Source organism: Duganella sp. sic0402, from assembly GCF_019219065.1.
In the GTDB taxonomy this organism is placed as follows: Bacteria; Pseudomonadota; Gammaproteobacteria; order Burkholderiales; family Burkholderiaceae_D; genus Rugamonas.
This window is the reverse complement of sequence record NZ_JAHUWK010000010.1, coordinates 115,343-230,685: the sequence shown is the minus strand read 5'-3', so window position 1 is coordinate 230,685 and position 115,343 is coordinate 115,343. Positions and strand designations below refer to the sequence as shown.

The 115,343-nt window shown below is 62.9% G+C and carries 92 protein-coding genes (1 of these 92 cut by a window edge); 57 read left to right on the top strand and 35 right to left on the bottom strand.

Annotation, left to right across the window (positions count from 1 at the left end):
• The 3 genes in view from KW842_RS22000 to KW842_RS21990 are tightly spaced (at most 2 nt apart) and all read left to right on the top strand, a layout consistent with a single transcriptional unit that may run on beyond the window.
• A protein-coding gene (locus KW842_RS22000; RefSeq protein ID WP_218306262.1) for an FAD/FMN-binding oxidoreductase crosses the window boundary here: on the top strand, positions 1–3,780 show its 3' portion. Its footprint begins 231 nt before the window's first position; 3,780 of the gene's 4,011 nt are visible here — the last part of the coding sequence; the start codon falls outside the window, past its left edge; it ends in the stop codon at positions 3,778–3,780.
• 2 nt (positions 3,781–3,782) lie between these two features.
• Positions 3,783–4,214 (top strand): HIT family protein, encoded by a 432-nt coding sequence (locus KW842_RS21995; RefSeq protein WP_218306261.1) that lies wholly within the window; start codon positions 3,783–3,785, stop codon positions 4,212–4,214.
• Positions 4,211–4,663: a gamma-butyrobetaine hydroxylase-like domain-containing protein gene (locus KW842_RS21990; protein WP_218306260.1), complete on the top strand. Its 453-nt coding sequence runs from the start codon at positions 4,211–4,213 to the stop codon at positions 4,661–4,663. The genes KW842_RS21995 and KW842_RS21990 overlap by 4 nt, the downstream gene beginning before the upstream one ends.
• 204 nt (positions 4,664–4,867) lie before the next feature.
• Here KW842_RS21990 and KW842_RS21985 read toward each other — a convergent pair whose 3' ends face one another.
• The 3 genes from KW842_RS21985 to KW842_RS21975 all read right to left on the bottom strand — a co-directional run bounded on the left by KW842_RS21985 (position 4,868) and on the right by KW842_RS21975 (position 7,415).
• Positions 4,868–5,371 carry a hypothetical protein gene (locus KW842_RS21985; protein ID WP_218306259.1) on the bottom strand — a complete coding sequence of 168 codons (504 nt, stop codon included), beginning with the start codon at positions 5,369–5,371 and terminating at the stop codon, positions 4,868–4,870.
• A 67-nt stretch (positions 5,372–5,438) separates the two neighbouring features.
• Entirely contained in the window at positions 5,439–6,353 is a 915-nt protein-coding gene (locus KW842_RS21980; RefSeq protein WP_218306258.1) for a sulfonate ABC transporter substrate-binding protein, read from the bottom strand.
• Between the two features lie 9 nt (positions 6,354–6,362).
• Positions 6,363–7,415 carry a LacI family DNA-binding transcriptional regulator gene (locus KW842_RS21975; protein ID WP_218306257.1) on the bottom strand — a complete coding sequence of 351 codons (1,053 nt, stop codon included), beginning with the start codon at positions 7,413–7,415 and terminating at the stop codon, positions 6,363–6,365.
• 201 nt (positions 7,416–7,616) lie between these two features.
• On the opposite strand from KW842_RS21975, the gene KW842_RS21970 reads away from it, so the two are divergent.
• The 8 genes from KW842_RS21970 (at position 7,617) to KW842_RS21935 (ending at position 16,956) form a co-directional block, all read left to right on the top strand.
• Positions 7,617–9,851, top strand: coding sequence for a TonB-dependent receptor (locus KW842_RS21970; protein WP_218306256.1), 2,235 nt, complete (start codon positions 7,617–7,619; stop codon positions 9,849–9,851).
• Positions 9,851–11,116 carry an LLM class flavin-dependent oxidoreductase gene (locus KW842_RS21965; RefSeq protein WP_218306255.1) on the top strand — a complete coding sequence of 422 codons (1,266 nt, stop codon included), beginning with the start codon at positions 9,851–9,853 and terminating at the stop codon, positions 11,114–11,116. Before KW842_RS21970 ends, KW842_RS21965 begins: the two co-directional genes overlap by 1 nt.
• A gap of 8 nt (positions 11,117–11,124) precedes the next feature.
• Positions 11,125–12,375, top strand: coding sequence for an alpha/beta fold hydrolase (locus KW842_RS21960; RefSeq protein WP_218306254.1), 1,251 nt, complete (start codon positions 11,125–11,127; stop codon positions 12,373–12,375).
• Positions 12,376–12,438: 63 nt separating this feature from the next.
• Positions 12,439–13,173: a bifunctional demethylmenaquinone methyltransferase/2-methoxy-6-polyprenyl-1,4-benzoquinol methylase UbiE gene (gene ubiE, locus KW842_RS21955; protein WP_218306253.1), complete on the top strand. Its 735-nt coding sequence runs from the start codon at positions 12,439–12,441 to the stop codon at positions 13,171–13,173.
• A gap of 21 nt (positions 13,174–13,194) precedes the next feature.
• A complete protein-coding gene (locus tag KW842_RS21950; protein WP_218306252.1) occupies positions 13,195–14,103 on the top strand; it encodes a Tim44 domain-containing protein in 909 nt (302 codons plus the stop codon).
• Positions 14,104–14,183: 80 nt separating this feature from the next.
• A complete protein-coding gene (locus tag KW842_RS21945; RefSeq protein ID WP_218306251.1) occupies positions 14,184–14,792 on the top strand; it encodes an SCP2 domain-containing protein in 609 nt (202 codons plus the stop codon).
• On the top strand, positions 14,789–16,357 hold the full coding sequence (ubiB, locus tag KW842_RS21940) for a ubiquinone biosynthesis regulatory protein kinase UbiB (RefSeq protein ID WP_218306250.1): 1,569 nt from the start codon (positions 14,789–14,791) through the stop codon (positions 16,355–16,357). Before KW842_RS21945 ends, ubiB begins: the two co-directional genes overlap by 4 nt.
• A gap of 5 nt (positions 16,358–16,362) precedes the next feature.
• Entirely contained in the window at positions 16,363–16,956 is a 594-nt protein-coding gene (locus KW842_RS21935; protein WP_218306249.1) for a methyltransferase, read from the top strand.
• Here the strand turns inward: KW842_RS21935 and KW842_RS21930 are convergent.
• Both KW842_RS21930 and KW842_RS21925 read right to left on the bottom strand, forming a co-directional pair.
• The gene (locus tag KW842_RS21930; RefSeq protein ID WP_218306248.1) at positions 16,951–17,334 is read right to left on the bottom strand and encodes a hypothetical protein; all 384 of its coding nucleotides are present in this window, start codon (positions 17,332–17,334) and stop codon (positions 16,951–16,953) included. The two genes, KW842_RS21935 and KW842_RS21930, sit on opposite strands and share 6 nt — an antisense overlap.
• Positions 17,335–17,357: 23 nt before the next feature.
• Complete coding sequence (locus KW842_RS21925; RefSeq protein WP_218306247.1) at positions 17,358–17,564, bottom strand: hypothetical protein; 207 nt, start codon at positions 17,562–17,564, stop codon at positions 17,358–17,360.
• Between the two features lie 242 nt (positions 17,565–17,806).
• Between KW842_RS21925 and KW842_RS21920 the strand changes: the two genes are divergently transcribed.
• The 12 genes from KW842_RS21920 to KW842_RS21865 all read left to right on the top strand — a co-directional run bounded on the left by KW842_RS21920 (position 17,807) and on the right by KW842_RS21865 (position 30,610).
• Complete coding sequence (locus tag KW842_RS21920; RefSeq protein WP_218306246.1) at positions 17,807–18,091, top strand: FmdB family zinc ribbon protein; 285 nt, start codon at positions 17,807–17,809, stop codon at positions 18,089–18,091.
• Between the two features lie 28 nt (positions 18,092–18,119).
• Complete coding sequence (locus KW842_RS21915) at positions 18,120–18,752, top strand: DUF502 domain-containing protein (RefSeq protein WP_218306245.1); 633 nt, start codon at positions 18,120–18,122, stop codon at positions 18,750–18,752.
• A 37-nt stretch (positions 18,753–18,789) separates the two neighbouring features.
• The gene (aspS, locus tag KW842_RS21910; protein WP_218306279.1) at positions 18,790–20,589 is read left to right on the top strand and encodes an aspartate--tRNA ligase; all 1,800 of its coding nucleotides are present in this window, start codon (positions 18,790–18,792) and stop codon (positions 20,587–20,589) included.
• A 48-nt stretch (positions 20,590–20,637) separates the two neighbouring features.
• Positions 20,638–21,090: a dihydroneopterin triphosphate diphosphatase gene (gene nudB / locus KW842_RS21905; protein WP_218306244.1), complete on the top strand. Its 453-nt coding sequence runs from the start codon at positions 20,638–20,640 to the stop codon at positions 21,088–21,090.
• 67 nt (positions 21,091–21,157) lie between these two features.
• Positions 21,158–21,976: an endonuclease/exonuclease/phosphatase family protein gene (locus KW842_RS21900; RefSeq protein ID WP_218306243.1), complete on the top strand. Its 819-nt coding sequence runs from the start codon at positions 21,158–21,160 to the stop codon at positions 21,974–21,976.
• Positions 21,977–21,985: 9 nt separating this feature from the next.
• Positions 21,986–23,149, top strand: a complete 1,164-nt coding sequence (gene clsB / locus KW842_RS21895) for a cardiolipin synthase ClsB (protein ID WP_218306242.1) — start codon at positions 21,986–21,988, stop codon at positions 23,147–23,149.
• On the top strand, positions 23,146–23,517 hold the full coding sequence (locus KW842_RS21890; protein ID WP_218306241.1) for a S4 domain-containing protein: 372 nt from the start codon (positions 23,146–23,148) through the stop codon (positions 23,515–23,517). The genes clsB and KW842_RS21890 overlap by 4 nt, the downstream gene beginning before the upstream one ends.
• 204 nt (positions 23,518–23,721) lie before the next feature.
• Positions 23,722–24,324 (top strand): TetR/AcrR family transcriptional regulator, encoded by a 603-nt coding sequence (locus KW842_RS21885; protein WP_218306240.1) that lies wholly within the window; start codon positions 23,722–23,724, stop codon positions 24,322–24,324.
• Between the two features lie 35 nt (positions 24,325–24,359).
• The gene (locus KW842_RS21880) at positions 24,360–26,150 is read left to right on the top strand and encodes an acyl-CoA dehydrogenase C-terminal domain-containing protein (RefSeq protein ID WP_218306239.1); all 1,791 of its coding nucleotides are present in this window, start codon (positions 24,360–24,362) and stop codon (positions 26,148–26,150) included.
• 12 nt (positions 26,151–26,162) lie between these two features.
• Positions 26,163–28,562, top strand: coding sequence for a 3-hydroxyacyl-CoA dehydrogenase/enoyl-CoA hydratase family protein (locus tag KW842_RS21875; RefSeq protein ID WP_218306238.1), 2,400 nt, complete (start codon positions 26,163–26,165; stop codon positions 28,560–28,562).
• A gap of 11 nt (positions 28,563–28,573) precedes the next feature.
• Complete coding sequence (locus KW842_RS21870) at positions 28,574–29,770, top strand: acetyl-CoA C-acyltransferase (RefSeq protein ID WP_218306237.1); 1,197 nt, start codon at positions 28,574–28,576, stop codon at positions 29,768–29,770.
• A 66-nt stretch (positions 29,771–29,836) separates the two neighbouring features.
• Positions 29,837–30,610, top strand: a complete 774-nt coding sequence (locus tag KW842_RS21865; protein WP_218306236.1) for an enoyl-CoA hydratase — start codon at positions 29,837–29,839, stop codon at positions 30,608–30,610.
• Between the two features lie 49 nt (positions 30,611–30,659).
• Here KW842_RS21865 and KW842_RS21860 read toward each other — a convergent pair whose 3' ends face one another.
• Positions 30,660–31,325 carry a GntR family transcriptional regulator gene (locus tag KW842_RS21860; protein WP_218306235.1) on the bottom strand — a complete coding sequence of 222 codons (666 nt, stop codon included), beginning with the start codon at positions 31,323–31,325 and terminating at the stop codon, positions 30,660–30,662.
• Positions 31,322–32,266: a dihydrodipicolinate synthase family protein gene (locus tag KW842_RS21855; RefSeq protein WP_218306234.1), complete on the bottom strand. Its 945-nt coding sequence runs from the start codon at positions 32,264–32,266 to the stop codon at positions 31,322–31,324. The genes KW842_RS21860 and KW842_RS21855 overlap by 4 nt, the downstream gene beginning before the upstream one ends.
• A 156-nt stretch (positions 32,267–32,422) precedes the next feature.
• Between KW842_RS21855 and KW842_RS21850 the strand changes: the two genes are divergently transcribed.
• Entirely contained in the window at positions 32,423–34,447 is a 2,025-nt protein-coding gene (locus KW842_RS21850) for a M13 family metallopeptidase (RefSeq protein WP_218306233.1), read from the top strand.
• An 18-nt stretch (positions 34,448–34,465) separates the two neighbouring features.
• On the opposite strand, the gene KW842_RS21845 is transcribed toward KW842_RS21850, so the two are convergent.
• Complete coding sequence (locus KW842_RS21845; protein ID WP_218306232.1) at positions 34,466–35,689, bottom strand: MFS transporter; 1,224 nt, start codon at positions 35,687–35,689, stop codon at positions 34,466–34,468.
• A 116-nt stretch (positions 35,690–35,805) separates the two neighbouring features.
• Here KW842_RS21845 and KW842_RS21840 point away from each other — a divergent pair, with 116 nt between their 5' ends.
• Positions 35,806–36,435: a hypothetical protein gene (locus tag KW842_RS21840; RefSeq protein ID WP_218306231.1), complete on the top strand. Its 630-nt coding sequence runs from the start codon at positions 35,806–35,808 to the stop codon at positions 36,433–36,435.
• Here the strand turns inward: KW842_RS21840 and KW842_RS21835 are convergent.
• The gene (locus KW842_RS21835) at positions 36,432–37,289 is read right to left on the bottom strand and encodes a DMT family transporter (RefSeq protein WP_218306230.1); all 858 of its coding nucleotides are present in this window, start codon (positions 37,287–37,289) and stop codon (positions 36,432–36,434) included. The genes KW842_RS21840 and KW842_RS21835 overlap by 4 nt on opposite strands.
• 46 nt (positions 37,290–37,335) lie before the next feature.
• On the opposite strand from KW842_RS21835, the gene KW842_RS21830 reads away from it, so the two are divergent.
• The gene (locus tag KW842_RS21830) at positions 37,336–37,893 is read left to right on the top strand and encodes a helix-turn-helix domain-containing protein (protein WP_229223840.1); all 558 of its coding nucleotides are present in this window, start codon (positions 37,336–37,338) and stop codon (positions 37,891–37,893) included.
• Between the two features lies 1 nt (position 37,894).
• On the opposite strand, the gene KW842_RS21825 is transcribed toward KW842_RS21830, so the two are convergent.
• The 6 genes from KW842_RS21825 to KW842_RS21800 all read right to left on the bottom strand — a co-directional run bounded on the left by KW842_RS21825 (position 37,895) and on the right by KW842_RS21800 (position 45,956).
• Positions 37,895–40,027, bottom strand: coding sequence for a TonB-dependent siderophore receptor (locus tag KW842_RS21825; protein WP_218306229.1), 2,133 nt, complete (start codon positions 40,025–40,027; stop codon positions 37,895–37,897).
• Between the two features lie 56 nt (positions 40,028–40,083).
• Positions 40,084–40,365 carry a hypothetical protein gene (locus tag KW842_RS21820; RefSeq protein ID WP_229223839.1) on the bottom strand — a complete coding sequence of 94 codons (282 nt, stop codon included), beginning with the start codon at positions 40,363–40,365 and terminating at the stop codon, positions 40,084–40,086.
• Positions 40,362–41,942 carry a PepSY domain-containing protein gene (locus KW842_RS21815; protein WP_218306228.1) on the bottom strand — a complete coding sequence of 527 codons (1,581 nt, stop codon included), beginning with the start codon at positions 41,940–41,942 and terminating at the stop codon, positions 40,362–40,364. Before KW842_RS21815 ends, KW842_RS21820 begins: the two co-directional genes overlap by 4 nt.
• 46 nt (positions 41,943–41,988) lie before the next feature.
• Complete coding sequence (locus KW842_RS21810; RefSeq protein ID WP_218306227.1) at positions 41,989–44,373, bottom strand: TonB-dependent receptor; 2,385 nt, start codon at positions 44,371–44,373, stop codon at positions 41,989–41,991.
• A gap of 84 nt (positions 44,374–44,457) precedes the next feature.
• Complete coding sequence (locus tag KW842_RS21805) at positions 44,458–45,444, bottom strand: FecR family protein (protein ID WP_229223838.1); 987 nt, start codon at positions 45,442–45,444, stop codon at positions 44,458–44,460.
• Positions 45,441–45,956, bottom strand: a complete 516-nt coding sequence (locus KW842_RS21800; protein WP_218306226.1) for a sigma-70 family RNA polymerase sigma factor — start codon at positions 45,954–45,956, stop codon at positions 45,441–45,443. The genes KW842_RS21805 and KW842_RS21800 overlap by 4 nt, the downstream gene beginning before the upstream one ends.
• 143 nt (positions 45,957–46,099) lie before the next feature.
• Here KW842_RS21800 and KW842_RS21795 point away from each other — a divergent pair, with 143 nt between their 5' ends.
• From KW842_RS21795 to KW842_RS21785, 3 genes are all read left to right on the top strand, one after another.
• Entirely contained in the window at positions 46,100–47,212 is a 1,113-nt protein-coding gene (locus KW842_RS21795; protein ID WP_218306225.1) for a catalase family protein, read from the top strand.
• A 117-nt stretch (positions 47,213–47,329) separates the two neighbouring features.
• Entirely contained in the window at positions 47,330–49,309 is a 1,980-nt protein-coding gene (locus tag KW842_RS21790; RefSeq protein ID WP_218306224.1) for an ATP-binding protein, read from the top strand.
• A gap of 39 nt (positions 49,310–49,348) precedes the next feature.
• The gene (locus KW842_RS21785; RefSeq protein WP_218306223.1) at positions 49,349–50,557 is read left to right on the top strand and encodes a M48 family metallopeptidase; all 1,209 of its coding nucleotides are present in this window, start codon (positions 49,349–49,351) and stop codon (positions 50,555–50,557) included.
• A 5-nt stretch (positions 50,558–50,562) separates the two neighbouring features.
• Here the strand turns inward: KW842_RS21785 and KW842_RS21780 are convergent, their stop codons facing one another.
• Positions 50,563–51,348 (bottom strand): response regulator, encoded by a 786-nt coding sequence (locus tag KW842_RS21780; RefSeq protein WP_218306222.1) that lies wholly within the window; start codon positions 51,346–51,348, stop codon positions 50,563–50,565.
• Positions 51,349–51,530: 182 nt separating this feature from the next.
• On the opposite strand from KW842_RS21780, the gene KW842_RS21775 reads away from it, so the two are divergent.
• Genes KW842_RS21775 through KW842_RS21765 form a run of 3 tightly spaced genes read left to right on the top strand, consistent with a single transcriptional unit; the run spans position 51,531 to position 55,614 of the window.
• Positions 51,531–52,265: a molecular chaperone gene (locus KW842_RS21775; RefSeq protein ID WP_218306221.1), complete on the top strand. Its 735-nt coding sequence runs from the start codon at positions 51,531–51,533 to the stop codon at positions 52,263–52,265.
• A 5-nt stretch (positions 52,266–52,270) separates the two neighbouring features.
• Positions 52,271–54,607, top strand: coding sequence for a fimbria/pilus outer membrane usher protein (locus tag KW842_RS21770; protein WP_218306220.1), 2,337 nt, complete (start codon positions 52,271–52,273; stop codon positions 54,605–54,607).
• Positions 54,604–55,614: a spore coat protein U domain-containing protein gene (locus KW842_RS21765; RefSeq protein ID WP_218306219.1), complete on the top strand. Its 1,011-nt coding sequence runs from the start codon at positions 54,604–54,606 to the stop codon at positions 55,612–55,614. Before KW842_RS21770 ends, KW842_RS21765 begins: the two co-directional genes overlap by 4 nt.
• Positions 55,615–55,633: 19 nt before the next feature.
• Here KW842_RS21765 and KW842_RS21760 read toward each other — a convergent pair whose 3' ends face one another.
• The gene (locus tag KW842_RS21760; RefSeq protein WP_218306218.1) at positions 55,634–55,960 is read right to left on the bottom strand and encodes a hypothetical protein; all 327 of its coding nucleotides are present in this window, start codon (positions 55,958–55,960) and stop codon (positions 55,634–55,636) included.
• Positions 55,961–56,387: 427 nt separating this feature from the next.
• On the opposite strand from KW842_RS21760, the gene KW842_RS21755 reads away from it, so the two are divergent.
• The 8 genes from KW842_RS21755 (at position 56,388) to KW842_RS21720 (ending at position 65,282) form a co-directional block, all read left to right on the top strand.
• Positions 56,388–56,885, top strand: a complete 498-nt coding sequence (locus tag KW842_RS21755; RefSeq protein ID WP_218306217.1) for a helix-turn-helix domain-containing protein — start codon at positions 56,388–56,390, stop codon at positions 56,883–56,885.
• Between the two features lie 35 nt (positions 56,886–56,920).
• Entirely contained in the window at positions 56,921–57,145 is a 225-nt protein-coding gene (locus KW842_RS21750; protein ID WP_218306216.1) for a hypothetical protein, read from the top strand.
• 174 nt (positions 57,146–57,319) lie between these two features.
• Positions 57,320–60,157, top strand: coding sequence for a diguanylate cyclase (locus tag KW842_RS21745; protein WP_218306275.1), 2,838 nt, complete (start codon positions 57,320–57,322; stop codon positions 60,155–60,157).
• Positions 60,158–60,160: 3 nt separating this feature from the next.
• Complete coding sequence (locus tag KW842_RS21740) at positions 60,161–60,721, top strand: DNA-3-methyladenine glycosylase I (protein ID WP_218306215.1); 561 nt, start codon at positions 60,161–60,163, stop codon at positions 60,719–60,721.
• 2 nt (positions 60,722–60,723) lie between these two features.
• Complete coding sequence (gene mnmC, locus KW842_RS21735; RefSeq protein ID WP_218306274.1) at positions 60,724–62,430, top strand: FAD-dependent 5-carboxymethylaminomethyl-2-thiouridine(34) oxidoreductase MnmC; 1,707 nt, start codon at positions 60,724–60,726, stop codon at positions 62,428–62,430.
• Between the two features lie 51 nt (positions 62,431–62,481).
• Entirely contained in the window at positions 62,482–63,192 is a 711-nt protein-coding gene (locus KW842_RS21730) for a sensor histidine kinase KdpD (protein WP_218306214.1), read from the top strand.
• 17 nt (positions 63,193–63,209) lie between these two features.
• Positions 63,210–64,931 (top strand): tetratricopeptide repeat protein, encoded by a 1,722-nt coding sequence (locus tag KW842_RS21725; RefSeq protein ID WP_373925220.1) that lies wholly within the window; start codon positions 63,210–63,212, stop codon positions 64,929–64,931.
• A gap of 135 nt (positions 64,932–65,066) precedes the next feature.
• Complete coding sequence (locus KW842_RS21720; RefSeq protein ID WP_218306213.1) at positions 65,067–65,282, top strand: hypothetical protein; 216 nt, start codon at positions 65,067–65,069, stop codon at positions 65,280–65,282.
• Positions 65,283–65,288: 6 nt separating this feature from the next.
• Here KW842_RS21720 and KW842_RS21715 read toward each other — a convergent pair whose 3' ends face one another.
• Positions 65,289–65,972 (bottom strand): PhaM family polyhydroxyalkanoate granule multifunctional regulatory protein, encoded by a 684-nt coding sequence (locus KW842_RS21715; protein WP_218306212.1) that lies wholly within the window; start codon positions 65,970–65,972, stop codon positions 65,289–65,291.
• Between the two features lie 122 nt (positions 65,973–66,094).
• Between KW842_RS21715 and KW842_RS21710 the strand changes: the two genes are divergently transcribed.
• The 5 genes from KW842_RS21710 to KW842_RS21690 all read left to right on the top strand — a co-directional run bounded on the left by KW842_RS21710 (position 66,095) and on the right by KW842_RS21690 (position 73,045).
• A complete protein-coding gene (locus tag KW842_RS21710) occupies positions 66,095–67,264 on the top strand; it encodes a DUF3108 domain-containing protein (protein WP_218306211.1) in 1,170 nt (389 codons plus the stop codon).
• Positions 67,261–68,001, top strand: coding sequence for a DUF3108 domain-containing protein (locus tag KW842_RS21705; RefSeq protein WP_218306210.1), 741 nt, complete (start codon positions 67,261–67,263; stop codon positions 67,999–68,001). Before KW842_RS21710 ends, KW842_RS21705 begins: the two co-directional genes overlap by 4 nt.
• Positions 68,002–68,082: 81 nt before the next feature.
• Positions 68,083–69,441 (top strand): hypothetical protein, encoded by a 1,359-nt coding sequence (locus tag KW842_RS21700; protein ID WP_218306209.1) that lies wholly within the window; start codon positions 68,083–68,085, stop codon positions 69,439–69,441.
• A complete protein-coding gene (locus tag KW842_RS21695) occupies positions 69,434–70,207 on the top strand; it encodes a hypothetical protein (RefSeq protein WP_229223836.1) in 774 nt (257 codons plus the stop codon). Before KW842_RS21700 ends, KW842_RS21695 begins: the two co-directional genes overlap by 8 nt.
• Before the next feature lie 3 nt (positions 70,208–70,210).
• Positions 70,211–73,045 (top strand): ATP-binding protein, encoded by a 2,835-nt coding sequence (locus tag KW842_RS21690; protein ID WP_218306208.1) that lies wholly within the window; start codon positions 70,211–70,213, stop codon positions 73,043–73,045.
• A gap of 11 nt (positions 73,046–73,056) precedes the next feature.
• On the opposite strand, the gene KW842_RS21685 is transcribed toward KW842_RS21690, so the two are convergent.
• Together KW842_RS21685 and KW842_RS21680 are read right to left on the bottom strand one after the other, a co-directional pair.
• Positions 73,057–73,278: a hypothetical protein gene (locus tag KW842_RS21685; protein ID WP_218306207.1), complete on the bottom strand. Its 222-nt coding sequence runs from the start codon at positions 73,276–73,278 to the stop codon at positions 73,057–73,059.
• Positions 73,279–73,336: 58 nt separating this feature from the next.
• A complete protein-coding gene (locus tag KW842_RS21680; RefSeq protein WP_229223835.1) occupies positions 73,337–73,864 on the bottom strand; it encodes a hypothetical protein in 528 nt (175 codons plus the stop codon).
• A gap of 99 nt (positions 73,865–73,963) precedes the next feature.
• On the opposite strand from KW842_RS21680, the gene KW842_RS21675 reads away from it, so the two are divergent.
• Positions 73,964–76,420 (top strand): S9 family peptidase, encoded by a 2,457-nt coding sequence (locus KW842_RS21675; protein WP_218306205.1) that lies wholly within the window; start codon positions 73,964–73,966, stop codon positions 76,418–76,420.
• 145 nt (positions 76,421–76,565) lie between these two features.
• On the opposite strand, the gene KW842_RS21670 is transcribed toward KW842_RS21675, so the two are convergent.
• Both KW842_RS21670 and KW842_RS21665 read right to left on the bottom strand, forming a co-directional pair.
• Entirely contained in the window at positions 76,566–81,041 is a 4,476-nt protein-coding gene (locus KW842_RS21670; protein ID WP_218306204.1) for a translocation/assembly module TamB domain-containing protein, read from the bottom strand.
• Positions 81,041–82,897 (bottom strand): autotransporter assembly complex family protein, encoded by a 1,857-nt coding sequence (locus KW842_RS21665; RefSeq protein ID WP_218306203.1) that lies wholly within the window; start codon positions 82,895–82,897, stop codon positions 81,041–81,043. Before KW842_RS21665 ends, KW842_RS21670 begins: the two co-directional genes overlap by 1 nt.
• Before the next feature lie 90 nt (positions 82,898–82,987).
• Between KW842_RS21665 and queC the strand changes: the two genes are divergently transcribed.
• Together queC and KW842_RS21655 are read left to right on the top strand one after the other, a co-directional pair.
• Positions 82,988–83,695 (top strand): 7-cyano-7-deazaguanine synthase QueC, encoded by a 708-nt coding sequence (gene queC / locus KW842_RS21660; protein ID WP_218306202.1) that lies wholly within the window; start codon positions 82,988–82,990, stop codon positions 83,693–83,695.
• Positions 83,696–86,722 (top strand): CHASE domain-containing protein, encoded by a 3,027-nt coding sequence (locus tag KW842_RS21655; RefSeq protein ID WP_218306201.1) that lies wholly within the window; start codon positions 83,696–83,698, stop codon positions 86,720–86,722.
• A gap of 27 nt (positions 86,723–86,749) precedes the next feature.
• On the opposite strand, the gene KW842_RS21650 is transcribed toward KW842_RS21655, so the two are convergent.
• Both KW842_RS21650 and KW842_RS21645 read right to left on the bottom strand, forming a co-directional pair.
• On the bottom strand, positions 86,750–87,142 hold the full coding sequence (locus KW842_RS21650) for a hypothetical protein (RefSeq protein ID WP_218306200.1): 393 nt from the start codon (positions 87,140–87,142) through the stop codon (positions 86,750–86,752).
• Between the two features lie 524 nt (positions 87,143–87,666).
• Positions 87,667–88,746 carry a porin gene (locus KW842_RS21645; RefSeq protein WP_218306199.1) on the bottom strand — a complete coding sequence of 360 codons (1,080 nt, stop codon included), beginning with the start codon at positions 88,744–88,746 and terminating at the stop codon, positions 87,667–87,669.
• 80 nt (positions 88,747–88,826) lie between these two features.
• Between KW842_RS21645 and KW842_RS21640 the strand changes: the two genes are divergently transcribed.
• The 3 genes from KW842_RS21640 to KW842_RS21630 all read left to right on the top strand — a co-directional run bounded on the left by KW842_RS21640 (position 88,827) and on the right by KW842_RS21630 (position 92,016).
• On the top strand, positions 88,827–89,315 hold the full coding sequence (locus tag KW842_RS21640; protein WP_218306198.1) for a hypothetical protein: 489 nt from the start codon (positions 88,827–88,829) through the stop codon (positions 89,313–89,315).
• An 88-nt stretch (positions 89,316–89,403) separates the two neighbouring features.
• Positions 89,404–91,347, top strand: a complete 1,944-nt coding sequence (locus KW842_RS21635; protein ID WP_218306197.1) for a GAF domain-containing sensor histidine kinase — start codon at positions 89,404–89,406, stop codon at positions 91,345–91,347.
• 66 nt (positions 91,348–91,413) lie between these two features.
• Positions 91,414–92,016: a hypothetical protein gene (locus KW842_RS21630; RefSeq protein WP_218306196.1), complete on the top strand. Its 603-nt coding sequence runs from the start codon at positions 91,414–91,416 to the stop codon at positions 92,014–92,016.
• On the opposite strand, the gene KW842_RS21625 is transcribed toward KW842_RS21630, so the two are convergent.
• From KW842_RS21625 to KW842_RS21610, 4 genes are all read right to left on the bottom strand, one after another.
• On the bottom strand, positions 92,017–92,922 hold the full coding sequence (locus KW842_RS21625) for an S-adenosyl-l-methionine hydroxide adenosyltransferase family protein (RefSeq protein WP_218306195.1): 906 nt from the start codon (positions 92,920–92,922) through the stop codon (positions 92,017–92,019).
• A 13-nt stretch (positions 92,923–92,935) separates the two neighbouring features.
• Positions 92,936–95,386: a TonB-dependent siderophore receptor gene (locus KW842_RS21620; protein WP_218306194.1), complete on the bottom strand. Its 2,451-nt coding sequence runs from the start codon at positions 95,384–95,386 to the stop codon at positions 92,936–92,938.
• 108 nt (positions 95,387–95,494) lie between these two features.
• The gene (locus tag KW842_RS21615) at positions 95,495–97,000 is read right to left on the bottom strand and encodes a response regulator (protein ID WP_218306193.1); all 1,506 of its coding nucleotides are present in this window, start codon (positions 96,998–97,000) and stop codon (positions 95,495–95,497) included.
• A gap of 470 nt (positions 97,001–97,470) precedes the next feature.
• Positions 97,471–98,196: a LysR substrate-binding domain-containing protein gene (locus KW842_RS21610; protein WP_229223834.1), complete on the bottom strand. Its 726-nt coding sequence runs from the start codon at positions 98,194–98,196 to the stop codon at positions 97,471–97,473.
• Positions 98,197–98,358: 162 nt separating this feature from the next.
• Between KW842_RS21610 and KW842_RS27720 the strand changes: the two genes are divergently transcribed.
• Complete coding sequence (locus KW842_RS27720) at positions 98,359–99,915, top strand: methyl-accepting chemotaxis protein (RefSeq protein ID WP_218306192.1); 1,557 nt, start codon at positions 98,359–98,361, stop codon at positions 99,913–99,915.
• Between the two features lie 7 nt (positions 99,916–99,922).
• Here the strand turns inward: KW842_RS27720 and KW842_RS21600 are convergent, their stop codons facing one another.
• The gene (locus KW842_RS21600; protein ID WP_218306191.1) at positions 99,923–100,993 is read right to left on the bottom strand and encodes a sorbosone dehydrogenase family protein; all 1,071 of its coding nucleotides are present in this window, start codon (positions 100,991–100,993) and stop codon (positions 99,923–99,925) included.
• A gap of 78 nt (positions 100,994–101,071) precedes the next feature.
• Positions 101,072–101,992 carry a LysR family transcriptional regulator gene (locus KW842_RS21595; protein WP_218306190.1) on the bottom strand — a complete coding sequence of 307 codons (921 nt, stop codon included), beginning with the start codon at positions 101,990–101,992 and terminating at the stop codon, positions 101,072–101,074.
• Positions 101,993–102,069: 77 nt separating this feature from the next.
• On the opposite strand from KW842_RS21595, the gene KW842_RS21590 reads away from it, so the two are divergent.
• The 3 genes from KW842_RS21590 (at position 102,070) to KW842_RS21580 (ending at position 105,358) form a co-directional block, all read left to right on the top strand.
• Entirely contained in the window at positions 102,070–103,254 is a 1,185-nt protein-coding gene (locus KW842_RS21590; protein ID WP_218306189.1) for an MFS transporter, read from the top strand.
• 179 nt (positions 103,255–103,433) lie between these two features.
• Entirely contained in the window at positions 103,434–103,895 is a 462-nt protein-coding gene (locus KW842_RS21585; protein WP_218306188.1) for a nuclear transport factor 2 family protein, read from the top strand.
• Positions 103,892–105,358 (top strand): serine hydrolase domain-containing protein, encoded by a 1,467-nt coding sequence (locus KW842_RS21580; RefSeq protein WP_218306187.1) that lies wholly within the window; start codon positions 103,892–103,894, stop codon positions 105,356–105,358. Before KW842_RS21585 ends, KW842_RS21580 begins: the two co-directional genes overlap by 4 nt.
• Positions 105,359–105,714: 356 nt before the next feature.
• Here KW842_RS21580 and KW842_RS21575 read toward each other — a convergent pair whose 3' ends face one another.
• Positions 105,715–107,637: a PhoX family phosphatase gene (locus KW842_RS21575; protein ID WP_218306186.1), complete on the bottom strand. Its 1,923-nt coding sequence runs from the start codon at positions 107,635–107,637 to the stop codon at positions 105,715–105,717.
• Between the two features lie 220 nt (positions 107,638–107,857).
• Here KW842_RS21575 and KW842_RS21570 point away from each other — a divergent pair, with 220 nt between their 5' ends.
• The gene (locus KW842_RS21570; protein WP_218306185.1) at positions 107,858–108,349 is read left to right on the top strand and encodes a DUF3016 domain-containing protein; all 492 of its coding nucleotides are present in this window, start codon (positions 107,858–107,860) and stop codon (positions 108,347–108,349) included.
• A 6-nt stretch (positions 108,350–108,355) separates the two neighbouring features.
• Here the strand turns inward: KW842_RS21570 and KW842_RS21565 are convergent, their stop codons facing one another.
• Complete coding sequence (locus KW842_RS21565; protein ID WP_218306184.1) at positions 108,356–108,799, bottom strand: thioesterase family protein; 444 nt, start codon at positions 108,797–108,799, stop codon at positions 108,356–108,358.
• A gap of 118 nt (positions 108,800–108,917) precedes the next feature.
• On the opposite strand from KW842_RS21565, the gene KW842_RS21560 reads away from it, so the two are divergent.
• Complete coding sequence (locus KW842_RS21560) at positions 108,918–109,427, top strand: hypothetical protein (RefSeq protein ID WP_218306183.1); 510 nt, start codon at positions 108,918–108,920, stop codon at positions 109,425–109,427.
• Here the strand turns inward: KW842_RS21560 and KW842_RS21555 are convergent.
• The 3 genes from KW842_RS21555 to KW842_RS21545 all read right to left on the bottom strand — a co-directional run bounded on the left by KW842_RS21555 (position 109,424) and on the right by KW842_RS21545 (position 115,341).
• Positions 109,424–110,125: a dienelactone hydrolase family protein gene (locus KW842_RS21555; RefSeq protein WP_218306182.1), complete on the bottom strand. Its 702-nt coding sequence runs from the start codon at positions 110,123–110,125 to the stop codon at positions 109,424–109,426. The genes KW842_RS21560 and KW842_RS21555 overlap by 4 nt on opposite strands.
• A gap of 70 nt (positions 110,126–110,195) precedes the next feature.
• On the bottom strand, positions 110,196–113,654 hold the full coding sequence (locus tag KW842_RS21550) for a DUF6701 domain-containing protein (RefSeq protein ID WP_218306181.1): 3,459 nt from the start codon (positions 113,652–113,654) through the stop codon (positions 110,196–110,198).
• A 79-nt stretch (positions 113,655–113,733) separates the two neighbouring features.
• The gene (locus KW842_RS21545) at positions 113,734–115,341 is read right to left on the bottom strand and encodes a M28 family peptidase (RefSeq protein ID WP_218306180.1); all 1,608 of its coding nucleotides are present in this window, start codon (positions 115,339–115,341) and stop codon (positions 113,734–113,736) included.
• Positions 115,342–115,343 lie beyond the last annotated feature (2 nt).

The following is a 115,343-nucleotide window of genomic DNA, read 5'->3' as shown; positions in this document are numbered from 1 at the left end:
CGCCGCAATCCCTATCTGCAGGATGACTTGCTGGATAATCCGAAGCGCCGCCAGGAACTGATCGACGCGCTGCATCACCGCCTGGCGGAAGTGGACAAGCGCCGCCTCAGCGTGGACGAGGCGGAGCAGGACGAGGCCTCGCGCACGCGCAGCGCCAATGTGGTCAAGCTGCTGCGCGCAGCCGGCAAGGCGGTGGCGGACTTCGGCGAAGAATTCAAGCAGGTCTACGATCTGCGCAAGCGCACCTACAAGGTGCTGGGCCGCTACACCGACAAGCACAATATCTGCTTCGACGGCATGAAGCGCATCAGCCACGTGACCGACGCCACCGACTGGCGGGTCGAGTATCCGTTCGTGGTGCTGACGCCGGACAGCGAAGAGGAAATGGCCGGCCTGGTCAAAGGCTGTATCGAACTCGGCCTGACCATCATCCCGCGCGGCGGCGGCACTGGCTATACCGGCGGTGCGATTCCGCTGACACCGATGTCGGCCGTCATCAACACCGAAAAGCTGCTGAATATGGGCGCGGTCGAGATGAAGGTGCTGCCTGGCCTGGACAAGGAATACGCCACCATCTACACCGGCGCCGGCGTCATCACCAACAAGGTGTCCGAGGCGGCTGAAAAAGCCGGCTTCGTTTTCGCGGTCGATCCGACCTCGGCCCACGCCTCCTGCATCGGCGGTAATATCGCCATGAACGCGGGCGGCAAGAAGGCCGTGCTGTGGGGCACGGCACTGGATAACCTGGCCTCGTGGCGCATGGTCGATCCACAGGGCGACTGGCTGGAAGTCACGCGCCTCGATCACAATCTGTCGAAGATCCACGATACGCCACTGGCCCGCTTCAAGCTGGAATGGACGCATCCGACCGCGAAGGGCGAAGCCAAGGGCGCGCCGTTCAAGACCGAGATCCTGGAAATCGCCGGCCGCGTGTTCCGCAAGGAAGGCCTGGGCAAAGACGTTACCGACAAATTCCTGGCTGGCCTGCCGGGCATCCAGAAAGAGGGCACCGATGGCCTGATTACCTCGTCGCGCTGGATTCTGCACAAGATGCCGAAGTTCGCCCGCACCGTCTGCCTGGAGTTCTTCGGCCAGGCGCGCGACGCGATTCCATCGATCGTGGAAATCAAGGATTATCTGGACGGCTTGCCAGCCAAGGGCGAAGAGTTCTCGACGCTGCGCCTGGCCGGCCTGGAACACCTGGACGAGCGCTACCTGCGCGCGGTCGGCTACGCCACCAAGTCGAAACGCGGCGTGCTGCCGAAGATGGCGCTGTTCGGCGACATCGTTGGCGATGATGAAAACGCCGTGGCGCTGGCCGCATCGGAAGTGGTGCGACTGGCGAATACCCGCGTCGGTGAGGGCTTCGTGGCCGTCAGCCCTGAATCGCGCAAGAAATTCTGGCTGGACCGCGCCCGTACCGCCGCCATCGCCAAGCACACCAACGCCTTCAAGATCAATGAAGACGTGGTGATTCCGCTGAACCGCATGGGTGAATACACCGACGGCATCGAACGCATCAACGTCGAGCTGTCGATCAAGAACAAGCTGCAACTGGTGGAAGCGTTGCAGGACTTCTTCTCCGCCGGCAATCTGCCGATCGGCAAGAGCGACGATGCCGACGACAGCGTCGGCGACGCCGAGATGCTGGGCGACCGCCAGCAGCAGGCGGAAGCGCTGCTGACGCAAGTGCACGCCCGCTGGACTTATCTGCTGGCCGAGCTGGACAAGCCGCTGGCGAGCATCACCGGCGAACTGGCGGCACTGGGCCTCGACCGCCTGCTGCCAGTCTTCGAAGAGCGCCTGAAAACCCAGCCCAACGCCACGCTGTTCGACGTGGTGCAGGACCGCACCATCCGCGTGACGTGGAAGCAGGAAATCCGCGCCCAGCTGCGTCAGATCTTCAACGGCGCCGCCTACAAGCTGATCCTCGACGAAGCCACCGCCATCCACAAGCGCGTGCTGCGCGGCCGCGTGTTCGTCGCGCTGCACATGCACGCCGGCGACGGCAATGTGCACACCAACCTGCCGGTCAACTCGGATCACTACGAGATGCTGCAATTGGCCCACCAGGCAGTGGCGCGCATCATGACGCTGGCGCGTTCGCTGAACGGTGTGATCTCGGGCGAGCACGGCATCGGCATCACCAAGCTGGAGTTCCTGCAGGAAGACGAGATCGGCCCGTTCCGCGAGTACAAGCTGCGCGTCGATCCGGAAGGCCGCTTCAACAAGGGCAAGCTGCTGAACCTGGAAGGCATGGAAGCTGACCTGAGCAACGCCTACACGCCGTCGTTCGGCCTGATGGGCCACGAATCGCTGATCATGCAGCAGAGCGATATCGGCGCCATCGCCAACAGCGTCAAGGACTGCCTGCGCTGCGGCAAGTGCAAGCCTGTTTGCTCTACGCATGTCCCGCGCGCCAATCTGTTGTACTCGCCGCGTGACAAGATCCTGGCGACCTCGTCGCTGATCGAAGCCTTCCTGTACGAAGAGCAGACCCGTCGCGGCATCTCGATCAAGCACTGGGAAGAGTTTGAAGACGTTGCGGATCACTGCACTGTCTGTCACAAATGCGTAACGCCCTGTCCGGTCAACATCGACTTCGGTGACGTGTCGATGAATATGCGCAACCTGCTGCGCAAGATGGACAAGAAATCCTTCAATCCAGGCAAGGCCGCATCGATGTTCTTCTTGAACGCCACCGATCCGGCCACCATTAACGCCACTCGCGCGGCGATGATTGGTCTGGGCTACAAGGCTCAGCGCCTGGGCAACGACCTCCTGAAGAAATTCGCCAAGAAGCAGACCAAGGCGCCGCCGCCAACCGTCGGCAAGCCGCCAGTGCGCGAGCAGGTGATCCACTTCATCAACAAAAAGATGCCGGGCAATCTGCCGAAGAAAACCGCGCGCGCGCTGCTGGATATTGAGGACGACAAAGTCATCCCGATCATCCGCAATCCGAAATCCACCAATGCTGATACGGAAGCGGTGTTCTACTTCCCTGGCTGTGGTTCGGAGCGCCTGTTCTCGCAAGTGGGCCTGGCAACCCAGGCGATGCTGTGGGAAGTGGGCGTGCAGACGGTGCTGCCGCCGGGCTATCTGTGCTGCGGTTATCCGCAGCGCGGCTCGGGCCAGTACGACAAGGCCGACAAGATGATGACGGATAACCGTGTGCTGTTCCACCGCATGGCCAACACGCTCAACTATCTGGACATCAAGACGGTGCTGGTATCGTGCGGCACCTGCTATGACCAGCTGGCGACCTACGAGTTCGACAAGATCTTCCCTGGCTGCCGCATCATGGACATCCACGAGTATCTGCTGGAGAAGGGCGTCAGGCTGGAAGGTGTGACCGGTACGCGCTATATGTACCACGAGCCTTGCCACACGCCGATGAAGTTGCAGGAGGCGACTAAGACCGTCAACGGCCTGATCGCTACCCACGATAATGTCAAGATCGAGAAGAACGACCGCTGCTGCGGTGACTCCGGCACGCTGATGGTGGCGCGTCCGGATATTTCGACGCAGGTGCGCTTCCGCAAGGAAGAGGAAGTCATCAAGGGTGCCGACAAGCTGCGCGCGGATGGCTTCGACGGCGAAGTGAAGATTCTGACCAGCTGCCCGGCCTGTCTGGGCGGCGTGTCGCGCTACAGTGAGGATGCCGGGACCACCGCCGATTACATCGTGGTGGAAATCGCCAAGCATCTGCTGGGCGACAACTGGATGCCGGACTATGTAAAGCGCGCCAATGATGGCGGCATTGAGCGGGTGCTGGTGTAATCATGGCTTGCGATCTGTGCAATCTGCTTGCTGCTCCAGGGGCCGCGTTAGTCTGGGGCGATGACCGTGTGTCGGTGATCGCCGTGGAGGAGGCTGAGTATCCGGGCTTCACGCGCGTGGTGTGGAATGCGCACGTGAAAGAGATGACCGATCTGCCGGCCGCTGACCGCGTGCGTGTGATGGACGTGGTGTGGGCGGTGGAGTCGGCCCAGCGGGATGTAATGGCGCCGGAAAAAATCAATCTGGCCAGTTTTGGTAATATGACGCCGCACGTGCATTGGCACGTTATCCCGCGTTACCGCGATGATGCGCATTTCCCCAACCCGACCTGGGCTGTGGCGCAGCGCGTTTCGTCGGCGGAGGTGCTGGCGGCGCGTCGCGCGCTGTTGCCTGCATTGCACGCGGCCATCGTCGAGAAAGTGAAAGCATTATGAGCAAACCTGTCCCTACCGGCCTGACGGTCCACAATAAATCCCGCGTATTGGATGTTGAATTTGACGACGGTGCGTCGTTTTCGATTCCGTTCGAGCTGTTGCGCGTGTATTCGCCGTCGGCGGAGGTGATGGGGCATGGTCCAGGGCAGGAAGTGCTACAGGTAGGCAAGCGTGAAGTGGGCATTGCCGGCATTGAGCCGGTTGGCAACTACGCGGTGCAGCCGACGTTCAGCGATGGCCACAACACTGGCATCTTCACCTGGGAATACCTGTATAAGCTGGGCAGCCAGAAAGATGTGCTGTGGTCAGGCTATATGGACCGCCTGCACGCTTCCGGCTTTGAAGGCGACAGCGGCCGCGAGACCGGCATGTCCCTGACCGGCCCATCGACAGCGGCGCCAAAAAGCGGCGGCGGTTGCGGCAGCGGTGGCTGCGGCTGCAAGAGCTAATTCGTCACCTGATCCCTCAAGAGATACAGCACCCGGGTTCGTGACCAGGGCGGCAGCTTGCGCAGTCCTTCAACGCTGAATGTTAGCGGCTTACCGATATCTTGCATGCGTTGAGGGTAAAGTCTGTCGTACCTGCGAATGATGGCTTCGTGTATCTCGTCAAGCTCCGCCTTGGTTGCTGGATCTAAAGGTGGGATTTCAATGTCAGGTGGGATTTCCACGCCACAAAGTTTCATAGCTATTCTCCATTAGCTCAAAAGGTGTGACCACTTCAGGCAAAAGGTAGCCACTTTCATCAACAAGCATGCGCAGCAGTGTTAAATTTTGGGCATTTGCGATACTTTCGCAGTTCCAGGTCGTCAGAATTTCGCATTGATGAAAGGCTGCGCAGGCAATATGCGCTGCGGCCCAACCGGCTTTGGCTGTTAGACCACCCCCAAATAATAAAAGTTCCTCAATCTTCGTCATTCTTGGATCGACCGGATAGGACACAAGGTTCTCTAAAGTTCGTAGACGTTGGATCGCTCGTAGCGGATCGCCGCTTTTGATTTCGTTGCGCACATGCTCCGAGACGAAAGCATATTGCGGATCGCAGCGGGTGTGCCACCAGAGTTGGGTGAGTTGCTGGCAGGCACGGGTGATGGGATTGTTGCTTGGCGGGTCTGTCAGATGACAGATGATGGATGTTTCTACGTAGATGGTGTGCATGATGCCCTCGCTGGCTGAACTGCCAGCGTAGGCGGCTCAGCGGGCGGGGGCTTTAGATGGATCAAACTTACTTCGGTTGCCAGGCCCAGACGCGGCTGGCGATGTCGACTGATTTGGGGATCAGTTTCTGCTGGTAGAACAGGTCGGCCACACGCTGCTGGTTGGCGACGATCTCCGGCGTCACCGGTGTCGCGCCGAAGCGCGAGCGGCCCATCCAGGTGGCGACGATGTCGGCCGGCACGCCGGTCTGCTGCGTCAACAAAGTGCTGACTTCCTGCTGATGCTCGCTGGCCCACTTGCCCGTCAACTTCACCTGCTCCAGCAACGCCGACACCAGCTGCGGTGCAGCCTTCACAAACTTGCTCGACGCCAGATAGAAGCCGTTCGCCAGCGGTAGCCCGGTATAGTCAGCCAGCAAGCGCGCCTGATACGCCTTCTGCGCCGACGCCAGATACGGGTCCCACACCACCCACGCATCAATTCCGCCGCTGGCAAACGCCGCCCGAGCATCCGATGGCGACAGGTAAATCGGCGTGATGTCGCTGAACTTCAAGCCAGCTTTCTGCAAGGCCGAAGCCAGCAGGAAGTGCGAACCGGAACCCTTTTGAAATGCCACGCGCTTGCCCTTCAAGTCAGCAACCGCGCGAATCTTCGACTCCTTGGGCACGATGATCGCCTCGCTGTTCACCGGCGCCGGCTCCGCACCCACGTACAGCAGATCGACGCCACCCGCCTGCGCAAACACCGGCGGCGGCGCGCCCGTGCTGCCGAAATCGATGCTGCCAGCGTTCAGCGCCTCCAGCATCTGCGGCCCGGCAGGGAACTCGATCCACTTGATGGTATGGCCGGGCAGCGATTTCTCCAATGCCCCTTGCGTCTTCATCATGCTGAGCAAGCCAGCACTTTTCTGAAAACCGATCTTGATCTCCACCGCCTGCGCCAGCAAGGGCAGGGCCAGCAACAGGCAAATCCATTTCTTCATAAGTCGTCCTTATGCGCTCTCGCGCTCTATCAATTCACAGGCCAGCAGATTCAGGCGCGCCTCCTGACCGGAGGCGGGCAGTACGCCCAGTTGTTCCAGGATACGGAGCGCGGCGATCTCGCCGATCTCGCGTCCGGGCGGGCGTATCGTTGTCAGGCTGGGCAGCAGCAGTTGCGAGAAAGCGTAATCGCCAAAACCGACAATCGCACATTGCTCGGGTATCTTCAGTCCAGCGCGATGGCCAGCCAGCAGAGCGCCCGCCGCCAAGTTGTCGTTGGCGAAGATGATGGCTTCAACTGGCCGCGTGCGGCGCGGCGGCGCTAACGCCAGCGCTTCAATCGCCTGCTTGCCGGCGTCGAACGGCGCCTCGGCAGTGGGGACATAGATGATCGGCTCCAAGCCCTGCTCGCGCATCACTGCCTCATAGCCGTCGCTGCGGTCCACCGCGCTCAAGTCGCCGGCCAGGCTGTTCTGCACAAATGCGATGCGGCGATATCCTTTGCCGTACAAATAGCGCGCCGCCTGCTCGCCGACCGCGTTGTTGGAGTAGCCGACTTGTATTGGCTTGCGCTTCGGCTGGTAGTCCCACGTCTCCACCACCGGAATGCCCGCCGTCGATAACAGCTTCTCGGTCGCGCGGTTATGGAAGCGGCCCACCACCGCCAGCGCGGCCGGCTTCCAGCCGAGGAAGGCACGCACCGCGCTTTCTTCCTTTGCCGCAGAAAAATAGCTGGAGGCCAGCAGCAGCTGATAGCCGTGGCGGTTCAGCGTGTCGCTGAAGGTCTGGATGGTGTGGGCAAAGATCGGCCCGGAGATATTCGGTATCACCATGCCCACCACCCGGCCATGCGCCGACGCGAGGCCGCTGGCGGCCAGGTTGGGAACGTAGCCCAGCTGCTTGGCCGCCGCCGCAATGCGCACGCTGCGTTCGGCGCCTACCCGTCCTGGTTCGCTGAAATAGCGCGATGCTGTAATCGATCCCACTTGCGCCAGGCGCGCCACATCGTGAATGGTGGCGCGGCCCGATCCCCGGCGTTTGCGTGGTGCTGTTGGTTCACTCATGAATGCATATTCTGAAAAGACATATCGATGATTTTTTTAATTCTTTGACTTCAATCCGGGCCGCCACGACACTAAAAAAAGGGTACCGGTACCACTGAATTGTAGCGAAGCACCTGGCGGTCACTAAGCTGGTTCTTCGACGATCAAAGCAGGTTTTCCGCATATGGCGCAAGCAGCGCTTTCAAATCAAGGGATCAGAATATGAAGAGCAATAAGAAAATTGTGGGCGCACTGACCATCGGTGCTTGGCTGGTCAACGCCGCGTATGCGAATGCGGCGGAAGCTGAAAATTCGCCTATCAAGGACCGCGAGGAAAGCGCTTCTGTGCCTAGCGTGACTGTCAACGCTACGCGCCGCAACGCCTCGCTGCAATCCGTGCCGGTTGCCGTATCGGTGCTGGATGGCGATGCGCTGAACAACGCCAACCGCACCAGCATCGACACCATCGTGCAGGAAGTGCCAAGCGTGACGTTCCGCCAGCAGGGCGGCAACAAGGATACGACCATCTTCGTGCGCGGCATCGGTACGATCTCGACCTCGCCGGGCGTAGAGCCGACCGTATCGACCGTGGTGGATGGCGTGGTGTATGCACGTCCCGGACAGGCTACGCTGGACCTGCTGGACATCGAGCACATTGAAATCCTGCGCGGCCCGCAAGGTACGCTGTTCGGCAAGAACGCCTCGTCCGGCGTGCTGAACGTAATCGGCCGCAAATCGTCGCAAGAGACGACGGGCTTTGTCGATGCGTCCTGGTACGAAGGCAACGAGAAGCGCGTGCGTGCCGGCATCTCCGGCGCCATCAACCCTGGCGTGGTGGCGGCTTCCGTCACCGCGCTGTACGCGGACTATGACGGCAATGTGAAGAACGTCCATGCCGGCGGCGGTGACCTGAATGGCTACGACCGCAAAGGCGTGCGTGGCCGCGTCGACATCACGCCGAACAAGGATCTGGATATCGCGCTGATCGCTGACTATCTGCGCTCGAATTCCTCGCCGACCTTCACCGCCTACAAATCGACTGCTGCGGCGTTCAACGCCGGTATCGCACCGGTGGTGGCTGGCATCGAGAACCGCCAGGTCAACGCGGACATCCCGAGCGACATCCGCGACAAGAACAAAGGCCTGTCGGCGCAGGTCGACTATCGCTTCAACGGCTACACGCTGACCTCCATCACCGCCGTGCGCGATTGGGACAACACCCAATACACCAGCACCTCGGCGATCGGCAATGCGGCCGAAGCGGCGCGCATTACCGCAGCCTTCCCGGCCACGCGCGACATCGGCACGGTGGAGTTCAGCCAGGCTTCGCAAGAGCTGCGCCTGGCGTCGCCGAAAGGCGAGTTCGCCGATTACGTGGTTGGTGCCTACTACCTGCACGGCAAGGACCGCGAGACCTATCAGCGCATCGTCAACAACGGTGCGGCGATCAATTCCGGCCGCGCCGACTACGGCGTGAAGAGCGACAGCTATTCGCTATTCGGCGAAAGCACGCTGAACTTCTCGCCAGTATGGCGTGCCATCGCCGGCGCGCGCTGGACCAAGGACGAGCTGTCGTATGACCATAAACGCACTTCGACGCAGACGGTGGCCTTCGCCGGCGTGCAGCCTGCGGTGCAGAACGCCGGATCGACCAGCGAAGACGGCTATTCGGGTCGCGTCGGCCTGCAATACGATCTGTCGCGTGACGTGACCAGCTACGCCACGTACTCGCGCGGCTATAAAGGCCCAGCCTACAATGTGTTCTTCAATATGCTGAGCCGCGACACGCTGGCGCTGAAACCAGAGACCTCGGATTCGTTTGAGCTGGGCCTGAAAGCCAGCGCCTTCGACCGCAAGCTGACCGCCAACCTGGCCGTATTCAGTACCAAGTACGATAACTACCAGGCCAACTTCTACGACACCGTGGCCGGCGCCGTGGTCACCCGCCTGATTAACGCCGGTGATGTCTCGACCAAGGGTGTGGAGCTGGATATCAATGCGCGTCCAACCCGCGCGCTGACGCTGAGCACTTCGCTGGCCTATACCGATGCGACCATCGACGCCTTCAACTGCCCGCCTGCGGCCGCTGCCTCGTGCAACCTGAATGGCAAGCCGCTGCCGTTCTCGCCGAAGTGGAAGTCCTTCACCCGCGCCAATTACGCGCTGCCGCTGGAGAATGGCCTGATCGTCGACCTGTCGGCCGACTACAGCTGGCAGGCGAAAACGCAATACGACCTGTTCCAGTCGCCGGATGCCATCCAGGGCGCGTATGGAGTGGTGAATGCGGGCATCGCCTTGTCGTCGCCGATAGGCGGCTGGCGCGTCGCGCTGGTGGGCAAGAACCTGGCCAACAAATCGTACGCCACCAATCTGGTGACCTCGACCGGCTACGTTACCCGCGCCGTGCCGCGTGATGATGAGCGCTACTTCGGCATCACCGCGCGCAAGGAGTTCTGATGTCGCGGCAAATGAGTATCGGCGCATTCATGATGCGCTATGGCCACCACGTCGCGGCGTGGCGGCATCCTGACACCGACCTGCTGTCGAATCCTTTCAAGGTGTTTCGCGAGCAGGTGCGGTCGGCCGAGCGGGCCTGCCTGGACGCGGTATTCTTTGCCGACAGCGTGGCGCTCACCGGCGCGCCATCGCTGGAGCCTTTGACGCTGCTGTCGGCGCTGGCCGCGTCGACCGAGAAGATCGGCCTGGTCGGCACCGCCACCACCACCTACAACGAGCCATACACGGTGGCACGCCAGTTTGCCTCGCTGGATCTGCTGTCGGATGGCCGCGCAGGCTGGAATCTGGTCACCTCGGACAATGCGGCGGAAGCCGCCAACTTCGGCCGCGAGCAGCACGTCGCGCACGCCGACCGCTATGCGCGGGCGCGGGAATTTCATCAGGTTGTCACAGGACTGTGGAATAGTTGGGACCCCGATGCGCTGCTGGACGATAAAAGCGGTGAACTACCTTACGATCCGGCCAAGCTGCACACGCTGAATCATCGCGGCGATCACTTTGCCGTGAAGGGACCGCTGAACGTGGTGCGCAGCCCGCAAGGACGGCCGGTGGTGGTGCAAGCCGGCAGTTCGGAAACCGGCCGCGATCTGGCGGCGGCAACAGCAGAAGTGGTGTTCACCGCGCAGCCGTCGCTGGTCAAGGCGCAGGACTTCTACCGCGATCTGAAGCAGCGGGTGGCCGACAAGGGCCGCAAGCCCGAGTCGCTGAAGATCCTGCCTGGATTATTCGCGGTGGTGGGCCGCACGCAGGCGGAGGCGGATGAGAAATTCGCGCAGCTGCAATCGCTGATCGAGCCTAAGGCGGGCCTGGCGTTGCTGGGGCGTATGATCGGTAACTTCGACCTGTCCGGTTATCCGCTCGACGGGCCGCTGCCGGAATTGCCGGAAACGCAGGATGGCCAGCGTAGCCGTCAGCAGTTGCTGACCGCGCTGGCGCAAGGCGAGAACTTGACGATACGCCAGCTGTACGAACGTATCGCCGGCGGCCGTGGCCACTTCACTGTGGTTGGCACGGCGGAGGTGGTGGCGGATCAGATGCAGGAGTGGTTTGAGCAGGGGGCGGCGGACGGCTTCAATTTCATGTCGCCGGCGCTGCCTGGTGGACTGGATGATTTTCTGACGCTGGTGATACCCGAGTTGCAACGGCGCGGTTTGTTCCGCACCGCTTACGCAGGGAGCACCTTGCGTTCACACTTGGGCTTATAGGAGAGCGTATGCTGGGCAAGATGTTGGTGTTGGTTGCGGCGCTGGTCGCCGGTGATGTGGGTGCGCAGGAGTACTACGGCGACTTCCGGCCGGATGCGCCAGAGCTGGCAGCGCGCGGTGCGTTGCTGGTCGGCGTGCGCACGCTGGTGGCGGAAAACAAAGACCAACTCGATGTCTTGCGCTACAGCGCCGAGCAGCCGAATCCGCGCTATGCGCGCAAGCTGACGCTGGAGGTATGGTATCCGGCGCGCCTGGCGGAAGGGCAGAAGGAGCATACCGTCTACACCGACGTGCTGGGCTCCGGCCCGAATGATCCCAAGCGTCCCAACACGCCGTTCCAGTTCAACGGCCGCGCCGCACGCGATGCGTCGCCGGTGGCTGGCACGCGCTACCCGTTAGTGATTATCTCGCACGGCTATCCGGGGTCACGCTTGCAGATGAGCTATCTGACCGAAAACCTGGCCTCAAAAGGCTACGTGGTGGTCGCCATCGACCATCCGGAATCAACCCGCGCCGACAAGGCCGGCTTTGCCAGCACGCTGCTGAACCGCCGCCTGGACGACCTGTTTGTGCTGAACAGCGTCGCCGCCTGGGCCAAACCGGGCAGCGGCAGCTTCCTGGCCGGCCTGGTGGATGCCGACAATACCGCGCTGGTCGGCTACTCGATGGGCGGCTACGGCGCGCTGAACACGGTTGGCGCCGGCGTGGGCGCCGCAGCAGCCGCGTTTGTTCCTGGCGGCAAGCTGGCGATCAACCAGCAGGGCAATCCGGCATACGCGGCCGCGCGCGACCAGCGCATCAAGGCGGTAGTGGCGTTCGCCCCATGGGGCGCCAATTACAAGGTGTGGGACGATGCAGGCCTGGCCGGCGTGCGCACGCCAACGCTGTTCATCACCGGCGACCAGGATGACGTGGCCGGCTATCAGGAAGGTGTGTTGCAACTATTTCAAAAGACCGTCAACGCCGACCGCTACCTGCTGACCTATGTCGGCGGCCGCCACAACTCGGCGCCGAATCCGCCGTCGCCGGCGCATTTCAGCAATTTCGACGATTTCCAGTCCTATTCCGAGCCAGTATGGGACAGCCGCCGCATCAACAATATCAACCAGCACTTTGTGACGGCCTTCCTCGGCATCCAGCTGAAACAGCAGCCTTTGCAGAGCTATTTGCAACTCACGCAGCAGTCCAATGACGAGTGGAAAGGCTTCTCCAAACGCAACGCTGTGGGATTGGAATGGCGCCACCTGCCGCCACAGTAGTCTTAAGGACCTTCTAAGACTTTCAGCTTGTATAATGCTGGCAAACTAACAGGCCTGCATAACATGACCAATACCACTCACTTCGGTTACAAAACCGTCGCGGAAGACGACAAAGTCCGCGAAGTTGCCAAGGTTTTCCATTCTGTCGCCGCCAAGTACGACATCATGAACGACGTCATGTCGGCTGGCCTGCACCGTGTCTGGAAGATCTTCACCATCGCCAATGCGGCCGTGCGTCCGGGTTTCAAATGCCTGGACATCGCTGGCGGCACCGGCGATCTGGCCAAGGTATTTGCCAAGCAGGCCGGCCCGACCGGCGAAGTGTGGCTGACCGACATCAACGAATCGATGCTGCGCGTGGGGCGCGATCGCCTCTTGAATCGCGGCCTGATGACCCCAACTTTGCTGTGTGACGCAGAAAAACTGCCATTCCCCGACAACTATTTTGACCGTGTCAGCGTCGCCTTCGGCCTGCGCAACATGACGCACAAGGACCAGGCGCTGAAAGAAATGCGCCGCGTGCTGAAACCGGGCGGCAAGCTGCTGGTGCTGGAATTCTCGAAAGTAGCCGAACCGCTGCAAAAACCATACGATCTGTACTCGTTCAAGGTGCTGCCATGGATGGGGCAGAAAATCGCCGGCGACGCCGAGAGCTACCGTTACCTGGCTGAATCCATCCGTATGCACCCGGACCAGGAAACGCTGAAGACCATGTTGGAAGATGCGGGCCTGGAACGGGTAACGTATTACAACCTGACGGCAGGTGTGGCCGCTTTGCACACCGGTATCAAAATGTAATCACGGAAGAGAGAGAACACAATGAATCTGAAAAAAATTCTGGTTGGCGCCATGATCGCCACCATGGCCGTTTCGACCCTGGTCGAAGCGCGCCCAGCCGGCGGCGGCAAATCGATCGGCCGCCAGTCGCAAAGCGTCAATCGCATGCCAGCGCAACCTGCGCCGCAGCAAGCGCCACGTCAGGCCCAGCCTAACCAGGCGCCTAACACGCCGCCGGCTGCCGCACCGAAGCCTAGCCCATGGAAGGGCATTCTGGGCGGCGCACTGCTGGGCCTCGGCCTGGGCGCGCTGTTCTCGCACTTCGGCCTGGGTGGCGCACTGGGTGGCGCCATTGGTTCGATCATCATGATCGCGCTGCTGGCTGGCGTGGTGTACTTCATCTTCCGCCTGATCCGCAGCAAGTCGCAGCCGGCGCCACGCGCTGCCGCGCCGTCGGCTTTCGGCGGTAACCAGAACGTCTACTCGATGCCGCAGCAAAGCGGTTCGGCGACGCCTGAAATCGGTTCGCGCCTGCAGCCAGCCGCCGCGCCGGTGCAGCAAGCGCACACCCAGTGGGGCGTGCCTGCCGACTTCGACCAGGCCAGCTTCCTGCGCGTTGCCAAGAGCAACTTCATCCGCCTGCAAGCGGCATGGGACAAGGGCGATGTGGCGGACATCCGTGAATTCACCACGCCGGAAGTGTTTGCCGAGATGCGCATGCAGATCAGCGAGCGCACCCAGGCTGATTACACCGATGTGGTCAGCATCGACGCCGAACTGCTGGGCATCGAAACCACCGACACCGAGTACCTGGCCAGCGTCAAGTTCACCGGCATGATCAAGCCTGCGGCCGATGCCCTGGCCGAGCCATACCACGAAGTGTGGAACCTGGTGAAACCGGTCAACGGTTCGAGCGGCTGGCTGCTGGGTGGTATTCAACAGCTCGCTTAAGCAAAACAGCTTCTGCTGGTAAAACTGGTAAGATCAAGGCCGCCCGTTCTCGGGCGGTTTTGTTTTTCTACAGCTAAAACATGATTTCACTTAATCCAGGCAGTTTTTCCGCGGCGCCGGCCAGCGCCGCCATCAATCATTTGCTGGCGCAGGAGCCGTGGGCGCGCCAGGAGTTGCAGCGTCACGCCGGCAAGACCGCCGCCATCGACGCCGGCTCGGTCGCGCTGCGCCTGCGCGTGATGGCGGACGGCTACCTGGAACCGGCGCCCGCCGACGAGGCGGCCCGCGTCACCATCCGCGTCAAGCTGTCGGACCTGCCGCTGATCGCGCAAAACCCTGATCGCGCCTTCTCCTACGTGCAAATCGAAGGCGATGCCGAATTCGCCAACGCCATCTCCAGCCTCAGCAAATCGCTGCGCTGGGAAGCCGAGCACGACCTGGAAAAAGTGATCGGCCCGATTGCCGCCGTGCGTGCCGTGTCAGGCGCCAAAGCCGCGTTTCAGGCGGTCCGCAGCGGCCATCAGAAACTGGCGGAAAACGTCGCCGAATTCCTGCTCGATGAAAAACAGGTGCTGGTGCGCCCGCAAACGGTAGAGGCATACTCGGCCGATGTGATGCGCCTGCGCGATGACGTCGAACGCGCCGCCAAGCGCCTGGCCAAGCTGGAACAGAAACTGGGAACCCAATGATGCTGAAATTTTTGCGCCTGCTGAAAATTCTGCGGGTATCGGTGCGTTACGGCCTCGACGAAATCGCCATCTCCGGCTTGAAAAAGCCGCGCATCACCAAACTGATCGACACCGTCTTCTTCTGGCGCGACCTGTCGTCGCCGCGCGGCGTGCGGCTGCGCATGGCGCTGGAAGAGCTGGGGCCTATCTTCGTCAAGTTTGGCCAGGTGCTGTCCACCCGCAGCGACCTGATTCCGCCGGATTTGCAGATCGAGCTGGCGCACCTGCAGGACCGCGTGCCGCCGTTCGATCCCGATCTGGCAATTGCGCAGATCCGCAAATCGCTGGGCGCGCATCCGGACCAGCTGTTCGCCACCTTCGAGCGCAATCCGGTGGCCTCGGCCTCGATCGCGCAAGTGCACTTCGCCACGCTGAAGGATGGCCGCCAGGTGGCGGTCAAGGTACTGCGTCCGGGCATGAAGAAGACCATCGACGACGACGTCGCCCTGATGCATGTGGCGGCAGAATGGATCAGCAATCTGTGGGCCGACAGCAAGCGCCTCAAGCCGCGCGAAGTGGTGGCCGAGTTCGATAAATACCTGCACGACGAGCTGGACCTGATGCGCGAAGCGGCCAACGCCAGCCAGCTGCGCCGCAACTTCGCTGAATCGAATCTGCTGCTGGTGCCGGAAATGCACTGGGACTATTGCTCGTCCAGCGTGATCGTCATGGAGCGCATGCACGGCATTCCGGTGTCGCAGATCGACCGCCTGGAAGCGGCGGGCGTGGACCTGAAAAAGCTGTCCAGCGACGGCGTGGAAATCTTCTTCACGCAGGTGTTCCGCGACGGGTTCTTTCATGCTGACATGCACCCTGGGAACATCCTGGTGTCGGTCGAGCCGGAAACTTTTGGCCGCTATATCGCGCTGGACTTCGGCATCGTCGGCACGCTGACCGATTTCGACAAGGATTACCTGTCGCAGAACTTCCTGGCCTTCTTCCGCCGCGATTACAAGCGGGTGGCCGAGGCGCACATCGAATCCGGCTGGGCGCCCAAGGAAACCCGCGTCGACGAGCTGGAATCGGCGGTGCGCGCCTGCTGCGAGCCGATCTTCGACCGGCCGCTGAAAGACATCTCCTTCGGCCAGATCCTGCTGCGCCTGTTCCAGACTTCGCGCCGCTTCAATGTAGAAGTGCAGCCGCAGCTGGTGCTGTTGCAAAAAACCCTGCTGAATATCGAAGGCCTGGGCCGCCAGCTTGATCCCGACCTGGACCTGTGGAAGACCGCCAAGCCCTATCTGGAAAACTGGATGGCCGACCAGGTCGGCATCAAAGGCTTTATGCAGCGCCTGAAGGCCGAGGCGCCGCGCTACGCCCACATCTTCCCGCAACTGCCACGGCTGATGCATCAGGCGCTGGAACGGCACGCGGAAAAGCCCAACGACAATACCGAGCTGATCCGCGCGCTGGTGATCGAACAGCAGCGCACCAATCGCCTGCTGGGCGTGGTGATCTACAGCGCCGTTGCGGTGGCGCTGGGCTACGCCGGCTATGAGTTCTATCTGCGCTTCCATCATCTGCTGTAACGGCGATGGCGGACTTCCTGCAGCGTGATCCGCAGTTGCCGGCGTTCTGGGATGAACGCTTCGAACGCAGCTTCACGCCATGGGACCAGGGCGGCGTGCCGCAGGCTTTGCGCGGCTTCGCCGCTGCCAGCGCGCCGCTGGTCACCTTGATCCCCGGTTGCGGCTCGGCCTACGAGCTGGCCTTCCTGGCGGAGCAGGGCTGGGACGCCACCGCGATTGATTTCTCGCCGGCCGCCGTGGCGCTGGGCAAGACGCTGGCGGGTCCGCATGCGGAGCGTGTGAACCAAGCGGATTTTTTCCTGTGGCAGCCGGCGCGGCCGCTGCAACTGATTTACGAGCGTGCCTTCCTGTGTGCCATGCCGCGCGCCATGTGGCCGCAAGTCGCGGCACGCTGGGCGGAGTTGCTGGCGCCAGGCGCGCTGCTGGCCGGCTATTTCTTCTTTGACGATGCGCCCAAGGGGCCGCCGTTCGGTATCAGCCGCGCGCAGCTCGATGCGCTGCTGGCGGCTGACTTCAGCTGCATTGCCGACGCTGCCGTCAGCGGCTCGATACCGGTGTTTGCCGGCAAGGAGCGCTGGATGGTGTGGCGCCGCTTATAGCGTGTAGTGCTTCTCCGGGTCCGGCGCGATGGCTTCGCCGGTGCGCTTTTTGTACGGCATCAGAAACAGCATCAGCAGGCCCAGCCCGAGCATGGTCACGCCAGACGGTTCCGGCACCGGGCTGGCGACCGGGCGCACCGCTGCCGCTTGCGTTTGTTGCGGCGTTGGCAGCAGCGCGGCTTCGGCAACCTCGGCAGCCTCCATCGCATGGCTGGCCTGCAACTGCCGTTCCAGTGTGAGCACAGGCGGGTCTTGCTCGCCCGGCAACGTCACTTTGGTACGCTGATCGGCGTCGATGTAATCATGGGCGCGCATCGCCCAGGCCGGGCTGGTACCCCACAGCGCCGTGCAAAGTATCAGAAAAAACAGCTGTTTCATGGCGCCTCCTACTGACAAGGTCATCATTCGCCAGGCTGATAGGCGCGGCGGTCTGGCAGACGAGGCGCATGGCGCAGCGCTTGCAGGCCGAGCACAATCGCAACGCCCAGCAGGACGGTGCGGCGATGCAGCGGTTCTGCAGGCGATTGCGCGGCGTATTGGGTGTCGGCAGCGAAGGCAGGGACTGCCAGCGCGCTGGCCAGGATGCTGGCGTAGAGGTGGTTTTTCATCAGATTTCCCACAGAATCAAAGAGTTAGAGCGTCGTAAGTCCAGGACGGCGAACGAGGCGTAGATTCAGGGATTGGGAAATCAGCGCTTGCTAAGTGGCATTTAATCATGCTTTCCAACAATATGCGAATAGATTTTCTCAATGAAATCGATCTGCAACACAGCCTTAGCCACAGGAAACAGTCAGAAGGGCCGCAAAAGGCTTTATAATTCAGGGTTTTGATGATTTTTGCGGAGTAATAGATGCCGATCTACGCGTACCGCTGTGAAGCATGCGGTTTTGCCAAGGACGTCTTGCAGAAGATTTCCGACCCGCAATTGACGGTTTGCCCGTCGTGCGGCAAGGAGTCGTTTAAGAAGCAATTGACTGCGGCTGGTTTTCAGCTCAAAGGTTCGGGTTGGTATGTGACCGATTTCCGTGGCGGCACGCCGCCAGCCACCGGTACGTCCACCGGTCCGAAATCCGACGCGCCGGCGCCGGCTCCGGCCCCGACGCCATCGCCATCGGGCGGCTCCAGCGACACCTGAAGCACTCCATCCATTACCAAGGACATCGATGCGTAAATATTTCATTACCGGCTTGCTGATACTGGTTCCCCTGGCGATTACCGCGTGGGTGCTGAACCTGGTGATCAGCACCATGGACCAGTCCCTGCTGTTCGTGCCGGAACGCTGGCAGCCGCGTACCCTGATCGGCTTCGATATCCCTGGCCTTGGCACTTTGCTGACCGTCATCATCGTGTTCCTGACCGGCCTGCTGACCAACAACCTGGTCGGCAATTATGTGGTGCGCCTGTGGGAAAAGCTGCTGACCCGGATTCCGGTGGTCAGCTCGCTGTATTCCAGCGTCAAGCAGGTGTCGGACACGCTGTTCTCGTCGTCCGGCAACGCCTTCCGCAAGGCCGTGCTGGTGCCGTATCCGCACCAGAATTCGTGGACCATCGCCTTCCTGACCGGCGCGCCGGGCGGGGATGTGAAGAACCACCTGATCGGCGAATACGTCAGCGTGTATGTGCCGACTACGCCGAATCCGACCTCGGGCTTTTTCCTGATGATGGCCAAAAAGGATGTGGTCGAACTCGACATGACTGTCGATGCGGCCCTGAAGTACATCGTGTCGATGGGTGTGGTGGCGCCGGAAGACGCCGTGCCGAAAACCATCGTCCTGAACGACACCAAGATTAACTGAGTAACCTAACCTGAACCGAGAAATAAACATGTCCTCAATGCGTACTCACTACTGCGGCCTCACCACTGAAGCGCTGCTTGGCCAAACCGTCAGCCTGTGCGGCTGGGTACATCGTCGCCGTGACCACGGCGGCGTGATCTTCATCGACCTGCGCGACCGCGAAGGCCTGGTGCAGATCGTTTGCAATCCGGAACAGGCTGAAGTATTCAAGGCCGCCGAAGCCGTGCGTAACGAGTTCTGCCTGCGCGTCACCGGCGTGGTCAAGGACCGCCTGGCCGGCACCGTCAACAACAACCTGAAATCGGGCAAGATCGAAGTCATCTGCTCGCAACTGGAAGTGCTGAACGCCTCCGTGGCCGTGCCATTCCAGCTGGACGACGACAACCTGTCGGAAACCACCCGCCTGACCCACCGCGTGCTGGACCTGCGCCGTCCACAGATGCAGAACAATCTGCGCCTGCGCTACAAGGTGACCATGGAAGTGCGTAAGTATCTGGACGAGCTGGGCTTCATCGACATCGAAACCCCGATGCTGACCAAGTCGACCCCGGAAGGCGCGCGCGACTACCTGGTGCCGTCGCGCGTCAACGCCGGCAACTTCTTCGCGCTGCCGCAATCGCCACAGCTGTTCAAGCAGCTGCTGATGGTGGCCAACTTCGACCGTTACTACCAGATCACCAAGTGCTTCCGCGACGAAGACCTGCGCGCCGACCGTCAGCCGGAATTCACCCAGATCGACTGCGAAACCTCGTTCCTGACCGAACAGGAAATCCGCGATCTGTTCGAAGACATGATACGCAAAGTGTTCAAGAACACCATGGATGTCGACCTGCCTAACCCGTTCCCGGTGATGGACTTCGCCGAAGCGATGGGCAGCTACGGTTCGGACAAGCCGGACATGCGCGTCAAGCTGCAATTTACCGAACTGACCGACGTGGTCAAAAATGTGGAATTCAAGATCTTCAACGCCGCCGCCAACCTGCCGAACGGCCGTGTGGTCGGTATGCGCGTTCCAAAAGGCGGTTCGATGCCGCGTTCGGAAATCGACGCTTACACCCAGTTCGTCGCCATCTACGGCGCCAAAGGCCTGGCTTACATCAAGGTCAATGAAAAAGCCAAGGGCCGTGACGGTCTGCAATCGCCTATCGTCAAAACCATTGACGACGCCACCCTGGCCAAGATCCTGGAACTGACCGGCGCTGAAGACGGCGACCTGATCTTCTTCGGCGCGGACAAAGCCAAAGTCGTGAATGACGCCATCGGCGCACTGCGCGTGAAAATCGGCCACTCGGAATTCGGCAAGGCTGCCGGCCTGTTCGACGACGTCTGGGCGCCATTGTGGGTGATCGACTTCCCGATGTTCGAATACGACGAAGAGTCGGATCGCTGGACCGCGACCCACCATCCGTTCACCGCGCCGAAAGATGGCCATGAAGACTGGCTGGAAACCAATCCGGGCGCCTGCATCGCCAAGGCCTACGACATGGTGCTGAACGGCTGGGAACTGGGCGGCGGTTCGATCCGTATCCACCGCGAAGAAGTGCAGTCGAAAGTGTTCCGCGCGCTGAAGATCGACGCCGACGAAGCCCGCCTGAAGTTCGGCTTCCTGCTGGATGCGCTGCAATACGGCGCGCCACCGCACGGCGGCCTGGCATTCGGCCTGGACCGTATCGTCACGCTGATGACCAAGTCGGATTCGATCCGCGACGTGATCGCCTTCCCGAAAACCCAGCGCGCGCAGGATCTGCTGACGCAAGCCCCTTCGGAAGTCGACGAGAAGCAGTTGAAAGAGCTGCACATCCGTCTGCGCACTGTCGAGCCGAAAGTAGCCGGCTAAGTCGTACCATGGAAAAGGCGCTGCGGCGCCTTTTCTTTTATCGAGCCCATGAACAAGCCTTACAAGATTCCCGAATCGGTGCTGGTGGTGATCCACACCGCCGACCTGCAAGTGCTGCTGATCGAGCGTGCCGCCAATCGCGGCTACTGGCAATCGGTGACCGGCTCGCTGGACGCGCCGGATGAGCCGCTGCTGGCCACCGCCACGCGCGAACTGTTCGAGGAAACCGGCATCGTCGCCGACGGCGAGCACATTGTGCTGCGCGACTGGCGCCTGTCCAACGTCTACGAGATCTACCCGGTCTGGCGGCACCGCTACGCGCCTGGCGTCACCCACAACACCGAGCACGTCTTCAGCGTTGAAGTACCGCGCGACATCCCCATCGCCCTCAGCCCGCGCGAGCACGTCGACCACATCTGGCTGCCCCACCTGGCCGCCGCCGACAAATGCTTCTCCTTCTCCAACGCCGAAGCCATCCTCCAGCTGCCCCGGCAAACCTAAATCCCCGGATGGGACTATGTGCGGCGGCGCACGTCGAGTTTGCTGTTGCGGGAGTAGAATATGTCGCATGAAGATCCGTGTTGCGACCTATAACATCCATAAGGGCGTTTCCAGCATTCGTGCGGAACCGCGTGTGCTGGCGCTGAAGCAGGCCATCGGCATGTTTGATGCGGATGTGGTTTTTTTGCAAGAAGTGCAGGGCAAGCACGATTTAAAGGCGGCCAGGTACGGCGCCGAGCATCTCGGCCACAAGCATTGGCCCGCTGCAGCGCAGCATGAGTATTTTGCTGGCGAGTCGCGCCACCTGCACGCCGCCTATGGCATGAACGCTGTGTATGACCACGGCCACCACGGCAACGCGCTGCTGAGCGCTTTCCCCATCGCCAGCCAGCTGAACCGCGATGTATCCGACCACGCCTACGAACAGCGCGGCATCCTGCATTGTGTGCTGGACACCCCGCATGGACCGGTGCATTGCTATGTGGTTCACCTGGGCCTGTTCGAGAGCGGCCGCCGGCGCCAGACGCAGGCGCTGATCAACGCGGTCAAGGAAACCGCGCCGGATGGCGAACCGGTGGTGATCGCCGGCGATTTCAATGACTGGCGCAATACCCTCAGCAACGAGCTATACAACGCGCTCGGCGTGGTCGAGGCATTCGATGAGATCGAAGGCTCGAATACCGCGCTGGGCGAAATCATGCGCAAGCTGCGCCGCAAGAGCAGCATCATTCCAGCGCGCACTTTTCCGGCCGCGCTACCATTTTTCCGTCTCGACCGGATTTATGTGCGCGGCTTTAAGGTTGACGCGGCCGAGGTCATGCATGGTAGTCTCTGGGCCAAGCTATCCGACCACGCTCCCATCGTCGCCTCGTTGACGCTGGCGTGAGCGCCAACTATGCGCCCAGTAAATTTTTTAGCCGATAACGAAGTCACACTGCTCCACACAGGCACCGATTATTTCCCGGCGCTGATCGCCGCCATCGACGCCGCGCAGTATGAAGTCTATTTTGAAACCTATATCTTCGCCGGCGACGACACCGGCAAGCTGGTGGTGGCCGCGCTGATACGCGCCGCACAGCGGGGCGTGCAAGTGCGTGTGATTACCGACTGGTGGGGCACCGGCCGCCGCCAGATCAACAGCATGCACGATGAGCTGACCGCCGGCGGCGTCGAACACCGCCGCTTCAATCCCTGGTTCAAGCGCGGCGTGACCCGCACCCACCGCAAAATCTGCGTGGCGGACCGCGCCGTCGCCTACGTCGGCGGCATCAATATCAACGACGATATGTTCTGCGATTACGATCACAGCAAAGCGTTGTCGTCGCCGCGCTGGGATTTCGCGGTGCAGGTGCGCGGCCCGCTGGTGGCCGAAATCCAGCTGGAGGCGGTCACGCAATGGCGCCGCCTCGGCAAGCTCAGCCTCATCAAGCGCATCGGCCTGTACCGCGACATGCGCAAGGTGGAAAAGATCGCCGCCGCGCACGCTGTGCAAGCCGGCTTCGTGGTGCGCGACAACCTGCGCAACCGGCATACCATCCAGCGTGCCTACCTGAAGGCGCTGGGCCAGGCGCGCAAGAGCGTGCTGCTGGCCAATCCCTATTTTGCACCGAGCCGCAAGTTCCGCCGTGCGCTGACCGCCGCAGCCGAGCGCGGCGTCGAGGTGGTGCTGCTGATCGGGGTCGGCGAAATCTGGCTGCAGGATGCGGTGGCGCACTCCTTCTACCCGAAGCTGCTTGCGGCCGGCGTCAAAGTGGTGGAATATCACAAGACGCAGCTGCACGCCAAGGTCGCGGTCATCGACGACGACTGGGCCACGGTCGGCTCCAGCAATGTGGACGGGCTGAGCCTGTTCCTGAATCAGGAAGCCAATGTGGTGATCAAGGACGCGGCGTTTGCGCAGAGCTTGCGCAAGCATATCGAAGACGCGATTGCCGACGGCAAGGTCATCACTTATGATGACTTCGAGCATGTCGGCCATGTGCGCCGTATCGGCTATGAGATTGCGTTTGTGTTCTACAAGTTATTAATGCGGGTGTTCGCAGTGGGGAAATACGCGTGAGCGAAGGTGTACGACTGGATAAATGGCTGTGGGCAGCGCGTTTCTTTAAAACCCGCTCGCTGGCGTGCGTAGCGGTTGATCGCGGCCGGGTGAGCGTCAACGGCGATCGCGTCAAGCCGGCGCGCAGCGTCAAGCTTGGCGACGTGCTGGAAATCGACAATGGCTCCGATCAGTGGGAAGTCGACGTAATGGGCCTGTCTGACGTGCGCGGCCCGGCGCCGGTGGCGCGCAACCTGTATGAAGAAACCGATGTCAGCGTGGCGCGCCGCGCTGCCGTGGCGGAAAACCGCCGCTTGTACCGCGAGCCGGGCACCACCATCAAGGGTCGTCCGACCAAACGCGACCGCCGCGAATTGGATAAGCTGTAACTTACTCCCTCCTGCATTGCTGCTATGCAGCAATAGAACGCCACCTCTAAAGGTACTGTTTGACATTCACTCTCAAGTGGATAATAGTACGAGCGTTCGCAATTCTTTTCACACAGAGTAAATTTAACTGGAGCAGAATAATCCTTCTCCAGATTTTAAAAAATTACTTTGGGATGTAATCTTATTAATACTTTAACTAAATTTATGCGCAAGGGCGAGTTAACCCGTGCGGCAATCCTGGATATGGCGCTTGACCTGGCCAGCCGTGACGGTCTGGAAGGCCTGACCATCGGATTGCTCGCAGATAAGATGAACATGAGCAAATCCGGCGTGTTTGCGCACTTCGGATCGCGTGAAGATTTGCAGTTGGAAGTACTGAAGCTGTATCACCATCGTTTCGAACAGGAAGTGTTCTTCCCCAGCGTCAAAGAGCCACGCGGCATTCAGCGCCTGCAGGCGATGTTTGCGCGCTGGGTCAAGCGCGTCAGCGTGGAGGTGGCATCGGGCTGCATCTATATCAGTGGCGCGGTGGAGTATGACGACCGTCCAGGTCCGATCCGCGAAGAATTGATGGCCATGGTGCTGGCCTGGCAGGGCGCGCTGCTGCGCTGCGTGAAGCAGTCGGTGGAATGCGGCGACCTGAAAGCGGACACCGATCCGCAACAGCTGGTCTATGAGATGTACGGCCTGATCCTGGCCCTGCATCACGACGGCCGCTTCCTGCGCATCCCTGGCAGCCTGGAGCGGGCTGCCAAGGGCTTTGAGCGGGTGCTCGAAACGTATCGCATGACAGTCAATTCGCATTAATCAAATCAAACTACAGTAGTCATCAGGAGAAAACCATGGGTCAATACGTCGCGCCAATCCGGGATATGCAATTCGTTCTGCACGAGCTGCTGAAGGTGGAAGATGAACTGAAAACGCTGCCGAACTACTCGGAAATCGATGCCGACATCATCAACCAGGTGCTGGAAGAGGGCGGCAAGTTCACCTCCGAAGTGCTGTTCCCGCTGAACCACAGCGGCGACCGCGAAGGCTGCCACTACGATGGCGCGACCAAGTCGGTGACCACTCCTAAAGGCTTCAAGGAAGCTTACAAGCAGTACGTTGAAGGCGGCTGGGCCGCGCTGGCCTGCGATCCTGAATACGGCGGCCAAGGCCTGCCAGTGGTGATGAACAACTCGTTCTACGAGATGCTGAACTCGGCCAACCAGGCCTGGACCATGTACCCTGGCCTGTCGCACGGCGCCTACGAGTGCCTGAAAGAACACGGCACCGACGAACAAAAGAAAACCTATCTGCCGAAACTGGTATCGGGCGAATGGACCGGCACCATGTGCCTGACCGAACCGCACTGCGGCACCGACCTGGGCATGCTGCGCTCGAAAGCGCTGCCACAGGAAGACGGCTCGTGGCTGATCACCGGCAACAAGATCTTCATCTCGGCCGGCGAACACGATATGGCGGAAAACATCCTGCACCTGGTGCTGGCCCGCGTGCCGGACGCACCGGAAGGCTCGAAAGGCATCTCGCTGTTCCTGGTGCCGAAGTTCCTGCCGAACGCTGACGGTTCGGTTGGCGAGCGCAACCCGATCACCTGCGGCGCGATCGAAGAAAAAATGGGCATCCACGGCAACTCGACCTGCCAGATGAATCTGGACGGCGCCAAGGGCTGGATCATCGGCCAGCCGAACAAGGGCCTGAATGCGATGTTCGTGTTCATGAACGCCGCCCGCCTGGGCGTGGGCATGCAGTCGCTGGGCCTGACCGAAGTGGCTTACCAGAACGCCGTGGTGTACGCCAAAGACCGTATCCAGATGCGCTCGCTGACCGGCCCGAAAAATCCGGAAAAACCAGCCGATCCGATCATCGTGCACGCCGACGTGCGCCGCATGCTGCTGACTGGCCGTGCCTATGCTGAAGGCGCACGCGCTTTCACCTCTTACGTGGCGCTGCAGATCGACCGCGAACTGCACCACCCTGACGAAGATGTGCGCAAGGAAGCCGGCGACGAAGTCGCGCTGCTGACCCCGATCATCAAGGCCTTCATCACCGACAACGCCTGGATCGCCACCTCGGAAGCCATGCAAGTGTACGGCGGCCACGGCTACATCAGCGAGTGGGGCATGGAGCAGTATGTGCGTGACGCGCGTATCAACCTGATCTACGAAGGCACCAACACCGTGCAGTCGCTGGACCTGCTGGGCCGCAAAATCCTGGGCGACAACGGCGCCAAGCTGCGCAAGTTCGGCGAGAAGATCAAATCCTTCGTCGAAGAAAACGGCCTGGATGAAAACCTGAGCGAATTCATCACCCCGCTGGGCGACCTGGGCGACAAAGTCACCAAGCTGACCATGGAAATCGGCATGAAAGCCTTCCAGAACGCCGATGAAGTAGGCGCCGCCGCCGTGCCTTACCTGCGCGTGGTTGGCCACCTGGTGTACAGCTACTTCTTCGCGCAAATGGCCAAGATCGCGCTGGAAAAACAGGACAGCAGCGACACCTTCTACAAAACCAAGCTGGCGACCGCGCGCTTCTACTTCGCCCGCCTGCAACCAGAAACCGCAACCCTGATCCGCCAGGCGCGTTCCGGCTCCGCCAACCTGATGGCGCTCGACGCAGACCTGTTCTAAGAGGAAAAGACAATGACCAATTTCATCGTTAAAAAAGTAGCCGTGCTGGGCGCCGGCGTGATGGGTGCGCAGATCGCCGCGCATTGCGTCAACGCCAAAGTGCCTGTGGTGCTGTTCGACCTGCCGGGCAAGGAAGGTACGCCGAAGAACGGCATCGTCCTGAAAGCCATCGAAGGCCTGAAAAAACTGTCGCCTGCGCCGCTGGGCAACAAGGAACACGCTGCGCTGATCGAAGTCGCCAACTACGAAGACGACCTGGCCAAGCTGGCCGAGTGCGACCTGATCATTGAAGCGATCGCCGAGCGCCTCGACTGGAAACATGACCTGTACAAGAAAGTCGCACCGCACATTGCGCCGAACGCCATCTTCGCCTCGAATACCTCGGGCCTGTCGATCGGCAAGCTGGCCGAAGGCTTTGATGCGGACCTGAAAGCACGCTTCTGCGGCGTGCACTTCTTCAATCCGCCGCGCTATATGCACCTGGTGGAAATCATCCCGACCCCGGACACCAAGCCAGAAATCGCCGACCAGCTGGAAGGCTTCCTGACCTCGACCCTGGGCAAGGGCGTGGTACGCGCCAAAGATACGCCTAACTTCATCGCCAACCGCGTGGGCGTGTTCGGCATCCTGGCCATCGTCCACGAAGCTGAAAAATTCGGCCTGTCGGTGGACGTGGTCGATGATCTGACCGGCGCCAAGCTGGGCCGCGCCAAGTCGGGTACCTTCCGCACTGCGGACGTGGTCGGCCTGGATACCATGGGTCATGTGATCAAGACCATGCAGGACTACCTGCCGAACGATCCGTTCGCTGCCGTCTACAAGACCCCGGCCGTGCTGGCCAAGCTGGTCGAGAAGGGCGCGCTGGGGCAGAAAACCGGCGCCGGCTTCTACAAAAAAGTGGGCAAGGAAATTCAACGCCTGGACTTCGCCACCGGTGAATATGTACCAGGCGGCGCCAAGGCAGCTGACATCGTGGCCCGTATCCTGAAAGAAAAGGACCCGGTCAAGAAGATGAAAGCGATGCGCGAATCGACCAACCCGCAGGCGCAGTTCCTGTGGGCGATCTTCCGCGATGCCTTCCACTACATCGCCGTGCATCTGGAAGACATCGCCGACAACGCGCGCGATATCGACTTCGCCATGCGCTGGGGCTTCGGCTGGACCGTTGGCCCGTTCGAAACCTGGCAGGCATCCGGCTGGACGCAAGTGGCCCAGTGGGTCAAGGAAGACATCGACGCCGGCCACGCGCTGAGCAGCGCACCGCTGCCAGCCTGGGTATTCGAAGGCCCGGTCGCTGAAAAAGGCGTGCACACTCCGGAAGGTTCGTGGTCGCCGAAAGCCAATGCCTACATCCCGCGTTCGGATCTGGCCGTGTACAAGCGCCAGGAATTCCGCGCGCCGGTGCTGGGTTCGGGCGAACTGGATGGCCGCAAAGCAGGCACCACCGTGTACGAAGACGACGACGTGCGTCTGTGGCACTCGGGCGACGACGTGCTGGTGATCTCGATGAAAACCAAGCTGCACGTGATCAGCCCAGGCGTGATCGCCGGCTTCCGCAAAGCACTGGCCGAAGCAGAGAAAAACTTCAAGGGCCTGGTGATCTGGGCTGCCGACGCGGCCGATGGCGGCGCGTTTTCGGCCGGCGCCGACCTGCAATCGGCACTGCCAGCCTTCATGAGCGGCGGCGCGAAAGCAGTCGACCCGATCATCAAGGAACTGCAAGACACCTTCATGGCGATGAAATATTCGAACGTGCCGGTAGTGGCTGCGGTAGCTGGCCTGGCGCTGGGCGGCGGCTGCGAAATGGCGCTGCACGCGTCGAAACGCGTGGCGTCGATCGAGTCCTACATCGGCCTGGTGGAAGTGGGCGTGGGTCTGATCCCTGCCGGCGGCGGCCTGAAAGAGGCGGCCTCGCGCGCCTACAAGGAAGCCAAGGGCACCGACATCCTGCAATTCCTGAAAACCGGCTTCACCAACGCGGCCACCGCCAACGTGTCGAAATCGGCGCTGGAAGCGCAAGCGATGGGCTACCTGAAAGAAGACGACGTGATCGTGTTCAACCCGTACGAACTGCTGCACGTCGCCAAAACCGAAGCGCGCGCCATGTTCGACAAGGGCTACCGCGCGCCGTTGAAAGCGCCGATCCAGGTGACCGGCCGTTACGGCTGGGGCACCATCAAGGCGCAACTGGTCAATATGCGCGACGGTGGCTTCATCTCCGCGCACGACTTCAAGCTGGGCGACATGATCGCGCAAATCGTCAGCGGTGGCGATATCGATCAGGGTTCGTTCGTGAGCGAACAGTGGCTGCTGGACATGGAACGCAAAGCCTTCCTGGAGCTGCTGAACCATCCGAAAACCCAGGAGCGCATCATGGGCATGCTGCAAACCGGTAAGCCAGTCCGCAACTAAGGAATAAGACAATGAGCAAACAAGTTCAAGACGCATACATCGTCGCAGCGACCCGCACCCCGATCGGCAAGGCGCCGCGCGGCATGTTCAACAAAACCCGCCCGGACGACCTGCTGGTGCGCGTGATCCAGTCGGCACTGGCACAGGCGCCAGGCCTGGACCCGGCGCTGATCACCGACGCCATCATCGGCTGCTCGTTCCCGGAAGCGGAACAGGGCTTCAACATCGCCCGTCAATCGGTGCTGCTGGCCGGCCTGCCGAAGACTGTCGGCGGCGTGACCATCAACCGTTACTGCGCTTCGGGCATCACCGCCCTGGCGATGGCGGCTGACCGCATCCGCGTTGGCGAAGCCGATGTGATGCTGGCTGGCGGCGTGGAGTCGATGTCGATGGTACCGATGATGGGCCACCATCCATCGATGAACCTGAATATGTTCACCGACGAAAACGTCGGCATGGCATATGGCATGGGCCTGACCGCTGAGAAAGTGGCCGAGCAATGGAAAGTGTCGCGCGAAGCGCAGGATGCGTTCTCGGTGGAATCGCACCGCCGCGCCATCGCCGCGCAGCAAGCCGGTTTCTTCAAGGACGAGACCACCCCGGTCGAGATCATCACCCGCACGCCAGACCTGGCGACCGGCGAGATCAAAGTGAAAACCCGCACCGTCGATACCGACGAAGGCGCGCGTCCGGAAACCAGCCTGGAAACCCTGGGCAAGCTGAAGCCGGTGTTCGCTGCCAAAGGTTCGGTCACCGCAGGTAACAGCTCGCAGATGTCCGACGGCGCTGGTGCGCTGCTGGTGGTCTCCGAGAAGATCCTGAAAGAGCACAACCTGACCCCGCTGGCCAAGTTCTCGTCGTTCGCCGTGAAAGGCGTGCCGCCGGAAATCATGGGCATCGGTCCTAAGTTCGCGATTCCGGAAGCGCTGAAAGCCGCCGGCATCACCCAGGACCAACTGGACTGGATCGAACTGAACGAAGCGTTTGCAGCGCAGGCATTGGCGGTGATCGGCGATCTGGGCCTGGACCCAGCCAAGGTCAACCCGATGGGCGGCGCGATTGCGCTGGGTCACCCGCTGGGCGCAACCGGCGCGATCCGTGCCGCCACCGTGGTGCACGCACTGCGTCGCAACAACCTGAAATACGGCATGGTCACCATGTGCGTAGGTGCAGGCATGGGCGCAGCCGGCATCATCGAGCGCGTGTAATCACAATAACGCGATAAAGAAGGGCGCTGAGGTTCATCCCAGCGCCCTTTCATTTTGGAGACACACATGGAAATTCTGAACAGCATAGACAACGGCATCCTGACGCTGGAATTCAACCGTCCGGAACGCAAGAATGCGATCACCGCCGCGATGTACCAGGCCATGGCCGATGCGCTGACCGCCGCCGAAACCGACACTGCCGTGCGCGCCATCCTGTTGGTCGGCAAACCAGAGATTTTCACCGCCGGCAACGACCTGGAAGACTTCATGAAAAATGCGCCGACCAGCGGCGCGATTGAAGACCGTTCCGTCTACAAATTCATGATGGCACTGAGCGGCGCCACCAAACCGGTTGTCGCCGCTGTGGCCGGCAACGCGGTCGGCATCGGCACCACATTGCTGATGCATTGCGACCTGGTCTACGCCGCCGACAACGCCAAATTCTCGATGCCCTTCGTGCAGCTGGGCCTGTGCCCTGAATTCGGCTCCAGCCTGCTGCTGACGCAAATCGCCGGCTACCCGCGCGCCGCCGAGAAGCTGATGCTGGGCGAAGCCTTCGGCGCGCAAGAAGCGCTGGAGATAGGCCTGATCTCGAAAGTGCTGCCAGTCGACGAACTGCGCGCCTTTGCCGAAGGCCAGGCCGCCAAACTGGTCGCGCTGCCAGCCAGCTCGATCCGCGTCACGAAAGAACTGATGAAAGCCGCCCGCAAAGCGCCCACCAGCGAAGCCATCGCCGCTGAAAACATCCACTTCGGGAAAATGCTGTCCTCGCCGGAAGCCAAAGAAGCCTTCATGGCCTTCTTCCAGAAGCGCAAGCCGGACTTCACCCAGTTCGCTTAAGGTTCATTCGTCATGACAACTGCAAGCGGCGCGCGTTTGACGCAGGTCACTACGGGCGGCGCTGGGAGAGGATGAATTGCTCCAGGTCCTTGCAGGCATGTTCAATGTGACGCTTCAGCAGTGCGGCGGCGGCGCGTACGTTGTTGGTACGGCAGAGGTGGACCAGTTCTTCGTGTTCCTGCTGTGCTTGCTTGATGCTGTCGGCGCTCAGCGATAATTGCATGCGCGTGTAGCGGTCGGTTTGTTGCAGCAGTGTGGCGACGATGGCCGCAGTGCGCGGCTGGTCGGCGCGTGACAGCAATACGTCGTGCAATCGGGTGTTGAGTTCACCCCAGCGCGTCGTGTGCTGCGCGTGCAGTTCGACTTTGTATTCGGCCAGAATGGCGTCGAGTTCGGCGTAGTCTGCTTGCGTCAGCCTCGGCGCGGATTTCTTCAGTAGCAGCGGCTCCAGCAGGCTGCGCAGCATGAACAGCTCGCTGATCTCATCGAGCGACAATCCGGACACCACCGCGCCCTTGTGCGCGACGATTTTCACCAGTCCCTCGCCCTCCAGCTGCACCAGCGCCTCGCGCACCGGAATCCGGCTGATGCCGAATTCGGCGGCGAGGGCATCCTGCCGCAGCGAAAAACCTTCCGGCACTTCGCCCGACATGATCTTGCGGCGCAAGGCGTCGGCCGCCTGCTCCGCTACCGTGGTAACGGCAAAGCCTTTCACGCAGCCACGTCTTTCGACCAGCCCGCGTACCAGGTGCGGAACAGCGCGTACTGGGTTTCCGCGTAGCGGCGCTGGCTGGCGCTCAACTCGTCGGTGGCGTTGAAGTGCAGCGTGTATTCCGTGTCGCCGTTCAGCACCATCAGGTACTTGTAGAACAGCACCAGGTCGGTGCCCTCGTCAAACGACGACAGCATCAGCAGCGCGGCTTCCAGCTCGCGCGCCTGGCGACGCGCCACCGCATCGCCCGCAGCCGCCTTGCGCGACAGGGCAACCAGGTGCAGCACTTCGCGCGGCAGTGCATTGCCGATGCCGGTGATGGCGCCAGTCGCGCCGCAGTTGACGAAGCCATGGAACACTTGCGTATCCACGCCCACCATCAGCGTGACGTTGTCATCCTGGCTGGTGATGTGTTCGGCCGCATAGCGCAGGTCGGCGGCGCCGCCGAATTCCTTGAAGCCGATCAGGTTCGGATGCTTGGCGCGCAGTTCAAAGAACAGGTCGGCGCGGGTGGCGAAGCCGTAGTACGGGCTGTTGTAGATCACCGCCGGCAGCTTGGGTGCGGCTTCCAGGATGGCCGAGAAGTGCGCCTTCTGCGCCGCCGGCGACGAGCCGCGCGACAGCAGGCGTGGGATCACCATCAGGCCTTGCGCGCCCACTTTGGCCGCGTGCGCGGCGTGCGACACCGCTTCCTTTGAATTCACCGCGCCGGTGCCGACGATGGTTGGCACGCCGGCAGCCACCAGGCGGGCCACGCCTTCCTGGCGCTGCGCTTCGCTCAGCAGCGGCCAGTCGCCCATCGAACCGCAGTACACTACAGCGCTCATGCCGGCATCCACCAGCTCGCGGGCTTTCCGGACCAGGGCATCAAAGTCAGGGCTGCGATCTGCCTTGCAAGGCGTCATCAGGGCTGGAATGGTGCCGGTGAAAATATTGTCGCTCATGTGTTTCCTTCGGGCTGCGTTAATCGGGTAGAGAGTGTGCAGCCATCATAACTTGGCTTTGGATATTTTATACAATATAAAGTTGCGATGTGCCGATTTAGTCATGTAACATGCTGATTTTTAATAAGTAATTGTTTTTCCTATAAGGGAATGCCTGTGAAACGTTCGCTCATCAGCGCCGCTTGCTGCGCCTTGTTGCTCCTCTCCTCCCCATCGCATGCCCAGCAAGAGTCCGGCATCGACATGAAAACCCTGGACGCCTCGGTGCGTCCGCAGGATGATTTCTACGGCTACGTCAATGGCATCTGGGTGCGCAACACCGAGATCCCGGCCGACAAGTCGACTTGGGGCACCTATGTTGAATTGCGCGAGATCGCCCAGGGCCAGCTGCGCGCGCTGATCGACGCCACCGTCAAGAATCCGGGCAAGGTGGGCAGCGAAACCCACAAGGTCGCCGATCTGTACACCAGCTTCATGAACGAAAAGGCGCGTAACGCCGCCGGCTTCAAGCCGCTGCACGCTGACTTGGCCCGTGTCGCCGCCATCAAGGACAAGAAGGAACTGCCGGCGCTGTTCGCCTACCTGCAAGGCAGCGGCGTACAGACGCCGTTCTCGGCCGGCGTGTCGCCGGATGCGCAAAACCCGGAGCAGTACACCGTCAGCATCAACCAGTCGGGCCTGGGTCTGCCGGACCGCGACTACTACCTGAAGGACGACGACGCCAAACTGAAAGGCCTGCGTGACAAGTACCAGCAGCACGTCGCTACCATGCTGACGCTGAGCGGCGACAAGAACGCCGCCGCCCACGCCGCGCAAGTGCTGGACATTGAAACCCGTCTGGCCTCGGTGCAATGGACGCGCGTGCAGATGCGCGATCCGGTCAAATCCTATAATCGCGTCGACTTCGCCAAGTTCAGCGAGCTGGCGCCAGCTTTCGACTGGAATGCTTACTTTACTGCGGCCGGCTACGCGCCGAAAGCCTCGTCGGCGGTGGTGCGCCAGCCGAGCTTCCTGACTGGCCTGTCGCAGCAGCTGGCCGAAGTGCCGCTGGATGCATGGAAGAGCTACTTCAGCTGGCGCATCATCGACAGTTATGCGGCGTATCTGGACAGCGCCACCGTCAAGCAAAACTTTGCCTTTGAAGGCACGGCGCTGCGCGGCGTGCCGCAAAGCGAACCGCAATGGCAGCTGGCGCTGCGCTTCACCGATGCCTCGCTGAGCGACGCGGTCGGCAAGCTGTATGTGAAGACCTATCTGCCGCCGGAAACCAAGCCGCGCGTGATGGAGATGTTCAACAACTTCGTCGCTTCGTTCAAGGACGGCATCGATAAGCTGGACTGGATGGGCCCGGAGACCAAGAAGGAAGCCCAGGCCAAGCTGGCCGCGCTGAAACCGAAGATCGCTTATCCGGAAAAATGGCGCGACTACAGCAGCATGAAAACCCAGCCGAATGACCTGATCGCCAACGTCAAGGCCGTGCGCGCGTGGAGCCGCAAGAACAACCTGGACAAACTTGGCAAGCCGGTGGACCGCGATGAATGGTCGATGACGCCGCAAACCGTCAACGCCAGCTACAGCCCGCTGCTGAACGCGATCACCATTCCGGCTGCGATCCTGCAGCCGCCGTTCTTCAACGTGAAAGCGGAGGACGCAGTCAACTACGGCCTGCTGGGCATCACCTTCGGCCACGAGATCAGCCACGCGTTTGATGACTCGGGCAGCCAGTACGATTCGCACGGCCGCCTGCGCAACTGGTGGACGGCGGAAGACCGCGCCGCCTTCAAGACGCGCGCCGCCGGCCTGGTCAAGCAGTACAGCGCCTACAGCCCGGTGCCGGGCTACCACATCAACGGCGAGCTGACGCTGGGTGAAAACATCGGCGACAACTCCGGCCTGTCGATCACCTACAACGCCTACAAGCGTTCGCTGGACGGCAAGCCATCGCCAGTGATCGACGGCCTGACCGGCGAGCAGCGCCTGTACATCGGCTTCGCGCAGAAGTGGCGCGCCAAGCTGCGTCCGGAAGCGGCGATTGCGCAGATCAAGAGCGATCCGCATTCGCCTGGCGAGTTCCGCGCCAAGGGCACGGTGATGAACCAGCCTGGCTTCTACGAGGCGTTCGACATCAAGCCGGGCGACCCGATGTACCTGCCGCCGGAACAGCGCGTCATCATGTGGTAAGGCTGTAGTAAAGGCGATCTAGCCAGCGGTTGCAGGCGCCATGCGGGCGCCTGCGCCGCGCCGTTCCAGCAGCACGGATACGCCCAGTACGACGATGCCGCCCACGGCCAGCAGTGCCCCAACCGGGCCGGTCGATTGCAGGCTGGCGCCATGGGCGATCGCCAGCCCGCCGCACCAGGCGCCGGCAGCATTGGCGAAGTTGAAGGCAGAGTGATTCAGCGCGGCAGCCACAGTCTGCGCATCGCCTGCCACATCCATCAAACGGGTCTGCACCGCTGGCGCGACCGCAATGCCGCAGCCGATGGCGAACAGGTTCAGCGCCATCGTCCACACGTTGGTGCTGGTGTAGTAGAACGCTGTCAGCGCCGCCACATTCCACACCAGTGCGCCGAAGATCGTCCACAGGCGCGAGCGGTCGGCAAACCAGCCACCGACCAGATTCCCCACCGTCATGCCGATGCCCATCATCGCCAGCAGCAACGGCACCATCGCCGGCGACACCTTGGTCACTTCCAGCAGCGTTGGCGTGACATAGGTGTAGACCGCGAACAGGCCGCCGAAACCGATCGACACCATCAGCAGCGTCACCCACACCTGCAAGCGGCGGAACACGCCCAGTTCGCGGCGCGGGCTGGCGTCGCCGGCCGCAATGAAGGGCACATAGCGGCGTACCATCAGCGCGGTGGTCACGCCCAGCACGCCAACCACCAGGAAGGTCGAGCGCCAGCCGAATCCCTGGCTTAGCCAGGTCGCCAGCGGCACGCCGAAGATGTTGGCGATGGTCAGTCCAAGTAGCACACGCGACACGGCTTGCGCGCGTTTGTCCGGCTCAGCCATCGCCGCCGCCACCAGCGCCGCCACGCCGAAATAAGCGCCGTGCGGAATGCCTGCGATGAAACGCGCCAGCAGCAGCGAACCGTAACCCGGTGCGGCCGCGCTCAGCAGGTTGCCGATCGCATACAGCGACATCAGCATGATCAGCATCGCGCGGCGCGGCATGCGCGCCAGGAAAATGGTGATCAGCGGCGCGCCGAACACCACGCCCAGCGCGTACGCACTGATCATGTGGCCCATGTCGGGCAGGCTGGCCTGCAGATCGCCTGCGACTACCGGCAGGATGGTCATCGAGGCGAATTCGCCAGTGCCGATGGCGAGGCCGCCAATCGCCAGGGCCAGGCTGGCCATGCCGGCGCCGCGCGGCGCAGTGATGAGGGGAGTGTTGGAAATAGGTTCGTGGTGCATCGGAAGCAGCAAAAATGCGAGGAAAAAAGGGTCAACGATAGCATGTCCGGCGGTTTCCCGCTGAGGCAGACCAGCGGTTAAAATTTCATCTCGGAAATATTGCAAGAGGGTGTAGCATGAAACACATCAGAACCGGCCTGGCCGTTGCCGCATTGACGCTGGCCACATGGGCGCAGGCGCAAGAGGGCAAACTCTGCGTGGACAAGGCCTGCCTGGGCATGAGCCTGGCCGAGGCGGAAGCGCTGAAGCTTGAACCGGTGGGCGACTATGGATTCAAATTCAAGGGCAAGGGCGACTACTACGGACTGGATAGCGTTGGCCAGCGCATCGTCTACGCCGAGTCGGGCGACTTCGATGCGGAGCTGATCCGCCAGTTCCGCGCCAATGTTGCGACCATTTGCAGCTTCGGCGGCGCCAATGCGCGAATGACCGGCAGCGATGGCCAGCGTGTGGTCCTGCTGTTCAGTCCCACCGTCAAGAACGGTAAGGCTGAGCTGGCGCTGACCGAAATCGGCAGCTACCTGCCGAAGAAATTGAACGATGCCGATTTACAGCGCATCCGGGACGAGGCCAAGGCAAAATACGGCGAGGCCTTTACCGCCAAGTGGACGCGCGACATCACGCAGCCGAATGTGACGCTGTACCAGAACCGCATGGTCGGCAACACGCTGACGCTGCGGCTGCCGGAGCAAGACCTCAGCGCCAGCCTGATGGCGCAGCCGCGCTGCAAGCCTGGCGACAGCTAAGCCTTGCGCCACTCGCCGACGATGCTGGCGAAGATGATCAGCGCTGCGCCCAGCACCGCCAGCGCGGGAATGTGTTCACCGGCCAGCAGGCCGACGACGCCGGCCCATACCGGTTCACCGGCATAGATCAAGGTCGCCTTGGTGGCGCTGACCTGGCGCTGCGCCCAGTTCATCACATACTGGATGGCGGCGCTGGCCATGCCCAGCGCCAGCGCGCACAGGAAGAACAGCGGCACCAATCCCGGCAGGCTTTCGCCAGCCACCGGCATCGCCATGAACGCCAGCAGCGAGGCGACCGCCAGCTGTGTCACCGTCACGCGGGCCACGTTGACGCGCTGCGCGTAGTGGCCGATCAGGATGATCTCCGCCGAGATCGCCAGCGCGCCCAGTGCGGTCAGCATCTCGCCGTAACCGAAGCCGCCGCTGATGCCTTCCGGGCCGGCCAGGCAGGCCAGTCCCGCAAACGAAATCGCCGCGCCGGCCAGCGCCGCCACATGCGGCTGCTGGCGCTGGAACAGCCATTGCAGCAGCGGCACCATCGGCACATAGAAAGCGGTGATGAAGGCGGATTTGCTGCTGGAGATGTATTGCAGTCCGAGTGTTTGCAGCGAGTAGCCGGCAAAGATGCAGGCGCCGATGGCGACGCCCGCGCCCAGCTCCAGCAAGCTGAATCCGCGCAGATGACGGCGGCTCAGCACTGCGGCAATGAGTGCCGCGATGGCGAAGCGGGTGCCGACAAAAGCCAGCGGCCCGGCGGTGTGGACGGCGGTCTGCACGATCAAAAAGGTACCGCCCCAGATCATCGTGACGATGACCAGCGACAGCTCCGCCCAGCGGGGATGCGTAAAGTGCATGATAAAATGTGAGCAAAATATTTCTCACATTATGATGCGCAATATAATGCACAGTCAAGAAAATTCCTCGCCCGCGCTGGCGCATGCAGCAGAAAACGTACGCAGCTACCGCTTGCAGCAGGGGCTGAGCCAGGATGAACTGGCGAAGCGCTCTGGCCTGAGCCGCCGCATGATCAATGGCCTGGAGGCGGGCAGCGCGAATATCAGCCTGTCCAACCTGGATGCGATCGGGCTGGCGCTGGGGGTCCGCTTTGTCGATCTGGTGCGGCCGCCGCAAGCCGACAACCGCGATATCCGCAGCCTGATGTGGCGTGGCACGGGCGCTGACAGCCAGGCCGTGCTGCTGGGGGCTGCGCCGGCTGCCAATATGGTGGAGCTGTGGCACTGGTCGCTGCACGCCGGCGACCGCTACGACGCACAGCCGGACATGCAGGGCTTTTCCGAAATGATCATGGTGACCGAAGGCGCGCTGCACATCGTGTTTGAGCACGAGACGAAGCAGCTGGCCGCCGGCGAGTTTGCGATCTTCAGCAGCGCGCAGCGCTACGCCTATGTCAATCCCGGCGCGGCGGCCACGCGCTTTATCCGCAATGTGATCAGCTAGCTCAGAACTTGTAGCGCAGCGTCGCCAGCACGTTGCGTGGAGCGCCGTAGATCAGGTTCTGGAAGACATCCAGCTGGTTGCTGTAGTACTTCTTGTCGAACAGATTGTTGACGTTGACCTGCAAGCTCAGGTCGCGGCTGATGTCGTAGCGCGCCATCAGGCTGGCCAGCGCGTAGGATGGCTGGCTGACCACGAAGCTGGCGCCGGAACGCGGATCGACCACGCGCGTGTAGCTGCTGCCTTCCCAGTTGACGCCGCCGCCGACACTGAGCTTGTGCCAGTCGCCCGGCAGCTGGTAGCGCGTGTACAGCTTGAGCAGCTTGTGCGGATGGACCGTGTTGACCGGATTGCCGTCGCGGTCTTCGGAGCGGAATTGCGTCCAGCCGATGCTGGCGCTCCAGCCGCGCGCGAGTTCACCGCTCAGTTCCATTTCATAGCCTTTGGTTTCTGCGCCGTCGATAGAGGTGTAGGCCTGCTCGCGCGTATTCGGCACGAACTGGCCCGGATCGACCACGGCGAAGTTCTCCTGCTTGACCATGAACACCGCAAACGAGGCGCTGGCCTTGCCGCCAAATAGTTCGCTCTTCACGCCGGCCTCGTAGCTCTTGCCTTCCAGCGGATCGATATAAGCGCCGCTGCGGTCGCGCATGGTCTGCGGATCGAAGATGCTGGTGTAGCTGGCGTACAGCGAGCTGTTGGCGCCGATGTCATAGACGCCGCCCAGGTAAGGCGTGATCTTGCCGTTATGGCGGATGGTGTAGGGCGCATCGGTCCAGGCGCCGCTGGCCGCGTCGCGCTTCCAGTCGGTGACGCGGGCGCCGGCGATGATCTTGAACGGATCGGTGATCTGCAAACGGGTCGCGCCGTAGATGCTGGTCTGGGTGTCGTAGTAGCTGGAGCCGGAATAGTAGGCGCCCCATTGCGGTTCCGGATAGTCGCCGTTCCAGTTGCGGAAGTCGCCAATCGGCGGTTGCTCGCTGGCGTCGCTGACCAGCCATTCCTGTTTGTGCTTCCCGTGCAGTACGCCGATGGTGGCTTCATGCTTGCGGCCCAGCAGCGTGAACGGGCCGCTGGCGGTGACGCCGTAGTCGGTCTGCTCTTCGATGCCGCCATAGCCGACCACCCACGGATCTAAACCGAGGCCGGTGTTGCGGTCGACCAGGCCGGACATCCAGTTCAGGCGCTGGTCGCCGTTGTTCTCGCGGCGCGTGGCCATGGCGGTAACTTTCCATTGGTTGGCCAGCGTGTGTTCCAGCGTGACGAAGCCGGTGCGCTGTTCGGTGTCCCAGAAGTTCCACTTGGCGGCGGCGGACTTGGAACGTGGCCAGTCGGTGCGCGTGCCGTCGCTGTAGAAGATCGGCAGGCCGGCCCATTGGCTGCCGCGATGCTTGTCGTTCTGCTGGCTGTAGCCGATGCTGAGGTGGGTGACTGCGCCCAGGTCGGCGTCGATGACGCCGTAGAGGGTGCGCTGGCGGGTGTTTTCCAGGTCGATGAAGTTGTTCTTTTGTTCCGCGTTGACGACCACGCGGCCACGGATGCTGCCGTCGGTGTTGAGCGGCGCGCTGAGGTCCGCTTCGGCCTCGCGCTTTTGCCACGAGCCGGCGGCCGCGCTCACCGTGCCGGTGAAGGTTTTGCTGTCGGCGTGCTTGCGTATCAGGTTGATCGAGGCGGATGGGCTGCCGGTGCCGTTCAGCAGGCCGCTGGCGCCGCGCACGATCTCCACCTGTTCGTAGATGGCCATGTCGGCCTTGGCCTGGCCGGCGTCGCTGCCGTACATCGGCACGCCGTCGATTTGCAGTTGCTTGATTTCGAAGCCGCGTGCATAGAAGTAGCCGCGCACGCTGTCGATTTCCTTGGCCGAGACGCCGGTGGCGTTGGTGGCGATGTCGAAGACGGTTTGCAGTGCCTGGTCTTCAATCCGCTCGCGGGTGATGACGCTGACCGACTGCGGCGTGTCGCGGATCGACAGCGACAGGCCGGTAGCGGTGCTGGCGGCGCGGGTGGTGTAGGAGCTTTCGCTGGCGCCGGTTACGGTGACGGACGGCAGGACTGGCGGATCGGTATCCTCGCCATGGGCGGTGGCGCTCAGGCCGAGCAGGGCGAGCGAGAGGGCGGTACGGAGCGGTGGATGCATGGTTGTCTCTATGGTTGGTGGCAAGAGAGACTATGACGTTTGAGCGCTCCGTTTGTTTAGTGCGGTGTCATTAATAATAGTCCGCCAGCCAGCAGCAGCACGCTACAGGCACGCCGCAGCGTGCTGGCGGCGAAGGTCCAGATGATGATGGCGGCGTACAGCACAAAGCTGAGCAGCATGCCGGTCAGGGCGGCGTCCGGGCGCGGCATGACCAGCGCGCAGGCGGCCGCCAGCCGGGCACTGGCCAGGGCGCTTAGCGCGTAGCCACCGAAGATGGCGATCAACGCGCGCGCGCCGACTTGCCAGCGCCACAGCGCGGCGGCGGAGAGGCGCATCATGGCGTCACCTCCGCAGTCCCCGCAAGCGGTGTTGGGCGGAGGCGCCAGCCTGCCCAGCCGAGCAGGGCGCCGCACAGCAGCAGGCCGGCGTCGGTGGCGGCGACCAAGCCGTTGCCGCCGGAGAGCAGGGCGGCGTAGGCCTTGGCTGGCGCGCTGGCGGCATTCAGCAGCGGCAGCCCCGCAAACAGCACCGCACCCAGTATTAGCTGCGCCATCCACATCGCCCGCGCGGGCCAGAACAGCGCCGCGATCGACAGCACGCCCCAGCAAATGAAGAAGCCGTTGATCTCGGCCGCTGCGCGCTGCACCAGATCGGGCGGCAGCAAGCGGTTGAGCCAGAAGTAGGCGGCCATGGCGGCCGGCAGTGCGGCGACGGTGATGATGTTCAGGCTTTCGGCCAGCCGCAGTCCGCGTGGCGGCTGCTTGCGCAGGCTTGCCTTGACGGTCCACAGCAGCATGCCGGTTGCCATCATCGCGCAGCACGCCAGGCCGGAGAAGAACAGCAGCCCGCGCAACCACGGCTCGGCAAAGCGGCCGATGTGCAGGCCGATCAAGCTGTTGCGCGTTTCGGCGACGGCTGACGGCATGTCTCCAGCGCGGTCGGTCAGTCGGCCATCGACTCCACTGAAGAACAGACTTTGACGCTGATTGGACAGGCGTCCCGCCTCATCACGCTGCACGATATAGCGTGCAGCCGCATCGTTGGGCCGCTGCACCGTGACACGCGCCGCCAGCGCGCCTTGCCAATGTTGAGCCGATTGCGCCAGCACCGGCGCGATATCGGCCAGCGGCGCAGGCACACCGGCCGCAGCCTGCAAGCGCGGTGCCTGCGGAAACACGGCGCCGACGAAATCGTTGCGCTGCTCCGGATACAGATGCTTGACCGCCCACGGCATGGTCAACAGCATCAGCGTCACCAGGCCGCTGTAGCAAATCATGGTGTGGAACGGCAGCGCCAGAACACCCAGCGCATTGTGCGCATCCAGCCAGGAACGCTGGCCTTTGCCGGGCCGGAAGGTGAAGAAGTCGGCGAAGAAGCGCCGGTGCGTGATCACGCCACTGATCAGCGCCACAAACATCACCATGGTGGCGATGCTGACGATCCAGCGTCCCCACAGCACCGGCAGGTAATGCAGCGTGAAATGGAACACCGCAAAGAAACCGCCGCCGCGCGTGTTGCGCGCATCCGGCAGCAGATGGCCGTGGCCGTCCAGCGTGGCGCTTGCAAAATTTCCGGCCGGGCGCCCGGCGCCGGGTGCGGGCCGCTCGCCGCGCTGGCTGCTCCAGCTGATGCCGGTGTAGGGCTTGCGCGGCTGCGGCAGGTCGATGATCCAGCTGTCGGCGTGCGGCGCGATCTGCTGAAGGCGCGCGACCGCCATGCGCGCCGCCTGCTGCTGCGCGGCAGGCGTGGCGGCCGCCGGGATGCCGCCATGCCGTTCCGGCTGCATCCACAGGCTGATTTCGTCGCGGTAGTAGGCTGCCGTGCCGGTGATGCAGACGACCAGCAGCAACCACCCGGACAGCAAGGCGGTCCAGGTGTGCAGCCACGCCATCGACTGGCGCAGGCTGCCGTTCATGCCCATCTCCCGGCAGTGGCTGGGCGCGCGCGAAACGGCGCCTTCATTACAGATCCGTGCTGACCGACAGGCGCACGCTGCGCGGTGCGCCCACCACCAGCACGCCGCGCGATGCGGACGACCAGTAATCGCGATTGGCGAGGTTATCGATATTCAGGCGGAAGGTGGTGTCATGGCCATTGATCCTGGTTGCATACCGCGCGCCGATATCGAAGCGGGTCCACGACGGCGTGCTGCGCGCGCGGGTGTTGCCGGTATCGATGAACATGCGGTCGGTATAGACCATGCGGCCACTGACCGTGGCGCCGGCCAGGAAGGGCAGATCCCATTCGCTGCCCAGGTTCAGGTTGTTTTTCGGTACGCCGCGTGCACGGCGGCCGTCGGTCAGGCCATCCTGGGTATGGATCAGGCGTGCGTCGATGAAGGAGTAGCCGCCCAGCAGGCGCAGGCCGGGCAACGCTTCGCCAAAGGTGTTCAGCTCGAAGCCGCGGTTGCGCTGCTCGCCGTCCAGCGCGAAGATCGGGCGTGGATCGCTGTTGTTGGAGGCTTGCTCGACGCCGTTCTGCAGCGTGATCTGATAGACATTGCTGGTGATGGTCAGCTTGCCCAGCTCATACTTGACGCCAGCCTCATATTGTTTGCTCGGGTAAGGATCGAATATCTGCATCGAGTTCTGGTAGTAGGTCGATGGCGTCGGGCCAGGCATCAGCGATTCGATATAGTTAGCATACAGCGACCAGTGCGGCGTCAGCTTGTACACCAGGCCGGTGGTCGGGGTGATTTTGTTGGAGTTGGCATCGCGCGCGACTTCCAGCTGGCCGGTGCCGGTGTTGCGGCGATAGAGGGTGCTGCCGATCGCCTGGTTGCGCGCACCGACCATCAGCAGCAGCTGGTCGTTGAAGAAGCCCATGGTGTCGCTGACGGCGCTCGACCTGGTGTTGTAGCGGTTCAGCATATCGACATCGGTGCTGATGCCGCTGCCGTCGCGGTAAGGCTGGGCGACCGGCTGGTAGATGTTGGACAGTGCGGCTGCGCCGACCGCCAGCGTGGCCTGGCCGCGCCGCGCGGTGACGTCACCGCCGCCGAACACCACTGCGTGCGTGACCGGACCGGTGCTGAACTTGCCGCTCAGGCTGATGTTGCTGCCTTTGTTGGTGCTGCGGGCGGGAATGAGGAACACCGAACCCAGTATATTGCCGTTGGCGTTATTGATCGTGCTGACCGCCTGCAAATACACTTCGTTGTTCAGCGACTGGCCATGGCTGGCCGAGAACTTCCAGTCCTGGTTGATATCGTATTCCAGCCCCAGTTGCAGCGAACGGTTATCCGAATTATAGGTTTCCCATGCTTGCTTGAAGTTGGTCGAACCACGCGGCGCGCGCGGAATCGCCAGCGAGCTGCTGAGCCGGCTGGCGGCCAGGCCGCCATGCAGCTCCTTTTCCTGGTAAGTCCCATCGGCGGTCAGGCGCAGCTTGTCGCCGCGATAGTCGAGCGCCACAGCGGTGAAGGCCTGGCGGTTGGCGGTGCTGTCGATGGCGCCGTCGCCGTTCTTGTAGACCGTGTTGACCCGCGCGCCGAACTGGTTCTTGTCGCCGAAGCGGCGGCCCAGGTCGAAGTGCGCACCGAGTTGCGACCTGGAGGCAAAGCTGCCGGTGAATTGCGCGGTTGGCGTGTCTTCTGCACGTTTCATGACGTAGTTGATCGAGCCGCCGACCGACGAGCCCCATGGGCTGACGCCGTTCAGCATGGCGCTCGGGCCTTTCAGCACTTCGATGCGCTCCACCGCTTCGATCATCGCGCCACGGTTGTCGCCCAGGCCGGCGATGCCGTTGATCATGATCTCGCGGCCATACATTTCAAAGCCGCGCACCATGATGATGTCGGCTTCGCCATCGATGGGCGAGCTGTTGCGCACGGAGGGATCGTTTTCCAGCAGATCCATCAGGCCGCGCACCTGCTGGTCCTGCATCAGCTTGGCTGTGTAGCTGGTCTGGTTGAACGGTGTATCCATCACCTCGACATTGCCCAGCAGACCCAGGCGGCCGGCGCGCGCGACCTGGCCGCCCGGCGCCGGCGCCACGTCCGTACCGGAGCGCACCTGGATGGTCTGCAATTTGGCATCGGCCGGCGTGGCGCTGGCGGCGCGGCGCAGCAGGTAGCTGCCGTTCGGCTGGCGCACCGCTTCCAGGCCGCTGCCGGCCAGCAGGCGCGCCAGGCCGCTATCCACCGTGTGCTGGCCCTGCAGGCCTTCGCTGCGCAGGCCGCTGGTCAGGTCCGGCACGAACGACAGCATGATGCCGGAAGCGCGGCCGAAGCGGTTCAGCGCTTCTTCCAGCGCGCCGCCGGCAATGTTGTAGCTGCGGGTGTCGGCCGCCTGCGCAATGATCGGCAGGGTGGCGGCAACCGCCAGGGTGAGCAATTTGATGTACATGGGAACCTTTCGCGGAGATGGAGTGTGGTTGCTTACCTCCTATGTCACGCGAAAAATCAAAACAGACCAGGCCAGGCCAGATTTTTACGAAATATTTTTGGGCGCCAGACGGATGCCGCTGCGGTAGCGGCCCCAGAAGCGGGTTTGCGTCTCGATATTCAGCGCCAGCGTGGCGGACAGGGTTTCCAGCACCAGCTGCACATCGTCCAGCGGATAGCTGCCGGAGACGCGCAAATTGGCCACCTGCGGCGCGCAGCTCAGCGTGACCTCGCTGTAGCGGTTCAGCTCCGCCAGGAAGTCGGCCAGGCGCATGCTCCTGGCGATCAGGAAACCGTCGGTCCAGGCGATGCTGTCCTCGTCGGCGGCCAGCGTCGGCATGATGGCGCCGGCGTTGAACAGCGCCTGCTGGCCGGCCTGCAGCGTGCGCGACGGCGTGCCGCCTTGCGGCCGCAGCTCCACCGCGCCGTCGAACACGCTGACGTGGGTGGCGGCGTCGTACAGGCGCACAGCGAAGCGTGTGCCGAGAGCCTGCAGCGTGCCTTGCGCGGTGTGCACGGTGAACGGCCGCTCGCGCTGGTCGGGCGCGGTGGTGATGACGATCTCGCCGGCGCGCAGGCGCAGGCGGCGGCCGCTCTGGTCATAATCGATGTCGAAGGCGGCACCGGCGTTCATCGCTACCGTGCTGCCGTCCGACAGCGCCACATTGCGGCGCTTGCCGCTGCTGCTGCGCTCGTCGGCGGTCCAGCTGCGCCATGGCAGTTGCTGCTGCGCGGTCCAGGCCAGGCCGCCGGTGAAGAACAGCACGCTCAGGGTCTTGATGGCGTGGCGGCGCTGACGGCTGCGCGGCGCCAGCAGCGCGGCGGCGGCGGCCGGGTGCTGCGGTCCGCCCAGCGTGCGCAGCTTGCCGTTGACCGCCTCGATACGCTGCCAGGCACGTTCATGGTCCGGGTGGCTGTCGCGCCATTGTTGCCAGGCCAGCCGCACTTCGTCCGGCAGCGGCTGCGCCTGCAGCTCGACCAGCCATTCGACGGCGCGCTGCGCCACGCCCGGCGGCACCGCCATGGCGCTCATAATTCCACCCCGTGCGCGCCGAAGTAGCAATGCTGGCCGGCTTTGACCAGGTAGCGCTTGACGGTGCTGATGGAAATCTCCAGCTCCTCGGCAATGTGCGCGTGGCTCATCTCGTCCAGCTGGCTCATCAGGAAGGCGCGTTTGACCGGCAGCGGCAGCCCATTCAGCATGCGGTCGACGGCGGTCAGGGTTTCCAGCACGATGGCACGCTCCTCCGGCGATGCCTCGACCTGTCCGGGCAAGCTGGCCAGCGCCGTCAGGTAGGCCTGTTCCAGTTGCTGGCGCCGGTAGTGATTGGCCAGCACCCGCTGCGCTACCGTGGTCAGAAAGGCGCGCGGTTCACGCGCCGCCACCGGCTCGTCACGCGCCAGCAGCTGCATGAAGGTGTCATGCGCCAGATCGGCCGCCTGGTGCATATCGCCCAGCCGCTTGCGCAGCCAGCCGCGCAGCCAACCATGATGGTCGCTGTAGAGCGTGGTGATTTCTTGTTGCAGGGCAGACTCGGGCGGCATGATCGTCATCTAAATGCGAATAATTCTCATTAATTATACGCATAGTTGAAGGCGTCAGCAATCCTCGGTGCGGGATGACACAGACGCACGCCGCAGCGGCAGCCAAGATGGGGTTAGCCAACCGGCCCGCAATAAGGAATATCATGGACTTCCCCACCCGACATCTGACCCAGCCGCTGCCTTACGATCTTTCCTATGAAGTAGCGGAGGAGGGCGAGGCCGACACCATTGCCGCCCTTACCGCATCGATCCACTCGATCGCCACCACCGTAGACGAAGACACCGGCCATGCCCGTCGCGGCGTACACGCCAAGAGCCATGGCCTGCTGCGCGGCGAGCTGCGGGTGCTGCCCAATCTGCCGCCGGATTACGCCCAGGGCCTGTTCAGCCATCCGGGCGGCGCCTGGCCGGCGGTGCTGCGGCTATCGACCACGCCGGGCGACCTGCTGGACGACAAAGTCTCCACGCCGCGCGGCATGGCGATCAAGATCATCGGCGTGCCGGGCGTACGCCTGGCCGATGGCGTCGGCGACGCCACGCAGGATTTTGTGATGGTCAACGGCCCGACCTTCCTGGCGCCGACCGCCAGGCAGTTCCAGGGCAGCCTGAAGCTGCTGGCCGCCACTACCGATAAAGCGCCCAGCCTGAAGAAAGCGCTATCGGCCGCCTTGCGCGGCGTCGAAAAAGTGGTAGAAGCGGTGGGCGCGGAAAGCTCCACGCTGAAGGGACTGGGCGGCCATCCGGAAACGCATATCCTGGGCGAGACCTTCTTCACCGCTGCGCCCATTCTGTATGGCCGCTACATGGCCAAGCTGTCGCTGGCGCCGGTGTCGCCGGAACTGCTGGCGCTGAAAGACCAGCCAGTGGACCTGGACAACAAGCCCAACGGACTGCGTGCCGCCGTGGTGGATTTCGTCACCGAGCACAGCGCTGAGTGGGAGCTGCGCGTGCAGCTGTGCACCGACCTGGCCAGCATGCCGATCGAGGATGCGTCGGTGGAGTGGCAGGCGCCGTGGATCGCCGTGGCGCGCCTCCGCACCGTGCCGCAGGCCGGCTGGACGCATGGCTTGTCAGTGCTGGTCGACGATGGCATGCAGTTCAATCCCTGGCACTGCATCGCCGCACACCGGCCGATCGGCTCAATCATGCGTGTGCGGCGCGCGGTGTACGCGGCATCGGCCCGCTTCCGCGCCGAACGCAATGGCGCGCCGATTGCCGAACCGCGCGACCTCGACCAGTGGCGCGAGCATGGCTGATTAGGCCCGCAATGTGCTATCTGTGGCCAAAATATCAAATTTGGGCACTGCGGGAGCTATTGTGCGCCGCTGAACAGTACAGTTGCTACTATTTGGCTTTCGCACCTGGAATTGATCATGTTGGCACAGTCTGTTACGCCGTTTCCCGCTCCGCCGCCGCGCTTTATTGGCGCCGGCTCGCCGATGCGCGAACTGGTGCAGGCGCATCGCTGGCAGGATACGCCGCTGGGGCCGATGGCGGAATGGCCTGCTTCGCTGCGCGCGGCGGTCAGCATCGTCATGCATTCGGCGCATCCGATGTTCCTGTGGTGGGGCGAGCAGCTGATCCAGCTGTACAACGACGCTTATGTGCCATGCTTCGGCGTCGGCAAGCACCCTGCCGCGCTGGGTCAGCGCGGGCGCGAATGCTGGCCGGAGATCTGGTCCATCATCGGCCCGCAGATCGAGGCGGTACGCAGCGGCCGCCAGGCGAGCTGGCATGCCGACAAGCTGGTGCCGATCTGGCGCAACGGCCGCATCGAAGACGTGTACTGGAGCTACACCTACACGCCGGTGTACGACGAGCAGGATCAGGTCGGCGGCGTGCTGGTGGTGTGCAGCGAAACCACGGCGCAGGTGCTGGCCGAGCGCCGCCGCCACACGCTGGACCTGCTGGCGCGGCGCCTGCTTGCCTGCCACAACGAGGCCGAGGTGCGCGCGGCGATCACCCAGGCGGCGGTCGATAATCCGGGCGACCTGCTGGGCGTGACGCTGCTCAGCGGCGGCGAGGAAGCGGCCCGTCCCGGCGCCGACCTGCTGGTGATACGCGGCGCCGAGTTGCAGCTGTGCGCCGAGCTGGCGCTGGCGTTCGAGCTGTCGCCGCGGCTGCCGCTGGACGGCGCCTACCGCCAGTTCCTGGAACAGTTCACCGCCACCGTGTGCGCCACGCTGAGCCGGCTGCAAAGCGACCAGGCACTGGCGCAGGCCATGGCCGAGAGCGACCGCCTCAACACCGACCTGCATCTGACTTCGCGCATCAAGGATGAGTTCCTGGCCATGCTGGGCCATGAGTTGCGCAACCCGCTGGCGCCGATTGTGACCGCGCTGAAGCTGATGAAGTTGCGCGATCCGCACAGCGAAACCATGCACGAACAGGAAGTGATACAGCGCCAGGTCGATCACCTGGTGCGGCTGGTGGATGATTTGCTGGACGTGTCGCGCATCGCCAGCGGCAAGGTCGAGCTGCGCAAGGAAGTCGTGCCGCTGGCCGATGTGCTGAACAAGGCAATCGAAATGGCCAGTCCGCTGCTGGAGCAAAAGCAGCACCGTCTGCTGGTGGATGTGCCAACGGTGCGCTGGCGCGGCGATCCGGCGCGGTTGGCGCAGGTGGTGTCCAACCTGCTGAGCAATGCCGCCCGCTACACGCCGGCCGGCGGCCACGTCACGCTGGCCACGCGCATCAGGGGCGGCACGGTGCAGCTGCAAGTGACTGACGACGGCAACGGCATCGCGCCGCAACTGCTGCCGCATATTTTTGATTTATTCGTGCAGGGCAACCGCCAGCTGGACCGCGCCAAGGGCGGCCTCGGCATCGGCCTGGCGCTGGTGCGCAATCTGGTGCAGATGCATGGCGGCGAAGTCAGCGCCTACAGCGCCGGCGAAGGACGCGGTAGCACCTTCACCATTACGCTGCCCGATTCGGTGGTGGTGGAGAGCGAAGTGGCGCAGGCCGACACCAACGTCGCGCCATCGCTGGACGCCGCTACAGGCGCGCAGGTGCTGGTGGTGGATGACAATCAGGACGCCGCTGATTCGCTGGGTGAACTGCTGGCCGCGCTGGGCTACCGCGCGCTGGTGGCTTACGACCCGGCACAGGCGCTGGCGCTGGTCAGCAGCGGCATGCCGCAAGTGGCCATCCTCGACATCGGCCTGCCGGGCATGGACGGCTTTGAACTGGCCGGGCATCTGCGCAAGCTGCCGGGCGGCGAGGCGCTGAAGCTGGTGGCGCTGTCCGGCTACGGCCAGGAAAACGACAAGACGCGCAGCCGCCAGGCGGGTTTCGCCGCACATCTGGTCAAGCCGATTAATATCGCCGATCTGCAACTTTCGTTGTCATAAAGAGTTGTATTTATTTCAAAGCAGCGATTAAAATGCTGCATGAATCTGGTCTATAAGAATGAAAAGACACTGTTCGGCATCATGCTGGCGGTGTCGCTGCTGATCTGGACGCTGCTGCTGCTCGGCGCTTTGGGCATGGCGCTGGTGTACGGGCTGCTGTTCCTGCTCGGCTACTGCTTCGCGCAATCGGCGCTGGTGTCGCATCTGAAAGGCACCGCCGTGCAGATCACGGTGCAGCAATTCCCCGACCTGCATCAGCGCATCGAGCGCTGCTGCCGCCGGCTTGGCCTGGAGAGCGTGCCGGACGCCTATCTGCTGCAGAGGAGTGGTGCTTTCAACGCGTTTGCCACGCGCTTTTTTGGCCGCCATTTCATCGTGCTGCATGCTGATGTGGTGGATGCGCTGGAGCTGCGGCCGGACGCGATCAATTTCTACATCGGCCACGAGCTCGGCCATATCCGCCAGCAGCACTTGCGCTGGTCGGCGCTGCTGGCGCCGGCGGCGTGGCTGCCGCTGCTGGGCGCGGCTTATGCGCGGGCGCGCGAATACACGTGCGACCGTTATGGCTTTCACGCCTGCGACGATTTGCACAGTGCCCAGGCCGGGCTGGCGGCGCTGGCGGCTGGCGGCAAGCGCTGGCGCCAGCTGAGCGCCAGCAGCTACGCCGCGCAGGCGCAGCAGAGTGGCGGTTTCTGGATGTCGTTTCATGAGCTGGTCGGCGATCATCCGTGGCTGGTCAAGCGCATGGCGGTGGTGCGCGGCCTGGCGAATGGCGCGGAGGTGGTGCAGCCCGGCCGTCACGGCCTGGCGTATCTGCTGGCGCTGTTTGTTCCGCGCTTTGGCGTGGGCGGCGCGGCGTCGTTGCTGGCGCTGATCGGGCTGGCTGGCGTGCTCGGTTCGGCAGCGCTGCCGGCCTATCAGGAATACATGGCCAGGGCGCGCATGGCGCAGGCGGTGACGGTTGGTCACGATGCCACGGCGGCGGTGGAGCGCTACTTCTACGCCAATGGCCACGCGCCGGCGACGCTGGAAGCGGCTGGCTTCGCGCTGGCCGATCCCGGCCACGCGGTGCAGGATGTGGTGGTGGACGCCGGTAACGGCACGGTGCGGGTGTTCCCGTCCGATCTGAACTATCGCGGCCAGGCGATCGCGTTCACGCCACGGGTGGACGGCAACCAGCGGATCGCGTGGCGTTGCGCCAGCGAAGCGATCCCGCAGGCGGTACTGCCGGCGGAGTGCCGCAACTAGCGTGCTTATTTCTTCTGGATCGCCTGGCGGTAGGCGGTCGGCGTGACGCCCATGCGCTCACGAAACGCGGTGGCGAAATTCCCGGCATTGTTAAAGCCGATCAGCAGCGCGATGTCCTGCACGTCGATATCGGTGTCCTTCAATAACTCCTCGCCACGGCGGATGCGCTCCTCGCGGATAAAGCCGAACACCGTCATGCCGGTTTGTTCGCGGAACACCTGCGACAATTTTTCCCGGTAGGTGCCGACACTGCGCGCGATTTCCGCCAGGCCCGGCAGCGCCGCCAGGTTGTCGGCGATCAGCCGCTTGACGGCGTTGACCAGCACCGCGTCCGGATCGCTTTCCGGCTCCGGTTCAGGCGCCTCGCCGCTGTCGGATGGCGCCGGCGCCTGCTGGCGCCTGGCCAGGTTCAGGTGCACCTGGATGCGCGCCGCCAGCTCGCCCGGCGAAAATGGCTTGGAGACGTAATCGACGCCGCCGATCGACAGGCCGAGTATGCGGTCGTCATCGGCGTCGGCGCCGCTGAGGAAGATCACGGGAATGTCCTGCGTCACCGGATTGGCCTTGAGCAGCCGGCAGGCGGTATAGCCGTCCATATTCGGCATGCGCACATCCAGCAGGATCAGGTCGGGATGCTGGGCCAACGCCAATTGATAGCCTTGCAGACCATTGAAGGCAACCGACACCTTGTAGGGCAGCTCGCTCAATAGGTCGACCAGCATGCGCTGCTCAAACGCGGAGTCGTCCACGATGAGGATTTTGGAACGCGTGCTTTCGAGGGTGGTGGGCATAACGTCCCCAGAAACATGGTTGATAAAGTTTTATCACTCCCTGTTGCGTATTATGCCTATCTTTTAAATATATTTGATAGTTTTCTACGCTTGCAAAACAGTTGTCTCTTCCTGCAAAAGCATGATTTTTTTAAATCATTAATAATGGAATTGAGTGTTGATCTTAAGCAACCGGAGGGTGGATGACTGGGACACGCGCGCTCTTTTCAGGGCTGATCGGTGGCGTATGGCTGGCATGGCTGGCGTTGCCCGTGGCTGCGGCCAACCTGCAGATTTCGCCGGTGATGATTAATCTGCGCGCCGGCCAGGGCGCCAGCGGCATCACCATGCAGAATCTGGGTGAGGCGGCCGTGTATGGCCAGGTGCGTGTTTATTTGTGGGAACAAAAAGATGGCGACGATGTGCTGACGCCCACCCAGGACGTGGTGGCCAGCCCGCCCATCATCCAGATCGGACCGAAGAGCAGCCAGATGATACGGCTGGTCCGGCGCAGCGAGCAATTGCCAGCCAGCGAGCTGACTTACCGCATTTTGATCGATGAGATACCCAAGGACGATGGCCCTGCCAGCGGTGTCGATATCCGCCTGCGCTATTCGGTACCGCTGTTCGTGCTGCCCGCCGACGAGCGCGCGGCGCCGCTGCTGGCGTGGAGCGTATTCAGAAAAGATGGGTTTTGGATGTTGCGAGTCCGCAACAGCGGTAATCAGCACGCACAGATCGGCGCGCTGGTGCTGAGCAACGCCGCCGGCAAGGAGTTCGAGATTGCCGCAGGCTTGTTCGGTTACGTGTTGGCGGGCAGGGTGCGCGAATGGCGCTTACCCACGTCTGGCGAAGCCGATCTGAACGGAACATTGGCGGTCAAGGCCAATATCAATTCCCGCCCGACCAGCGCCAGTACCGTGGCCAAGGTTGACTAGCCCGCATGCGGCGCCGGCTGGCCTGGTGGTGGCTGCTGACATGGTGGAGCATGTTGTGCATAGGGGGCATGGCGGGCGCGCTGGCGCAGACGCCGCTATTGCCGCCGCCGCAGGATGAAGAATTATTTTTGGAGGTGACCTTGAACGGCGAAGCGACCGGCCTGATACTGCGTTTTACCCGGGGCCAGGCCTCGGGCCTGCGCAGCAGCGTGCAGAATCTGCGCGACCTGGAGCTGGACCCCAAGCTGTTCGGTGTCGAGCACCGCGAGGAGGTCGATCTCGACCAGGTCAAGGGCCTGAGCTACCAATACGATCAGGCGCGCCAGAGCATTGCGCTGCGCGTGGACGACGCGCTGCGGGCGCCGATCGAGGTGTCGGCGCGCACGGTGCGCAAGCAGGCCAAGGCCTCGGTCACGCCGGGCATGCTGATCAACTACGGCGCCTTCAGCCAGCTGGGCAAAAACCGCAGTACTTCGCTGGTCAACGAGCTGCGCTACTTCAACGCCAGCGGCGTGCTGACCAGTACTGGTATATATAACCACAGCAAGCAGCTGCGCCAGTTCACCCGCTTCGACACGAGCTGGGTGCATTCCGATCCGGAGACGCTGGAGACCTGGCAGGTAGGCGATCTGATTTCCTCTTCGCTGACCTGGTCGCGTTCGCTGCGCATGGGCGGTGTGCAATGGCGCCGCAGCTTTGATTTGCGGCCGGACCTGCTGACTTTTCCGTCCGCGTCGCTGGGCGGCTCGGCGGTGGTGCCGAGCGCGGTCAGCCTGTATATCAACGGCGTGCGCCAGGTCGAGTCGGCCGTGCCGTCCGGACCGTTCGTCATCAACCAGGTGGCCGGCATCAATGGCGCCGGCCAGGCCACGCTGATCACCCGCGACGCCGCCGGCCGCAGCATCAGCACCAGCGTGCCGCTGTATGTCGATACCCGCATGCTGGCCGAAGGGCTGCTGGATTATTCAGTCGAGCTGGGCGCACTGCGGCGGCGCTACACCACCGACTCCTTTGGCTATGCGCGCTCGCCAGCCGTCAGCGCGTCGGTGCGGCGCGGCGCCAGCAACAGCCTGACGCTGGAGGCGCACGGCGAAGCAGGCAACGGCGTGCTGAACGGCGGTGGCGGCTGGCTGTGGCGGCTGGGCCAATACGGCGTGATCAGCGGTTCGCTGGCGGCCAGTGGCGGCCGGGCCGATGGCAAGCCCGCGCGCGGCGCACAGGCCACGCTGGGCTATCAGTATCTGAGTCGCGGCTTCAGCCTGGACATGCAGTCGCAGCGGGCGTCGGCCAATTACAGCGATCTCGGCACCGCCGAGGGCTCGCCGATGGCGCGCGCCAATGACCGCATCAGTATTGGCATGGCGCTGTTTGGCGGCCAGGGCATCAGTGTCAGCGCGATCAGCTTGCGCGCGCCGCTGGCGCCGCCGGCGCGCATCGTGGCGCTCAACTATTCCGCCACGCTGGGTTTCGGCATGTACTTCAGCGTGAGCGGTTTCCGCGACTACCTGGACGAAAAGTCGCGCGGCGTGTATTTCAGCCTCAGCGGCAGTTTTGGCGACCGCATCTCGGCCAACGCCAGCCGCAACCGCCAGAACGCGGTGCGCTCCACCACCTACACATTGACGCGTACGGCCGACTACGGCGGCGGCTTCGGCTGGGGCCTGCAATCGACCGACAACAACAGTGTGCGGCAGCGCCAGGCGCAGCTGACCTACCTCGGCAATTATGGCCAGGTGACCGGCTACACCATGGATAGCGGCGGTACGCGCAACAGCTCGCTCGACGTGACCGGTTCGCTGGTGCTGATGGACGGCAGCGTGCATGCGGCGCGCTATGTGGGCTCGGGCTTCGGCCTGGTGTCGACCGATGGCGTGGGCGGCGTGCCGGTGCTGCAAGAGAACCAGATCATCGGCCGCACCGGCAGCAGCGGCTATGTGCTGGTGCCGAATCTGACGCCGTATCTGCAAAACCAGCTGGGCATCGACATCAGCAATCTGCCGCTGGACGCGCGCATCGCCAGCAGCAGCCAGGCCGTGGTGCCGGCCCGTCTGTCCGGCGTGCTGGTGCGCTTCCCGGTGGAGAAATATGAGGCGGCCAGCGTGATTTTGCACGACGCCGAACATAAGCCGCTGCCGGTGGGCACCGAGCTGCTGCATGTGGAAAGCGGGGCCACCACCTTGGTCGGCTTCGATGGCGTGGCGTTTGTCGATCACCTGCAGCCGGTGAATCATTTGCAGGCCACGCTGCGCGGTGTGCGCTGCGTGGTCGAGTTCAGCTACGCGCCGGCCAAGGGCAATGCGCTGGCGATCATGGGACCATTTGTTTGCAAGGGAGTGCAATGATGAGCGCGCGCCGCTGGCTGATGCTGTTGGGGATGTTGCTGGCGCTGGCTTGCGGCCAGGCGCGCGCCGACACCTGCTCGATAGCGCAGACCAATATCGTATTCCCATCCGTCAGTTCAATCACCACCAGCGACGCCTACGTCAACGCCACTTTCAAAGTCACCTGCACCTGGACCAGCTTCCTGACGGCCTTGGTATTGCCGAACGCCACCGTATGCCTGTACCTGGGGGGCGGCTCGGGCAACACCAGCGCCAATGTGACGCTTCCGCGCCAGCTCTCCAACGGCAGCAAAAGGGTCAACTACAATCTGTACACGGACACGACTTATTCGCCGGCCAAGGTGTGGGGAGGCTGGAGCGGCAGCGATACCTCGACCAACCTGATCACCTTCACACTAACTAGCAGTGCGAATGGCTCGATGACGCAGGACGTCAACCTGTACGGCAAGCTGAATGCCGACGCCACTTTGTCGTCCATGAATGTGGGACCGGATAACCTGGAGTTCACGTCGAATTTCGCTGGCGGTAGTGTGCTGATGCGCTACGTCTTCTTCGTGACGCCACTCGGCTGTCTGCTTGGCTCGTCGGTTACGATGCCGTTCACCGTCAGCGCCAACGTCATCAATGACTGCACGATTAACGTTGGTAACCTGGCATTCCCGAATGCTTCGCTGCTGAGCAGCGCGGTGCGCACCACCTCAACGCTGACGACGCGCTGCAGCCTGAATACGCCTTATAGAGTGACGTTTAGCGCTGGTACGACGAGTGGCAACAGCATCTCGGCGCGCCGCATGATAGGTGGGCCGACCAACGAGCTGGTGACGTATCAGATCTCGAATTCCCTGGACGGGCCTAGCCTCGGTGACGGCACTGGCGGTACGGTGACCATCGGCGGCACCGGCACCGGCGCGACGCAAACCCAGACGGTATATGGCATGGTGCCGTCGCAATCGACGCCGACGCCGGGAGATTACAAGGATACGGTGGTGGCGACCGTGTGGTTCTGAAGGCCGCTGCGGAAGGGATTTAGAAGGTGATGGTCCAGGCGCCAGCGCTGGTTTCCTGGCGCAGGGCGGTGGCTTGTGCTTCGCGGCTGGTGACGGCTGCGGCCTGTTCGGTGCTGCGGGTCATCTGGTATGGGGTTTTGAGCTGGCAGGCAACGGCTGGGACGGCTTTAGTAGCGGTGTTGGCTGCGGCAACAGCGTCGGCAGCGGTGGCTGGACCTTGCACGTTGCAGGATTCTTTCACCTCAAAACTCACTTGCATGGACGCGGTCGCGATTTTGCCGGCGGCGCTGGCGATCAGAGGCAGGCTGAACAGAATGATGGCGATTGCTTTAGTAAAAGTTTTCATCTTCACACGTTGTTGAGGTGCGTAGCCGTTTCGGTGGGTGGCTACGTTGTCCGGGTAGCCAACCAATTCAAGAAGTTGATCTACAGGAAGAATTTTATCCTGTGGAAACAATCTCTCGAATGTTCACATTTTACACAGAAATTGACCTGTGGAAATTTAGTGATTTTTGGAGAGTTTTTGCTGTGGTTTTTTAGCCTAAGGTGTCACCAGAAAAACCGGCTGAAAAATGAGGTTTTCATAGGGAAAAGTTGTAAAAACCAAGGGTAGAAAAGGAGACGAAAATGCAGTTCGAAAATACACACAATGTCACAGAGGTCCCATCACCTACAAAAGTCACACTTTCTTGCGTCCAACATGCAAGTCACTCAGTCTGAAGCCATCGCGATCTGACGATTTTGTTGATAACCTGACATAGAGGAGTAGCAGAATGAAACATACCGACTTCGGCAGCATGCCTTGCCCGATCGCCCGCAGCCTTGGAAAAGTGGGGGAGTGGTGGAGTATCCTGATCCTGCGCGACGCCTTCTACGGGCTGACCCGCTTCGATGAGTTCGAGAAAAGCCTGAAGATCGCGCCCAATATGCTGACCCGCCGCCTGGCCGGGCTGGTCGAGGGCGGCCTGATGGAACGCCGCCAGTACAGCACCAGGCCGCCGCGCTATGAGTATGTGCTGACCAAGGCTGGCCGCGACTTCAAGCCGGTGCTGCTGGCCTTCGTGGCCTGGGGCAATGATCACCTGGCGCCGGAAGGGGCCAGCCTGCTGGTGGTAAGCCGCGAGACCGGCAAGCCGGCCGATCAGGTGCTGGTGGATGCCAACAGCGGCCTGGCCATCAACGACGAGGACTATATGTTCGCGCCTGGCCCGGCCGCCACCGAGGGCATGCGGTCGCGGCTGATCCAGATCAAGCAGCCGGCGCGCGCTTAGGCGGCGCGGCAAGCTGCCGGAGAAGGCGGCGCTGCGTGCGCCGCTTTTTTCGCCACGGTTTTTCCTATTGGTATGGTGCGGCCAGCGTCCAGTCGCTGAGCCAGGGCGAGCAGCCAATCCTCAGCGATCTGGCGGAAGCCAATATTGCCGAAGTTGCGACCGCGCAGATCGCGCTGCCGAGCGAACCCAGCGCCACGCTGCAGCCGCTCATTGACCAGCATTTGCAAAGAGTTCAAGCTTTAAATTCCAGCAATAAATAAGCGTGCTGTCGCGCTGTCGCTTGCACCATCTTAGTTTCCTTGAGGCACCAAAAGTGCTTAGATATCAGACACTTAAAAGGGGGCTGCAAGGGCCTCTGCAAACTGTGGAATAATGCTGTAGCGGCGCAACGGCGCGCTGTTGCGACACAGTAGAGGAAAGTCAATTTGGTGGACATGTTTGCGCTCGACGACGAGCTGGCGCGATGGGATGCGGCATTGCCTGAAGTACAAGGCTCGGAACGGTTGCAGCTGTTGATGACGCTCGCCTGGCATTTGCGCCAGCGCGATCCTGTGCGCGCGCAGCAGTTGTCCGCTGAGGCCGTTGCGCTGCTGTCGCTGCTACCTGCCGAGGCTGCCTTGGTGCAGCGCGCGCGCCTGCACCTGGTGTCCGCCGAACCCGCCTGGTTGCGCGGCGAACTCGATACCGCCCACTACCACGCTGAACAGGCGCTGCGGCTGTGCGAACAGGCGGCCGCCAGCCTGCCTGCCGCTGCCGCCGCCTGCCGCGCCGATGCCTGCTGGATCATGGCCTGGGTCAGCAATGACCGTGGCCTCAGCGCCGAGGGCGACAGCTGGCTGCGCCAGGCCGCCAGCGCCGCCCGTGGTGCGGCCGATCCAATGCGCATCGATATCATTGACGCCGCTTCCGGCATTTGCGACGCCTTTGGCGACGGCCGCGCCGCCCAGCAACGCTGGGGCAGCCGCTTTGGCGCCGAGCTGGACGGTGTGGCGCCCATCGCTGCTGGCTGGGTCAGCGACTTCTTCGGCACTTGCGCCTTCCAGCGCAGCGAATACGGCCGCGCCATCGGCCATCTGATGCTGAGTTTTGAAACAGCGCTGGCCACCGGCCAGATCCGCCGCGCCATCATCGTCGCCACCAATATCGGCAACGGTTTCACCAGCCTGAATGCGCATGAGGCGGCGCTGGAATGGATGCAGCGCGGGCTTGACCTGGCACGGCCGACCGGCTGGCCGCTGAGCATCGGCATGTGTTTGATGCAGACCGCCGAAACGCTGCGCCAGCTGGGCCAGCGCGAGGCGGCGCAAAGCCTGCTGCGCGAGGCGCTGGTGACGCTGGCGCCGCTGTCGGGCTCGCGCGCCTACGCGGTGGCGCTGGAATACCAGGGCGACCTGGCGCTCGACCTGGGCAACCACGCGGCGGCGCTGGACAGCTTTACCCGCCTTGCTGCGCGTGGCGATGCGCTGCGCCAGAACGATTTCCAGAGCAGCGCGCGGCGTGGCCAGGCGCATGCGCTGTCGCACCTGTCGCGTGCGGACGAGGCGCTGGCGGCGGCGCAGGCCGCGCTGGCGCTGGCGCAGGACCATGGCGACGCGTCCGGCCAGATCGCCGCGCTGCATGTGCTGGCCGACATCCATACGCGCCACCAGTTGCCCGGCCCGGCGCCGATGATGGCCCCTAATGCGGTGCTGCATTACCTGCAACTGGCGTTGGAAACCGCCGCCACCATCGAAGGTTATACCGTGCCGGGCGCGCTGCTGGATGCGGCCGCGCGCGAGTACGCGGCCATCGGCGACTTCGAGCGCGCGTACAGCATTTCGCTGCGCGCCAACGCGGCGCGCGACCACACCCACAGCAAGGAAGCGACCAACCGCGCCATCGCCATGCAGGTGCAGTATCAGACCGAGCGCGCGCAGACCGAGGGCGAGCACCATCGCCAGCTGGCGGCGGCCGAGGCGCAGCGCGCCGAGGTGTTGCAAAAGACCAGTGCCACGCTGGAGCACCTGAGTGCCATCGGCCAGGAAATCACTGCGCATCTGGAAGCGGCGGCGGTGTTCCGTGCGCTGGATCGCCATGTGCACGGCCTGCTGGACGCCACCCACTTTTCGATTTTCCTGCTGCAGCCGGATGGTGAATCGCTGGTGTGTGAATTCGGCATCGAGGCCGGCAAGCCGCTGCCGCGTGTGCGCATCGCCGCTTCCGACCCGAACGCCAACACCGCGCGCTGCATGCGCGAGCGCCGCGAAATCCTGGTGGAGCTGGACCATCAGGGCGTCACGCCGAACCTGATCCCCGGCACGCTGCGGACTTTGAGCTTGCTGTTTGCGCCGCTGTGCGTAGGCGAGCGCGTGCTGGGCGTGATGACGGTACAGTCGCTGCTGGCGCATTCCTACGGCGAGCGTGAACGCCTGATCTTCCGCACGCTGTGCGCCTACGGTGCGATCGCGCTGGACAACGCCAGCGCCTACCGCCAGGTGGCGGCGACCCAGGAGCAGCTGCTGGAAAAAAATCTGGAGCTGGAGCAGGCTTACAAGGCACTGGAAGAAGTCAGCCTGACCGACCAGCTGACCGGCTTGCGCAACCGCCGCTTCTTCCTGCAGAACGTGGACGCCGATGTGGCCATGAGCTTGCGCGGCTACGAAGCCGGCCAGCACCGCGAGCTGACCGAATGCGATCTGCAAAGTCCGAAGGACCTGGTGTTCTTCATGGTCGATCTGGATCACTTCAAGGAAGTCAACGACCGCTATGGCCATGCGGCTGGCGATTCGATCCTGGTGCAGATGCAGGAGCGTTTGCGCGAAGTGTTCCGCGAATCCGATTATGTGATCCGCTGGGGCGGCGAGGAATTCCTGGTGCTGGCGCGCGCCACCCATCGCGACGAAGCACCGGGCGTGGCGGAGCGCATGCGCCGTGCTGTCGCCGAGCGCGATTTTGAATTGCCGGATGGCGTGCTGTTGTCGAAGACCTGTTCGATCGGCTTTGCCTGCTTCCCCTTCCTGCCGGAGCAAGCGCGTTTGCTGTCGTGGTCGCAGGTGGTGGAGCTGGCGGACCAGGGCCTGTATATCGCCAAGCGTTCCGGCCGCAATGGCTGGGCGGCGCTGTACAGCACTGAGGCCACGCGCGCCGATGGTGTGTTCACGCGTGTGATGCAGCAGCTGGATCAGGCGGTGGGCGATGGCGAGGTGCGGCTGGTGTCCAACCTGACCGGCCCGCTGGTACTTGGCGGCGAGCGTCGCCGCATCGGTTTGTCGAGTGACCTGGAAACCAATTAAATCATGGATAAACAACGCTGCGGCTGGGCCAATCCGGCCAATCCCCTGTATCTGGAATATCACGACACCGAATGGGGCGTGCCTTGCCACGACGAGCGCCGTTTGTTCGAGATGCTGAATCTGGAGGGGGCACAGGCAGGCCTGAGCTGGGAGACTATCCTCAACAAGCGCGAGAACTATCGCAAGGCGTTCGATAAATGGGACGCGAAGAAAATCGCCAGGTATGGCCCGGAGAAGGTGGCCGAGCTGCTGGCGAATCCGGGCATTGTGCGCAACCGCTTGAAGGTGGCGGCGACCATCACCAATGCGCAGGCCTACCTGCGGCTGGTGGAAAGCGGCAGCAGCCTGGATAAGCTGCTGTGGTCCTATGTGGACGGCAAGCCGCTGGTCAGCAACAAGGGGCCGTATCCGGCCAAGACCGAACTGTCGGACCGGATTTCCAAGGACCTGGGCAAGCTGGGATTCAAGTTTGTCGGCTCGACGATTGTGTATGCGTATATGCAGGGCATCGGCATGGTGGACGACCATGCGCCGGATTGTTTCTGCCGGAAGGCGCGCAAGTGACGATGCGGGTTGTGCTCGACACGGCGTTCTGTGGCGAGCGGTTTGCCGCCGCGCGTGCGCAAGGCGGGCGTTTGCATTACATCGCGGTGGCGCCAGCCGTGCCAGCGGCCGACACGATCACTGACGCCGGCTTGCGTGCGGCCTGGCCGCTGAATGTTCCCGGCTTCCATCGCGTGATCCTGAATGAGGATGTCACGCTGGATCTGCTGGCTGGCGCGCTGGACGCAGTGCTGCCGCAGGTGATTGCGCGCGTTGATGCCTTCCATTTGCATGCAGGCGTCACGGCGCCGATGGCGCGCACGCTGGCCAGGCTGGCGGCGCCGGGTGCGGTGCTGCATGTTCGCGCACCAGGCGAGGCGCTGGTGTGGGCGCTGACAGCGGCGGGCTTTGCGTGCCGCATCGCCACCAGAGAAGCCGATGCTGGCACTGACGTTGACGGCCAGACCGCGCCGGATATCGTCGCCGAGTATCGCGGCCGCAAGTCGCTGCCGGCGATGAAGCCGCAGCGGAAGCAGCCAGCGCTGCGGCGCGCGGTGGTGATTGGCGCTGGGGTGGCTGGCGCGTCGGCTGCGCATCGCCTGTGCGCGCGCGGCTGGCAGGTGACGCTGATCGAACGCCACGCGCAGCCGGCGCAGGAAGCATCCGGCAATGTGGCCGGCATCTTCATGCCGCTGCTGTCCAGGGATGACAATATCCCCACGCGCCTGTCGCGTGCCGCCTACCTGTTCGCCTTGCGCGAATGGCGGCGCATGGGCGGCGCCGGCAAGGCATTCGACGGCGCCGGCTGCGGCGTGCTGCAACTGGCGCGCGACGACAAGCACGCCAGGGTGCAGCAGGAGGTGCTGGCGCAATGGACTTATCCAGCAGAGTATGCGCGCTGGGCCGACGCCGCAGAATCCAGTGCCCTGATTGGCGCGGCCACGCCGCATGGCGGCTGGCTGTTCGCGCAAGGCGGCTGGGCGCGGCCAGCATCGCTGTGCGACGCCATGCTGGCCGTCTGCGGCGAGCGCCTGCAACGCGTGTTCTGCACCGAGGCACTGTCCTTGCAACGGGTCGACGGTGAATGGCAAGTGCGTGGCGAAGACGGCGCGCTCATCTCGCAAGCACCCACTGCGATCCTCGCCAACGGCGCCAGTGCCATCAAGATCGAACAGGCGGCACAACTACCGCTGTCCAAGCTGCGCGGCCAGGTCACGCACCTGCCGGTGGATGGCGCCGCTGCGCCGCCAGTGCTGCCGCTGGTGGTGTGCCGTGAAGCGTATGTGACGCCGCCGTCGAACGGTATCGTCTGTGCCGGCGCGACCTACGACAACGACGACGATCCTGCGCTGCGCGCCAGCAGCCAGCTGGAGAACCTGGCACGGCTGGCCGAAATCATTCCTGGCGACGCCGTCTCCGCGCTGGCGCAAACAGCACCGCTGGCGGGCCGTGTCGGCTTCCGCTGCGCCGCGCCCGACCGCCTGCCGCTGGCTGGCGCCTTGCCCGATTACGCCAGCGCTGGCCGGCTCGAATTCCTGCCCGACGTGCCGCGCCACGAAGGCCTGTACTGCCTGCTGGGCTACGCGTCGCGTGGCCTGATCTGGGCCCCGCTGATGGCGGAGCTGCTGGTCTGCCAATTGGAAGACACGCCGCCGCCGCTGGAAGCCGCGCTGGTCGACGCGCTCGATGCGGGCCGTTTCCTGCTCAAGCAGCGCCGCCGGGAGCAGTAGCTCGGCTATAATCGAGGTTCTGAACACCGACGTCCATGGAGAACCTTGCAAATGGATGAACCAGAAGCGCAGCAGCAGGAAGGCTCCCCGGAGCTGTTCATGTTCCTCGCATCCACCGTGCATGACATGAAAAACTCGATCAGCGTCCTTAGCGGCACGCTGGAGAACCTGCTATCCGCCCATCCTTCCAACGCCACGCCCGAGTACGGGCAGATGGCGCAGATGCTGTATCAGACCAAGCGTCTCAACGATAACCTGATCCAGCTGCTTGCACTGTACAAGGATGTCGGCAAGCCTGGCTACCCGTTTGATCCGGCGCCGCGCAGCGTGCGCGAGCTGGTGGAACTGGTGGCCGGCCAGGCGCACATGCTGCTGCAATCGCGCGGCATCAGCTTCGAGGCTGACTATCCGCAGGATGCCATCTGGACGCTGGACGAAGACCTGGTGATCGGGGTGCTGGTCCACGCCATCAACAACGCCGTGCGCTACACGCGCGACCGCATCCGCCTGGCGATACGCATCGACGGCGATTACCTCGAACTGCGGGTGGAGGACAACGGCAGCGGCTTCCCGGCAGCCATGCTGGAAAGCGGCGCCAGCGCCAAGGCGGCGATTAACTTCCTCAACAACAGCAGCGGCCTTGGCCTGTACTTCTCCAGCGAAGTGGCGCGGATGCACAAGCACCGACAGCGCAGCGGCAGCATCGCGCTGGAAAACGGCGGCGTGCTGGGCGGCGGCTGCTTCGTATTGCGGCTGCCTTGACGATGAGTGGCGAGATGATGAACTTCTCCCCGACGGCAACCGAAGGCGATATCGACTGGGCGGAAAAGCGCTACCTGATCATCGACGATTTCGTCGGTATCCGGCAGCTGCTGCGCGAGTCGCTGCGCAATCTCGGCGCCAAGCATATCGACCAGGCGTCCGGCGGCGGCGAGGCCATGGTGCTGCTGTCGAAGACCCGTTACGACGTGGTGCTGTGCGATTACAATCTGGGCGATGGCAAGAACGGCCAGCAGGTGCTGGAGGAAGCGCGCATCCGCAACCTGATGCTGCCATCCAGCGTGTGGCTGATGGTCTCAGCAGAGAAAAGCGTGGAGTCGGTGATGGGGGCGGCCGAGCATCAGCCGGACGCCTACATCATCAAGCCGATTACCGAAGGCGTGCTGCTGACGCGCTTGAACCGCGTCTGGGTCAAGAAGCAGATTTTCCACGAGATCGACCACGCTTTCGCGGACAAGGACTATCTGCGCGCGGCCAAGCTGTGCGAAGAACAGGTGGCGCACAATCCTCTGCATGCGGTCGACCTGCTGCGCATGAAAGCCACGCTGCTGCTCAAGGCTGGCGAAGTGGCGCAGGCCGGCGCCGTTTATGAACATGTATTGCAGGATCGTGAGTACAACTGGGCGCGCTGCGGTCTGGGCAAGATCCGACTGGCCAATGGCGACCTGGAAGAGGCGCGCATGATGTTCCAGGCGGTGATTACCGATAACCGTTTCTACATCGACGCCTTCGACCAGCTGGCGCTGTCGTTCCAGCAGCAGGGCAAGACGGAAGAGGCGTTCGACGTGCTGCAAAAGGCCGCCAAGCTGTCGCCCAATTCGGTGCCGCGCCAGCGTTCGCTGGGGCAGACGGCGCTCAAGCTGGGGAATATCCCGGTGGCGGAGCGGGCTTTCCGCAAGTGCATCGAGATCGGCGAGTTCTCGGTGCGTAAAACCGTGGATGCCTATCTTGGACTGGCGCGCGTGTGCGGGCAGAAGAACGACACCAAGGAAGCGATACGCTTGCTGAATGCGGCGGTTCACCAGTTCGGCGGCGACCAGGTGACGCTGCGCGCCAAGATCACCGAGGGCCTCGTGTATCACGAGAGCGGCGATTTCCGTCGTGCGCGCAAATCCGGCGACGAGCTGGAGGCCATGCTGGCCGATGGCAACCGCCAGCGCCCTGATACCGACACCTGCCTGGACATGGCAACGCTGCTGTTCGCGGTCGGCGTCAAGGAAGCGCCGGTCAACCTGCTGTGCTACGTGACCCGCAACAATCACGACAACGCGCCGCTGCTCGATGATGTGCAGAAGATTTTCGATAAGGCGCGCATGACCGATGAGGGCGTGGAGCTGATCAGGAACGCGCGCCTGGAGGCTGCGGAAATGATGAATCGCGGCGTGCTGCTATGGAAGACCGGCAAGCTCACTGAAGCCATCGAATGGATGCGTACCGCGCGCCGTTCGCTGCCGCACAATATGCGGATACTGTTTAACTCCGCACAGATTCTGATTTCGGAGTTGCAGCAGAATGGCTATCAACGCGGTATCGCCGACGAGGCGATCGGTGTATTGATGCACGTCGACGCGATCGCACCCGGACAGCAGCGCTTTGCTCAGCTGATGGAGCAGCTGGCCTTGCTGGCGCCGATGTCCGGCGTGGTGGCGGCGGCAGCGGCTAGCGAGTATGAAGCAGCCAATGGGCCGGTGCCGGAGAGCACACGATTCACCAGCAGTTGAACTGACGGCGTCACGCAACAACGCGCTTGTTTCAGCTGCATCAAATGATTACACTGAATCCGGCGCGGCCTCGCCACTGGCGCCGGCGCGTTGGGTATGCTGTCAATATTGAGAGCAAATAAAGGGCAAAAAAATATGCGCGATATCGCACAAGAAGTGTACAAAAAAATGAAGGTGGGCAGCGTGTCGTGGATACGTCCGATCGCTGCCAAAGGTGATACGCTGGAGAGTTTTCAGGCCGCCCATGACAGCGCCAAGCTGCTCGAACAGGAAGGCCTGATCGATATCGAGAAGGTGCAGCGCCAGGCTGACGGCCTGATCGACGCCATCCGCATCCAGCGGCTGGCGTAGTGTTCCTTACGGCTGGCCGGTAGCCGGCTTGGCGGCCGCTTTCTTTGCGGCGGGCTTTTTCGCGGCCGGCTTCTTCACAGGCGCCGGCTTCGCTGCCGAAGCAGCCTTGGCCGGCGCGGCTTGCGTGCCGGTCGCCGCTGCCGCGAACTTGACGGCGGCGTCGGTCATCAGCGATTCCGAGGCCATGGCCGTGGACACGGCCTGCTTGAACTGATCCTGTAGCAGATTCCACCAGGCGTTAGGCTGGCCGGCGCTGGCGGCCGACGGCTCGGCTTGTTCCGACTTGGCCTCTGGCGCAGGCGGCGGTGGCGTGGGGGCGGCTTGCGCCTTGTCCGCTTCGCGCGCGTGGTGGAAGAAGGCCGAGGCATAAGGGTTGGCGTCGAAGATGGACTTGTCGCTGACGCCGGTGTTGACCGCCGAGGCCAGGCTGGCGCCCACCGACTTCAGGGTGGCGATGGTGTCGCGCTGGACTTCCAGCGCCTGTATGCTCCCGCGCAGCATATTGGTGTTCAGATTAAGCCAGGCTTCAACGGCCTTGAGGTCGTTGATTTTCTTGTCCAGTTCTTCGACCGACAGCGTGGGGACGGTCAGGCCGGGCACGCTCATGCTGCCCCACAGGTTTTTGACGAATTCCAGGGTGTCGTTCATTACTCCCGCGCCGGGAAGGTGTGGCATTTGTGGCTGCGCCATGAGAAAGCTCCTGTGGGGTGGAATATTGAGCGTAGCAGATATTGCTTTGGCATTCAAAAGGTTTTGACAACATTTCTGTCGCTGGACAACTGATATTCGCGATCCCGTTTAAACTAGCGCCCATGACGATTGCTTCCTTCCTTACCCGGCACCGGCGCATGCTGCTGTTGTGCGGCGCCACGCTGGCACTGCACTATGCCGCCATCGACTGGGTAGGCGGCCGCCTGAGCGCACAAACGCACCGTGCCTCCGAGCTGCCGCCGTCGCTGATGACGGCCCAACTGAGGCTTGCGCTGCCGAAGCGGGTGGAGAGCGCGCCGCTGGAAGAGATCAAGCCCTTGGCAAAGGCGCCGCGCCCGCCCGCACCACGGCCGAGGCCAGTGCCGGCACCAGCGCAGCCCGCCAGTGTCGAGCCGATCACACCCGTGCCGGTGAGTGCGGCCGAAGCGGACAACGGCCTGGCTGCGGCACTGGCCGATGCGCCTATCGCAGTAGGCGAAAGTACAGCTGCGCAGCCCGGCGCTGCGCAGGCGCAGAGCGGCACGCCGCCGCCGGATGTAGCTCAGGGCGAGACGCCGGCTTCAGCCGCGCCGCAAGATGGTCCGCGCCAGGGTGGCCGCCGCTACAAGGTCAGCCTGCCGCCATCGGCCACGTTTGACATGACGGTGGACCGTGTCGACGCCGACGGCACCAAATGGACGGGGGCCGCGACAATGACGTGGCATACTGACGGCAACCGCTATCAGGCCTCGGTGGAGGCGGGCGTCAGCCTGCTGATCACGCGCCTCAACCTGCTGGTGCTGCGCAGCGAAGGCGCGATCGACGATTATGGCATCGCGCCGCTGAAGGTGACGGAAAAGCGCACCCGCCGTGCCGAAACCGCGACCCATTTCAACCGCGACGCCGGCACCATCACCTTCTCCGCGTCGGAACGCAGCTATCCGCTGCTGGTGGGCGCGCAGGACAAGGCCACGGTGCCGTTCCAGCTGGGCGGCATCGGCCGCGCCGATGTGAATCAGCTGGGTGGCGATATCGACATCCAGGTCGGTGAGGACAAGGAAGCCACGATGTTCCGCTTCCAGCTGGTCGGCGAGGAGGAAATCGAGACGAAGATGGGCAAGCTGGTGACCTGGCACCTGAGCCGTCCGCCCAAGCCGGGCAGCTACTCGTCGCGGCTGGACATCTGGCTCGCGCCAGGCCTGAACTGGTATCCGGTCCAGATACGTAACACGGAGGCGAGCGGCGCGTTGACCACGCAAACCGTCTCCACTATGAAGATGACTGATAAATGAAAAAGATTGCAACCCTGAGCGCCGCGCTGATGCTGGCTTTTGCCGCACATGCCGCCGATACTGAACATCCGAGCGTCAAGCGCCCGACCAATGCGCCGCCGTCGGCGGACCTGAGCTACAACCTGAAGGTCAAGCAAAGCGGCCTGTCGCTGAATGGCGTGGCCACTGTGCAGTGGCGCGCCGGCGACGGCAAATATTCGATCGCCGCCGAAAGCCGCGCCGCCATCTTCGGCAAGGTGGTGGAAAACCACAGCGACGGCGCGATTGACGACTACGGCCTGGCGCCGGTGACCTTCCACGAGAAGCGCATCCGCAAAGACCCGTACACCACCAGCTTCAAGCGCGACGCCAAGACTATTGCATTTACCGAAAGCGACGTCACTTACCCTATCCTGGGGGGCGAACAGGATCGCCTGAGCGCACAGTGGCAACTGGCTGCGATCGCGCGCGCGGCACCGGACAAATTCAAGCCGGGCAGCGAGTGGAATCTGTTTGTGGCCGGCCGCCGCGACGCCGAGCAGTGGAGCTTCAAGGTCACCAAGGTCGAGACCATCCAGATCGGCGGCGGAGAAGTCAGCGCGGTGCATCTGGTGAAGGAGCCGCCGGCCAAGTCGCCAGGCCAGCAGGTCGACCTGTGGCTGGCGCCGTCGATGGACTGGTATCCGGTACGCGTGCGCTTCAACGACCCGGATGGCGACTTCGTCGACCAGACACTGGAAAAGGTCGTGAAGAAGTAGGCTCCTGCTATACTGGCGCCCCCGCGATAAGCAGAATTGTTTGCAAAAAATACAACAATGGGGAGCACAGAATGGCAAAGAATGATCGAACCTATAACTAGTGAAGCCGCACCGGACCCGCAGGAGACTGATAGCCTGCAGGCCCACTTCCAGCCGCACATTTCCGCCGACGAGATCGAGCAGGTCTACCACCTGAAGCGCGCGCAGCCGCTGCTGCAGGTGTTTACCGCGCTGTTCCACGGCGGTTTCGATGGCGTGCTGGTACGCCTGCTGGTATTGCGCGAGCTGGCTGGCGATACTTCGTCGCCCAGCTTCACCCGCGCCGACATCAACACCCGTCTGGGTTACCTGCTGCCGGAATCGCTGGAGACGGTGCTGATGCGCCTGCGCTCCAACCAGTTGCTGGCCTGGGACGCGCAGCAAGCCGTGTACCGCGTGACGCCAATGGCGCGCAACGTGCTGTCGGCGATTGACGCGCTGCTGGCACTGGGCAAGGAAGAAGACAGCTCCGACATGGGCTTCCTGCTGTCGCAGGTGGCCGGCGCCCAGGTGATGGGCGGCGTCACCGTCGATCAGCTGAATCACCTGCTGGGCCGCCTGGTCGAACTGACCGAAGAGTTTTCGGACGCGATCGCGTCGGGATCGGAATTCCGCCTGCGCGCCTCGCAGGCCAAGTGGCATATGGCCTGCGACTGGGTAGAGAAGGGCTCGGAAATCCTGCGCGCCATCACCACCGACGAAAACGCCGACAGCGCCACCCACAAGGCGGCGCAGGCGATTGGCCGCGCGCAGTCGGCGCTGCTGAATATGCAGGGCATGTTCTCGCGTGCGCTGAACCAGATCGAGCGCCAGCGCGTGCACCTGGGCCAGTCCGGCCTGTCCACCACCGACATCAAGCGCTGGCTGCTGGAGCATGAAGACCTGGCCTCGCTGGCCACTGGCGCCATCGATCACCCGGTGGTCCCGCTGTTCATGACCCCCGCAGAAATGATAGACGTAGCAGAAACTGAATTAATGGCTGACCGCGCAAACACCACCGTATCCAATGGCCTGCCGTCCGGCGAGGACGCGCCCACCACCATCAGCGACGGCCCGGCGATGCAGCAGGAGCTGGACGACTGGCTGGCGCGCCTGTCCGACTTTGCGGCGCTGGGCAATTTCCCCAGCATCGCCGAAGAGGCGCCGAAAGCCATCCAGGCGCACGAATCGCTGCTGCCGGCGTCGTTTGCCGTGGCTTCGTACCGCGCCTCGCTGCTGCCGCTGCTGGGCGACGCCGACGAAGCGCGCCTGCAAGGCGCCACCGCCGAACTGGCGCGCCTGCCGGTGAAGTTCTCGCCGCAAGATGAAATGGTGCAGCTGCCCGACCTGGAAGTCGCGGCAATCTCCCTAGCCTCCCTCACACTGTCTTTGAATCCGGAAGGCGACAAGTCTGATGAATGATGATGCACAAATCCTGATCGCGCGCCTGCTGTCGCACCAGACGCTGCGCCGCGACGATAAACTGGTCAAGCGCGTGCTGTCGGACGAACAGTTCCGCACCGAGGTTGACGCGCGCCTGCTGGCTGCCGGCCTGAAGCTGCTGGACAACGTCTACGCCGACCACGTCACGCTGGCCCTGCACCGCAATATCGAACCGAAGATTTTCGGCGCCAAGGATGTCTGGCAGAACAATAATTTCGGCCTGTCGCGCGATGGCGTGGCGCTGCTGGTGGTGCTGTGGGCGCAGATCATCCTGCCCAAGCGCGAACGCCAGGAAACCCACCAGCACGCGGAGGACAACCAGAACGATATGTTCGGCACCGAGAAGCCGCTGCCGCGCGCGGAAGACACTTCGATCGGTATCGCCTACAAGGCGCTGCTGGCCGACTTCGGCGACAAGCTGGGCAAGAAAACCCGCCTCGACATGAACCTCGGCATCCTGTCCAAGCTTGGCTTCATCGAACGCCGTGGCGACGTCATCGTCGAAGGCCCGCTGCTGGACCTGCTGATGGACACCGACCTGCTGAAAGAGCGCATCGTCAACGGCGCGCTGGCCGATGTATTCAAACGCTCGCCGCCAACGCTGGTCGCAGTGCCGCGCAGCGCGCCGCCGATTGCGGTCGACATTCCCGAGGAAATGCCGGCCGAGGTGGAAGAAGAGATACTGCCAGCATTCGAAGCGCCGCCACCGGCGCCCATAGAAGACGACACTCCAGCCAAGGACTAAGCCATGTTTCATATTAAATCGCTAGAACTGGTCCACTGGGATTACTGGCAACGCATCAAGAACATCCCGCTGGACGCCAAGATCATCACCATCGCCGGCCAGAACGGCTCCGGCAAGACCACCTTGCTGGACGCGCTGCGCACGCTGTTCGGCCTTGATTGCTCGATGGGCCGCACCTACAAGCACTATGCGCGCCATAGCGGCCAGCAGACCGCCTGGCTGCGCGCCGTGGTGGACAACAAGCCGATGGGCCGCCAGCTGTCCAACCGCCCGTTCCGCAGCTCCGGTTTCTTCAGCGACGACGAAGTCACGCTGTTCTGCCAGATCCAGAAGAACGGCGGCGACTGGAAGCGCCAGTACCTGATGCGCCCTGGTAATGTGCAGATCGAGGACATCGGCGAAGCCGGTAACGAGTGGCTGGGTGTCGAGAACTACCGCAAGCGCCTGGCAAACGCCGGCCTGTCGCCGGCCATGGCCAAAGTATTGGCCCTGGAGCAGGGCGAAACGGACAAGCTGTGCGAGTACGCGCCGCGCCAGTTGCTGGACCTGGTGTTCCAGGTGTTCGGCGACAAGGAAGTGCTGGATGCGTACGACGAAGCCAAGCGCCACCAGCGCGACACCGAGACGGAGCTGAAACGCTTTGAAGCGGAACTGGAGGCGTCCAAGACCAACCTGGAAGGCCTGCGCCTGCGCGTGGCCAACTACCACCAGTGGGAAGACCTGAACAAGGAGCGCCGCAACCTGCAAGAGGAAGTGCTGGCGTCGCTGGAGTACCACGAGGCGCGCGAGAAGCACGCTAACCTCAGCCGCCAGCTGCGCGAAGCGCGCAAGCCGCTGCTGCAGGCCGACGCGCAACTGGCCGACAAGCGTTCGATGCTGGCCGCTCAGGCCAAGGCGCTGTCGGACGCACAAAGTCATGAGACGGTGCTGGAGCAGGAATCGACCTCGCTGCAAACCCGTTTGACCAGCATCAACGGCAAACTGAAGCCGCTGGAAAGCCTGCTGGAACAGAAGGCGCGCCTGGAAAAGCTGGCATCGGATTCCGGCTCGGACCTGGCGGAAGTGGCGAAGACGCTGCAGGAAAAGGAAATCGAACTGGCCCGCCAGCGCACCGCGCGCGACGCCATCGCCTCCAGGATCGCCAGCGAGCTGTCGACCATCTCCGCCTTGCAGGGCAAGACCGCGATGCCGGAGCCGGAAGCGCAGCGCGCCATGCGCAAGGTGCTGAACGACGCCGGCATCGGCCACGCCATGCTGTCGGATATTGTCGAAGTCACCGATCCGAAATGGCAGGGCGCTGTCGAAGGTGTGCTGTCGGGCTATGCCTCGGTGGTGCTGCTGGATAAATCCTCCGACGCGGCGGCGGCTTACCGCCTGGCGGAGAAGGAACGCTATCGCCACTTCATCGTGCCGGACCTGGTGCACGCGCCGACCATCAAGGACAATTCCCTGATGTCGGTGGTGAACTTCTCGGCCAAGGTGCCGGCTTGGCTGGTGGAACAGCTGTCGCGCATCACCAAGGTGGACAGCGTGGATGTCGGCGCCAAATTGGGCAGCCACGAAGAGTGGATCACGCCGGAAGCCTATCACCGCGAACGCCGTGGTGGCCGCTCGCTGTTCGTCGAGGCTTCGCGTTACCGCTTTGGTTCCGCCGGCCGCTCGCAGCGGATGGAAGCGATCCAGCGTTCGCTGCCGGCGCTGGAAGCGCTGGAAGACCAGCTGACGCTGGTGGTGTCCAAGCTGGCCACCGAAATCAGTTCGCTGAAAACCCGCCTGGCCGGCGTTGACGCCGCCAAGGAGCTGGCCGCGCGCGCCGAGGAATTCGACGAAGCCTCGCGCAACGCCGTGCCGCTGCGCGCCGAGCGCAGCGAAGTGGGCGCGCGCCTGGGCGAACTGCAAAACCTGATCAAGACCGCCGTGGTCACGCGCACCCGCGCCGACACCACCTGGCAGAACGCGCGCTTCGCATTGTCGGAAGCGGAAGCCGGCATGCGCCTGAACCACAAGCGCGCGCTTGAGCAGCGCGCCGACCACGCCAAGGCGCTGGTCGCGCTGCGCAAGGCATGGCGTCATTTGCCGCAAGCGTGGCGCCGTCCTGCGCGCCGCGCCGCGCTGGTCAAGGAACACCAGAATGCGCACCAGGTCAATCTGCGTATCCACAGCCTGGAGGCCAGCCTGTCGCGCAGCGACTGGGAACTGGACGCTACGGTGATCGACCAGTACCAGCGCCTCAACGACCAGCTGCATTCGCGCCAGTCGGAAACCGAGGAGCGCCGCTACCAGAACAACCGCGCCATCGAAGCGACCGGCAATGCACGCGGCGCCTACATGGAGCGTTTGCGCTATACGATCAAGACCTACGCGGCCAATATCAAGGAGCTGGGCCAGCTGGCTGGCATCGAGGTCAGCGCCGATCCGGTGCGGCTGGAGAATGACGACGTGCAGCTGGCGCAGGCAGGCCTGCATGTGCGCTTCAAGTTCGACGGCAAGGGCGTGATCGGCATGAACGACGGCGAAGCGTCGGGCGGCCAGCAGGTGATGAAATCGCTGGTGCTGCTGATTGGTCTGCTGAAATCGGAAGAAGGTTCTGGCGGCTTTGTCTTCATCGACGAACCGTTTGCCCACCTGGATATCCGCAACATCCAGCTGGTCGGCGAGTTCCTGAAAAATACCGACGCCCAGTACCTGATGACGACGCCGCTGACGCACAACACCGATGTCTACGATCCTTCGGAACTGACGCTCATCACGAGTAAAAAGAAGAAGGACACGGAATGGGCGCAGCCGATCTTCGTGCTGCAACGCCGTCAGGCGGAAGCGGCGAAGGCTGCCGCTTAATTTTCCCGCAACTAATCCAGCAACTGATCCAGTTGCTGCGCCAGAAGGGCCGCCTGATCGCGGCCCTTTGCCTTTAGCACCGCCTCCACGTAGGGATCGCGCAGCTGGCGCAAGTCGTCCAGCGTGGCGGCCTTTTCCACCTTGAGTTGCAAGGTGAAACCGCGTAATCCGATGGTGCTCTTGATGGTCCTGGTGTAGAAGTCGTACACCGCAAGCTGCTGCGTGGCGTGCATGGCAATACCCTCGTTTAAATCTACCGCGTACGGTAGATTCAACGATAGCACTTGTCGCTTACTTGATGTCGAAAATGTCTATCGGACGCGGCACCGGTTTCTGTGTGCGGCGCCATTGCACCAGCAGTGTGGCGTAGACGCCATAAAAACCGCCCAGCAGGCCAAACAGCCATGCGGTGATCGGCTGGCCGAGGAAGTCCGGGTCCAGCGCCAGGCCGTTGTGCATGTGCAGATAGGCTTCAAACAGGCGGTAGATCAGGCGGCTGATGAACAGCATGATGACCAGCAGGCCAAGCTTGCGGTCCTGGGTGTAGAAGAAGCCTTCGGCGCGGTTCTCCAAACGGCTTTTCTTCATACTCAGCTTGCCGAGCAGGCCGCCCGCCACCACGCCGGCCAGCAGCGCCGCCATGGCGACCCAGTTGCCGATGTTCTGGATAGCGACCGCCAGCACCATCACCACCATCACCGCCAGCGTGGCGTAATGGCGCCACAGCTCGGACTTGGTGCGGCCCAGCACGACCTTCAGGCGCGAATAGATGCGCCAGACCGCCAGTGGCACGAGCAACAGCAATACGAGTGTGGTCATTTCCATAATGTGTCCGGATGCGAAAACTGAAAACCGTGATTGTACGGCACGGATTGACAATCAAGGCTAGCATAAGCAAACTGGACCGAGAGGACATACATGAACCAACCTTTATCCGTGCTGCCCTTGAATCTGGGCCTGATGGCCGCCGCGCCGCAAGCCGGCGCGCAGGAGGGCGGCTACCAGCTGCCACCGGCCGCCTTGCAGGCGATTGTTGACGCGGCGCGCGCGCCGGCGCTGAGCCTGAGCCCGCAGCGCAACCTGCTCGCCGTGGTGCAGACGCCGGCCTTGCCCGGCATCGCCGAAGTGGCGCAGCCCGAGCTGAAGCTGGCCGGCTTGCGTATCAATCCGCGCACCTGCTCTTCGTCGCGGTTTTCGTTCGGCTCGGAGCTGGCGTTTCTCGATCTGGCGACGCGCAAGCAAAGCCGCATACGCGGCCTGCCGCGCGGCCTGCGCCTGTCGGACCTGAGCTGGTCGCCGGACCAGCGCTACCTGGCGTTTTCGCATGTGTCGCTGAAAGGCGATCGCGGTGCGGTGGAGTTGTGGGTGGTGGATATTGCCGAACGCAAGGCGCGCAAGCTGTCGCCGCAGCCGCTGTCGGCGGTGCTGACGCGCGGCTTCAACTGGCTGCCGGACAGCAGTGGGCTGCTGGTGCACTGGCGTCCGGCCGGCATCGGCAAAGCGCCGCTGGCGACCGGCATTCCTTCCGGACCGATCGCGCAGGACAGCAGCGCCGATGGCCATGTGCGCCAGCTGCGCACTTATCAGGATTTGCTGAAGAACGAAGAGGACGCACGCCTGTTCGAGTTCTATGTCACGGTGCAGATGGCAATCGTCGATTTGCACGGCAACACACGGCTGGTCGGTGCGCCGGGCCAGTTCTCGCGCACCTCGATTGCACCGAACGGTCAGTACATTCTGACGCAAAGCATTACGCGGCCGTATTCCTACATCGTGCCTGTCTCCAGTTTTGGCGAGCGGGTGGAGGTGCGCGACCTGCATGGTGTGGTGGTGCACACGGTCGCCAACCTGCCGCTGGAGGAGGGGCTGCCGCAAGGGAATGACGCGGTGTCCGAAGGCGTGCGCCATGTATCATGGCGCGCCGATGCGCCGGCCAGCCTGGCCTGGGCCGAGGCGCAGGATGGCGGCGATCCGGCGCGCGACGTCATCGACGGTGTGCGCGACCTGGTGCTGATGCAGGCGGCACCGTTCCGCGAGCCGCCGCTGGTGGTGGCGCGGCTGACGATGCGCTACGCCGGCATCGCCTGGGGACGCGACGATGTGGCGCTGATCAATGAGCGCTGGCACAAGACGCGCGCTTACCAGCAGTGGATGATCGCGCCCGGCCATCTTTCCACGCCGCCGCAGCTGATTCACGCTGGTTCCTATGAAGACCGTTACAACAGTCCCGGCTCGCCGGTGATGCGCGCCGACGTTAACGGCTTCCCGCGCCTGCTGATTGGCCCCGGCACGACGGTGCTGCTGGACGGCGCGGGCGCGACGCCGGAAGGCGACCGACCCTTCCTCGACCGCCTGAGCCTGACCACCAAACAGAAACAGCGGCTGTTCCAGAGCGCCGCGCCATATTTTGAAAACGTGGCGGCGGTGCTGAACGATGACGGTACGCTGTTGCTGACCACGCGCGAGTCGCCGTCCGAGCGGCCGAATTACTATCTGCGTGATCTGAACAAGCCGGAAGGCGGGCAGCTGACTGCACTGACCCACTATCCTCATCCGACGCCGCAGTTGAAAGACGTGGTGAAGGAGCAGATCCGCTATCCACGCGCGGACGGCGTCGAGCTGACGGCGACATTGATGCTGCCGCCTGCCTACGACGCGGCGCGCGACGGCACGCTGCCGATGCTGATGTGGGCGTATCCGCAGGAGTTCAAGTCGGCCGGGGCGGCCAGCCAGACCACCGGTTCGCCGTACCGCTTCAGCGCCGTCAGCTATTGGGGGCCGGCGGCCTTCCTGGCGATGGGCTATGCGGTGCTGGATAATCCCTCGTTCCCGATTGTCGGCAGCGGCGACGATGAGCCGAACGATACGTATCTGCCGCAGCTGGTGGCATCGGCCGAAGCAGCGGTGGAGGAGGTGGTGCGGCGTGGCGTGGCGGACCGTCACCGGATCGCCATCGGCGGGCATTCGTATGGCGCCTTCATGACCGGCAATCTGCTGGCGCATACGCGCTTGTTCCGCGCCGGGATCGCACGCAGCGGCGCGTACAATCGCACACTGACGCCATTTGGCTTCCAGGCCGAGGAGCGGCCGTTCTGGCAGGCGCAGGAGGTGTATCAGGCGATGTCGCCGTTTAATTACGCCGACAGGATCAAGGATGCGCTGCTGCTCATCCATGGCGCGGAAGACAGCAATTCCGGTACCTTCCCCTTGCAGAGCGAGCGCATGTTCCAGGCCATCAAGGGGCTGGGCGGGACGGCGCGGCTGGTGATGCTGCCGAATGAATCGCATGCCTACCGGGCGCGCGAATCGATCCTGCACATGCTGTACGAGACCAATGCCTGGCTGGAGAAATACGTGCGCCACGCCAGCGCGTAACATGGGATGCTGGCATTTTCTCAGGAGAGATAATCATGAAATTATTCCACCGCGCCCCGGACCCCGTACCGGTCGATGATCCGACACCACCCAATCTACCGCATCCTGTGCCGCAGGATGACCCGGTGCCGGATCACAATCCGCGCTAGTCGAACGCCCAGGTGTAGAGCACGTCCAGCGCATTGTTGGTGCCGGTCTGGAACTGTAGCGTGATGCGCGGGTTCAGCTTGTACTTCAGCTTGACCAGGCTGGTCGCGCTGCTGGCGCCCTGTTCAAAGCTCAGGTAGGCGCGCGACGAGATGCGCTTGCCGACCGTGACCACGGTGTTCTGCAAGCCAGTGGCCGCGCCGGCAGTCGATGTGCCCGCCGCCTGGCCCACGCCCAGTTCATCCACGCCCAGTGCATTCGCCAGCTTGCCCTGGCCGGCGCCGCCGAACAGCGCGCCCGCCGCAGTGCTGAGCAGCGCCATGTCATTGCCCTGGGTGTTATCGATGCCGTGGCCCAGCACCAGCCAGGCCAGCTTGTCGCTGTCCGACACGGTTGGCGTGGACACCAGCTTGGCCTGTGGCGCCAGCGCGGTGCCGCGCACTTCGACGCCAGCTTCCACATTGGTTTCGCTCAGCGCTTCGCCTTCCGGACGGCGGCGCACGGCGAGGATGTTCAGGCCCGGATTGTCGTAGGCGCCGGTGAAGTTGATCACGCCGCGGTCAATCGCCAGTTTCTGGCCATAGGCCGCATAGGTGCCGCTGACCACGCGGATGCTGCCGTTGACGCGTGGCGGGCGGCGGTCCGCGACGCGGATGCGCAGCGCGCCGGCCAGTTGCGCATCCAGCCCTTTGCCCTTCAGGTTGAAGTCATTGCCGAGATCCGCTTCGAGGTCGATGTTGAGCGGCATGCCTTGCGCCGCCTTGACCTGCGGTGCACCCTTGCCGACAATGACCACGTCGTCGCTCAGCGTTGGCGTGTCGGCGCCGGCCAGTTCGATGCTGGCGCGGTCGGCGCGTACCTTGCCGTCCAGCTGGAAGTGTCTGGCATCGCGCGTCAGGCTGCTGGTGCCGCTGATGACCAGGATGCGGTCGGGGCGCGACAGCACTTCCAGCTTGTCTGCGGTGAGTTTCAGCTGCATGGTCGCTTCGTTGGCGGCGTAGCGTATCCAGCCATCGGCTTGCGCGCGGCCCTGGTTACCGTCGAAGGCGAGCTTTTGCAGTTGCAGCTGGTCGCCGCTCAGGCGTGCTTGTAGCTGGCCGTTGCGCAGCTTGATGCCCTGGTCCAGCCAGTTGACCACCAGTTTGTCGCCGCTGATGTCGCCGCTGAGCTGCGGCGCGGCGATGGTGCCGCTGCCGTTGATATCCATCTTGAAGGAGCCGTCGATTTCCAGGCCAGGCTGGCCTGCCAATGGGGCGAGCCAGGCCAGCGAGCCCATATTGGCGCTGCCGGTCAGGGTGAAGCTGCTGTCGTCGGCCAGGCGGCCGTCGTGCAACTGGGCGCTGCCATCCAGTTTGGCCTGGCCGGCGCGCGCGCCATCGACGTTCAGCTGTATGTGCAGCGTGCCGTCGTTGACATCGGCGCGCGCGTCCAGTGTGCGCAGGCCGAGCGCTTGCGGCAGGTCGGCGCCGGTGATGGTCAGGTCGCCCTGTTCTCGATAGACATGGACCATGCCGGCCAGCGCGCGGGTGTCCGCTTGCAGGTTGAGGCCCCATTCGGCGCCGATGGTCAGGGTGCTGCGGACGTTGTCGCGCCAGGCGTCGGACAGCTGCGCCAGATAGTTGACCGGTACGCCGGTGGCGCGGCCGTTGCTGCGCCAGGCGGCGCCGGTTTTTTCCAGGTTGTCGATGCGGACGCTGCCGGCCGGCAGGTTGATGGTGATGGCCCCCAGTGCGATTTGCTCAGGCTTGAGCAAGCCGGCCACGCCGGTGTCCTGCGGTGCGCTGAGTTTCAGCGGCGCTGGCGCGGCCAATGTCAGCGCGAAGCGGCCTCTGTTTTGCAGGGTGTCGATGGCGCCGGTCCAGGTATCGTCGGCCCAGCTGCCTTTGACGCGCAGCGCGGCATCAAAGCTCGGGCTGGTGGCGCTCAGCTGGATAATGTGGGCAGAGCGCGTGCCGCTGGTCTGCAGCCGTGCGCGGTCCAGCGAGATCGATGGCGACACGTAGCGCGTGATTTCGATGTCGCTGACCAGCGGAACATCAGCCGTTACCTCCGCCGCACTGGTGCGCCCTGCACCCCGTGCCGCTGCGCCGCCGCTGGCCGAAGCACCAGAACCCACCGTAGTACCGCCGCCGCTTGCCATCGCGATCGTATTACCCAGCGTTGCGCTGCCGCGCACGGTGCCGATCTGCTGCTGGCCGGGCGCACGCAGGTTGCTGCCGTCCAGCGTCAATACGATGGCGGGACGGGCGCTGGTGCCGGAGGCCGTGCCGCTGGCGCGCAGTGCACCGCCGAACTGCGGGCCGAGCGCGCCAAGTTGCGGCGCGTCGAGCTTCCATTCCAGCTTGTCGGCCGCACTGCCGAAGCTGCCCTTGGCTTGCAGGCTGTTGGACGCCAGGTGCAGGTCGATATCCGCATTGCTGATGCTGCCTTTGGATGCTGTGAGTCGGGCATGCCCCGACAATGGCGCATTGGCGAAGGTGGACGGCTGCAAAGTCAGGTTTACGCCAGCGCGCCAGTCGGCAGCCAGATGCGCGTTACCGCTGAAGGTGGCGTTGATCGCGCCTGCCTGCGCCGCGCCAAAGCTGGCCGGATTCAGGCGCTGAACGCTGCCGTTCAGTTTCAGCTCAGGCGTGCCCTTGACCATGAGCACATCGCCAGCCGCGTGTATCAGGCTGTCCGAAGGACGCTTGGCCGAGGCGAACGCCAGTCCTTTCGCATCCGCTTCAAAGCTGCTGCGCGGCGCGTCCATGCTGCCGCTGACGATGCCACTGGCGGCAATCGCGCCCAGCAGGTCGCTGCTGACCGCCGACAGCTGGCGCGCATCGACCTTCCAGCGCAGCTGCTCGCCCGGCGCACCGAAATTACCGCTGATATCCGCAGTGTTCTGCGCCAGCGACAGATGCGCATCCACGCCGCTGATATGTCTGGCGTCCGCATTCAGTTTGCCGTTGCCGGTCAATGCCTGCCCCATGAACTTGCTGGCCTTGATCTGGAAGTCGGTGGCAACCTGCCACGCTGGCGCCAGTACGCCCTTTGCATTCACACCGGCATTCAGGTCAGCGATCGGATAGCCGGTGCCCAGCGCGGATGGATCGAAATGGTCGACACTCAGCCTGGCGCTGAACTCCTGCTTGTCTTTCAGGCTGGCCTGCCCGGTGGCGCTGATGCTGCCTTTTTTGGCCAGCAGGCGCGCCTGATGCAGTTGCAGCAGTGCGTCCGCCAGTGTGGCTTGCACGTCGAGGCGCAGGCCTTTGTCCGCCAGCGCGGCAGTCAGCGTCTGCTTCTTGGGCGTGCTGGTCAGCGCAATGTCGCCAGCGACAGCGGTTTTGTTGATGCTGGTGTGAATGTGCTTCAGGTCGAAACGGTCGGTATGCAGCTTGAATTGCGCGGCGTCGATGCCGGCCTCCGGGCCGCTGCGGTCCACCTTGCCGCCGCCGGTGAATTTACCCGCCGATCCCATGTCCAGAAAAACGTTATCCAGCACCGAGGAGGTCAGCGTGCCATCCAGGCGGCCGCTGAAGGCTTGCAGCGGCAGGCCTTTGTGGTCCAGCGGCGCGGCCTTGCCCTGATTGAGCAGGGCGAACTGGCCGGAGAGTTTCTGGTCCTTGGCAATGGCGGCGCTCAGCTTGAGACTGAACTTCGCTTCCGGCCATGCAGCGTCAAAGCCGGCCGGATCGAGATCCCGCCCTGTCAGGTCGATCGAGCGCAGGATGATCTGCTCGAATGGCGCCAGCGACAGCGTGGCCTCGCCGCTGGCGCCATTGGCCGCACCTTGCAGCTTGAGTCCCAGCAGCGCCAGGTCGCCGCTGGCTTGCACTGCCAGCCGCACGTCGCCGCCGGCTGCCAGCGATGCCTTGCCTTGCAGCGCGAATGGCTTGTTGCCGGCGATGGTCGCATCGGCCTTGATGTCGCCAAACGCCGTATGCGCCGAAGCGTCGCGCAAGCGCCATGACTTGCGGTCGCCGTCCAGCTTGAAGCGCAGCTGCCCGATCACATCGCTGCCGGCGGCACTCGCCAAGGTCAGCTTGTCCAGCCGCCCGTCGGCAATACTCAGCTTGATCGGCGATGCCAGCGACGCCGGCATCGTGGCAGGCTCCGATGGTCCGGTACTTTGTACCAGCAAACTGCGCGCGTGCAGCTCGCTGATGGTCAGGCCTTCCGAAAAATACTGCAATGGCGACCAGTTGATGTCGATCTGCTCCGCCGTCACCACGCTATCTTTCGAGCGGTACACCAGCTTATCGATGTGCATGCGGTGATACAGCGAGCCGCTGACCCCGGTCACGCTGATCTGCCCGCCGCTGGCGCTGGACAGGCGCTGCACCAGCTGCTGCAAGGTCGACTCGCGGCCCAGCAGCCAGAACGCGCCGAGCAGCAGCACGGCCACCACGGCCAAGCCGATCGCCACACGGCGCGGCCAGCGGCGGCGTGGCGCAGCAACGGTGTCTTGAGGAGTGTCTTGTTGGTCAGCCATCAGAAAGTGAATCCCAGCGAGAAATGCAAACGATATTTACGCACTGCGTGGCCATACGCCACGTCGACATTGATCGGTCCCACGGGACTCTTCCAGCGTCCACCGACGCCATAGCCGGACTTGGGATGCAGGGCGCTGATGGTGTCGCCGGCGTTACCTGCGTCGTAGAACACCGCCGCGCCGTACTGCGGCTTGAACCAGTACTGGTATTCCGCGCTGGCAGTGGCCAGATAGCGGCCGCCGGTGATCGCGCCATCCAGCGGCACACCCAGCTCCTGGTAGCCATAGCCGCGCACCGACTGGTCGCCGCCTGCGCGGAATAGATATACCGCCGGCACGCCGTTCTTGCTGCCCGATGCAAGCCCGCCTAACTCGCTACGGAAGATGGCGTTGGAACTGGCCCCCAGCGGCATATACAGCACGCCGCGCGCGTAGCCGCGTATAAACTTTTCATCGGTCAGGATCGGCAGCAGCGCGCCGCCGACCTGCGCATTCAGCGCGTAACCCTTGGTCGGGAACAGCAGGTTGTCCAGCTTGCGCCAGGTGACGCCGTAGGTCAGCGGCAGGCTCTTGCTCTGGCTCGACGGAATGCCGCCGACGGTTTTGGTTTCGGTCAGCAGCTCCAGCGTCAGGTTACGCTCCAGCAGTGGCGTGCCCCAGGCGCGCTTGGCAGCCAGGCTGGCGACGCTGGTCACTTCGCCCGAAATGTCGCTGCGCTCGAACGAGGCGCCGACGCTGTCGTTATAGCCTTCCGGCGTGACCGGGAAGTAGAAGTTGCTGGTGGCGGTCTGTTTCTTGGTTTCCAGCGTCAGTGCGCTTTTCATGCGCAGGCCGAACACCGACAGGTCGTCATACGTCAGCGAGGCGCGATTACCGGTGTTGGTTGAATAACCGACACCGGCACTGACATTCTTGCGCTTGTTCTCCACCACCCGCACCAGCAGTGGCAACGGCGCCATGCTGGCGTTGGCGTTCTGCTCCGGCGTCATGGCGGCGGCGTCCAGCTGTTCGTTGAGGATGGCGCTGGTGTCGGCGCTGACTTCAACGCTGGCGAAGTAGCCGGTGTCCTGCAAGCGCGATTGATACGATTGCAGCGCAGCCTCGCTGTAGTAGTCGCCGGGGTGGATCTGGTTCAGGTTGCGCACCACCGTATCCGGATAGCGCTTCAGGCCTTCGATGCGCAAGTCGCCGAAACGCATTTCCGGACCGCTGTCGATCACCACCTTCAGGTTGGCGAGGCGCTGTTCCGGATCGACGGTCGCCTGGCTCTCCACCAGCTGCGCGCGCGGGTAGCGGGTCTGCACCACCGAGCGCAGGATGGCGCGCTTGGCCGACTCCCATTCATTCTGGCGGAATACCTCGCCTTTTTTCAGCGGCCATCCGGCTTTCAGCGCGTTGACGTCGAACTGCTTGTCGGCCGGCTGGTCGGGATTCGGCGCAAAGCCCTGCAAGGTCAGATCGATCTCGCCGACGCGCACCGGCTCGCCCGGCGTCACTTTCACTTGCACCACCGGAGTCTGCGACGATTCGCGGTCCAGCGTGGCGCTGACCTGCGGCGAATAATAGCCGTCGGTGGCCACCAGCGTGCGTACCTGTTCAGGCGTCACCCGTACCAGCCGTTGCAGCTGCTCGCGGTCGATGCGGTCGTTGCCGCGGAAACGTACCAGGTCGAGGTTTTGCTCAAGCAGCTCGCGCACGTCGCCGGGAGCGTCGATGCGAACCTCGTATTTCAGGCCCTGGGCCGCTTGCGCCACGGTGGCCAGCAGGGCCGCAGCGAGGCCGCAAGACCCTTTTGCCACAACTTGTGCCAAAATTCGTGATCCTGCCCGTTTTTTTGCTGGCGATGCCGGTAACATGAGACTCCATAAGGTGTACGCTAGTGAGTATGTTACCGGATTGCCCTGAAAGATGGCGTACCAATAATATTGCTTCATCTGGAAAGAACTATGCTGCCTACCGATACCGCCCTGGTCCTGTTTAGCGGAGGCCAGGACTCCACCACCTGCCTCGCCTGGGCGCTGAAAAATTACGCACGGGTCGAAACCATCGGTTTCGATTACGGCCAGCGCCACGCGGTCGAGCTGACGGTGCGCCCGCAGCTGCTGCAAAGCCTGCGCGCGCAATCCGCCGAGTGGAACGACAAGCTGGGCGAAGATCATATGATCGACCTGTCGCTGATCTCGGCCATCTCGCAAACCGCGATGACCCAGGATATCGCGATTGAAACCCAGGCCAACGGCCTGCCGAACACCTTTGTCCCCGGCCGCAACCTGCTGTTCATGACGGTGGCCGCCACGGTCGCGTACCGGCGCGGCCTGACGGTGCTGGTGGGCGGTATGTGTGAAACCGATTTCTCCGGCTATCCCGACTGCCGCGACGACACCATGAAAGCGCTGCAAGTGGCGCTCAATTTGGGCATGGATACCCGCATCAAGCTGGAAACGCCGCTGATGTGGCGCGACAAGAAGCAGACCTGGGAGCTGGCCGAGGAACTCGGCGGCCAGGCGCTGGTGGACCTGATCCGCAGCGGCACCCACACCTGCTACCTGGGCGAGCGCGGCGCGCTGCATGACTGGGGCTATGGCTGCGGCACTTGCCCGGCTTGCGACCTGCGCGCGCGCGGCTACCGCCAGTACGTGGGCGCCGAGGTGTAGATGCCCCACAGAGCCCAGGCACGGCCGCGCCGTCTGCTGCAGGATCTGCTCGCACCGGGCATTCTGCCAGTGCTGGTGCTGAGCGGTTGCCTGGGTGTCACCGCCATCCTGTGGCGCGGCGCCGTCATCGACGCCGAACAGGATGCGCAAGCGGACTTTGAGGGCCGCGTGCGCGAGCTGGTCAATAATCTTGACCAGCGCATGCAAACCTATGTGCAGGTGCTGTACGGTGTGCAGGGCTTGTTTGCCAGCTCGCAGCTGGTTGACCGCGAGGAATTCCGCACCTACCTCACTGGCCAGGATCTGAACCACCACTTCCCCGGCGTGCACGGCGTTGGCTACATTCAGCTTGTCGATGGGCGGCAGCGCGAGGCGCATGAAGCCGCCGTGCGGCGCGAAGGTTTTCCCGATTACCGCATCCAGCCCGAAGGCGCGCGTGCCTGGTACGCGCCCATCGTCTACCTGGAGCCGTTCAACGACAACAACCGCCGCGCGTTCGGCTACGACACGGCGTCCGAGTCGCACCGGCGCGTTGCACTGGAGCAGGCGCGCGATTCCGGCCAGCCGGCGATGAGCTCCCGAATCCGGCTGGTGCAGGAGGGCGGCGAGCCGCCGCAGGCCGGCTTCCTGGTGGTGCTGCCGCTGTATCGCCCTCTGCAGCAGACCGCCACGCTGGCGCAGCGCCGCGCCGCCATCAGCGGCTGGGTCTATGCGCCATTCCGCATCGGCGACCTGATGGCCGGGCTGGGCGGCCAGCGCGCCGCCGCGCTGGATGTGGAAATCTACGACGGCGACGCGGTCGATGCGGAAGCACTGATGCATGACAGCGTGCCGAACGCCGATGGCGAGCAGCGCAGCACGCGCCAGCAGATCAGCATCGCCAATCACCGCTGGACGCTGCGCATTTCGATGCCGCAGGGCGCAGCGCCGGAGCGCAGCGGCGACAAGGCACGGCAGATGGCGGCGTTCGGCGCGTCGCTCAGCGTGCTGCTGGGCGCGTTGACATGGCTGCTGGCGCGTGGCCGCGTGCGTGCGCGCGAAAGCCTGGCGCGCAGCCGCGCACTGACCATCGAGCTGAAAGAAGGCCAGACCCGGCTGATGGCCATGGCCGACAGCGCGCAGCGCAGCCAGTCCATGTTGCGCAGCATTCTCGATTCCACCATCGACGGCATCCTGGTGGATAACCTGCAAGGCTCGGTGCTGAATTCCAACCGCCGCTTCCGCGAATTGTGGAATGTGCCGGAGCAGCTGGACTGGCAGGCGGACGGCGCGGTGCTGATGACGCATATGTGCGCCCAGCTGCGCCATCCGGATTGCGGCCTGCGGCTGGAGCCGACGTCGCAGGAGGGCACGCCCGCGCCGACCAGCGAAGTACTGCAACTGAACGATGGACGGGTGATCGAAACCCACACGCGCGGCCTGCAGCTGGGCGCCGAGCCTGCGCGCCTGTGGTCCTTCCGTGACATCACTGAACGCACCCGCATCGAGCAGCGCGAGCAGACCCGCCGCCATGTGCTGGAGCTGTTGGCCACCGGCGCACCGCTGCAAACCATTCTGGAAAGCGTGGTGCTCGGCGTGGAGGCGGATAACGAAGATATGTTGTGCAGCATTCTGTTGCTGGACGAAAGCGGCGAGCATCTGCTGGTGGGCGCGGCGCCCAGCCTGCCGGCCTTCTTCAACGCGGCCATGCATGGCAAGTCGATCCACTCCGGCCTGGGCGCCTGCGGCCAGGCGGTGCTGACACGCGGCCGCGTGATTGTCGAAGACATCCGCAGCGCGCCGTCGTGGGCGGAGTACCGCGACCTGGCGCTGCAGGCGCAGCTTTGTTCGTGCTGGTCCGATCCGATTATCAGCACCAGCGGTGCGGTGCTGGGCACGTTTGCGATCTATCACCGCGAAGCACGCGTTCCCAGCCTGGCGAATATCGCGCTGATCGAACAGGGCGCGCGGCTGGCCGGGATTGCGATCGAACAGGCGCAGGCAGCGGCGGCGCTGCGTGCCGGCGAGGCGCGCTTCCGCAGCCTGTACGACCATGCGCCGGTGGCTTTATGGGAACAGGACTGGTCGGCGCTGCGCGGCGCGCTGGCCGAATTGGAACTGACCGGCGTAGACGACCTGGCCGCCTATCTGCAAGCCAATCCCAGCCAGCTGCGGCGGTTGGCGTCGCTGGTGCGTATTGTCGACGTGAATGCGGCGGCGTTGCAGCAGGTTGCCGCCAGCGGCAAGCAGGCCAGCGAGCTGACGCTGGCACAAAACTTCGACGCCAGCGCCATGCCAAATTTTGCGCGTGCGGTAGCGGCGCTGGCGCAGGGGCAGCACCTGTTTGCCTGCGAGGGCAGCTTTGAGCGGCTGGACGGCGTGGCGCGGCTGAACGAACTGACGCTGCTGGTGATGCCGGGCCATACGCACAGCCTGGATTTCGTCATTGTCTCGACGCTGGATATCACCGAACGCCGCCGCATGAACGACGAGCTGCGCGTGCTGGCCACCACTGACTTCCTCACCGGCCTGCCGAACCGGCGTGAGTTCATGGGGCGGCTGGCAGAAGAGGAAGGCCGGCTGCAGCGCGACATCGGCGCTAGCGCAGCGGTGCTGGTGCTGGATATCGACCACTTCAAACGCATCAACGATGAATACGGCCACGCGGCCGGCGACGCCGTGCTGCGCCAATTGGCCGACCTGATGCGCGACGGACAGCGCAAGATCGATGTGCTGGGCCGTATCGGTGGCGAAGAGTTTGCGGTACTGTTGCCGGGCACCGCGCTGGATGCGGCGGCGGTGTTTGCCGAGCGGCTGCGCGCACGGGTCGAGCAAATGCCGATGCGGCTGGATGATGGCGTCACGCTGAACATCACGGTCAGCATCGGCATCGCGGCGCTGGGCGGGAAAACTGGCGGGGGAGATCTGGCGCTGATCCGCGCTGACCAGGCGCTGTATTGCGCCAAGCGTGGCGGGCGTAACCGGGTGGAACTGATGGATGCGGAGGCGGATCGGCCGGGGCATCAGGTCCCGGCCGCTTCCGGTTGAAACTTTGCTGAGTAATCTACTGGCAACTTAGACGGCTTGTTCCGTCATCGCGCGTTGGCGTTGCTTGCGAGGGCGGCTGACGAACAGCCAGTACAGGCCGATCGGGATCAACAGCGGCAGCAGCAGGGGCGAGACGGCCGCTACCGCGACCACTGCGGCCAGCGCGACGCCGAATACCGCGAGGATGCCCAGGCTGGCGAACAGCACGCACAGGAACAGCGCTACGCAGACCATGATCACGCCGCCGAGCAACACACCGGCGCCGCCGAACATCAGCGCCAGGACCGCGCCGAATGGACCATCGATTTCATCGCCATCGATGTTGATGTGCATGCCGTCGCCAAAGAACGATTGGCAGACAGCAACCGCCAGCAGCAGGATGAAGGCGGCGAAGATCAGTTTTTTGGCTTTGGTGTTCATGGCGTTACCCCGTTTGTTGATGTTGTCATGCCGTTTGGCATGGTTGAACTGTACCGATGCCGGTCGCTAGCAGCCATCGGATTGCGACAGACCGGCAAATTTGCGGGATGGAACGCATGCCAGCGGCGACGAGCCGTGCCGCCGAGTCGGGTGGGTGGAAATTGGACCTTGATTTAAAGATATGGTGGTCTAAACTAATAATCTCACTTGCACCTGGAGGGCATGAACATGGCTTGGCTAGCAATGAGCGAAGGGCAATCGATCCCTTCTGCCCGGAAATGTACCAGGCGCCAGCGTAGCGCCCAGCGCCTGTCCGGCGGAGGCCCCAAAGGCCCGCCTTCGGCGCCGCCTACGATACCGCCTATCATCATCACGCCATTCAGCTACGAAATGCCGGCGCCGGCCATCGATCCCCGCGTCTCGCCGCCCAAGCCGCCCATCACCGAGCGGCCACCCTGCATAACTTGTTAATGCAGCAAAAAAAAGCCCGCATGTGTTGCGGGCTTTTCAATGTTTTCAGATGGTTAGAAATTGTGCCGTAGTCCCAGCACCAGGCCTTTGAGCATGGCGCCTGGTTGCGCGCCGAGTCCGTTGATGGCGAAGTCGACCACGCCGTTGCGCTGGTTGGCCAGGTGGGTGTAGTAGGCGTACACAGTGCTGCGCTTGGACAGGTTGTAGTCGTAGCCGGCGGTATAGTGGGTGGCGCCAGTGTCCGCGCCCTTGCGGGCGTAGCCGATGGTGGCGCCGTCGGCGGCGCTGCCGGTGCCGTCGCCCGCGTGGCCGATGCCCAGCTTGAATACGCCACGGCCGATCTGGTGGGTGACAGAGACATAGGCGTCATTGCGCTTCAGCGTGCCGCTGGCGGTTTCGTAGCGCAGCTGTTCGGCAACCACGCCGATGCGGGTGTCGCCGAAGCGGTAGGCCGCGCCCAGCTTGGCGGCGCTGTCGTTCAGGCCGGGGCCCTGGTATGCGTGATGGCGCTCGTAGGCGGCGCTGGCGTACCACGCGCCTTGTTCGTAGATCACGGCACCGGAACTTAGCGATGGCTTGGCGCCGTTGGCCGGACGCTCTTCGCTCGCGCCTTGCGCCAGGCGCAGTTGCAGGCCATTCCACACCGGGGTCCAGTAATGCACGCTGTTTTGCTGGCGGCGGTCGAAGGACGAGGTGTCGCTGGTGTTGCTGACCGACGCGCCGGCGCCATTGCCCATGATGCTCATATAGCCGGCGGTGGTCGGATAGTAGGGATCAAGGCCGGCCGTGGCGCCATTGTAGGGCGTGACCCAGTTGCCGGCGAACAGCGTGCCTGCATGGCCCTGGATGCCGATCCGGGTGTCGCGCGCCGCAGGGCTGCCTGCGCCGGTGTCCAGTGACAAGGTGCCTTCGATCTGGAAGATCAGCCTGGTGCCGCCGCCCAGATCCTCGCTGCCGTTAAAACCCAGTACCGAGCGGTTGTTGCTCAGGCGCGATACGCGTGCGCCGTCATTCTGCAGGTTTTCCAGCCCGGCGTTCAGGCGGCCGTAGATCTGGACGTTGCTTTGGGCGTGGGCGGCGCAGCAAGGGATAATGGCTGCGGTGGCGAGCAGGGCGGGGAAAATCTTGCGCATGGTTGCCGGGTTCCTATTGTTGTTACGGGGCGAGCCGCTTATTATTCCACCCCCACCTTTCTTTCGACACGACCATAAGTATGAGTAACGACTACCCCGATGCAGACGATGATGCCCCGGTGCAAGAAGATCGCCTGTGGCAAGGCAACGGCTGGACTGCGCGCGTGATCAAGAACGACGATGACGACGGCTGGGCGGTCGCCATGATCAAGGATGGCGAGCCGGAGCCGGCACTGGTCGGCCCGTGGACCATGGGCCGCGACAAGAAGAATCCCAAGCCGCTGGACGTCAACGCCTTCAACACCCTGGTCAAGACCGCCAATGAGGTGATCCGCCGCCACGAGCAGCAATTGCATGCGCAATTGCACAAGAATGTCACGGTCGGCATGGACGACGGTCCGGTCAAAGTCTGCCTGGATATCACGCCGGACGAGGACGATCCCTACGCCACGCTGAGCGCTTTCGACCAGTACGGCGAGGAACTGGCGCGCGTGCGCGTGGCGCCAACCTTCAAGCTGAGTGCCACCAGCGCCGCCAACTGGATCGAAAACGGCTACAAAAAGCCGTGAAATAAGACCTGGGCGGTTTCCCGCCGGGGCCTGACCTGCTAGTATTTCCTGTGCGCATGTATCGCATGCCGTCAACATAGGAAAATCGATGGAAAGTCGCCTCTCCCGGCTGGAAGCCGTTCAAACCGTGCTGCTCGAAATCGGGCAAAAATCCAGCAGCTGCACCGATATCAGTGAATTCCTGCAGGCCGTGCATGCGGCGCTGGGGCGCATCATGTACGCGGCTAACTTCTTTGTCGCGCTGAGCAATGAGGACGGCCCGCCCAATCTGGTGCGCTTTGTCTATTTTGTTGACGAAGTGGACGATCCGCCGAGCCGCGAGGAATTGTTCGAGCTGGTGCCGGGCGAGTCGCCGACCGAGGCGGTAATACGCGCGCGCGAAAGCATCGTCATGACGGCGGCCGAGCATATTTCCAAACGCGAGGACAATGCCGGCTTCGGCATCGGCACCATCGCCGAGCACTGGATGGGCAGCCCGCTGCTGGACCAGAACCACCAGGTGCTGGGCGCGGTGGTGATCCAGAGCTACGACAAGGAGCACACGTTCAGCGAGGAAGACCAGGCGCTGTTCAAGCTGATCTCCCATCACGTCTCCAGCGCGCTGCAAGGCTTGCAGAGCGTGGACCGGCTGGAGCGCGCGGTGCAGGAGCGCACGATCCAGATGCAGCACGAGGTGGCCGAGCGCCGCCGCGCCGAAAACATCCAGCGCGCGCTGTATGAGCTGGCCAATCTGTCGGCCACGGCCACCGGCGGCAGCCGGCTGAATATGCGGCTGCACCAGATCATCAGCGAACTGGTGCCGGCCAAGAATTTCCTGATGGCGCTGTACCACCCGGACACGCAGGAAGTCAGCATTCCCTATTTTGTCGATGAAAAAGACGAGCTGGCGCCGGTCAAGCGTTTCGACTACGGCGTCGGCATGTCCTCGTATATCTTGCAGCGCAAGCAGGCGATGCTGCTGGACCGGGCCGGCTTCCAGGCGCTGGTGGACAGCGGTGAGATGGAGCACCCGCTGGGCAATGTCGACATTTCCAGCTGGATGGGCGCGCCGATGCTGCTGGGCGACCACGCCTATGGCGTGATCATCGTGCAGAGCTACGACCAGCAGGTGCAATACACCCAGGCCGACCTGGAAATCCTGGCGTTCATGGCCAGCCACGTCGCGGTGGCAATCGCCCGCATGCAAGCCGACCGGCAAATCCGCCAGGCCAAGGAAACGCTGGAGCAGCAGAACGCCGCGCTGGAAAACGCGCTGACCTCGCTGAAAGATGCGCAAGGCGAACTGGTGAGGCAGGAGAAGCTGGCCTCGCTGGGCCGGCTGGTGGCCGGCGTGGCGCACGAAATCAACACCCCGCTGGGCATCTGCGTTACTGCCACCAGCCATTTGGTGGAAGAGCTAAAGCTGACCCGCGAAGACCTGGCCAACGGCACGCTGGACGAAGACGGCCTGAACCAGTTCTTCGAGATCATCGACCAGTCGCTGAAGATCATGACCACCAACACCCAGCGCGCGGCGGCGCTGGTGCGCAGCTTCAAGCAGGTGGCGGTGGATCAGTCGTCCGACGATATCCGCAGTTTCAATCTGCGCAAGTATCTTGATGAAGTGCTACTGTCGCTGCAGCCCAAGCTCAAGGGCAAGCCGATCCAGATCGAGATCAATTGCGATGAACATATCAATATGGCCAGCTTCCCCGGCGCGGTTTCGCAGATCGTCACCAATATGGTGGTCAATTCGCTGGTGCACGGTTTTGAAGAGGGCCAGCCGGGCAAGATCACCATCACCGGCAAGGTGGAAGGCGACAATGTGGAGTTCGACTACAGCGACGACGGCGTTGGCATGGACAGCGCCACGCTGGGACAGCTGTTCGACCCGTTTTTCACCACCAAGCGCGGTTCCGGCGGCAGCGGCCTGGGTGCGCACATCCTGTTCAACCTGGTGACCGGCGCCCTGGGGGGGACGGTGAAAGTGGTCAGCGCGCCGGGCATGGGGCTGCATTACAAGCTGCGTTTCCCCAAGGTCAAGCGGAAGTAGGGTTTAACGAAAGCGCCGCCTCAGTCGCCTGTAATGGATGACTAAGCCTACTAGCGGGACCACACCATGCTTTCCATATCGTCAACTTTATCTGCCGCCAGCAGCGACGCCTATCAGGATTTGCTGCAAAAACAGATGGAAACCGCCCGGAAAAATGCCGAGGTGGTTGATCGTCTGTCCAGTCGCGTCGACCGGGACCAGAAAGATGCCGCCCGCCAGCGCGTAGAAGAGATCAAGAAGCAAATTGAGGCGCTGCGCCGCATGTTGCTGCTGTTTGGCGGCAAGGATGCCAAATCGGTCTTGCAACAATTGAAAGCGTTGGCCAGCCAGCTGAAACAGGCTGCCGGCGTGCTGAAAACCTCGTCCGACGCCGGCGTGCCGGACGTGTCCGCCGTGCCGACCGACACCAATGTGCCGAATGCGGAAAACGAAACCTCGGATGAATATTCGGAAGGCCGCAACGCCTATGCGGAGCAGCAAGCTTCAGCCGACGCCGAAGCCGCCGCTGCGGCCACGGTGAATATTGGTCCGCAACTGCCCGCCAGCAAATTCGATCCGCAGCGCGCGGAAGATGAACGCAAGCTGGAAGCGACCACCGCTGCGCTCAAGTCCTTGCGTGCAACCGCTGAGCGCATGGTGAAACAGCAGGAGCTGGAAGCGCGCCGCTGATTACTTTTTCGCTTTGCTGACTTCCACTTCCCAATCCACGCCGGATTCGATCTTGTTTTTGGCCGCGTAGTTGCCCTGGTTAAGGGCGACTGCGACGTCGAGCAAGCTATTCAGATACACCACCGGCTTGCCCTTGGCCACGCCGCCAAAAGTGTGCTCATACGGCGCCACCACGGTGTTCACCAGCTTCTTGTTATGGAAGAAGCGCACCTGCACCAGATCATGCTCCTTGATGTTCAGCTGTTCAAACAGCGGCTTGGGGATGTTGGTCCAGACGTTGCCGTACTTGATATCCAATACCGGAATGATGCCACGCAGCTTGCCGTCGGTGAGGGCGGCTTTCTGGTAAGGGATCTTGATCACGGATTCGCTGGCCAGCACCGGACCTACCTGCTCATAGGTGATGGCGCCAGAGGCCAGGCGCGCACCGACGTAAGCATAGACATCGCGGCCATGGAAGGTGTAGGACTCGCCGGAGCCGGCGCGGCGGTTAATGCTCTCGTCGATCTCGCGCAGTTCGGCCACGCCATCGCGTTCGGCGATCAGTGTGAACTGGCCGTTGTCCGGGCCGACGAAGTAGCGGCCGGCCTTGGTCTTCAGTACCACCGACTTGCGCGCCGTGCCTACGCCCGGATCAATCACTGACACAAACACCGTGCCTTCCGGCCAGTAGTTCGCGGTCTGGAACAGGCGGTAGCCGCCGACCCAGATATCGTAGTCGGGAATATTGTGGGTCAGGTCGGCCACGGTCAGATTGGCGTCGACGCCATAGGCCACGCCGCGCATGGCGGAGACGGCGCCGTCGGAGGTGCCGAAGTCGGTTTGCAGCACCAGCGCGTTTTTGGCGGCGAAGGCCGGTGCGCTCAGTGCAGTGCTCAGGGCCAGGGCGATGATGAGTTTTTTCATGATGTCCTTAGTGTTAGAAGGTATAGCGTGCGCGTGCATAGAAGTATGCGCCATTCACGCCGATCGGATTGATGAAGTTGTAGGGCAGGGCGCCGCCATAGGTGGCGTTGTTGGTTTCGCGGACGCGCTGCGGATAGCGGTCGAGGATGTTGTCCGCGCCCAGCGACAGCGTCAGTTGTCTGGTCAGTTTGTATTGCGCCTCCAGGTCCAGCGTCCACACGGCGCCGAAGCGCTGCGCGTGCACACCATCGATGACTTCGGCGTCTTCGTCATACGAGAAATCCTTCAGCGGACCGAAGCGCGTGGCGCGCGCCAGCAAGCCCCATTGCGCCGCTTGCCAGTCCGCGCTCAGCACCAGCTTGTTCTTCGGCGAGGCATTGCGGATGCGGAACAGGCTGGTGTCGGTCAGCACCGTCAACTCGGGATCGATCTTGGCCAGCGCTGCCGAGCTTTGGTGCACGGCGTCGATGCGGGTCTTGTTCAGATTGAGCGCGGCGTTCAGATCCAGCTTGCCGCCAGCGAAGGACAGGTCGTGGTTCAGCACCGCGTCCAGGCCGGTGGTGGTGGTGTCCAGCAGGTTGGCCAGGTAGGCCACTGATTGAATATCGTTGCGGCCGATGCCGGCCAGATAAGCGGTAGCGGCGTCGCTTTGCAGATCGCTGGTGCGGGTGATGCGGTCCTTGATCTTGATGCGGTAGCCGTCCAGCGTGAAGCTGGTGTTGCGCGCCGGCTTCCACGCCAGGCCCAGCGACAGGTTGGTGGATTTTTCCGGCTTCAGGTCTTGTGCGCCGAATGCGCGCGCCAGTGCATCGCTGGCCGGCAGCAGCGAGGCGGTCTGCAAACCGCTGCCGTCGCTGTTGAAATTCAGTGTGGAGAAGCGGAAGCCGGTTTGCACCAGCGCTGGTGCGCGGAAGCTGTTCGACAAGGAAGCGCGCAGCAGGAACTGGTCGGTAAACTTGTAGCGCGCCGAGAGTTTGCCGGTGCTGGCGCTGCCGAAATCGCTGTAGTCCGAATACCGCGCGGCGGCGCCGACCAGCAGCTGTTTGGTGATGTCGCTTTCGATGTCGATGTAGACCGCGCTGATATTGCGGCTGCCATCAAACGCATCTTGTGGACGCAAACCAGGACCGGCTTGCGCGCCCGGCGGCGCATCGGTGATGGCGCCGGCGGCGTAGGAAGCGGCATCGCCCGGCGAACTGGTATAGGTTTCGCGGATGTATTCGGCACCGATGGCCAGGTTGACCGGCACGCCGAAGTTCAGTTCGCGCGTCAGGTCGGCGTTCACGGCGTTCTGGCGGTAATCGAAAGAGGCCAGGTGGAAGCTGGTCGGGCTTTGCGCGCCCAGCGAGGCGTTCAGCGAGTTGCTGACATCGTAGTCGAACTTGTTGCTGCCGTGGCGCGCACTGAGGTCCCAGTTCCAGCCGCCGCTGGCAATGCGCAGGCCTGCCACCACACTCAGATCAGTCGAGTCGCCATGCGTGACTGGACGATAACCGTTTGGATACACCGTCGTCACATTCGATGGATCGCCCGGATAGCGGAAGTAGGCGCTGCCGTCCGACTTGCGCTTGTTGGCGGTGGCGAAGGAGTAGGCATCGACGCCATCGCCCAGCGGCAGCAGCGCGTTATAGAAGGCGTAGTTGTTGTGCGATGGCGAATCGCCGGACTTGAACACCACCTTGCCGTCCAGCGCCTGGTCGGCTGGCGTGTAGTTCCACGAGGTCCAGCCGGCGTCGCTGAAGCCGGCGCGCTGGGTTGGATTGCGGCTGCGGCTTTCCGCGCCAAAGCGGAAGAAGCCGGCGTCACCCAGCGGCACGCCGTAGTCGGCGTTGACGATCTTGGTCTGGCCGTCGGTCTTGGTGTCGTTGCTTGGCTTGAAGTCGGTATGGTTGGCGCCGTAGCTGACCGAGGCCGAGCCGCCGGTGCGCTGCTGTTTCAGCACGATGTTGATCACGCCGGCCACCGCGTCGCTGCCGTATTGCGCACCAGCGCCGTCACGCAGGATTTCGATGTGGTCGATGGCACCGGGCGGAATGGCGTTGACATCCACCGGCACGGTGCCGGCGAAGCTGCTTTCCGTATCCAGCACCGAACTGGCGTGACGGCGTTTGCCGTTGATCAGCACCAGTACCTGATCCGGCGCCAGACCGCGCAGCTGCACGCCGCGTACTGAGTCTGAAGCACCGCTGGATTCAATGCGCGGAAAATTGATTGACGGCGCCAGCGCTTGCAGCGCCGCGCCCACTTCGCCGCTGGACAAGGCATTCTGCACTTCGCGCGCGCCGAAGCGGTCGATCGGCACGGCGGAATCGAACACGGTGCGGTTGCGGGCGCGCGAGCCCACCACCGTCACCTGGTCGATGGCGGCGGCGGTATCGCCTTGCGGGATGAGTTCCTGCGCTTGTGCCAGCGCAGCGGGCAGCGCGGCCAGCAGGAACAGTGGTGGGAGGACGTGTTTGTGCATCGTGATTTCCTTGCGTGGTCTGAGGAGGCAGACCACGATCTTACGAGCAAGGAAATCGACTTCCTACGAACAATTGCTAATATGCTTATGCAATGGCGCGCGCGGCGCTTAGTCAGGCAAGCGTTCGTTGATGGCTTGCGCTTTGTCGATGTTCTTGATCAGCAGGTCCACATACACCGGATCAAGGTGATGGCCGGAGACTTCGCGCAGATGCTCGATGACCTTCTCGATTGGCCAGGCTTCCTTGTAGCAGCGCTTGTGCATCAGCGCGTCGAACACGTCGGCCACGGCGACAATGCGCGCGTACAGGTGGATGTCCTCGCCCTTCAGGCCTTGTGGGTAGCCGCTGCCGTCGTATTTTTCGTGGTGCTGGTGGGCGATCACTGCGGCGGCCTTCAGGATCGGACGTTGCGAACCATCCAGGATCGACAGGCCGACGGTCGGGTGCTGCTTCATGATTTCCCATTCGGCGGCATCCAGTTTACCTGGCTTGAGCAGCACCGCATCCGGGGTGGCGATCTTGCCGATATCGTGCATCGGCGCGGCGTGGCGCAGCACCGCCACTTCATCGTCCGGCAGGCCCGCTTCCTGGGCCAGCAGGTAGCATACTTCCGACATGCGGCGTACGTGGTTGCCGGCTTCGTTGGAGCGCGATTCGACCACGTCGCCCAGGCGCAGAATCAGCTCGGCCTGGGTGTCGGTGATTTCCTGGTTCAGCAGGATGTTGTCGAAAGCGATGGCGACGCCGGAGCAGAATACTTCCAGCAGCTTGGTGTCGATTTCCGAAATTTCTTCCACGCCCTTGAGCACCAGCAGCGACGCCTTGCCGCTGGCGTTGGGGAAGTAGCCGATGTAGGTGTCGCCCTCAACGCGCGAGATCTTATTGCTCTTGGCGGCGTCCAGCTGGGCCAGCACTTCTGGCGTTAGCAGCGTGCCTTCGTCGTCGCCGATCTGCGCCAGGATTTCGTAATCATTAACGCTGGTGATGGCGGTGGCGCCGCGCAGGCGCAGCAGCATGCTGTGTTCCAGGCGCAGCAGCGCTACCACTTGCTGCAGCAAGCCGTTGGCGAAGTCTTTCAGGTTGCGCTGCTGGAAAATGTGGGCCGAGGCGGCGATCACTCGCTCCAGGCCTTCGCGGTAGTTCAGCTGGGCACGGCGGGCTTCCTCGACCTTCATGATGTCGCGGTAGGCGCGCAGCGCGGCAAAGGTGGTGGTGAACAGCTTGGTGCGGTCCAGCTCGGTTTTTTCCTTGTAATCGTTGATGTCGTAATTAACGATCACGCGTTCTTCCGGCGCCTGGCCAGGCTGGCCGGTGCGCAGCACGATGCGGGTGAACTGGTTGTCCAGGTCTTCGCGCATCCAGCGGGCGACTTCCAGGCCGCTGTCTTCCTTTTCCATCACCACGTCGAGGAACACCAGCGCGATATCGGATTCGCGCGCCAGTACTTCCTTGGCTTCGGCGCCGCTGTAGGCGTGTACGAAACTCAAGGCGCGGCCGTCGAGGCGGAAGCGGGTCAGGGTCAGCTTGGTGATGTCATGGATATCCGGTTCGTCGTCGACCAACAGGACTTTCCATGGCGCTAACTTGGGCGTGGCAGAAGACAGAAAAGACATATGAACAAGTTCCGCAAATTGTTTCAGCTGAATGACATCCGATTGTAGTCTTACACACAGCCATTAACAACAGGCAATAAAAACTCCCGTTGCTCTGCACAACACCTAGTATGGATTTATTGTACGCCGCCTTCAATGACGGCGGCGTTAGTCTTCTGTAACGCTTATGTATACGCACAACAATACTTCGTTTTTGGCAATATTGCTATTGCAAAATAAAGATATTTGTAAAATGTTGGACCTGTGCGTCGCTAGCCCGCATCGTTTAACAACGCATCCAGCTCAGTATTGTTTTGGCGCATGATTTCGGGCAGCTCGGCGGCAAGGAAGTCAATGAAGGCTTTGACCGCAGGAACCAGGCCGCGGCGCGACGGGAAGACGGCATGTATCTGATGGGCCGCGGCTTTGTAGCCCGGCAGTAAAGTGACCAGTTGGCCGGTCCGGAGGGCGTCACCGCACAAATTGGCCGGTCATACCGCTATGCCGGCGCCGCCTAATGCTGCAGCCAATATCATATGTATATCATTGCTAAATAAAGCGGGAATATAATCAATTTCAATTTCTTCGCCGCAAACTGAAAAGAGTTTCCAATGCGGCATATGCGTATTAGTTGCTTTGGGGCCCAGTCCTCTTTTCTTACTCAGCGATGCTGGTGAATCAAAAGGACCGTAAGCGCGAATAAATTCCGGGCTGGCGACTAATATTTGCTCGACATTGCCAAATGTCCGTACGACCAGATTGGAATCATCCATGACGCTGCGCGCCCGCAAGGCAACATCAAAGCCTTCTCCGATCACGTCGACCCGGCGATTCGACATTTCCAGTTCAAGTTTGACATTGGGATAAGCGCATAGAAATCGCGCCAGCAGCGGCATGATGAACACGTACGCCAAGCCGCTCGGCGCGCTGACGCGCAGACGTCCGGAAGGCAGTGTATGGGCTTGTTCCGCTACTTCCAGCGCCGCCCGCGCTGCGTTAGTCATGCGTTTGCACTGCGAGTAAAATGCCGCCCCGATATCGGTAACATGGACTGCCCTGGTGGAGCGTTGCAGCAGGCGCAGTCCGAGCCGCTGCTCAAGGCCGGCAACGCGGCGGCTGACGCGCGATTTTTGTGTGGCAAGGGCGCGCGCTGCGGCGGAAAAACTGCCGTGTTCTACAACAGCAGCGAATATTGCCAGGTCATTGAAGTCTTCCATTGAAACATAAGCTAATAATTTTCTCCATTTTATCCTTGTTATTGTTCTATAAATAGAACAATCTTATCTATTTTTACTACCTAGCGGATGCTGGAAGGAGAGGGTAGCCTTTGGCGGGCTTAAATTTATGTTTCCTTAAACCACAAAATTAATACTGATTCCATGTCCATTAAACAGCGCCTGCTACTGATTATTTTATTGATGTCGTTCCTGTTGCTTGGCCTCGGCGGGTATGGACTGGTGAATCTGCATCGCAGCAATCAAGCACTTAAAACGGTTTATGAAGACCGGGTGGTGGCGCTGGGCAAACTGGATGCCGCCGCGCGCAGCATGTTGCGGACGCAATGGTATTTGTCGCTGGCAGGAATACAGGATGCCGATCCCTCCACCCAGGCCGACGAACTGCTAGCAACGATGAAGCGTAGCACCGAGATGTGGCAGCAGTACACTGCGACCAAACTGACCGAGCAGGAGCAACAGCTGGTGCGCAAGACGCAGGCTGCTATCAATTCGCTCACGGCGGAGATTTACGAGCCGGGCGTCAACGCGGTACGCGCTGGTGATGCGGCGCGTATCAAGGCGCTGGCGGCGCGCTCCAAACAAGACTACGAGACGCTGCGTGTGCCGCTGAACGACTTGGTCAAGTTGCAGCTGGACGTCGCCGAACATGAATTTACCGAAGGCCAGCATCGCTACAACAATACCCTGTGGTTGTCGATCGCCGCAATGGTGATTGGCCTGAGCAGCACGGCGGTATTGGGTACATGGCTGATACGTTCGATCAGCGCACCGCTGAATTATGCGGTAGAGGTGGCACATGCGGTGGCGAAAGGTGATCTGACGCGCCGCATCGACGCTACCTCGCAGGACGAAGTCGGTCAATTGCTCGGCGCCTTGCGTGCGATGAACGAGGGCTTGCTGGGCATCGTAGCGAAAGTGCGCGGCGGTTCGGATCTGATCTCGACCGCATCGGGAGAAATCGCCACCGGTAATCTCGACCTGTCTTCACGCACCGAACAGCAGGCCAGTGCGCTGGAGGAGACCGCCAGTTCGCTTGAAGAGCTGACCTCGACGGTGAAGCAAAGCGCCGATAGCGCCAACCACGCCAGTGAGATGGCGGCGCGTGCGGCCAGCGCGGCCGCGCAGGGCGGCCAGGAAGTACAGAATGTGGTCGCGCACATGGGCAGCATCAAAGGCAGCTCGACCAAGATTGTCGAGATCATCGCGGTGATTGACGGTATCGCTTTTCAGACCAATATCCTGGCCCTGAACGCGGCAGTCGAGGCGGCCCGCGCGGGCGAGCAGGGACGCGGTTTTGCCGTGGTGGCCAGCGAGGTACGTACTTTGGCGCAGCGCAGCGCAGCCGCTGCCAAGGAAATCAAGGCCCTGATCACTGATTCGGTCGAGCGTATCAATGAAGGCAGCGCCTTGGTCGAAGGCGCCGGCAACACCATGCAGAATGTGGTGGCCTCAATCACCAATGTGCGCGATCTGATCGGCGAAATCTCTGCTGCCAGCCGTGAGCAAACGGTCGGCATCGAGCAGATCAATGAGGCTGTCATGCAGATGGATAGCGTGACACAGCAAAATGCGGCGCTGGTCGAACAGGCCGCCGCCGCGGCACAGTCGCTTGAAGAACAGGCAGCGACCTTGATGGTTACGGTGGGGACCTTCAAGTTGCCAGGCACTGCACCGCGCGCGCTGCGCCAGTTGACGTAGTAAGGCGTTACAGCACCGGCACGCTCAGCAGGCGATCGTCGCCGGTCTTGGGTGTGCCGCGGCCATCGGTGTTATTGGTCAGGACGTAGAGCCGGCCATCGGGCGCCGCCACCACATCGCGCAGGCGGCCATATTCGCGGACATAAAATTCGCTGGCCGTGCCGGTGGCCGACAGCGGCACCTTGCGCAGCCGCTCACCGCGCAGATTGGCGATGTAGAGATTGCCGCCGCTGATGGCGATGCCGCTCGGACTGGCGTCCGAGGTCGCCCATTGTTGCAGCGGATCGGTGTACTTGCTGTTGCCGGCCTTGCCTTCGACATCCGGCCAGCCGTAATTGGCGCCGGCCTTGATCTGGTTCAGCTCGTCCCAGGTATTCTGGCCGAATTCGGAGGCATACATGCTGCCGTCGCTGGCCCACGCCATGCCCTGCACATTGCGGTGGCCGTAGCTGTAGACATAGGAAGCGCTGAACGGATTATCGGATGGTACGCGGCCGTCCGGCGTCATGCGCAGGATCTTGCCGCCTAATGAACTCAGGCTTTGCGAACGGCTGGAGGTGCCGGCGTCGCCGGTGGATGCATACAGCATGCCGTCCGGCCCGAAGGCGAGGCGGCCGCCGTTGTGGTTGCTGCCGGAGGGAATGCCGCTCAGCAGCGTCTGCGCCGTGCCCAGCTGCACGCTGCTTCCCTGGCCTGTCAGCGGATAGCGTTGAATGCGGTTTTCAGCGCCGGCGGTGAAGTAGGCGTACAGATAGTTGTCGCGCACGGCGATGCCGAGCAGGCCGCCTTCACCACTGCCGTTGACGCCGGCGATGGTGGCGACCGGTGTCAGCGCGCCATTCACGCCAACCGCCAGGATGCGCGCCGTGCCGCGTTCGCTGACCAGCGGCGTGCTGCCGTAGAAAGCGATGGACCAGGGGATTTGCAGACCGGTCGCCAGCGAGGAAGGACCGCTGGTGGTTGGTGGTGTTACCGGCGGCTGGGTAGGCGGCTGGGTTGGATTGCTGCCGGAACCGGAACTTCCGCCGCAAGCTGCGATGCTGAATGCCGCCAGCGCGGCAAAGGTACTCTTCAACATGATAGTTCTCCCTGGAGGCTATATGTCTATTATCAGCCGCATGCGCGTGCCGCGCCGCACGGTAGAGCGCGCCGCGCTTCAGCGTGTCTTCAATGTCGGCCAGGCCGCTTCCGGCGCGCGCATGGCTTCGGCCAGGTAGTTCACCATCGAGGCGATCCTGGCTGAGACGGTCGAGTGCTGGTAGTAGACCGCGTGGATGGGCTTGAGTTTGTGTTGTACCAGCTGCGGCAGCACTTCGACCAGCCTTCCTTGTTCGACATCGACGGCGGTCATAAAGTCGGACATGCAGATAATCCCCATGCCCTGCAAGGCCAGCTGGCGCAGCGTCTCGCCGCTGGGCGAGGTCATGGTAGGCGCGATCTGCACCAGCTTGCCGTCGGGATGCAGCAAAGGCCATTGGTTCAGTATCTCCGGCTCGCTGAAACCGAGCAGCTCATGCCGCGGCAGGTCGCCCACTTCGTGCGGCACACCATACTGGCGCAGGTATGCCGGACTGGCCAGCAGACGGATGCGGGTGTGGCCGAGCAGGCGGCTGTAGAGTGTGGAGTCTTTCAGGTCGCCGATGCGGATTGCCAGATCGACACGCCGCTCCAGCAGGTCGATAAAGCCTTCGTTGCTGCTCAGGCTCAGCTCCACCTTGGGATGCAGCGTGCGATAGCCCGGCATCAGCGGCACCATCACATGCAGCATGAATGGTGTGACCGCATCCACCCGCAAAGGGCCGGCCAGCTGGCCGCGCCGCTCCATCATCCGGTCTTCGGCAATGCGGACCGATTCCACAATGTTGCGCGCGTCCTTGAGGAATTCACATCCCTCGTCAGTCAGGTCCATGCGGCGCGTGGTCCGGCGCAGCAGCGTGGTGTGCAGCTTCTCTTCCAGCCGGGCCAGCAGGCGGCTGATGGTCGAGACGGGCTGGCCCAGATGCTCCGCCGCCGCTGTCAGCGAGCCGGTATCGACCACCGCCAGAAATACCGTCAGTTCATCCAGTGCCAGCTTCATTTTTCCATTATTCGCAAAAGTATTTTGAGGATTATGGGCTTTATTTGGGAAATTGTGGGCCGCATAATGCTTCAACTATGAATAAACACACTCACTCCTCCGCGCTGCCACTGTTGGCCCTGGCAATTGGCGCATTCGGTATCGGCACCACGGAATTCGGGCCGATGGGCATGTTGTTGACGATCGCCCAAGGCGTCAACGTTGCTATTCCCACGGCGGGCCTGCTGGTTTCGGCCTACGCGATCGGCGTGACGATCGGTGCGCCGTTCATGACCTTGCTGCTGGCACGCTGGCCGCGCCGCAAGGCGCTGATTGCGCTGATGGCGATCTTCACCATCGGTAATCTGCTGTCGGCTATCGCGCCCGGCTACGCCAGCCTGATGGTGGCGCGCGTCATCACCAGCCTGACTCACGGTGCGTTCTTTGGCATCGGCTCAGTGGTGGCGGCCAGCCTGGTGCCGCGCGACAAGCAGGCCAGTGCCGTGGCCAGCATGTTCCTCGGCCTGACCATCGCCAACATCGGTGGTGTGCCGGCCGCGACCTGGCTCAGCGACAACCTGGGCTGGCGCGAGTCGTTCGGTGCGATCAGCGCGCTGGGTGTGCTGGCCATGGCGGCGCTGCTGATGTTCCTGCCGCAAGGCAGCGCAGGCGCCGCGCCAAATGTGCGCAAGGAATTGAAAGTGCTTTTGCGCCCGGTGGTGCTGCAAGCCTTGCTGACCACGGTGCTGGCCTCGGGCGCGACCTTCGCGCTGTACACCTACATCAATCCGGCGCTGAAAACCTTCACCAACGCTACGCCTGGTTTTATCACAGCGATGCTGGCGCTGATCGGCATCGGTTTCACGATTGGCAATTCGCTCGGCGGCAAACTGGCCGACCGTTCGATCGACAAGACGCTGATCGGCTTCCTGCTGCTGGAAACGGTGACCATGCTTGCCTTCCCGTGGCTGGCACAGACGCAGGCCGGCGCTGCCGTTGGACTGCTGGTGTGGGGCATCGCCGCCTTCGCGCTGGTGCCGCCGGTGCAGATGCGGGTGATGCGCGCTGCGACCGAAGCGCCGGGCCTGGCCTCGTCGGTCAATATCGGCGCGTTCAATCTGGGCAACGCGATCGGCGCGGCGGCAGGTGCAATGGTACTCAGCGCCAACCTTGGTTACGCCGCCGTGATGTATGCCGGCGCTGCGCTGACGGTGCTGGCGTTGTTGCTGGTGCTTTGGGGGGCGAGAACGCAAAATTCAGTGACGGCTGGCGTTTTGCAATGATGTAAACAGAGACCATCCTGGCGCCGGAAGCGCAGAAACTCAACCCCGGAGTACTGACTGCGTGATTGCTTTCTAGCCATTTGAATATGCATTCTGGGCCGGATTTGTTGCGGTTTATCGCAAACCGGTTCAGTTTGCGCGTGAACATCCTATTGTTAGGCTTTTTGGGATGAAAACGCATGAAGACACGCTTTGCCCACTTCCTGTCCGCCGGATTGGCCGGCGCTGCGCTGGTTTGCGCCGCTGCGGCACACGCTGCGCCTGACGAGGCCCAACTGGCCGCGCTGGTGCAGCGCCACGCGCAGGCGCAAAACAGTTTTGACCAGGCGGCGCTGAAGGCCGTCACCACTGAGGACTATGTCGAGATCTCGCCGCTGGGCGAAGTCGACAGCCGTGAAAAAATGCTGTCGTTCTATGCGCCGGAGCAGAAGCGGCCCGCGCCGCAGCTGCAGCTGGATGAAACCGTGGTGCGCCAGTCCGGCGATACGGCGCTGATTTCGGCGCGGCTGTCGTACACCATCAATCAGGATGGCGCAGCGCGTAGCTTCGCGCTGCGTGCTGGCTATGTCGCCCGGCTGGTCAATCAGCAATGGCTGCTGGTCTCGGCGCAATACACCGGCATCCGGCCGGCGAAAAAATGACGGTGCGTAAATTGATGGCCGGCGCAGGCGCGGCCTGTATCGCCCTCATCGCCATGTGCGCCAGCGCCCAGGCCAGCACCGTCACGCTGGACCAACTGGTGCGTGGCTACGCTGAACAGCGTGACTTCAGCGGTGTGGTGCTGGTCGCGCGCGATGGCAAGCCGTTGTACCAGGCTGCGTTCGGCGTGGCGCAGCCGGGATGGACAACACCGCTGGAGAGCGATGCGGTGTTCCGCATCGGTTCGCTCAGCAAGCCGATGACGGCGACCCTGGTGATGCGGCTGGCGGAGTTAGGCCGCATCGACCTGGATCAGACCGTCGGCTTTTATCTGCCGGCGCTGTACGCGGAGACCGAGGCCGGGCGCATCACGCTGCGGCAATTGCTGTCGCATACCTCCGGCCTGGCTGACGTGGCGCCGCGCTATACCGATCCATTCTGGACCAGCGCCGCGCGCCGTTCCTACACGCCAACCGAATTTGCCCGCGAGTGGATACCGGGCAAGCTGGCCGGCAAGCCGGGCGTCTGGCGCTATAACAACAATGGCTATTTCCTCCTCGGCATGATCATCGAGGCAGCCACCGGCAACAGCTATGCCGACAATCTGCGGCAGCATATCCTGCAACCGGCGGGCATGCGCGACAGCGGCGTTTTCGACGGCCGCAGCATCCTGCCCAAGCTTGCGTTGGCTACAGCGCCGGCCGATGATGGCGGCCGCCAGCTGCCGCCGTATATCGACGCGTCTGTTTCCTATGCCGCAGCTGGCGTGTATGGGAGCGCGCAGGACTTGCTGCGCTTCGACACGGCGCTGGCCGATGGCCGCCTGCTCAGCCAGGCGGCGCAGCGCGAGATGTTCATGGATCGCGGCAATCAATATGGCTACGGCTGGGGGGTCGAGGACTGGACGGTGCAGGGCGGTCCGGCGCGGCCGGTGGTGACGCATACCGGCAGCATCCCCGGCTATCAGAGCATACTGGTGCGCTCCGTGTCGGATCGGGTGACCATCATCATTCTCAACAATGCCTGGCAGGGAGCGGTGGTGGTGGGCATGGCGCGCGATATTGCCGACCAGTTGCACGGCAAGCCGGTGGCGCTGCCAAAACGCAGCCTGGCTGATGCGTTGACGCCGATTCTGTACCACCAGGGACTCGACGCCATGCGCGCCGAATACACAAGGCTGCGCGCCAGTGAACCGGAAAATTATGATGTCAGTGAAAAGGCCTTGAACGCGTTCGGCTACGGCCTGTTGCGCAAGCAGAAAATCGAGGCGGCGGTGCAGGTGATGCGCTGGAACGCCGCAGCTTATCCAGCCAGCCCGAATGTCCACGACAGCCTGGCCGAGACCTTGCTGGCGGCGGGCGACGTCGAAGGCGCGCGCGCCGGCTACACCAGGGTGCTGGCGCTCGATCCGGGCAACCGCCATGCGGCGGCGGAACTGCAGAAACTGCGGCCGGCCAACCCCTAGGGCTGTTTACTTTTTCTTGGACGCCTTGTCGCTATAAGGACCCATTCGAAGTTGCAAGCGCTGATGCGTTCTGCTTCAGGCTTGCCGCTCAATTCGGCGATGGAGGCGGCGTATTCTTTCTTGTACGCCTAGGTTTGCTGCATGGCGGCGATATCCAGGTTTTTGCTGCGCACTTTGGCGTCGATGAACTTGCGGCCTTCTGCGACCGCCTTTGGCATTCTTTCATGCAATCGGAAACTCATGAGATGTCCTGGTAAGTTGGTAGAAGCTAAAACTTGCCATTTGGAAATTAAAGTGATTCTCACGCAATGTGCCAACCCGCCAGCTGCCGCTGGCGGGTTGGCGGCTCGATCGGCTTAGAAGGTCAGCGCCGGGAAGCCGGTGATGTAGCCGACTGCCGCGCCGTAGCGGTCGCGGTAGTTGGCGCGGATCAGCGGGTCCAGCGTGGCCTGCACTTTGCTATGCACCGATTCCCAATCGCCTGGGTGCTGGAAGTTGCTCATGATGTAGGCGAAGCCGTTGATGTCGTCCACTGCGTGCAGGCCGGTGGATTCTGCACCCGACGGGGTCGACAGGATGCGGGTCAGCGCCTTGGTGTCGACGTTGTACGCCCACAGGAAGTTGTTGACGTGGGTGCTGCTGTCCTCGCCCACAAACAGGGTACGCAGTTTTTCGGAGAACTTGATGTTATCCGGATTGGCGACCTTGTCGGCGTTGGCTTTGTTGCCCAGCGCGTCAGGCGTGGCCAGGTCTTCGCTGACCAGCGCCGGTACGGCTGCCATGTCGACCGGCACCCATTCGCTGTTCATCGCAGCGCCGGCGGTGTCCACTTGGCCGCCTTTCATGTTCAGCGCATACACCGCGCCGGCCGATGGGCCCTTGATGGAAATGCCGCCTGAGCCATTGGTCATTGCCGAGCCTATCGATGCGATGGCCGAGTAGGCGATCTTGTCCTTGGCGTTGACGGTGGTGCCTTCCATTTTGGTGAAGCCCATGCTGCCGCCTTTCAGCGCTGCGTAGCGGTGGGTTTCCAGGAAGGCTGCGGCCTTCTCCATGCCCGGCTTGATCTTGATCCAGTTGTAGGTGCCGTTGAACGGGATCTTGGTGAAACTGGCGTCCGCCGGATCGGCGGTTTTCACTTCCATGATGTCGGCGTTTTTCAGCTGGTCGGCCAGGGCCTTGATTTCAGCCGAGGTGGCGCTGCCCAGCTTGATCCAGGTCAGCGTAGCCGAGCCGCCGTTGTCGGTGGTCTTCTGGTTCCACTTGGCGACGTACAGCGTGCCGCTGGACAGGTCGCGCGCCTTGTCGGCGATGAACATGAACAGGCCGCCGTTGGTGGCATCGTCGCCCATCAGCGTGGTGCGCTCGTCCGGCATCACCTGTACCAGTTCGTGCGAGATGCGGCCCAGGCAGTAGTGCTTCTTGCAGCTGCCGGTGCCGTCCTGGTTGACGGTGATTTCCGGCAGGTGGCCGTAGTGGTAAGGATTGGCCTTGGTGGCGTCGCCGTACAGGTTGAGGCTGAAGTTGGCGAACTGGGTGTTTTTCTCGATGGTGCTGGCGTCCGGCTCGTACTCTTCGCTCGACAGGTGGGTGTTCCATGGCGAACGGCTGGCGCCGCAGGTAATCCACAGGCCGTTGGCGGCGCTGGTGTCGACGTTATGGTATTTGACCAGCGTCAGCGCGCCGGTGGTCTTGTCCTGGTCCAGCGTCAGCACGGCGATCGGCGACGGCAGCATGCCATACACGGAATCGCCCTTGACGTTGCGGGTGGTGTATTCGAACTGCACCACGGCGAACACGGCGTTGCCCTTGATGTTGGGCACGGTGGTCGAAGCCAGTCTCAGCAGCGAGGTGCCGTCCGGCGCATCGGAGAAGAACTGGCGCGAGTTGGCGTCGGTCTTGTCCAGGATAGGCTTGTTGTTGATGTCCCAGTAGCCGCCGGCCAGCACGGTGCCGCCGCTGCCGTTCGGTACTTGCGCGCCGGTGATGAAGAAGGTCTGGTAGGCCAGCTTGTACGGTACGGTCTTGCCGTCCGAGTACAGCGCCTGCATCGCCGAGGCGACCGTGGTGGTGGCCATTTTCGGCGCATCGGCCAGCGACGGTGCGGCCATGCCGGAGAAGCTCACCGACATCAGCTGTGCGGCGGGGATGGCGGTGTCGCCGCCGCCGCAGGCGGCCAACAGGGCGGCGGTGGCGCTGCCGCCAGCCAGCGGCAGCAGCGGTGCGCTGGACAGGAATTTGAGGAGGTTGCGGCGGGACGGATCAAGTTGCTCGGTCATGGTGTTGGTACCTTGTTGTGGTGTGTGGCCGTTCCATGTGCCTGGCTGGCATCATGCGAAGCAGTGGCTGGGCTTCGACGGCCGCAATCTTATCGATCAGGTATGACAACACCGTGACATGTCCGCTGGCGGGCGATTGGTAACAAACTTATTCAGCGCGGGCGCAGGCCGGCGAAAAGGGCTATATTGCTTGTATAGAATCTATCCAAGGAGGGGCATCATGCGCCTGATGACAAAAACCGTGCTGGCCGGGCTGACGGCATTGCTGGCGTCGAGCGCCGCGCTGGCGGAAGTGAGCGTCAGCTACGTCAAGCCGGAAGACTTTACCGATGTGCCGCGTGGCGAGGTGGACCGCGAGCGCACGCTGAAGGATTTCAGCGATTATTTCGCCACGCTGGACAAGAAGCTGCCGCAAGGGCAGTCGCTGAAGATCGAAGTGCTGGACATCGATCTGGCTGGCCGGCTGTACCCGCGCCGCGCCGGCGACGATATCCGCGTGCTGACCGGTGGCGCCGACTGGCCGCGCATCCGTCTGCGCTACACGCTGGAGGAAAACGGCACGGTGCTGCGCAGCGGCGAGGATCAGTTGTCAAATATGAATTACCAGTGGAGCCGCACCGGTTATTTCGACAACGATACGCTGCGCTACGAAAAACAGATGCTGGACGAATGGTTCAAGAAAACCGTGGTGCAGCAGGTGGCGCAGAAGTAAGCAGGCTTAGTCGAGCCGGTTCACTTTGGGAAACTTGGCCAGGAACTCCGGCGGCATCGGCGTGACCTGGCTGGTTTTGTAGTTGAAGAAGACAAAACCGTATTTGGCTAGCGCCACCAGCTTGCTGTCGCGCGGGCGGGTGATGCGGAACACGATGTCACCGCCGTACTGGTTGAAATCCATCACGCCGACCTCGAATACCAACTGGTCGCGCGCATGCGCCTCGGCCTTATAGGTGGTGGCCAGATCGGTGACGATGATGCCGAGGCCGTCGGCGCCGGTTTCCTGCAGGCCGTATTCGAACAGGAAGCGCGCGCGTGCTTCCGAAATCATCGAGATCATCGAATCGTTGCCAAGGTGGTTGGCGCCGTTGATGTCGGTGACACGCACCGTCAGCTGCGTGGAAAAAATAAACAGGTCGTCTGGAAAATCCAGCTTGAGGCGGGCCATGGGCGTGCTTCCTTGTGGGTGATCTGCCTATTTTAACGCAGCCGCAATACCCTTTAAGTGGTATGACCGGCGCGCCGTTAGCGGGTACGATCAGCGTACCTACTTGAAAGGGCGCGCCATGATCTACGGTTTAACCTACCTCGGTGTCATCCATACCCTGATCAGCCTGGTGGCGGTGTACGCCGCGCTGCGCTCCTTTGTCCGCGACAAGCGCATCGTGCCGGACAGCGCGCTGGGCAAGCTATACATCTGGAGCACGGTGCTGACCTGCGTGACGGGCTTTGGCATTTTCCAGCACGGCGGCTTCGGCAAGCCGCATATGCTGGGCATCATGACCTTGCTGGTGCTGGGTGCAGCCTGGCTGGCCGATCGCGGCAAGTTCGGCGTGCGCTCGGCGGCGGTGTCGACCGTCGGCTATACGCTGACCGTGTTCTTCCACATGATACCGGCAGTGACCGAAACCACCACCCGCCTGCCGTATGGCGATCCATGGCTGACCAGCCATGAGGCGCCGGAGCTGAAAGCCATCACTGGCCTGCTGTTCGTGGTGTTTCTGGTGGGGGTACGGTTGCAGCTGCGGCGCCTGAAGAAAGGCGCCGCTGGCGGGGAAGGACTGTTGCGGGCTTAGAGCTGTTCGCCGAGGAACAGCAGCGAGTTGCCGTGCGCCTGGGCGGCGGCACGCTGGTTGTACGAAGAGCGGTGGTTGCAGTTGAAGCCGTGTTCGGCGTTTTCGTAAACGTGGATTTCAACCTGTTCGTTGTTGTCGAAGGCTTCGGCGATGCTTTTCACCGCTTCGGTCGGGATATGGTCGTCCTTGGCGCCGAAGTGCATCAGTACCGGCACTTTGATCTCGGACGCGCGCTCCAGCGCATTCTGGATGCCGCCGCCGTAATAGGCCACCGCCGCATCCACCAGGCCGTTGGCGGCCGTATGGTAGGACAGGCGGCCGCCGAAGCAGTAGCCGATCGACGCCACTTTGGCCTTGCCCACCGCATCCAGGCCGCGCAGCACCTTGAGGGTGGCGGTGATGTCCTGTTGCGCCTTGGCGAAATCGGTGGCCTGCATCAGTTCGACCGCGCGCTTCCAGTCTGCTCCGTCATAGCCTAGTTCGATGCGTGCGCCCTGACGCCAGAACAGGTCCGGCGCCAGCACCACATAGCCATCGGCCGCATACTGGTCGGCGACGTTGCGGATGTGCTGGTTGACGCCGAAAATTTCCTGAAGCAAGACGATGCCGGGACCTTTGCCGCCGCGCGGCAGCGACAGGTAGGCGCCGAACTTGCCTTCCGCCGTGTCGATATCGATCCATTGGGAATTGGTTTCCATGGGGTTCCTTGTGTGCTGGTTCAGAAAACGGCCATCCTAACCTGTTTTTCCGGCGCCTGCAGCGCGCGACTTAGTTGTACACCTCGCGCGAGTAGATCACCGGCCCGGAGCGGTAGACGCCAAAGATGATGCGGCCGGTGCCGCTGGGCAGATACCTGATCAGCTGTTTCTTGTCCTGGTCCTGGTCCTGGTCCTGGTCGTTTTGAAAGGCGGCATTGGTCAGCGTGATGTCGACCGAGCCATTGCGGGTCAGCGCCGGCGTTGGCTGGGCCAGGTAGAACATGCCCTTGCCATCAGTGAATTTGATGGTTTCCGGTGCCGCCAGCTTCAGCGCAGAGCTGCCGGGGCAGGTGTAGCTGTTGTTGCTGCTGGTGTCCAGGCCATTCATGCATTTGCTGAACTGGATGTAGTAGGTCTTGGTGCCGGCGGTGGTGTACATCGGGATGCTGGCCAGCTGGAATTGCGAGTTGAACACATAGCCGCTGCCGTTCCAGTATTGCGCGCTGGGCTGGACCAGCACCGGCCGGTTCAGCGAACCACTGACGTTGGGGATGTCCATGCGGCCGCTGACCACGGTCAGCAGCGGCTCGGCAAAGCCTTGCGAGGTGGCCCCGTCGCTGTCGATGGCGCGCACCACCATGGTGGTCGGCGCGGTCGGCGTCAGGCGGAAGTCGTAGCTTGGCAGGTTGCCGGTGAGGCTGGTGTCCAGTGTACCGGTGGTCTTTTTGCTGGCGTTATCGTAGGCAAAGCTGAAGCGGGCGGTGACAGGCGGCTCCTTGCTCCAGCTGAAATCGCCAACGCCGGAAGTGCCGCCGGTGACCGGCACGCTGGGGTTCGCTGCAGTCCAGGCGCTGAGCGTAATCGGGCGTGCCGCTGTGCCGACGTAGTTCTGCGGCGAGATATAGATGTTGGTGGTGCTGTCCTTGAGGCCGGTATAGGCGTTGATCACCAGCGCGAACGGCTGCTTGGCGTAGATGAATTTACCGGCGGCGTTGAGGCTGCCGCAGGGGTTGTTGAGGCCGCCGACCAGTGCGCAGCTCATCGGCGTGCCGGCTTGCAGCGCCACATCGAAGTGGTCGGGCACAAAGGTCAGCTCGGCCGTGGCCTGGGTGTTGAAGCCGTTGGCGGCGGTGTTGCCCAGGTAGTAGGTGCTGGAGTCGGCTAGCTTGACGGTAAAGCGCAGCGTGCCGGTTTCGTCGAAGCGCCATTGGCCGGGCACGCCGTCGCTCGCATCGGCAACGCCGTTGACGATGCCCTTGTAAGTGCCGGTGGTCAGCACAAAGTTGCCGTTGACCGGGTTGCTCAGCACCGGCGTGGGAATCGCGAAATTCTGCGGGGTCGGGCTTTCGCGGCCGAAATTGCGGGTCGCGATGTCGTTGTAGTTGAGCGCGGTCAGGCGCAGCTTGAACGGCTCGCTGGCCTTGGCAAAGGCGGTCTGCGAGACGGGCGCCGCCGGATTGTTGATGCGGATCGGTTCGATCTTGATCTTGGCCGGTGCGGTCATGAACTGCCCCGCACCGCTGGCGCCCAGTCCGGCCGCCGAGGTATAAGCGGCGGTCAGCCTGGTCTGGCCCACTTCGCTGTACTGCAGCGACGGTGTGGCCAGCCCGGTGTTGTCGAAGCTCAGGCTGACATCGGTGCTGCTGCTGCCGCAGCTGAGGTTGGTGCCGCCTACTGCCACCCCCACCTGGTTGGCATTGGCTGGCAGCGGATTGATATAGGCGCAGCTGAACTTGACCGGCACGGTGGCGTTTTGCACCAAGGGCACGCAGCTGCCTTGGGGCGAGGTTTTCAGCGCCTGCACATTCAGCTTGACGTTGGGCGTCATCGAGATGTGGTCGGGGGCGCTCAGCACCAGGCCTTCGTCCTTGAAGATCATCTGGCAGTTATTGGTGCCGGTGTTGGCGTTGGGGCAGACGGTGGCGTTGCTGACGCCGCTGGCGGTGGCGGTCAGTGTCACGCCGTTGGCATCGGTGGCGGTGGCGTAGCGCACGCTGGCGCTGCCGCTGCCAGTCAGGCTGATCACCCCGCCACCCGGCGACAATGTCACATTGGTGGCAGTAGTCGAGGTGGTGGTGCAGCTGTCGTTGGTACAGGCTTTGAGCTGCACCGTCTGCGGCTGGCAGGTCAGGCCGACGCCGCTGTGGGTGATCTGGAAGTGATGGATGCCGCCCGACGGCGCTGCGGCGCAGGTCGGCGAGTAGCTGTACGACTGCGGCTTGCTGACGCAGCTGCATGGCTCCGAGCCGTTCAGGGCGCCGGTGCAGGTGATGGTCTTGGTGACGCGGTTGTCCCAATCGATATAGATAGAGTTGACCGCAGCGTTGCCGTTGATGACGGCGTTGCTGGAACGGGTGATCACGTCGCGCGCGCTCAGGTCGCCGTTGATGGTGCTGCCCGATCCCATGTCGACATCGCCGCTGATCTTGGTGGTGCCGTTGATCACGGCGCCCGAGGCGCGCATGATCAGCCCGCCGGCGGTGACGCTGCCGGTGACGGTGTTGCCGCTGCCGATGTCCAGCGTGCCGCTGGTGCTGATGTCGCCTTTGACGGTCGAGTTCGACGATGCCAGCGTGATGCTGGGCGAGGTGATGTTGCCGGTCACCGTGCCGCCGGACGCCAGGTTGAACGCGGTGCTGGCGGTGATCGAGCCGTTCAGTGTCACCGGCGAGCCAGTGACGACCGTCGTGCCCGTGATGCTGCCGCCCACCGTTGTGCCGGAGCCAAGATCAACGGTTGTGTTGGAATCGATGGCGCCGCTGATGGTCGCCGGCGAACCGGTCTTCACCGTATTGGCCTTGAGGTTGCCGCCGATCTTGATGAACGAGCCGAGGTCGGCGGTGCCGGTGACGGTCAGTGCGCCACTGATGCTGGTGGGCGAGCCGGTGCTGATACTGGCCCCGCTGACCGAGCCGGTGACGGTGGTGTTGGCGCCAAAGTTGATGGCGCCGCTGATGGTGACGCTACCGGTGATTTTGGTGTACTCGCCGCCGGTGGTGATGGTGGCGGCATTGACCGGGCCGTTGATGGTGACCTTGTTGCCGAAGTTAATCGCGCCGACCGCGGTGACCGTGCCGTTGATGGTGACGCCCTCGCCGCCGGTGGTGATGCTGCCGGCGTTGATATTCACGGTAATGGTCCTGGCGGCGGCCACCGAGGTGAACTTGCCGCCGACGGTGATGTTGCCGCCGCTGAGGTTAATGCTGTTCGGATTGGCGCCGGACAGGTCGAGCGAGTTGCTGCCGGTGACTTGCAGGGCTGCCGTGCCGCTCATGGTCAGTCCGTTATTCCAGGCCGGTGCAAAGCTGTTGTTGAGGATGACCCTGTAGCCGCTGGCGATGATGGCTTGGTCGTTGTCAGCCAGGCTCAGGCTGCTACAGGTGTAGGTGTTGCTGCTCAGCGTGCAGTTGCTGACTGCGCTGCCGTTAAAGTTGGCGTTGGCGGCGGCAGCGCTGCCGCTCCAGGCCAGCAGCCATGCGGCAGCGGCCCAGCAGCCGTGCCGCAATATGGTCAAAACGTTAAGCCACACGGGATATTCCTTAAAGGATCATTGCCTGAATTATAGGCGGTTAATCACCGTTGCCGTGTGGCAGTTTCTCAACGTTTGTTCAGCGCTTGACCTTGGAGAAGGCGTCGCCGGCTTTCCAGGTTTGCATGGTTGGCGAATTGGCCACTTCATAACCCAGGTTCAGCGTGAACTGCGCCTGCTGCACCATGCCCGACAAATCCCAGTCGGCGTGGTACTGGTCGCTCGGCTGGTGGTAGTCCTGCTTGAAGGCCACCAGACGGGCGCGGTTCTTCTCCTGGTCCTTGACGAAGTCGAAGTAGCCGTCGCCGGAGAACACCGCCGAGCCGACATTGAAGGCCGGCACGCCGGCCTTGGCGAAGCTGAAATGGTCGGCGCGGAAGTAGGCGCCGGACAGGTCCGGCACGGCCGGCGCCAGTTTCAGGCCCATTTTTTTTGCGACCACGGCGGCGGCCTCGTACAGGCTGCTGCGTTCGGCGCCGGCAACGCCGATGTCGCGCGTCGTGCCGACGAAGTTCATGCTGTCCAGGTTCAGGTCGGCCGAGGTCTTGTTCAGCGGCCAGGCTGGATTGCGGATGTAGGCGCTGCTGCCAAGGAAGCCGGTTTCTTCACCGGCCGGCCACAGGAACACCTGGGTGCGCTTGGCCGGATGCTTGACCGCTTCCTGCGCCATCGCCAGCAGCGCGGCCACGCCGGAGGCGTTGTCGATGGCGCCGTTCCAGATATTGTCGCCCTGCTTGCTTTCGTCGATGCCCAGGTGGTCCCAGTGCGCCGAGTAGACCACCGCTTCCGATTTCAGCCTGGCGTCGCTGCCGGGCACGATGCCGACCACATTGTATTGCTCGATCTGGCGGATTTTACTTTTCACTTCGGCGTGCATTTTCAGCTTCAGGTCGACCGGGCGGAAGTCCTTGCGTTCGGCGTCGGCGCGCAGCTTGTCGAGGTCGAAGCCGCTGGCGGCGAACAGTGCGCGCGCCGTGTCTTCCTGCAGCCAGCCTTCCAGCGGATTGCCGCTGCCGGCCAGGTGGAAGCGCTCGTGCGAGAAGCTGGTGGCCGGCACGCTCCAGCCGTAGGAGGCGGACGGCGTGGTGTGGATCAGCAGCGCGCCGGCCGCGCCCTGGCGCAGCGCCTCTTCATATTTGTACATCCAGCGGCCGTAATAGGTGTAGGCCTTGCCGGCGAAGCGGTTCGGTTCCTCGGCGGTCGGCTGCGGGTCGTTGACCATCATCACCAGGATTTTTCCCTTGACGTCGACGCCCTTGTAGTCGTCCCATTTTTCTTCCGGCGCGATGGCGCCGTAGCCGACGAACACCAGCGGCGCGTCGACGGTGATGTCTTCCTTGCCGCCCATGGTGCCGAACAGGATCTCGGCGCCGGTGGCCGGGGTCAGGATCTTGCCGCTGTCCGATGTGAAGCGGGCAAAGCTGCCTGGCAGCAGCTTGGTGCCCTCGGCTTTCACCAGTTGGCGGTAGCTGCCGTCGGCCAGCGGCTTGAGGCCCAGCACCGCCGCTTGCGTTTCCAGGTAGCGCACGGTCAGGTCACCGCCGCGCTGGCCGGTGCCGCGGCCTTCGAACAAATCGTCGGCCAGCAGCGACAGGTGGGCGCGCAGCGGCGCCTCGGCGACCACGGGTTGTTGGGCGTGGGCCTGCAAGGCCATGCCGGCGGCAAGGGCGAGAACTGGAAGACGCATGT

Bases quoted from the DNA above. Each gene is read 5' to 3' on its own strand.
- KW842_RS21810 (WP_218306227.1), bottom strand. From the start codon at position 44,373: ATGTACATCAAATTGCTCACCCTGGCGGTTGCCGCCACCCTGCCGATC.
- KW842_RS21595 (WP_218306190.1), bottom strand. From the start codon at position 101,992: ATGAAGCTGGCACTGGATGAACTGACGGTATTTCTGGCGGTGGTCGAT.
- KW842_RS21625 (WP_218306195.1), bottom strand. From the start codon at position 92,922: ATGAAAAAACTCATCATCGCCCTGGCCCTGAGCACTGCACTGAGCGCA.
- KW842_RS21975 (WP_218306257.1), bottom strand. From the start codon at position 7,415: ATGAGTGAACCAACAGCACCACGCAAACGCCGGGGATCGGGCCGCGCC.
- KW842_RS21760 (WP_218306218.1), bottom strand. From the start codon at position 55,960: ATGAAAACTTTTACTAAAGCAATCGCCATCATTCTGTTCAGCCTGCCT.
- KW842_RS21780 (WP_218306222.1), bottom strand. From the start codon at position 51,348: ATGCCCACCACCCTCGAAAGCACGCGTTCCAAAATCCTCATCGTGGAC.
- KW842_RS21705 (WP_218306210.1), top strand. From the start codon at position 67,261: ATGAAAAAGATTGCAACCCTGAGCGCCGCGCTGATGCTGGCTTTTGCC.
- ubiE (WP_218306253.1), top strand. From the start codon at position 12,439: ATGACCAATACCACTCACTTCGGTTACAAAACCGTCGCGGAAGACGAC.
- clsB (WP_218306242.1), top strand. From the start codon at position 21,986: ATGCGCCCAGTAAATTTTTTAGCCGATAACGAAGTCACACTGCTCCAC.
- KW842_RS21945 (WP_218306251.1), top strand. From the start codon at position 14,184: ATGATTTCACTTAATCCAGGCAGTTTTTCCGCGGCGCCGGCCAGCGCC.
- KW842_RS21795 (WP_218306225.1), top strand. From the start codon at position 46,100: ATGGACTTCCCCACCCGACATCTGACCCAGCCGCTGCCTTACGATCTT.
- KW842_RS21960 (WP_218306254.1), top strand. From the start codon at position 11,125: ATGCTGGGCAAGATGTTGGTGTTGGTTGCGGCGCTGGTCGCCGGTGAT.
- KW842_RS21640 (WP_218306198.1), top strand. From the start codon at position 88,827: ATGAGTAACGACTACCCCGATGCAGACGATGATGCCCCGGTGCAAGAA.
- mnmC (WP_218306274.1), top strand. From the start codon at position 60,724: ATGCGGGTTGTGCTCGACACGGCGTTCTGTGGCGAGCGGTTTGCCGCC.
- KW842_RS21935 (WP_218306249.1), top strand. From the start codon at position 16,363: ATGGCGGACTTCCTGCAGCGTGATCCGCAGTTGCCGGCGTTCTGGGAT.
- queC (WP_218306202.1), top strand. From the start codon at position 82,988: ATGCTGCCTACCGATACCGCCCTGGTCCTGTTTAGCGGAGGCCAGGAC.
- KW842_RS21880 (WP_218306239.1), top strand. From the start codon at position 24,360: ATGGGTCAATACGTCGCGCCAATCCGGGATATGCAATTCGTTCTGCAC.
- KW842_RS21785 (WP_218306223.1), top strand. From the start codon at position 49,349: ATGAATCTGGTCTATAAGAATGAAAAGACACTGTTCGGCATCATGCTG.
- KW842_RS21615 (WP_218306193.1), bottom strand. From the start codon at position 97,000: ATGTCTTTTCTGTCTTCTGCCACGCCCAAGTTAGCGCCATGGAAAGTC.
- KW842_RS21655 (WP_218306201.1), top strand. From the start codon at position 83,696: ATGCCCCACAGAGCCCAGGCACGGCCGCGCCGTCTGCTGCAGGATCTG.
- KW842_RS21820 (WP_229223839.1), bottom strand. From the start codon at position 40,365: ATGATGCGCCTCTCCGCCGCCGCGCTGTGGCGCTGGCAAGTCGGCGCG.
- KW842_RS21925 (WP_218306247.1), bottom strand. From the start codon at position 17,564: ATGAAAAACCACCTCTACGCCAGCATCCTGGCCAGCGCGCTGGCAGTC.
- KW842_RS21720 (WP_218306213.1), top strand. From the start codon at position 65,067: ATGCGCGATATCGCACAAGAAGTGTACAAAAAAATGAAGGTGGGCAGC.
- KW842_RS21745 (WP_218306275.1), top strand. From the start codon at position 57,320: ATGTTTGCGCTCGACGACGAGCTGGCGCGATGGGATGCGGCATTGCCT.
- KW842_RS21995 (WP_218306261.1), top strand. From the start codon at position 3,783: ATGGCTTGCGATCTGTGCAATCTGCTTGCTGCTCCAGGGGCCGCGTTA.
- KW842_RS21635 (WP_218306197.1), top strand. From the start codon at position 89,404: ATGGAAAGTCGCCTCTCCCGGCTGGAAGCCGTTCAAACCGTGCTGCTC.
- KW842_RS21790 (WP_218306224.1), top strand. From the start codon at position 47,330: ATGTTGGCACAGTCTGTTACGCCGTTTCCCGCTCCGCCGCCGCGCTTT.
- KW842_RS21715 (WP_218306212.1), bottom strand. From the start codon at position 65,972: ATGGCGCAGCCACAAATGCCACACCTTCCCGGCGCGGGAGTAATGAAC.
- KW842_RS21885 (WP_218306240.1), top strand. From the start codon at position 23,722: ATGCGCAAGGGCGAGTTAACCCGTGCGGCAATCCTGGATATGGCGCTT.
- nudB (WP_218306244.1), top strand. From the start codon at position 20,638: ATGAACAAGCCTTACAAGATTCCCGAATCGGTGCTGGTGGTGATCCAC.
- KW842_RS21990 (WP_218306260.1), top strand. From the start codon at position 4,211: ATGAGCAAACCTGTCCCTACCGGCCTGACGGTCCACAATAAATCCCGC.
- KW842_RS21920 (WP_218306246.1), top strand. From the start codon at position 17,807: ATGCCGATCTACGCGTACCGCTGTGAAGCATGCGGTTTTGCCAAGGAC.
- KW842_RS21630 (WP_218306196.1), top strand. From the start codon at position 91,414: ATGCTTTCCATATCGTCAACTTTATCTGCCGCCAGCAGCGACGCCTAT.
- KW842_RS21800 (WP_218306226.1), bottom strand. From the start codon at position 45,956: ATGCCGCCCGAGTCTGCCCTGCAACAAGAAATCACCACGCTCTACAGC.
- KW842_RS21610 (WP_229223834.1), bottom strand. From the start codon at position 98,196: ATGGAAGACTTCAATGACCTGGCAATATTCGCTGCTGTTGTAGAACAC.
- KW842_RS21730 (WP_218306214.1), top strand. From the start codon at position 62,482: ATGGATGAACCAGAAGCGCAGCAGCAGGAAGGCTCCCCGGAGCTGTTC.
- KW842_RS21670 (WP_218306204.1), bottom strand. From the start codon at position 81,041: ATGGCTGACCAACAAGACACTCCTCAAGACACCGTTGCTGCGCCACGC.
- KW842_RS21870 (WP_218306237.1), top strand. From the start codon at position 28,574: ATGAGCAAACAAGTTCAAGACGCATACATCGTCGCAGCGACCCGCACC.
- KW842_RS21845 (WP_218306232.1), bottom strand. From the start codon at position 35,689: ATGCACCACGAACCTATTTCCAACACTCCCCTCATCACTGCGCCGCGC.
- KW842_RS21770 (WP_218306220.1), top strand. From the start codon at position 52,271: ATGCGGCGCCGGCTGGCCTGGTGGTGGCTGCTGACATGGTGGAGCATG.
- aspS (WP_218306279.1), top strand. From the start codon at position 18,790: ATGCGTACTCACTACTGCGGCCTCACCACTGAAGCGCTGCTTGGCCAA.
- KW842_RS21970 (WP_218306256.1), top strand. From the start codon at position 7,617: ATGAAGAGCAATAAGAAAATTGTGGGCGCACTGACCATCGGTGCTTGG.
- KW842_RS21725 (WP_373925220.1), top strand. From the start codon at position 63,210: ATGAACTTCTCCCCGACGGCAACCGAAGGCGATATCGACTGGGCGGAA.
- KW842_RS21835 (WP_218306230.1), bottom strand. From the start codon at position 37,289: ATGCACTTTACGCATCCCCGCTGGGCGGAGCTGTCGCTGGTCATCGTC.
- KW842_RS21590 (WP_218306189.1), top strand. From the start codon at position 102,070: ATGAATAAACACACTCACTCCTCCGCGCTGCCACTGTTGGCCCTGGCA.
- KW842_RS21930 (WP_218306248.1), bottom strand. From the start codon at position 17,334: ATGAAACAGCTGTTTTTTCTGATACTTTGCACGGCGCTGTGGGGTACC.
- KW842_RS21950 (WP_218306252.1), top strand. From the start codon at position 13,195: ATGAATCTGAAAAAAATTCTGGTTGGCGCCATGATCGCCACCATGGCC.
- KW842_RS21565 (WP_218306184.1), bottom strand. From the start codon at position 108,799: ATGGCCCGCCTCAAGCTGGATTTTCCAGACGACCTGTTTATTTTTTCC.
- KW842_RS21555 (WP_218306182.1), bottom strand. From the start codon at position 110,125: ATGGAAACCAATTCCCAATGGATCGATATCGACACGGCGGAAGGCAAG.
- KW842_RS21915 (WP_218306245.1), top strand. From the start codon at position 18,120: ATGCGTAAATATTTCATTACCGGCTTGCTGATACTGGTTCCCCTGGCG.
- KW842_RS21600 (WP_218306191.1), bottom strand. From the start codon at position 100,993: ATGTTGAAGAGTACCTTTGCCGCGCTGGCGGCATTCAGCATCGCAGCT.
- KW842_RS21665 (WP_218306203.1), bottom strand. From the start codon at position 82,897: ATGTTACCGGCATCGCCAGCAAAAAAACGGGCAGGATCACGAATTTTG.
- KW842_RS21620 (WP_218306194.1), bottom strand. From the start codon at position 95,386: ATGCACAAACACGTCCTCCCACCACTGTTCCTGCTGGCCGCGCTGCCC.
- KW842_RS21585 (WP_218306188.1), top strand. From the start codon at position 103,434: ATGAAGACACGCTTTGCCCACTTCCTGTCCGCCGGATTGGCCGGCGCT.
- KW842_RS21685 (WP_218306207.1), bottom strand. From the start codon at position 73,278: ATGCACGCCACGCAGCAGCTTGCGGTGTACGACTTCTACACCAGGACC.
- KW842_RS21805 (WP_229223838.1), bottom strand. From the start codon at position 45,444: ATGAGCGCCATGGCGGTGCCGCCGGGCGTGGCGCAGCGCGCCGTCGAA.
- KW842_RS21650 (WP_218306200.1), bottom strand. From the start codon at position 87,142: ATGAACACCAAAGCCAAAAAACTGATCTTCGCCGCCTTCATCCTGCTG.
- KW842_RS21710 (WP_218306211.1), top strand. From the start codon at position 66,095: ATGACGATTGCTTCCTTCCTTACCCGGCACCGGCGCATGCTGCTGTTG.
- KW842_RS21840 (WP_218306231.1), top strand. From the start codon at position 35,806: ATGAAACACATCAGAACCGGCCTGGCCGTTGCCGCATTGACGCTGGCC.
- KW842_RS21570 (WP_218306185.1), top strand. From the start codon at position 107,858: ATGCGCCTGATGACAAAAACCGTGCTGGCCGGGCTGACGGCATTGCTG.
- KW842_RS21695 (WP_229223836.1), top strand. From the start codon at position 69,434: ATGAATGATGATGCACAAATCCTGATCGCGCGCCTGCTGTCGCACCAG.
- KW842_RS21775 (WP_218306221.1), top strand. From the start codon at position 51,531: ATGACTGGGACACGCGCGCTCTTTTCAGGGCTGATCGGTGGCGTATGG.
- KW842_RS21765 (WP_218306219.1), top strand. From the start codon at position 54,604: ATGATGAGCGCGCGCCGCTGGCTGATGCTGTTGGGGATGTTGCTGGCG.
- KW842_RS21980 (WP_218306258.1), bottom strand. From the start codon at position 6,353: ATGAAGAAATGGATTTGCCTGTTGCTGGCCCTGCCCTTGCTGGCGCAG.
- KW842_RS21740 (WP_218306215.1), top strand. From the start codon at position 60,161: ATGGATAAACAACGCTGCGGCTGGGCCAATCCGGCCAATCCCCTGTAT.
- ubiB (WP_218306250.1), top strand. From the start codon at position 14,789: ATGATGCTGAAATTTTTGCGCCTGCTGAAAATTCTGCGGGTATCGGTG.
- KW842_RS21675 (WP_218306205.1), top strand. From the start codon at position 73,964: ATGAACCAACCTTTATCCGTGCTGCCCTTGAATCTGGGCCTGATGGCC.
- KW842_RS21965 (WP_218306255.1), top strand. From the start codon at position 9,851: ATGTCGCGGCAAATGAGTATCGGCGCATTCATGATGCGCTATGGCCAC.
- KW842_RS21645 (WP_218306199.1), bottom strand. From the start codon at position 88,746: ATGCGCAAGATTTTCCCCGCCCTGCTCGCCACCGCAGCCATTATCCCT.
- KW842_RS21560 (WP_218306183.1), top strand. From the start codon at position 108,918: ATGATCTACGGTTTAACCTACCTCGGTGTCATCCATACCCTGATCAGC.
- KW842_RS21875 (WP_218306238.1), top strand. From the start codon at position 26,163: ATGACCAATTTCATCGTTAAAAAAGTAGCCGTGCTGGGCGCCGGCGTG.
- KW842_RS21575 (WP_218306186.1), bottom strand. From the start codon at position 107,637: ATGACCGAGCAACTTGATCCGTCCCGCCGCAACCTCCTCAAATTCCTG.
- KW842_RS21830 (WP_229223840.1), top strand. From the start codon at position 37,336: ATGCACAGTCAAGAAAATTCCTCGCCCGCGCTGGCGCATGCAGCAGAA.
- KW842_RS21865 (WP_218306236.1), top strand. From the start codon at position 29,837: ATGGAAATTCTGAACAGCATAGACAACGGCATCCTGACGCTGGAATTC.
- KW842_RS21815 (WP_218306228.1), bottom strand. From the start codon at position 41,942: ATGAACGGCAGCCTGCGCCAGTCGATGGCGTGGCTGCACACCTGGACC.
- KW842_RS21690 (WP_218306208.1), top strand. From the start codon at position 70,211: ATGTTTCATATTAAATCGCTAGAACTGGTCCACTGGGATTACTGGCAA.
- KW842_RS21855 (WP_218306234.1), bottom strand. From the start codon at position 32,266: ATGAGCGACAATATTTTCACCGGCACCATTCCAGCCCTGATGACGCCT.
- KW842_RS21825 (WP_218306229.1), bottom strand. From the start codon at position 40,027: ATGCATCCACCGCTCCGTACCGCCCTCTCGCTCGCCCTGCTCGGCCTG.
- KW842_RS27720 (WP_218306192.1), top strand. From the start codon at position 98,359: ATGTCCATTAAACAGCGCCTGCTACTGATTATTTTATTGATGTCGTTC.
- KW842_RS21985 (WP_218306259.1), bottom strand. From the start codon at position 5,371: ATGCACACCATCTACGTAGAAACATCCATCATCTGTCATCTGACAGAC.
- KW842_RS21755 (WP_218306217.1), top strand. From the start codon at position 56,388: ATGAAACATACCGACTTCGGCAGCATGCCTTGCCCGATCGCCCGCAGC.
- KW842_RS21580 (WP_218306187.1), top strand. From the start codon at position 103,892: ATGACGGTGCGTAAATTGATGGCCGGCGCAGGCGCGGCCTGTATCGCC.
- KW842_RS21680 (WP_229223835.1), bottom strand. From the start codon at position 73,864: ATGACCACACTCGTATTGCTGTTGCTCGTGCCACTGGCGGTCTGGCGC.
- KW842_RS21545 (WP_218306180.1), bottom strand. From the start codon at position 115,341: ATGCGTCTTCCAGTTCTCGCCCTTGCCGCCGGCATGGCCTTGCAGGCC.
- KW842_RS21700 (WP_218306209.1), top strand. From the start codon at position 68,083: ATGATCGAACCTATAACTAGTGAAGCCGCACCGGACCCGCAGGAGACT.
- KW842_RS21900 (WP_218306243.1), top strand. From the start codon at position 21,158: ATGAAGATCCGTGTTGCGACCTATAACATCCATAAGGGCGTTTCCAGC.